Below are 113916 nucleotides of genomic sequence, written 5' to 3'. Positions count from 1 at the left end.
CCAGGCCGGGCGTGAAGCCCCGGGCGACCATGCCGTCGAGCTCCTGCTCGAACAGCTCGACCGCGCCGGCGCTGAGGCTGCTCGCGCCGGACACGACGCGGGCGCCGTCGCGGTGCGCGCTCAGCGAGCCACGGTACGCGCGGGCGCGGCGGGCCAGCCAGCCCTGCCACGACTCGTGGTCCAGCGGCGGGCCCATGCCGGCGGCCAGGACGATGGCGTCGGCCATGCCGTCCAGGAGCTCCTGCTTGGTGCGGATGTGCCAATACAGCGCGGGGGACTGGACGCCGAGCTCGGCGGCGAGCCTGCGGACGGTCAGGCCGTCGAGGCCGACCTCGTCCAGGAGGCGCAGCCCGGTCTCGATGAGCAGCTGCCGGGTCAGCTTCTTGTTCACACTTCACCTTAGCAGTGCTAAATTGCCCTTAGCGCTGCTAAGGAGGTTGGCGAGATGTCGGGAATTCTGGTGTTGCACGCGGGTCTGGATGACGGCTCCATGTGGCGCAAGCCCGCGGAGCTGCTCGCCGCCAGGTATCCGGTCGAGGTGCCGGTCCGGCTTCAGTACCGGCCCGATCGGCGGGCCGCCGCGACCATCGAGGACGAGGTCGCCGAGACGCTCGCCGCCGCCGAACGCATGGGCGGCCAGGTCCTGCTCGTCGGCCACTCCTCGGGCGGCGTGGTCGCGCTGGAGGCCCTGCGCGCCGGGCCGTTCGCCGGAGCCGTCCTCTACGAACCGCCCGTCATCACCGGCACCACGCTCGGCGGCGACACGACCCGCCGCGCCCAGGCCGCGATGGCGCGCGGCAAAACGGCCAAGGCCATGCGGATCTTCTTCACCGAAGTGATCAAGATCCCGGGCTGGCAGGCGTCGATGGGGGCGCTCGCGGTGGCCCTGGTGCCCAAGCTGCGCGCGCTCGCGCCCCGGCAGCTCGACGACCTGGCCGCCATCGACGCTCTCGGCAACCGGCTCGGCGACTACGCGAACATCCAGGCGCCGGTGGTGCTGCTCGGCGGCGACCAGAGCCCGGCCCACCTCGGCGAGCGGATGGACGCCCTGGAACGGGTGCTGCCGCACTCCACCCGCGTGGTGATGCGCGGCCAAGGGCACACCGCCAACCACCGCGCTCCGGACGAACTGGCCCGGATCATCCTCGAACACGCCGACCGGGTGCTGGTCTAGTCGCCTTCGGGGCCGAACGCCTCGGCCAGCCGTCTGACGCCCTCGGTCAGTTCGCTCACGTGGGAGGCGGCCATGAAGGTGAGCCTCAGGCGCGGGCCCGGCGGCTCCGACGGGTAGTACATGCGGCCGGGGCTCACCAGCACGCCGTTCCGGTAGGCCGCCTCGACCAGGGCGGGCTCGTCGACGTGCGGCGGGAGCCGTACCCACAGATGCTTGCCGCCGCGGGGCAGCAGATGCGGCGCGGCGGCCGGAAGGCGCGCGGCGAGTGCCGCCAGCAGCGCGTCGCGGCGCAGCGCGATCTCGGCGTGCACCGTGCGCAGGTGGCGCTCCCACGCGGGCGAGCCCACGAACTCCAGCGCCGTCTCCTGCAGCGGCCGCGCCACGAAGAACGACTCCACGAGCTGCCCCGCCCGCAGCCGGTGCGCGGCGGGACCGCGCGCGATGACCGCCGCCACCCGCAGGCTCGGCGCGAGGACCTTGGTGAGCGAACTGACGTAGACGACGGTGCCGTCCGGGTCCATGGAGACCATCGGCGGGGGCGCGCCGTCGGCCAGGTAGCGCAGCACGTCGTCCTCGACCACGAACGCGCCCGCCGCCCGCGCCACGCCGATGACCTGCTCACGTCGCTCCCGGGAGAGCGTGGCGCCGGTCGGGTTGTGCAGCGTGGGCTGGCAGTAGAAGACCCGCGCGCCGGTGACGGCGAAGGCCTCGGCGAGCAGGTCCGGCCGCACGCCGTCGCCATCCATGGGTACGGCTGTCGCCCGCAACCCGGCCGCCTTCGCCGCCGCCAGCGCGCCCGGGTAGGTGGGCGTCTCGACCAGGATCGGCGTGCCCGGCGCCGCCAGCGACCTGAACGCCAGCGACAGCGCCGACTGCCCGCCGCTGACCACGAGCGCGTCGGCCGAGGTCACGTCGCCGCCCGCCTGGCCCGCGAACCATCGGCGCAGCTCGGCCAGCCCGTTGAGCGACGGCACCGACCACGCGTCCGGCCGCCGCGCCGCCCTGGTCGCGGCGGCGGCGAGCTGCTGGGAAGGGCGCAGGACGGGGTTCAGGTACCCGCCGGTCAACGGGATGACGTGGTCGGGCGGGCCGGCCAGCAGGGCGGTGACCGCGGTGTCGTCGACCACGCGGTCACCCAGGGCCACGGTCTGCCACGACATATCCGCTTCCGTCGGGGATTGAGCCGCGGGCCGCTGCGCCACGTAAGCGCCCGCGCCCGGCCGCGTCACCACCCGTCCCTCGGCGGTGAGCTGCCCGATCGCCCGCGACACCGTGACCGGGCTGACCCCGTGGCGGCGCATGATCTCCCGGCTGGACGGAAGCCGGTCGCCCGGTTTGAGGCGGGAGACCTCTTCGCGCAGCATCGCGGCGATCTGGGCGATACTGCTATCGTTGTTCATGAATGTACAGAATAGCGCTATCGTCGCTCCCGCAGTAGCGGTCTCCCACACCGCCCGCCGCGGGACCTTGCTGGCCTTCCTCGGCGTCCTGTCGTTCTCCGGCTCGTTCCCCGCGACGGTCTTCGCGATGAAGGGATTCGACCCGTGGCTGGTGGCGATCGGCCGGGCGTTGGTGGCGGGCCTGGTGGCCCTGGTGTGCCTGCGCGCCGCCGGAGTGCCGTTGTTGCCGCCACGTCACCAATGGCGTCCATATGCGCTCATCTCCCTTGGCGTCGTCTTCGGCTTCCCCGTCTTCAGCGGCCTCGCGCTGTCGCTCGGCGCCGGCACCGCGCACTCCGGCGTGGTCATCGGGCTCCTGCCCGCCGCCACCGCCGCGTTCGCGGTGCTGCGGGCGGGCGAGCGGCCCCGTCCGATGTTCTGGCTCGCCTGTACGGCCGGCGCCGCCGCGATCACCGCCTTCACCTTCACCCGCGCGGAGGGCGGCGGCGCGTCCTGGGCGGACCTGCTGCTGGTGGCGGCCCTGCTGTCGGCGGCCATCGGCTACACCGAAGGCGGCAAGCTCTCCCGCACCACACCCGGCTGGCAGGTGATCTCCTACGCGCTGGTGATCTCGCTCCCGGTGACGCTCCCGGTCACCGCGGTGCTCGCCGCGACGACCCCCGTGGTGTGGAGCTTCGAAGCGGTGGCCGGATTCGCCTATGTCGGGCTGATCTCCATGTTCCTGGGATTCATCCCCTGGTACGCCGGTCTGGCCCAGGGCGGCATCGCGCGGGCCGGTCAGACCCAGCTCGTCCAGCCGCTGCTCACGATGGTGTGGGCCTGGGTCCTGCTGGGGGAGCGGTTCGGGTGGGTCACGGTGGCCGCCGCGCTGGCCGTACTGGCGTGTGTGGCGGTGACGCAGCGCGCGCGTACTTGAAATCGCATGACATCGAGCCGCACGATGGGAGGCGGAGGTGTCACACATGGCCGACCTCAGCGTGCCCGACGGCGGTTTCTGGCCCGCGCCCGAGATCCCGCAGCCGAACATCTACCCGATGGAGTGGCGGGTCGAGACCGAGAAGCTCGCGGCGATCTACGAGAAGTCCAAGACCATGCTCTGGAACCCGGCCGACCTGCCCTGGGACGGACTCGTGGCCGAGGACTTCACCCGGGAGCAGCGGTTGGGGATCATGTACTGGTTCGCCGTCCTCGCCAACTTCGACGCCTCCGGGCCCGCCGTCTTCGCCCGTGCCACGATCCAGGCGTTCGAGAAGCACGAGGAGGATCCGGTCCGTAAGTGCTTCTTCTCCATCACCCGCGACGAGATGAACCACGAGGAGTGCTGCCAGCGCACCATCGCCCGCCTGTGGCCCGGCGGCCCCCTGAACTGGACGCCCGCCGACGACCTGGAACATGCCGCCCACAACAACATCGGCTGGCTGTACCACAACGGCGGGCGCTACTGGACCGGGTACAGCTCGGCGGTGGGCAAGTATTCGCTGCCCGTCCTGTTCACGAGCTTCATGATGGGCGAGATGGCGGCGTCGACCCTGTTCAGGGGGATGGCGTCGGGGACCCGGCATCCGGTGTTCGGGGAGATGTTCCAGCGCATCGGACGGGATGAGTCCCGACATCTCCAGATTTGCATGACGATTCTGGAGAACGAGTGGCCGGGGCTGACCGAGGAGGTAAAGTCCCTGATCACCCGGCAGCTGCGGGCCGGGTTCGTGTTCCTGTCGATGATCCTGTGGGAGCCGCCCGAGGGCTTCTGGGAACTGCCGCCGTACTTCCTGAACAACCACCGCGTCCTCATGGACCACGCCCGCGAGGCCGGACTGGGTGTGCTGTCGTACGAGGAACAGGCGGAAAACTGGCGCCAGGCGATGGCCCGGGTCCGCGCCATCGTCGAACGCTGGGGCATAGCCTTCCCGGCAATCCCCGAGCTAGATCTGGAAGGCGTGCCCGTGGACTTCATCGACCCAGAAGAGATCATCCCCGTGTTCTAGCGCCAGGGCATGGTCCTCGCGTGGGGGCGCTGCGCGCCGGTGGGGCTCGGGCTGTGACTGCGGGGGCAGGCCCCCGCACCCCCGGGACTAAGGGCGTGGTCCTCGCGTGGGGGGCGCTTCGCGCCAAAGGGGCTCGGGCTGTGACAGCGGGGACAAGCCCCCGCACCCCCGGGCGAGAGGCCTCCGGCCCCTCGCGCTCCCCGGTTCGTGAGCCGGTGTGACGGGCACAGAAGGCTCCTTGACTTCCCTCTTAGGCCGTCCGGAGCTGAGACCACTCAAGGTGATGGCCGCAACCGCCAGCTTCGTTTCGCCAGGTATCGGGCAGCAGCCACAGCAGTCGCCCCGGGCATCGGCCAACGCGGCTGGGCAGCCGAACGGGACTGAGCGATATTGAATTCGCTCTGTCCTCTTCAACATTAGTGCTGCACTAGTGATGCACTTGAGGGGTAGTCTGGACGCATGAAGACGTTCCCATTCAGCGCGCTGGCCCGTGAGCGTAACGAGGTCTTCCCGGAGCTCGACGTTGCCGACGTGCTCCTGGAGCGCCGAGATGCCGAAAACGTCTGGCTGGTACGCGACGAGCGCTATCAAGCCGCCCGGGCCGCTCTCCTCACGCTGGCTCGATCCATGACCATCGTGGCTCGCTCCAATCAGGTCTTGGCCGAAGAGGCCCTTGCCGAAGACCTTCCATGGCTGACCTGGCTTCCGGAGCACGAGCGGCCGCAGTGCGTCCGCGAACTCCTTGCCCACCTGCTGGCAGGAGCCGACACCGGGGAACTGCTGCCCTATGCCCGGGCCCGCCGGTCATGGACTTCCACCGCTCTGGCGTGGAGCGACCCCGAGATCGCTCGTGATCTTGCCAATCCATTTGACGGCACCGGCGGACAGCCCGTTGAGGGTGACGAGTGAGCGGCCGAGGCGAAGAGATCCGCCGGCCTACTGGATGGATCGTGCGCGCAGCAATGCCAAAGCTTGGAAGGCATGGCGGGAGCTACGCGCACAGGTACCCGGTAACTGCGATCGATGTTGGCTGGACCTCCCAGGCGATCCACGTCGAGTTGACGGCCGGCAACACCCACTGTCCGGCTCGCTGGGCACCGTCAAGCACGACACCCGCGATCTGGACCAGTGGCAGTACGAGGTGACCTCTGGAGGGCGCGTCTGGTACGCCATCGACGATGCTGAAACGACCATCTGGCTCACCAGGGTCGCTGCCGGCCATCCCAAGGCATCCGAGCGACGAAACCGTTAGCCGCAGCGGAGTCGGCGGAATCGTGTGTTGTGAACCGCCCCCAACCGGCCGCCAGGCATGCGTCCGGTTATGAGCGGTTGGTGGTGAGCGTGTGGGTGAAGTGGGCTGCGGCGGCGGTTGCTGCCGTTGTGACCTGGGGTTCCTGGTCGTAGAAGGCGAACTGGTCGCCGTCCGTCCAGATGAGCTCCTTGGGTCCGGCCAGACCGGCGTAGAAGCGCCGTGCGCCGTTGGGGATGGCGGCGTCCTCGCTGTGGACGAGCAGGACCGGTTGGGTGATCCGGGGCGCGAGGGAGATCGAGTCGTAGCCCAGCCAGCCCTCCCACGCCATCACCGCGAAGCGGTTGGGCCACTGGGGGAGGCCGCCGCGGTCGGGGTTGAGGTAGAAGTCGATGTCGAACGGCATGGCCGCGCGTGGGTCGGAGCCGCTGACGACCGGCACGTACTCGACCTCGCCTGTCGCGTCGAACCTCGCGCGGGCCCGGGTGGCTTCGGCCAGTTTGCCGGCCACGCCGTCGGCGCCGCCGTACACCTGATGGCAGATCTCCCGATCGTGCAGCCAGGGCGCGACGAGCGCGAGCGAGCGGATGCGGGGGTCGGCGGCGGCGTTGCCGCTCATGTACATCGCGGCGGCGCACACGCCGAGGGCGCCCAGACGGTCGGGGTCCACGGCTGAGTGGTTCGCGAGGAAGGTTACGGCGTGGTGGATGTCGTGGACTTTGCGCTCCGGCACCTCGTGGTCGCGGGGCTTGCCCTCGGATTCGCCGTAGCCGGTGAAGTCGAAGGACAGGGCGGCGAATCCGCGGTCGGCGAGTTGTTCGGCGTAGCGGTCGGCCATCTGTTCCTTGACGCTTGTCCAGGTGCCCGCCACCACGATGCCCGGCACCGGTCCGGTGGTCTCCGGCAGGAACAGGTTTCCGGTGAGGGTCACGTCTCCGGCGGAGAACCGCACCTTTTCCATGGAAGAGCTCCTCGTCAGTTCGCGTAGGTCAGTTCGGCTTTGGTGATGGATGAGCCGTTCACCGTGAAGGCGTAGTTGGCGGCGAAGCCGCCCTGGCCGCCGGGGGCGAAGCGCACCAGGAGGCGCTGGTAGCCGGGACGGTTCTCGGTGACCCTGGTGACGGTCAGCTTGCCGCCGATCACCTCGGCCTCGGCCCAGGCGCGGATCGCGGCGCGGCCCTCGAACCGCCGCCCGACGTCGACGAGCTCCGCGTCCTCGGCGAACGCCTGGGCCAGCGCGTCGAGGTTTCCCTCGTTGACCGCGGTGACATATGCGCTTACGGGGGCTGAAAGCCCGGCCGTGCCTTGTTCGGACGCGCATGCGGGATTCCCGGTGGTCAGTTCCCGCGCGACGGCCTTGATGTTCTCCTGCGCGATGGTCGGAAGGTCCGCGACCGGCGGATAGCCGGGGTAGGCGCGCTCCAGCTCGTCGATGATCGACTTCTGCTCGCTGGGGCTGACCGTCCCACTCTCAGGCGAGTCCGGGGCGACCGCCGGACGGACCAGCCCGCGGAACCGCTGGAGATAGCCGCGCTGGTCGGAGATCAGCGTGCGGGCCGGGCCTGCGGCTCCATGCCCTGGGTAGATCGTCCTGGCAGCGGGGAAGCGCTTGTCCAGGTGGTCGAGAGCTTGGAGCCAGCCGCAGCTGGTGCCCTCGATCAGCGCGGGCGTGACCTTGGCGGTCGCCAGGTCGCCGGAGTAGAGGTCGCCGGTGTCGGGACGGTAGTAGACCGTCGCGGTGTCGGACTCGCCGTGGGCGAACGTGGCGGTCTCGAAGCGGAGGCCGCCTACCTGCAACGGCGCGCCGTCCTCGAAGGTCCGGTCGGCGTAGGTGAGCTTGGCGGGGAAGGCCGGGTTCGCGGATCGGGCCAACGGGTAGAAGCCCCGCTTGTCCTGCCGCATCGTCGTGTCGGTCGATTTGGACGCGTAAATGGGAGCATCGGGGAATGCCTCGTCGAACGCGCCCGCACCGCCCACATGGTCGGGATGGGAATGGGTGAGCAGGATGGCGGCGACCGGGGTGCCGGTCTTCTTGATCTCCGCCACCGCCTTACGCGCGTCGTCCGGCGTGCGCAGGGTGTCGATGAGGACCAGGCCGTCCGGCGCCTGGATCCAGTACGTGTTGACCGAACCCGGGTTGGGGGAGGCGAAGCGTCCGGGGTTGGCGGGCTTGTCGTTGTTCGAGCAGGCCACCGCGACGATCGCGCAGGCGACGCTCATGGCGAGCAGGCGGTTCATCCGGGACCTCGGCGGAAGTCGTGGGCCTCGGCCCACTCCGTGAACGTGCGGGGCTCGCGGCCGGTGACGTCGCGGACGTCCGGGCGGACGATCGACTCGTCGAGCGAGCCGGTCACGTAGAAGTCGAAGAACGCGTCCACGTACTCGGCCGGCATGGTGGCGAGCAGGTCGGCGCGCGCCTCCTCGTTCGTCAGGCCGACGAACTCCAGATCGCGGCCGAGCACCTCGGCCAGCACGGCGACCTGCTCGGCGGGTGTCATCGCGACCGGCCCGGTCGGCCGGAGGATCTGGCCCCGGTAGTCCTCCGACAGCAGCGCGCGGGCGGCCACGTTCCCGATGTCGTACGGGTCGACGCTCGCCGTCCGGACATCCGGGAAGGCGACCCGCACCCGGTCACCTTCCCGGAGTTGCGGCAACCAGCGCAAAGCATTCGACATGAACGCGGATGGCCGCAGAATCGTCCAGGGCAGCCCGGATTCCCGCACGGCGGACTCGGACGCGGCCATGTAGCGGGTGACCGCGTTGGTCAGGTCGCCGCTCCCGGCCGAGCCGCCGGACAGCAGCACGACCTGTTCCACGCCTGCCCGGCGGGCTTCGGCCAGCAGGCCCGGCAGGTTCTCGTACCCGGGAAGCAGGAACACCGCTCGGGTCCCGGCCAGGGCTTCGGTCATTCTCTCCGGCCGGTTGAGGTCGCCGGTCACCGCCTCGACGTCCTCCTTGAGGGGTACGGCGCCGCGTACCAGAGCACGGACGGGTGCACCGCCCGCCACCAGGGCGCGGACCACTTCGGCGCCGACGTTGCCGGTGGCGCCCGTAACCAAGATCATTTCTTTGAACCTCGCAAAGGGTTTACCAGGGAAGGGGACGGCCGTCGCGGAAGAATCCGCCGGTCGGGCCGTCGTCGGGGAGCGTGGCCGCCCAGACGACGCCGGCCGCGCCCGCGGCGACCGGACGGCCACCCGGCCCTCCCATGTCGGTCGCGACCCAGCCCGGGCAGATCGCGTTCACCAGGACGCCGTCAGCGCGGAGCTCGGCCGCGAGCATGCGGGTCAGGGCGTTGAGCGCCACCTTGGTGGTGCCGTACGCGGGCGTGCCGCCGCCCATGTTGGTCAGCGAGGCGGCCTCGCTGGACACGTTGACGATCCGGGGGTGCGCGCTCTCGCGCAGGAGCGGCAGCAACGCCTGGGTCAGCCGCCACGGGCCGTAGAGGTTCGTCTCTGCGGCCTCGCGGACCGCGTCCAGGTCGGCGGACGCCGCGCTCTGCCACGTGTCGTAGGCGATGGCGGCGTTGTTGACCAGGGCGTCCAGCCGGCCGTACCGCTCGGAGACGGTGGCCGCCACCTGCGCGATGTCCGCGGCGGAGGTGACGTCGAGACGCAGCGGGACGATGTCGCCGCCGAGCTCCTCGGCGACCGGCGACCGGGAGCCGAGCAGGACCGTGTGGCCCAGCTCCGCCAGCTGCAGGCAGACCTCCCGGCCGATGCCCCGGTTGCCGCCGGTCACGAGGGCGATCATCCGGCCGCCAGCGCCAGCAGGTCCTTGTTGCCGTCGGCCCAGGTGGCGGTCATCACCACCCCGTTGATCTTCCACGCGCTGTCCGACCGGACCAGATCGAAGCGGTATGTGCCGCCCAGCGTCCACAACGGCGAGCCGTACGGATTGGCGAGGCGGTGTGTGGCCTGGAACGACGCCGTGCAGACCGCGGTGTTGTCGTCGACGGTCACCAGGTGGTTCGTCACCAGGTGCTGCGTGGCGTCGAACGCGCCGAGCAGGCCCGACCACGCCCCGACGATCTGCGCGGGCGTCAGCACGGCGGGCTCGCCGCCGTTCAGGCTGGTGTAGTCCAGGGTCACCGAGTCCGCGAACACCTCCGCCAGGCGCTCCCACTCGCGCTGGTCGGTGTGCCATGCCATCCGGGTGCAGGTCTCGATGATCGCCAGACGATCCTCAGTGGTGCTCATGGGGCGTAATGATGGAACGGACCTTCACCGCACGTCCAATAGCTGCTGTAATAGTCAACGGCTATGGATGCTCATCTGCGGGACATGAGATATTTCGTCGCCGTGGCGGAGGAGCTCAGCTTCACCCGCGCGGCCGAACGCCTGTTCATCGCGCAGCCGACGCTCAGCAAGCAGATCCGCCAGCTCGAAGATCTGATGCGGGTACGGCTGTTCGACCGGAACCGGCGCGCGGTGCGGCTCACGGCGCCCGGCGAGGCTCTGCTGCCGATCGCCCGCGAACTGCTCCAGCGATGGGACGAGGCCCAGCGCGCCGTCGGCGACGCCGCCGCGGCCGAGACCGCACGGCTGACCGTGGGCATGTCCACCAGCGTCGGCCGCGGCTTCCTCGCCGCGATCCGGGAGCGGTTCACCACCCGCCGCCCGAGCTGCGAGCTCCGGTTTCGCCAGGTCAACTGGACCGACGCCACGGCCGGCCTGGCCGAGGGCGAGGTGGACGTGGCGTTCGTCTGGCTGCCGATCCCCGGCCAGGACGATCTCAACATCCGGGTCGTCGCCCGCGAGCCGCGCTGGGTCGCGTTCCGGCAGGAGCACCGCCTGGCCGAGCGCGACGAAGTCGACTTCACCGAACTCCTGGACGACGCGTTCCTGGCACTCCCCGAAAGCGCCGGCCCGCTGCGCGACTTCTGGCTCGCGACCGACGAGCGCGGCGGGCGGCCACCGGTGATCTGCGCGACCGTGACGAACGCCGAGGAGACCTTCGCCGCGCTGGAGAGCAGCAACGCCGTCGTCCTGCTCGCCGCCGGCAACGCCGAGATCTACCGGCGGCCAGGAATCGCCACCATCCCGGTCACCGGACTGTCCCCCTGCGAACTCGCCCTCGCCTGGCGCCCCGGCGACCACCGCACCGCCATCCGCGACCTGATCGACGCCCTGGGCTCCTAGACGGCGCAGCCCGTGGCCTCCAGGTGGGAGGCCAGGGGGTAGAAGGTGGCGTTTCGGCAGGTGTAGGTGCCGGCGTCGCCGTACCAGATGATCACCGTGACGTCCCGCAGCCCATTTCCCGCACAGTTCTCCGCGCTCACCCGCCCCTGGCTGAACTCGCCCGTCACGCAGATGTACCCGCCCGCCGCCTGGGTGCTCGGCGCGGCCAGCATGGCCGCGCCGAGCACCGCGATGCACCATCCGACCATGCCCAGACGGTACGGCGGCGCGCCCACCCATCCCAGAGGCAGCCATCACCACCCCCAGTGCGTTCCTCACACCTATGCTGAGTCCCACTATGTGGGGAAGAATCGACGGCCTCAGAGTGCTGGACCTCGGCACCCCCGGCCCGCTGCGCGCCGAACTCAACGGCCTCGTCCTGTCCGGCGCCAAGACCGCCACGGCCGGGCTCGTGGAATCCGACTACCGAGCCGAGGGCGAGGACCTGGAGCACGTCGGCGAACACCTCGTCCTGGTGGACGACGACGGCGGCCGGGTAGGCGAGGTGTCAGTGACCTCCCTGGAAGTGGTGCCGTTCGCCGCAGTGACCTGGGAGTTCGCACAGGCGGAAGGCGAAGGCTACCGCTCGATCGAGCACTGGCGCGACGTCCACCGCCGCTACTGGGCAGGCGAGGGACAGCACGTGGAAGACGACACAGAAGTCGTCTGCCTGTACATAAGCCTGGTCACCGCTTAGCAGGCCAGTCGTCCTCAGGCGACACGAAACTGCCCCGAGCCGGAACGGTATAGATCCAGCCCTCCTCCCGCAGCAACGCCATGGCCCGCCTGACCGTCTCGCGTGCCACGTCGTACTGCTGCTGAATGGTCGACTCAGCCGGAACCGGCCTGCGCGGCTGAAGCTGCCCGGACTTGATCCGCTCCCGCAGATCATGCGCGATCTGCCGGTAGAGCGGCGTCTTGCGTGCGGCCCGAGGCGCATCTTCGGGCGCCCCGACGAACGTCCCCTCGCCTTGGACCGTGTAGATCAGCCCTTCTTCGCGCAGCATGTGGATCGCCCGCCGAGCCGTGGTCCTGGCAACCCCGAACTCCTGCTGGATATCAGCCTCACTCGGCATCGGCTGCCCAGCGGTGAGCTCCGCGGCACGGTGGCGCAGAACCTCCGCGATCTGGATGTAGACGTGGGTGTCGCCGTCGTAGTCGATCACATCCGCAAGATAGACGAACAGGTACGAGCCCCTACATAACGCTCCTACTGAATAGACGGATCAAGCGATCTCACTAGACGTGCAGATACAACTAGACGTATTCTAAAGACGTGCTGGAAGAGCGGCAGTGCATGTCACCTCATCCGGCTCCCGCACAGCCCGGGGCGCTGAAGATCGACTGGGATCTCGCGGTTCCTCGGGCGGACCGGGTGCGGGTCAAAGACCATACGTGCTGCTGCCGGAGGGTGTACTACGAGCTCTGCCAGGGCGGCGGGTTGCGGTTCATACGGCGTTACACGCAGGAGAGGAAGCAGGTGATCGTGCATGAGTCGACGTGGTTTCCTGCGGCGAAGACGAATGAGATATGGACGCACCTGCTGAACGGGGAGGCACACTGACGGTGCTTGGTCGTTGAGACAGCACGGTGAGTCGGCGGCTTCAGAAGCATTGGTCTTCTCTTACGCGGCGCCGGAACCCCTTCATCCCCTTGGGTTCTGGTGCGCCATGGGTCGGTGTCGGACCCATGGGTGGTCGCGGGCGGTGGTGCTCCAGCGCGGGGGACACCGCCCGCGGCCGCTGAGGACGGCTGTGGGAAGAGCACTGACGTGATGCTCGACGTTGCTGGGAATCGCCTGCGCCCTCGACTTCGGGCGGGGGAGTAGTTGGACCTCTCTTACGCTTGCGCCGGAACTCGTCACAGTTCCCCTTGGTTCTGGCGCGCCATGGGTCGGTGTCGGACCCATGGGTGGTCGCGGGCGGTGTCTAGCCGCAGGGGCACCGCCCGCGGCTCCCGAAGGTTTGTCGGGCTGTCCCCGCGGGGCGACTCCACCGAAGGCCCCGCGGGGACGCGGATCCTCGGTGTCTCGTTTGGGACCCCACACCAACGCGACATGGTTCGCAAGACGTGACGCGCCTGGAGACCTCATAGGTCCGGCGCGCACTATGGGCCGTTCTCATGGCCCATGGGCAGTCGTGGGCGGGGCGCCGCGGCCCGGTACCCGTCTGCGGCTGCCGCAGACTCCTCGGCGACTCGGCCGGGTGGAGTGGTTCCCGCAGGTCATTTCAACGTTGCACCCCTGCGGGGGCCACGCCCTTTGAGGGCTCTCGGGCAGGATTTCGGCTAAGTCCACCCCCTCCCTGCCCGAGGCAGATCTGCCGTGTGTGCGTCCCTGCGCGCAGTGGGACGCGCACGCGGCGGTTCAACCTTGGTGCGTGGACTCTGCTGCGGGAGCCACGCCGCCGAGTGGCGCTACGGCGCTGTCGACTGGCGTGGTCCCGGCCTCCCTCCCTGCGTTGCGGGGGCCACGCCTTTCGCCTTGCTTCCGGGCTGGGCGCCTTCCACCGGGGAGTCGCGCGTCCAACTCGGTCCGCGCGCGGGATGACGCCTGCGTCTCGCGCCGGGCACCCCATGGGCGGGTCTGGGAGTCGCTCATGGGGTGTCTCCGCTCGGGGTCGCACCCGTCCCGCGGGGGAACTGTCTTGCGTTACGCCGAGAGGTCTCACGCGTATAGGTCGCAGGAGCACCGCATGCATAGCGCGTCGCGTGGGATGCGCGGCCAACGTCACGCGGGATCACTCGCGGGGGAAGTGGGCTGCGCGAGGGCGGGATCGTGCCCGGAGGTGCCAGTGAGCGGGAAGTGCTGGCAAGGCCATGGCGCGGAGCGCGAGCTGCGGGTTGCCGGGGGCGGCCGCGGCGGGGGAGCGCGTGCGGCGGTGTCGCGGGGCGTGCGTGGCCGGGCGACTGGCCGGGCTGGTCTGTGCGGGTGAGCTCGCGTGGTGCGCGGTGCTTGCGTGGCGTGCGGTGCTCGCGGAAGGGCCGGCGAGGGGCTGGTGCGAGGGGCGCTCGCGTCAAGGGGGTGCTTGCGTCAAGGGGGTGCTTGTGGGTTGTTGGCAACAACGGTGCGCTGGGCGCTGGTCGCGGTGGGGGGTGCGGGGGCGCTGCGCGGGTCTTGCCGTGGGTCTTGTGCGGGTGGTTCTGTGTTTGCGGGGGTCGTTTGGAGCTTTGACTCCCGGGTGTTCGGTTGGGGTGCGCGAGGGGGCGCTCGCGCGGGGTGTTGCGGGATTGCACGGAATCCTGACGTCCCGCCGGTACGGCCGGCGTTTCGGCTAGGCTTTCAGCCTGGGTACCCGGACCGGTTGGTTGGACAGGACCTCGTGCTGCAGGCGCTGGAGCTGGGTTGATGGTTCCAGGCCCAGTTCCGTGTGCAATGTAGACCGAATCTCTTGGTATGCCAGCAGGGCGTCACTTCGCCGTCCGGCGTGATTCAACGCGGAAATCAGCTGCTCGTGCAACCATTCATTGAATGGGTACTCAGCTATCAGCTCGCGCAGCTCCCCGATGAGTTCCACGTGGCGGCCCAATTGGCTGTCCGCTTGGATGCGTAGTTCGATCGCGCGTAGCCGTTGTTCCATTAGGCTTTGCGTGTGCGTCGCCAGAATGGTGCCTTGCGGGACATTCGCCAGCGGTAAGTCGGTCCACAAATTCAGCGCTTGGTGCAATATCGGCGCCGCCTCTGCCGCGCGGCCCTGCTCCAGGTGCGTGCGGCCTCGTGTGACGAGTGCCTCGAACTTGTCTGCGTCCAGCGCCCCCGCGGGGAGCCGGAGCATGTAGCCGGGCCACTTGGTGACGAGCAGTTCCTCGTCGGTGCCCGACCGGTCGCGGTCGATGAGCTTCCTTACCTGGTAGATGTACGTCTGTGTGGTCGTGACCGCGGTCCTTGCGGGGTTGTCGCCCCACAGTTCCTCGACCAGGGTCTCGATGGGGACGACGCGGTTGGCGCGCAGTAGCAGGAGCGCCAGGACGCGCAGGACTTTGGGCGGTGTGGGTGTGCATACACGGCCGTTTTCAAGGACTTCCAGTGCCCCCAGAACTTTGAACTCCAGCATTTTACCTACCCCGTTGAATGCGGATCGAAGCGCATGGAGACGGGCGGAGGCAAGCCGCCGCCCATCTTCGATTTGGCATGGGAGTTGACTCAGAATAAGCAGACCCGGCAAGGAATGGCAACGGTCGAAAGTCTGGTTGCGCTGTCAATTCCGTGTTGGTATTGTCTGCTCCCCGATTCACTTGGTGAGCACGAGGGCGGCGTTGAAGCCGCCGAATCCGCGGGCCACCACCAAGGCTGTGCGCAGGGTGCGCTCGCGGGGCCGTCCGAGGACGAGGTCGAGACCGAGAGATCGCACGGGGTCTGTCGTTCCCACTGTCGGCGGGATCACACCATCACGCATGCTGAGCAGGGCTGTTGCCACGTCTAATGCCGCGCCCCCGGCGTAAAGACGGCCGGTCATGGTTTTGGGCGCAGTAACCGGCACTTTGTGGGGGCCGAAAATAGCGTTCAGCGCATCCGCTTCGGCCCGGTCCGCGGCGGGCAGGCCCATGGCGTCGGCGAACACGACGTCGATCTCGTCCGGACGCAGTCCCGCGTCCTCCAGGGCGCGGGTGATGGCGCGGGCGAGCGTGGGTGGGCGTTCCCGCTCCGGGGGAGGGTCAAATGTCGCGGCATATCCCGCTATATAGCCATAAATCGGTTCGCGTTCACCGTCGATGCGCTCTACGGTGAACATCGCGCCGCCCTCACCGGGCACATAGCCACATGCCTTCTCGTCAAACGGCACATACGCCCGAGAAGCATCAGATTGGGTGCTCAACCCGCCGTTGGACAGCTGGGCCACCAATCCGTACGGGCACAGGGAGGCGTCAGTCCCTCCGACCAACGCCAGCCGGGCCCCCGAGCGCAGCATCCGCCGCGCCTGCCCGACCGCGTCCAGTCCGCCCGCCTGCTCGGTGGCGATCGCCGCGCAGGGGCCACGCATCCCGTTGCGGATCGAGATCTGTCCCGTGGACGCCGCGTAGAACCACGCGATCGACTGATAGGCGCCCACGTGGTCGGGCCCCTTGCCCCAGAGCCCGGTCATCTCCTTCTGCCCGAACTCCGTCCCGCCGGACGAACTCGCGGTCACGACGGTCATCTCGTACTCGGGCAGGTCGGCCAGCCGTACCCCCGCGTCGGCGAGGGCGCGGTCGGCGGCCACGAGGCCCATGTGGGTCCAGTGGTCGGTCTGGGTGGTGATCCGGCTGGGCAGCAGTTCGCGCGCGGTGAACCCGCGCACCTCGCCGGCCAGCCGCGCCGGGTAGGAGGCGGGGTCGAACCTGGTGATCGGGCCGATGCCGCTGCGGCCGGCGAGCGTGGCCGCCCAGTAATCTTCGGTGGTGGTGCCGTTCGGGGCGACCACGCCGATGCCCGTGACGCCGAGGCGTTCCCTCACGAATCTCCCTTCTCGTGCTTGGCCAGCACCATGGCGGTCTGGAACCCCCCGAACCCGCTGCCGACGCTCAGCACCACGTCGGTCCTGTGGTCGCGGGCCGTCAGCGGTACGTAGTCCAGGTCGCATTCCGGGTCGGGGTGGTGCAAGTTCGCCGTGGGCGGGACGATCTGGTGCTCGATCGCGAGGGCGGAGGCGGCGACCTCGATCGCGCCGATCGCCCCGAGCGAGTGTCCGACCATCGACTTGATCGAGCTGACCGGCACTTCATAGGCGTGTTGCCCGAGACTGCGCTTGAAGGCGGCGGTCTCGTGGCGGTCGTTCTGCTTGGTCCCCGAGCCGTGGGCGTTGATGTAGTCCACGGCGGTGGGGTCGAGCCGGGCCTCGCCGAGGGCGACGGTGATGGCCTCGGCCATCTCCCTGCCGTCGGGCTTGAGCCCGGTCATGTGGAAGGCGTTGCTGCGCGCGGCGTATCCGGCCACTTCGGCGTAGATGTGCGCGCCGCGCGCCCGTGCGGCTTCGAGCTCTTCCAGCACGAGTACGGCCGCGCCCTCCCCGAGCACGAACCCGCTGCGCGTCCGGTCGAAGGGCCGGGAGGCGGCGGCGGGGTCGCTGGTGTCGGCGGTGGTGGCCTTGATCGCGTCGAAGCACGCGACGGTGATCGGTGAGACGGGCGCGTCGGTGGCTCCGGCGATCGCCACGTCCACGGTGCCTTCGGCGACGAGCTGCGCGCCGTACCCGACGGCGTCGAGCCCTGAGGTGCACCCGTTGGAGACGAGCTGCACGGGACCTTCGGCCCCGGCCTCCCAGGCGACCTCGACGGCCAGCGTGCTCGGCACCATGTGCCCGTACAGGTGGGGGACGCCGTACTCGTGGTCGAGCAGCCAGCGCTTGCCGGCGTCGCTGAGCACGACGTACTCCTCTTCGAGGCTGACCGTGCACCCGACCGCGCTGCCGAGGCTGACCCCGATCCGGCCGGGGTCCACCTCCGGCAGGCCGCTGTCGGCCAGCGCCTCGCGGGCGCTGACGACGGCGAACTGGGCGGCGCGGTCCATCCTGCGTACCTGGCGGGCGGTGAGCCCCGCGGCGGCGGGGTCGAAGTCGACCTCGGCGGCCAGCGCCGAGCGGAAGGCGCTCGCGTCGAAGGCCTTGATGAGGCGGGTGGCCGAACGTCCGGCGGTGAGCATCTCCCAGGTGGCCTTGGTGCCCACACCTCCCGGTGTGACCATGCCGATCCCGGTGATCACGACCCGGCGTCTCACAGCCGCGCCCCGCCTACCTGGGGGGAGGACTCGTGAGCGTGGGGCGGCTCCTCGGTGTCGACATGGCCGAGTTCCGGACGGGGGGCGAGCGGGCTGAGGTGGAAGACGGCCTCGCCTTCTTCGGCGCCGGTGTTGACGAGCCGGTGCTTGGCGCCGATGGGCACCATCAGGCTGTCGCCGGGGCCGAGCTCGACCGACTCGTCCTCCACGCGCATGGTGAGCGTGCCTCGGACGACGTAAAGGAACTCCTCGGAGTGGGGATGGTAGTGCTCGGCCACGAACTCGCCGGGCGCGAGCCTGAGCACCCCCATGAAGCCCGAGGTGCTCCGCACGGTCTTCGGGCTGAGCAGGACCCGGATGTCGCCGCCTCTGCGCCTGTTGGGGACGACATCACTAGCGGTGATCTTCATGCCCGCAACACTGCCAAAGCCCGTTGGTGCGGACTTCCAGGCCCAGTCGAGTGGCGTTGGTTAGCGCCTACAGTGTTGCGTATGATCCGCCGAATCCCGATGGACGTCGCGCAGGTGGTGGCGGTCATCGCGGTCACGATCGTGGGGACCGTCTTCATCGCCCGGGAGTCGCCGCCCGGCCCGCTGCCGCTGTGGCTGGGCTTCGTGCTGCTGACGGCGATGTCGCTGCCGCTGCTGCTCCTGCAGCGGGCGCCGGCCATGGCCGTGGCGGCGGTCGTCGCCGGTGCACTGGTATACCAGGGTCTCGACTTCCCCGGCGGAGCTTCGACGATCCCGCCGTCGATCGCGTTGTTCACGGTGATGAGCGCCGGTTACCGCAGGCTCGGGGGAGCGGGCGCGCTGGTCTGGCTGGCGGGCACGCTGATGCTGGGCTGGTTCGGCACCCGCCCGCCGGGTGTGCAGGGCACGGTGTGGTTCGTGACCTGGCTGGCCGCGATCCTCATCCTGGGCGAGATGTCGCGCAACCGCCGCGAGCAGTTGATCGCCGAGCGCGAGCGGGTCGCCCAGGCCGAGCACGCCCGCGAGGAGGAGGCCAGGCGACGGGTGACCGAGGAGCGCCTGCGCATCGCCCGCGAACTGCACGACCTGCTGGCCCACAGCATCTCGGTGATCAATCTGCAGGCGGGCGTCTCCGAGCACCTCATCGACCGCGATCCCGAGCAGGCCCGCCGGGCGCTCGGCGACATCCGCCGGGTGAGCAAGGAGGTCCTGGTGGAGCTGCGGGGCGCGCTCGGGGTGCTGCGCGACGTGGACGAGGGTGAAGAGCCGCTCGCGCCCGCACCGGGGATGGACCGCCTTCCCGAGCTGGTACGGCGGGCCAGATCCGGCGGCGTCGAAGTGGATCTGACGTTGCCCGCCGACTGCCCAGCACTCCCGAAATCCGTAGATCTAGCGGTTTACCGGATTGTTCAGGAAGCTCTGACCAATATCATCAAACATGCCGGGGCGGCCCGCGCCGAGGTGTCGGTGCGCTGTTCGGGCGGCGAGCTGCTGGTGGAGGTGCGCGACGACGGCGTGGGCGGCACGCCCGGGGAGGGGAACGGACTGGTGGGCATGCGCGAGCGCGCGGTATCGCTGAACGGCGCCTTCGACGCGGGCCCCGCGCCGGGCGGCGGTTTCCTGGTGGCCGCCCGGCTGCCGGTGAGGGGGCTGGCGGCGTGATCCGGGTGGTGCTGGCCGACGACCAGCCGCTGATCAGGGCGGGCCTGCGGGCGCTGCTGCACTTCGAACCGGACATCGAGGTCGTCGGCGAGGCCAGCGACGGCCGCCGCGCGCTGGAGCTGGCCGCGACGTTGAGGCCCGACGTGGTCCTCATGGACGTGCGCATGCCGGAGATGGACGGCATCGAGGCCACCCGCCGCATCGCCGAGAACCCGCGCCTGGACGGGGTGCGCGTGGTCATCCTGACCACCTTCGAGCTGGACGAGTACGTCTTCAAGAGCCTGCGCGCCGGGGCCAGCGGCTTCCTGGTCAAGGACACCGAGCCGGCCATGCTGCTGCAGGCGATACGGGTGGTGGCCGGGGGCGAGGCGCTGCTCACCCCCGGCGTGACCAGGCGCCTGATCGACGAGTACGCCGCCAAGTCGACCGAGGACCGCCCGACGCCCGAGCTGGACGTGCTGACCGACCGCGAGCGCGAGGTGGTCGCGCTGGTCGCCGCGGGCCTGTCCAACAAGGAGATCGCCGAGCGCATGGTGGTCAGCCCGGCGACCGCCAAGACCCACGTCAGCCGGGCCATGATCAAGCTGAGCGCGCGCGACCGGGCCCAGCTCGTGGTGATCGCCTTCGAGTCCGGCCTGGTCACGCCCCGCAGAAGGCTCTGAAGAACACCCTCACCAGGTCACGGGCAGTTCGGGCAGCCCGCGGATGAGGTGTCCGCCCTGCGGGCGCAGCTCCTCCACCGGTACGGCCAGCCGTACCTCAGGCAGGCCGCGCAACATCCCGGCCAGCGCGATCTCCAGCTCCAGCCGGGCCAGCCGGGCCCCTAGGCAGTAGTGCATGCCGTGGCCGAAGGTGAGGTGCGGGTTGTCCTCGCGGCCGACGTCGAACAGGTCCGGGTCGTGGAAGACGCTCGGGTCCCGGTTGGCGGAGGAGATCGCGGGCAGCACGGCCTCGCCGGCGGCGATGGTCACGTTGCCCAGCTTCACGTCCTCGGTGGCGATCCGCAGGAGGCCGCCGCCGGTGGTGAGGGCGTTGTAGCGCAGCAGTTCGTCCACGGCGGTCGGCAGGAGGCCGGGGTCGGCGCGCAGCCGTTCCAGCTCGGCGGGATGGCGGAACAGGCACAGGAACGACAGCGCGATCTCGCTGGCGGTGCTGAGGAAGCCGCCGGTCAGCACGGTGGCGCCGAGCATGACCAGTTCGTCCTCGCTGAGCCGGTCGCCGGAGTCGCGCATGGCGATCAGCTCGCTGACCAGGTCGTCGCGCGGGTCGGCGCGCCGGTCGGCGATCAGCCCGGCCAGGTAGCGCTTGAGCTCGGCCCGGGTGGCCGCGACCTGCTCCGGCGGGTACTGGGTGAGGCTGAGCAGCACGTCCACGAAGCCCGCGATGGTGTCGCGGTCGGCGGCAGGCACGCCGAGCAACTCGCAGATGACGGTGATCGGCAGCCGCCTGGCGAACAGCGAGACCAGGTCGGCGGGCGGCCCGGTCTCCTTCAGCGCGGCGACGAGCAGGTCCACCTCGCGCTCGATGACCGGGCGCAGCGCGGCGGTCCTGCGGTTGTTGAAGGCCGGTGAGACCAGCCGGCGCAGCCGCGTGTGCTCCGGCGGGTCCATGCTGAACATCGAGTTCGGGTCCGGCGGAATCGGCTGGAGGCGGGGCGCGCCCGGCCGGGTGGTGTGGGCCCGGCTGAAGCGCTGGTCGCCCATCACGGTCTTGTTGTCCTCGTAGGTGGTGACCAGCCAGGCGGTGTCGCCGGTCGGGAAGGTCACCTTGCTCACCGGCTCCTCCCGCCTGAGCTGCTCGAACTCGGGCGCCGGCTCGCCGGGGCAGCGGGGGACGAAGGGGAATCTGCGCATCCCCCAGCCATACCGGGCGGCCGTCGTGCGGACGTTGAGCCGTGCTGGAGACGACTCGGGCACCAAGGAGACACAAACCCGGCACAAGATCCGGGTGCCAGCATCGCTGCCGACGGACCGGCCCCCGAGCGACGGGAGTGGATGCCCATGGCGCCATCGCTGCTTCCCTGGCGACAGCCGCGCTGGTTCAGCACGCTGTTCATGACCGACCTGTGGGAGCGATTCAGCTTCTTCGGGATGATGGCCATCCTCTTCCTCTACGCGACCAGTCCCGACGGGCTCGGCATGCCTCCCGGCGGTGCGGGCGCCCTGGTCGGGCTCTACATCTCGGCCACGTTCGTCGCCTCGGTGCCGGGCGGCTGGCTGGGCGACCGGGTCTTCGGGCAGCAGCGCGCGGTCCTTTACGGCGCGATCCTCATCGCCTGCGGGCACCTCACGCTGGTGATCCCGGCCGAGGCGACGTTCTACCTCGGCATCACGTTCATCGCGGCCGGCACCGGCCTGCTCAAACCCAACCTTTCCGCGCTGCTCGGCTCCTTCTATCCGCCCGGCCAGGCGGCCGAGCGGGAGGCGGCGTTCTCCGTCTTCTTCGTCAGCATCCAGGTCGGCGCGCTGCTCGCGCCGCTGATCACCGGCTTCGTGGGCGAGACCGTCGACTGGCATCTCGGCTTCGGCACCGCCGCGATCGGGATGGGCATCGGCATCGCCGTCTTCGCCCGGGGCCGCAGGCACTTCGGCGAGCTGGGGCGCGAGCCCGGCCAGCCCGCCGACCCGGCCACCCTGCGCCGCCTGCGGTTGTGGAGCGCCGTGGTGGTGGCCGTCGTGGCGGCGGGGCTGGTCGCCGCCGCCGTCCAAGGGGTGCTCCGGGTGGAGCTGCTCGTGGCGGTGGTGGGTCTGCTGGTGCTCGTCGCGCCGCTGCCGTACTCACGGATGATCCTGAAACGGGCCTCAGCCGGCGAACGGGTACGGCTGCGCGCCTACGCCTGGGTCTTCCTCACCACGACCGTGCTGTTCCTGCTGGTCAGCCAGAGCAACTCGGTGCTCAACCACTTCGCGGCGGTCTCGACCGACCGGCAGGTGGGCGGGTTCCTGGTGCCGGCGAGCTGGTTCCAGTCGCTGCACCCGCTGTTCGTGCTGCTGGCCGCGCCGGTGCTGGCGCGGGTGTGGGGCGGGCCGGCGGGGCGGCTGGCCGTACCGGTGAAGCTGGCGGCGGGGCTGGTGATCGCGGCCGGCAGCTTCCTGCTCATGGTCTTCGCCGCGCAGAGCCCGGCGGCCTCGCCGTTGTGGCTGGTCGTGGTCTACCTGACGCTGTCGATCGCCGAACTGATCATCGGCACGGTCGGGCTCGGGGTGACCGCCATGGTCGCGCCGGCCGGGGCCACCAGCCAGCTCATGGGGCTGTGGTGGCTGGCCGGGGCGGTCGGCGCCGTCGTCGGCGGCCAGCTGGCGCGGCTGGCCATGCCCGGCGGCGCCGGACCGCAGGCCGCGCAGGGCCCCGGGCCCGGCTACTTCCTCGCGCTCACGATCCTGCCCCTTCTCGTCGCGGCCGCGCTCGCGCTGGCCCGCACCCGCATCACCGCCCGGTTGCGACCGGGCCCCGCAAACCAGTCCTTCCAGCTCACCACCGATGGAGGTCCCGTATGACCAGCGAGATGACCGCGCCAGCCGTCAGCGCAGAGCCGCTGTGGCGTCTCGGCACGGCCTACTTCAGCCGCAAGACGGTGCTGACGGCGGCCGAGCTCGGCGTCTTCACCACCCTGTCCGGCGCGCCAGCCTCCTCCGACGAACTGGCCAAACGCCTGGAACTGCATCCACGCGGCGCCCGCGACTTCTTCGACACGCTCGTCGCGCTCGGCGTGCTCAGCCGCGAGGGCGAGGTCTACCACAACACCCCGCTGGCCGAGCACTACCTCAACTCCGACCGCGCCTCCTACGTGGGCGCCTTCCTGAACGCCGCGGACGCCCGCTGGAACCAGCTCATCGACGCCCTGCGCACCGGCGAGCCGCAGAACCGGTGGGGCTCCGGCGCGCAGATGTTCACCGAGCAGTACCGCACCACGGCGGCCTGGCGGAACTTCACCGCCGGCATGGACTACCTCAACGGCATGATCGGCCCGGTGCTGGCCGAGGCGTTCGACTGGTCCACGGTCACCTCGGTGGTCGACGTGGGCGGGGCGCGCGGCAACCTGGCCGCGGCGATCCTGCGCGGTCACCCGCACGTCGAGGCGGGCGTCATGGACCTGCCCGGCGTCGAGCCGGTCTTCCACGAGCACATGACCCAGCTCGGGCTCTCCGGGAAGATCACCTTCCACCCGGGCAACTTCTTCGAGGACCCGATGCCGGGCGCGCAGGCGCTGGTCATGAGCCACGTGCTGCACGACTGGGGGGTGAGCGAGCGCGAGCAGCTCGTGGCCGCCGCCTTCTCCGCGCTGCCGTCCGGCGGCGTGCTGCTGATCTGCGACCCGATGATCGACGACGACCGCCAGGGCCCGGCGGGAGCGCTGCTGACCAGCCTCAACATGCTGATGGTCACGCCGCACGGCTCCGAGTACACGCGTGCCGACTGCCGCTCCTGGCTGGAGAAAGCCGGGTTCACCGGGCTGACCGAGGCCGAGCTCGGCACGCACAACACGCTCATCACCGCCCGCAAGCCATGAACGAGACCGAGGTCCTGATCGTCGGCGGCGGCGTGGTCGGCCTGTCGGCCGCCGCCTTCCTGGCCTGGCACGGCGTCTCCTGCCGGGTGGTGGAGCGCCGCGCCGACCTGTCCATCCATCCGAGGGCGCGCGGATTCAACCCGCGCGCGGTCGAACTGCTGCGCCAGGTCGGGCTGGAGCCGGCCGTACTGGAAGCCAGCAAGGGTTTCGCCGGGCACACGATGCGGGCCCGGGTGGAGAGCCTGACCGGCAAGGAGATGTTCCGCGCCGACTTGCCCACCGCCACCGACCTCGACCGGCTCAGCCCGTCGCCGTGGGCGCTGTGCAGCCAGGACCGGCTGGAGCCGCTGCTGCGCGAGCACGCGGTGGAGCTGGGCGCGCGGGTCGACTTCGGCGTCGAGCTGTCGGCCTTCGAGCAGGACGGCGACGGCGTCACCGCGACCGTGCGCAGCCGTGCCGACGGCTCGGCTGAACGGATCAGGGCCAGGTACCTGATCGGCGCCGACGGGGTGCGCAGCCGCGTCAGGCAGCGCCTCGGCATCGAGCTCAAGGGCACGCCGGCGCTGCTGCGCCAGCTCAGCATCGTGTTCAAGGCCGACCTGCGCGAGTACCTGGGCGAGCGCCGCTTCGCCATCTGCCAGGTGGTCAACGACACCGTCGAAGGGCTGCTCGTCCACGACGACACGCTCACGCAGGGAACGTTCTACATCCAGTACGACCCGGCCAAGGGCCAGAGCTCGGCCGACTACCCGTGGCCGCGCTGCGTCCAGCTGGTCAGGGCGGCGATCGGGGCGCCGGGCCTGCCGGTGCGCATCCTCGACACCCAGTCGTGGGAGCTGTCGGCGCTGTCGGCCACCCGGTACGGCGAAGGCCGCGTGTTCCTCGCCGGAGACGCGGTCCACGTGATGCCACCAGTGGGCGGCTTCGGCGCGAGCACCGGCATCCAGGACGCCCACAACCTGGCCTGGAAGCTCGCCCACGTGCTGCGCGGCAAGGCCGGACCCGAGCTGCTCGACACCTACGAGGCCGAGCGCGCCCCGGTGGGGGAGTTCACCGTCGAGCAGTGCCTGCGCAGGGTCACCTCGGGAACCGGCTTCGGCCGCCCGCCCGCCGACGCGGGGCTGCTCGACGACCTGACGCTCACGCTGGGCTTCCGCTACGGCGAGGGCGAGTACGCCGAGCCCACGGGCGAGCCGGGCACCAGGGCGCCGCATGTCCCGCTGGGTGACGGCCGCTCGACGCTCGACCTGTTCGGGCGGGAGCCGTGCCTGCTGACCGCCTCATCCGGTGAACGGTGGCGCGCGGCCGTACCGGATCTGGAGGTGCACGTCGTGCGGGCGCCTGAGTGGGCCGCGCGCTACGGCGTGGAGCGGGACGGGGCGGTGCTGGTGCGGCCGGACGGGATCGTGGCCTGGCGCGGCAGCTCGCCGGAAGAACTGCCGGACGCGCTGGCGCGCGTCCTGTGCCGGGCGACGCGGTGAGGGGAGTGGTCATGCACCTGCTGGAGCAGATCGCCAAGGCCGGAGTGTTCTGGATCTGGTTCCCCGCGCCCGAGGAGGAACGCGCGGAGGAGGAGGAACGGCCGTGGTGAGCGCCGGGACCCGCCGCCAGGGCGTGGCGCTGCCGCTGGTCGCCGTGGCGCTGGCGCAGTTCCTGGCGATGGTGGACCTCAACATCACCGCGACCGCGATGCCCGCGATCGTGGGCGAGTTCGGGCGGCTGGACCTGTTCGCCTGGGTCACCACCGGCGCGGTGCTCGCCTCCACCGTCACCACCCCGCTGTACGGCAAGCTCAGCGACGTCCTCGGCCGCAAGCAGGTGTTCATGCTGGCGCTGGGCCTGCTGACCGTCGGGTCGGTGTTGTGCGCGCTGGCCCAGTCGATGCCGCAGCTGGTGCTGTTCCGCATCGTCCAGGGCGTCGGCGCGGGCGGCCTCATGGTCTCGGCCATGGCCATTTACGCCGAGCTGCTCAGCCCCGAGCAGCGGATGCGCTACCAGATCTGGTTCGCCACCACGCTCAACGCCTCGGCGGCGATCAGCCCGTTCCTGGGCGGCCTCATCACCGACTGGATCAACTGGCGCTGGACGTTCTGGCTGACCGTGCCCGTGGCGCTGATCTCGGTCGCGCTCATCGCCAGGACCCGGCTGCTGCCCAGGCCCGAGACGCGGGTGCGCATCGACTACCTGGGCGCGGCGCTGCTCGGCGGCGTCTGCACCTGCCTGGTGCTGGTCAGCAGCTGGGCCGGCGGCGCGTACGCGTGGGGCTCGCCGGTCGTCGTCGGTCTCGGCGCGGCCGCGATCGTGCTGGTGATCGCCTGGCTGCGGGTGGAACGGCGGGCCGAGCAGCCCATCATCCCGCTCCGGCTGTTCCGCGACCCGGTGCTCGTGGTCGCGAACGTCCAGGGCCTCGTCACCGGTCTCACGATGTTCGCGGCGGTAACCTTCCTGCCGCTGCTCATGGTGGCCCGCGGCGAGTCGGCGACCGGCGCCGGGCTGGCGCTCATGCCGCTCACCGCCGGGTCGCTGATCGTCTCGCTGGGCCTCAGCTCGTTCATGGCCCGCGCCGGACGGCCCCAGCTGTTCGCCGTGCTCGGCGGCGTGCTGCTGACCGGCGGGCTGGTCGCGCTGGCGGTGGCGGAGGGCGCGGCGATGCTGGCCGGCGCGCTGGTGTTCGGCGTCGGGCTGGCGTTGATCTTCCAGGTCTACTCCGTGGCCGTGATGAACCACGCGCCCCGCCGGGACCTCGGCTCGGCGATCGGGCTGCAGTCGCTCAGCCGCCAGCTCGGCGGCACGCTCGGCCTGGCCGCGCTCAGCGGCGCCTTCCAGGCGAGGCTCGGGGCCGAACTGGCCGCCCGCGTGCCGGAGGACCAGCTCACCCGGGCCGTGACAGCCGCCGGCGACCCGGAGACGGTCAGCGCGCTGCCCGAGGCGCTGCGCACGGCCGTCACCGGCGGCTACGGCTCGGCGCTCACGCTGGTCCTGCTCGCCGCCGCCGTCTGCGCGGGCGCCGGGCTGCTGGCCACCCTGCTGCTCAAACTGCCCACCCCACCCAAGAAAGGGAGCGACCATGACCGTGTTCACCCTGGACGACCTGCGGCGCATCATGAGGGAGGCCGCGGGTGAGGGAGACGCCGTCGACCTGGACGGCGACATCCTCGACACGCCCTTCGGCGACCTCGACTACGACTCGCTGGCCGTACTGGAGATGACCGTGCGCGTCGAGCGCGAGTTCGGCGTCAAGCTCGGCGACGACGAGGTCGGCGGCGTGAAGCTGCCCAGCGAGTTCATCGACCTGGTCAACAGCCGCCTACAGCCGGGGGAGTAGACGGCCCCGCCCACTGCGTCCGCCGGGGTAGGCGCAGAAGCCTCCCTGCGGCGGACGCCCCCTTCCGACCAGGACTGACAGGCTGGTGAACCATGGACAACCTGCTGTTGTCGAGGCTGCAGTTCGCGACAACGACCTCGATCCACTTCCTCTTCGTCACGCTGACGCTGGGGCTGGTGCTGTTCGTGGCGGGCATGCAGACCGCTTACACGATCACCGGGAACCCGGTCTATCGCCGCATGACGAAGTTCTGGGGCAAGATCTACGTCGTCAACTACGCGGTCGGCATCGTCACGGGCCTGGTGATGGAGTTCCAGTTCGGGCTGAACTGGAGCGGCCTTTCGAAGGTGACCGGCAACGTCTTCGGCGTGCCGCTGGCCCTGGAGACGCTCATCGCTTTCGTCGCCGAGGCCACCTTCCTCGGCATGTGGATCTTCGGCTGGGACCGGATCCGCAAGGGCGTCCATCTGGCGTTGATCTGGCTGGTGGCGCTCACCGCCTACGCCTCCGCCTTCTGGATCATGGTCGCGAACGCGTTCCTGCAGCATCCGGTGGGCTACGAGATGCGCGGCGACCAGGCCTACCTCACCGACTTCGGCGCGCTTCTGGCCAACAGCAACCTCATCGACACGCTGCTGCACGTGATCTCCGCTGCCGTGCTGGCCGGCGGGCTGTTCGTGGCCGGGATCAGCGCCTATCACTTCATCAAGCGCACCCAGGAGGTGGAGGTCTTCCGCCGGTCGATGCGCTGGGGGCTGATCGCCGCCCCGATCGGCGCGTTCTCGATCATCCACTGGGGCTTCCTGCAGGAGGTCGTGATCGAGCAGACCCAACCGGCCAAGCTCGCCCAGATGTACGGCGAGCCGGAACGGATGGTGGCGGCGCAACAGGCCATGGAGCAGCAGTTCGGGCCCGGTGACTGGGCGCCGCCTGGGTGGATCGGCGTGCCGTACCAGATCATGATGAACAGCGCCTTCGTCATGGCGCTCATCCTGCTCGTCTGCCTCATCCTGCTGTTCCGCAACTGGGTGGTACGGCTGCGCGTCCCCCTCTACGTGCTCCTGATCATGGTCCCGCTGCCGTTCGTCGCGGTGATCTCCGGCTGGCTGGTGCGCGAGGTGGGCCGTCAGCCGTGGACCGTCTACGGCCTGCTGACCACGGACAAGGCCGTCTCCGATCTCCCGGCCGCCGTCGTGTTGATCTCCTTCGTCGGGTTCACGTTGGTGCTCGGCACGCTGGCGGTCGTGGATTACGTGCTGATCGCGCGCTTCGTCCGCAAAGGCCCGGACGACGAGCTGTTCGGCTCCACCCTCGACCAGGTGGCCAAGCCCGCCTCTGCCCACAGCTTCTGAAGGAGCAGACCATGGACCTTCTCTGGCCGATCCTGCTGGGCCTGCTGTTCGCCGGATACTTCGTCGTGGACGGGTTCGACATCGGCGCCGGGCTGCTGCTGCGCCGCCTCGGCGGCGGCGAGTACGAGCGGCGGGCCGTCCTCACCTCCATCGGCCCCTTCTTCCTGGGCAACGAGGTGTGGCTGGTGGCCGTCGGCGGCGTGCTCGCCGGCGCCTTCCCGCTGATGAAGGATCACCTGCTCGGCGGCCTCTACCTGCTCATCGTGGCCGGGCTGCTCATCTGGGTGGTGCGCGACGCGGCGATCTGGTTCCGCAGCCGCCGCCCGTCGCCGCGCTGGCGCGCCGGATGGGACGCGATGCTGGGCGGGTCCAGCGGCGTGTTCGCCGTCTTCTGGGGACTGCTCGTCGGCGCTCTGCTGACCGGCCCGCCGCCGCTGACCGACCGCTGGCTCGTGGCCGGGATCAACGCCGCGGTGTGGGCCGTGGTGATGGTGCTGCTGTTCACCACGCACGGCGCCGTCTTCCTGGCCGCCCGCCTGCCCGCCGACCTCGCCGCCCGCGCCACCGCCACGGCCACCCGCCTGTCGCGCCCCGCCGCCGGGCTGCTCGCGCTCGCCGCCCTCGCCCAGCTCGTCGTGCCCGGCCCCGGCGGGATCGCCACGACCGTGCCGGTCGTCCTGCTCGGGCTGCTCGCCGCCGCCGCGCTCTGGTCCGCCCCCGCCGCCCTCGCCAAGTCCCGGTACGGCAGTGCCGTCGCGCTGACCTCGTTCGCGGCGGCCGTACCGGCGGTGCTGGCGAGCCTGCGCCTGGCCGGCGGCCTGACGGACGTCACCGCGGACCCGGCGACGTTGAGCGTGCTGAGCGGCTTCCTCGTCGTCCTGGTGCCGGTGCTGGCGGCGATGCAGGCGTGGATGTGGTGGACGTTCCGCCGCCGGGTGCACGCGGGCACGGTGGTGTTCTTCTGACCTTGTGCGGGAAAAGGCCCCGGGACGGTGATCCTTCCCGGGGCCCGCGCGTGCTCTCAGCCCAGCGTGTGCGCTCAGCCCAGCCGGCGGCCGCTGACCAGCGTCTCGGCGTAGCTGAAGGCGTATCCGGCGCCGACCTCGACCGGCGCCAGCGAGGCCAGGTCCTCGTCAGCGCCGGGCAGCAGCCGGAACGCGCCCGAGCCACGCCACACCGGCCCGAACTCCACGTCCCGCACCTCCGAGGCGACGAGCTGGTGCAGCGGCTTCTCACCCGGCACCCAGGCCGGGAAGTGCCGGTTGTGCACCAGCGGCACCGCGTGCAGGTGCGGCGGCTCGGCGGGCTCGGCGAGCGTCACCGCCACCTCGGCGACCCGGTGGTCGCGCACCGCGAGACTGGCGCTGAACCGTCCGCCGGCGGCCATGCGCGGCCCCGCCCGGCCCACCTGGACGGGCCTGGTCAGGTGCACCGACCCGAACTGCTTCGGCATGCCCTGGACCCAGCCGCGCATCAACGGCACCGCCTGGTCCACCCACGCGTACGGGCAGCGGGCCATCGGTTCGCCGCCGAACGAGCAGCCCAGCAGGATCAGGAACTCCGAGAACCGGCTGCCCGCCGGGTCCTCGAGCTCCGCGCCCGACTCCGAGCACCACTGCCACTCGGCGAACACCGCGGCCGCGGCCCCAGGATCGGGCCCGAGCTCCAGCTCAGGTGGCAGGAAGCGGGCGGCGGCGGCCGGGTCGACGCGGTAGTCGACCATGACCACCTCGCCGGAGAAGTACCAGGGCGGCGAGGTGAGGGAGGAGGAACTTCCGGACGGGGACAGCGGCAGGGAGTACCCGGTCAGCGTCATGTCCCGCAGCCTAGGAAGCGCCCGGGGGATCGGCAATGAGCCTCCATCCCGCCTGGCGCGCGCCTCTAACCAGGCTCAATTCCCTCATTAGGATGAGGATCGTGGGGATCGAGGGCGGGCCGTGGGAAGGGCTGGTCAGAGCGCCGGCGCGGGTGCCGCTCAGCTCCCGGCCCTGGCGCTCGGTCGCTTATCTGCTCGGCGGCTTCCTCGTCGCGCTCGTCTGGCTGGCCGGGACCGTCGTGCTGCTCGTCGTCGGTGTGGTGACCGTTCCCATCGTCGTCGGCGTGCCGCTGCTGCGCCTGCTGCCGCGCTGGGCCGAGACGCTCGGCCGGGTCGAGCGGGCCCGGCTGCGCCTGGTCGACGGCCGCCCGGCTCCTGATCCACATCACGGCAGGCCGTTGTTGCGTGAGGCGGCCACCTGGCGCGAGGCCGGGCACGGGCTGCTGCTCTGCCTGCTCGGCCCGCTCAACGCCGTCGCCCTGCTGGTGCTCGCGTTGCTGGTCGGCGGCCCGCTGCTGGCACCGTTCTGGCGCCTGCTGCCGTTCGCGCCGTCGGCCAACCCGTCCTGGCAGAAGGTCACCTCCGACCCGGCGCTCGCGTGGGGCGCCTCGCTGGCCGGGCTGGTGCTGCTCGTGCTGGCCGCCTACCTGGTGACCGCCGTCGCGGCGGCCGAGGCCGGGCTGGCCCGTACGCTGCTCACGCAGCCGCCGGAGGAGGAGCTGGAGCTGCGGCTCATCGAGGTGGACCGGTCACGGGCCCGGCTCGCCGACGCCTTCGACAGCGAGCGCCGCCGCCTCGAACGCGACCTGCACGACGGCACCCAGCAGCGGCTCACCGGGCTGATGATGACGCTGGGGCTGGTCAAGATGGAGCTGGCCGGGGCCGATCCCGAGGCCAGGAAGCTGGTCGAGCGGGCCCACCGGGAGGCCGGGGAGACGCTGGCCGAGCTCCAGGACCTCGTACGCGGCATCCATCCGCCCATCCTGACCGACCGCGGGCTCGAAGGGGCGCTGGCCGAGGCGGCGGAGCGGTGTCCGGTGCCGGTGACCGTACGAGTGGAGACCTCGCACGGACGTCCGCCCGAGTCGGTGGAGTCGGCTCTGTACTTCGCGGGCTGTGAGGCGCTCACCAACCTCGCCAAGCACAGCGGCGCGAGCGGCGCGGAGTTGCTGCTGCGCGACGCGCCCGGCCGTATCGTGCTGCAGGTCAGCGATGACGGCGCGGGCGGAGCCGACACCGCCGCGGGCACCGGGCTGGTCGGCCTGGCCGACCGGGTGGCGGCGGTGGGCGGCACGGTCAGCCTGTCCAGTCCGGAAGGCGGGGGAACGACCCTGCGGGTGGAGGTTACGTGGACGTCGTGATCGCGGACGACGCGGTGCTGCTGCGCGAGGGGCTGCGCCACATCCTGGAGCGTTTCGGCCACCGGGTCGTGGCCTCCGTCGGCGACGCGCCGTCGTTACTGGCCGCCGTCGACCGGCATCTGCCGGACGTCGCGGTGGTGGACGTGCGGATGCCGCCCGGGTTCCGCGATGAGGGGCTGCGCGCGGCCCTGCGCATCCGCACCGAGCACCCGAAGGTGGCGGTGCTGGTGTTGTCGCAATATGTCGAGCGTTCGTACGCGCTGGAACTGCTGGAGTCGGGCTCCGGGCGGGGCGTCGGCTACCTGCTGAAGAACCGGGTCGGCGAGATCGAGGACTTCCTGGACGCCGTCACCCGGGTGGCCGCCGGAGGCACCGCCATCGACCCCACGGTGGTGGTGCGCCTGCTGGAGAACCGCCAGGACCCCGGCCTGGAGCGGCTCACGCCGCGCGAGCGCGAGGTGCTCGCGCTGATGGCCGAGGGCAGGTCCAACAGCGCGATCGCGCGCGAGCTCGTGGTCACCGAGGCGGCGGTGCTCAAGCACGTGGGCAACATCTTCGCCAAGCTGCTGCTGGAGCCGAGCGACGAGGAGCACCGCCGGGTCGCGGCGGTGCTCCGGTACCTGCGCGAGGGCGCCCGCTAGGCGGCCCGCCGTCAGCCGTGCCTTGGCGAGCCGCGCCCGCTAGGCGGCCGCTTCGGCGACCGAGGTGCGGCGGCGCAGCAGCAGGGCCGTGGGGACGAGCGCGGAGACCACCACGACCAGCACGCAGGCCAGCGCCACCAGCCCCGCCTCGGTCCACGGGAACGCGGTGGGCACCTCAAGCCCGAGCCCGCCCAGCACCCCGCGCAACCCCAGCACGGCCACCACGGTGACCGCGCCACCGAGCAGCACGCCCGTGGCGGCCACGCACAACGCCTCCCACAGCGCCATCCGCAGCACCTGAGCCCGCCGCGCACCGAGGAACAGCAGCCGCGCGAACTCCCCGCGCCGCGCCCCGAACGACAGCGCCGAGGTGTTGGCCACCGCGATCAGCGTGTACGCCACGGCGAACCCGGCCAGCGCGATGGCACCGATGCGCATGCCCTCCTGCCGGGCCCCGCTCACCATGGCCATGATCTCCACGGTGTCGAACACCTTCAGCTTGGGCCAGCGCTTCTCCAGCTCGGCGCGGATCGCCGCGGGCCGGTCGGCGGAGACGTGCACGGCGCTCCAGCCCGCGTCCGCGCCCTTCAGCATGCCCGGCGGCACGAGCAGCCCGCCGCCCAGCGGTGAGCCCTCGTAGAGCGCCGCCAGCCGCGGCGTCGCCTTCACCCCGCCCGCCAGCTGCAACTCGACCTTTTCGCCGAGCCGCCAGCCGAGCGCGGCGGCCTGGCGCCGGTCGGCGGCCACCGCGCCCTCGCGCAGCGCCTCCAGGCTGCCCTCGACCTTGGTGAGGTTCATGACCTGGCCGATCCCGGCCGGGTCCACGCCCTGCGCCGGCACCGTGCGGGTGGTGCGGTTGGCGTGCACCTCCACCTCACCCGACGTCACCGGTACGGCCGCGCCCACCCCGGCCCGCCCGCCCAGCCACCGGGCCGCCTCGGCGCTCCCGGTGCCGGACACGACCAGGTCGGAGCGCCACACCTGCTTGGCGTCGGCGGCCATGGCCTCGCCGAGCAGCGTGGTGCCGCCGAGCAGCGACCCGGCCAGCCCGACCGTGATGAGCACCGGCGCGGCGGTGGCCGCGGTGCGCCGGGCGGCCATCCGCACGTTCTCCCTGGCCAGCTCGCCGGTGGCGGCGGTCCAGCGGGCCAGCGGCGCGGCCACCAGCGCGCTGATCCAGGACGCGAAGACCGGCGACAGCAGCGCGAAGCCGATCACCAGCGGCATCGAGACGAACATCGTCAGCGGCATCCGCCCGTCCGGCGGAGCCACCGGCACCAGGGCCAGCATGCCGCCGCCGGCGGCGAGCGCGGCCAGCCCGCCCAGCCAGCGGCCCTTGCCGATCGGCCGGTCGGCCAGGGCGGCGGCGCGCAGGGCCTCGACGGGACGTACGGCGGCGGCGCGGCGGGCGGCGGCCACGGTGGCGACCAGGCCCACGAGCACCCCGGCGGCGAAGCAGCCGGCCAGCGCGCCCGGCGACAGGCTCGGGGTGAAGGCGGCGGGCAGGAGCTCCTGCGAGCGCAGCAGCGCCGCCATCGCGGCCATGAGCGGCCCGGCCAGCAGCACGCCCAGCGTGGATGCCAGGATCGCGGCGAACCCCGATTCGGCCAGCACCATCCACCGCACCTGCTGGGGCGCGGCGCCGACGGTGCGCAGCACGGCCAGCTCTTTGCGCCGCTGGGCGACGATGAAGGCGAAGGTCCCGGCCACCACGAAGACGGTGACGAAGGCGCCGATCACGGCCAGCATGACCAGCAGCGCGCCGGATTCCGACACGGCCCGCCGTACCGCCTCGGGGGTGTCGGGCGGGAGGGCGGAGCCGGAGGCCAGCATCGAGGTCGCGCCGCCCGCGAAGGCGACGCCCAGGGCGAGCGCGATCACCGCGCCCGCGAAACCGGAGACGCGGCTGCGCAGGGTGCGCCAGGCGACCGAGAGCAGGGTGCGGGTGCGCACACCCGGCCGCGCGGGCAGGGCGGAGATGGTGGTCACGCCGCCTCCAGTTCGGCCAGGCGGGCGGCGACCGTGCGGGAGCTGGGCTGACGCAGCTCGTCCACGAGGAGGCCGTCGGACAGGAAGAGCACGCGGTCGGCGTGGGAGGCGGCGAACGGGTCGTGCGTCACCATCACCACGGTGTCGCCGCGCTCGTCGACCAGGCGGCGCAGCAGCGCCAGCACCTCGCGGCCGGACTTGCTGTCGAGGGCGCCGGTGGGCTCGTCGGCGAAGATCACTTCGGGCTGGGCGGCGATGGCGCGGGCGATGGCCACGCGCTGCTGCTGCCCGCCGGACAGCTCAGCCGGGCGGTGTCCCATGCGCTCGCCGAGGCCGACCAGCGTGAGGACCTCGCGGATCCACGCGCGCGGCGGGCGGCGGCCCGACAGCCGGATCGGCAGCGCCACGTTCTGGGCGGCGGTCAGCGAGGCGATGAGGTTGAAGGACTGGAAGACGAAGCCCAGGCGGTCGCGGCGCAGCTCGGTGCGCCGGCGCTCGTTGAGCTCGCCCAGGTCGGCGCCGCCGATGAGCACCTTCCCGCCGGTCGGCTGGTCGAGCCCGGCGGTGCACTGCAGCAGCGTGGACTTGCCGGAGCCCGACGGGCCCATGATCGCGGTGAAGGAGCGGGCGGGGAAGGTGGTGCTGACCCCGCGCAGCGCGGCGACCTCGTTCGGTGCCTCGCCGTAGACGCGGGAGAGGTCGATCAGGCGTACGGCGTCCGTCGTCACGGTGGCGGTCTCTGTCATGGGTCCCAGTCAACCGGGATCGGGCGCGAAAGACCCGGGCGGCGACGAGAGATCCGGGGGTGGTGTCAGCACTACCACCGCCTGGACCAAGCGGGCTGGCTCCCGTCTGGATCACGGCTACAGGCCGCGCCGAAACCGGGTTGCCACCATACCGGGGCAAGCGTCCCCGAATCGCGCGGAGGAACTGGCGGATGGCCGGCATCGCAGGATGGGTGGATTTCCACCGTGATCTCGCATTGGACCGCAACATCGTGCTGGCGCAGCTCGGCGCGCTCGCGTGGCGCGGCTCGGACGGCGAGGGCCTGTGGGCCTCCTCGCGCGCCGTGCTCGGCCACCGGCGCAGAGCAGCGCTCGACCTGGGCGGCGGCGCCCAGCCCATGGCGCACGGCGGAGCCGTCCTCGCCTTCGACGGCGAGATCTACAACCACAACGCGCTTCGGGCCGAGCTGAAGGCGCTCGGCCACACGTTCACGACCCGCAGCGACACCGAGGTGTTGCTGCACGCCTACCTGGAGTGGGGCGAGCGCTGCCCGGAGCACCTGGACGGCATGTTCGCCTTCGCGATCTGGGACAGCGGCCGCGAGCGGCTGCTTCTGGTCCGCGACCGCATGGGCGTCAAGCCGATGTTCTTCTATCCGACCGTCTATGGCGTCGTCTTCGCCTCGGAGCCGAAGGGCGTGCTCGCCCACCCGCTCGTCGAGCGGGTGGCCGACCTCGACGGGCTGCGCGAGCTGCTCGCCTTCACCAGCAGCGTCGGCCGCAGCCCGGTCAAGGGCATGCGGCGCGTACGGCCCGGCGAGGTCGTCACCGTCAGCCGCTCCGGAGTCCACGAGCACCGCTACTGGCAGCTCACGGCCCGGCCGCACACCGACGACCACGAGACCACCGTGGCCCGCATCCGCGAGCTGCTCGAACACTCGGTGGCTCAGCAGCTCGACGCCGACGTCCCGGTGGGCGTGCTGCTGTCCGGCGGCCTCGACTCCAGCACGGTCGCCGCGATCGCCGCCAAGACCCTGGCCGATCGGGGGGCCGAGCGGGGCGACGGGCCGCTGCGCACGTTCACCGTCGGCTACCCCGGCGGCGCCGCGGGCGGCCCCGGGCCCATGCGGGCCAGTGAGGACGCGCCCTACGCCCGCGAGGTGGCCGCGTACATCGGCTCCGAGCACGAGTTCGTCGAACTGGACGGCGTCGCCGTCACCGACCCGGTGCTGCGGCGCACCGCGGTCGCCGCCCAGCAGGACCTGCCGGTCGCCGCGCCCCAGTTCCCCGCCTCCCTGCGGGCGCTGGCCAGGCGCGTCAGCGAGAAGGTCAGCGTCGTGCTGGCCGGCGAGCAGGCCGACACCGTCTTCGCCTCCTTCATGGGCATGGACCGGCCCGAGGTCGTCGCCGCCCAGACCTATCCGTGGGTCGCCGCCACCGCCCACCACCTGCCGCCCGACGGGCTCGGCACCGGGCTGTTCGCGCCCGACCTGCTCAAGGAACTCGACGTGCCCGGCTACTGCGCCGACAGGTACCGCGAGGACCTGGCCGGCATGCCGTACCTGGAGGGGGAGGACCAGGACGAGCGGCGCATGCGCGAGATCTACTACCTGCACCTGCAGGGGTGGCAGGAGTTCGGCTGCGCGCTCGACGACGGCGTCAGCCTGGCCGGCGGGCTGGAGCTGCGCTGGCCGTTCTGCGACCACCAGCTCGTCGAATACCTCTTCAACGTGCCGTGGGCGATGAAGACCTTCGACGGCAAGCCCAAGAGCCTGCTCAGGGCCGCCGTCGCCGACCTGCTGCCCGCCTCCGTCCTGGAGCGGGGGCCCAGCCAGTTCCCCACCGGCCGCGACCCGGGGTACGCGCCGCTGCTGAAGTCGGAGCTCGGCCGGCTCCTCGACGACTCCGGCGCCCCCGTCCTGCCGCTCATCGACACGGGCAGGGCCAGGGCGCTGCTGGAGTCGCCGATCGAGCCCAAGCGGGCCTGGCGCGACCTGACCGACATGGAGTCGGTCCTGCAGATCAACCAATGGCTTGACCAGCACAGCATCCGGATTTCCCGGTAGAACACGACGGGGCGTAGAGATGATCTCGAGCAATGTCAACCTCACCGAACTCGAAATCCTGGCTCTCGACAGCGAGCTGAACGTGGCCGACGGCCACGCCCGCCAGGAGCTCAGCGACGGCCAGCAGCGCATCATCGACGAGCTGTCCACGCTCTTCCAGAAGGCCGCGATGCAGCCGATCGCCGACCTGGAAAGGACCGCCCACCGGACCTTCTTCCAGCTGCTCGGCCAGCACCGCTACCCCGTGGGCGACAACGCGGTGCTCAGCTGCTACGCCTCGTCCGTGGCCATGGAGATCCTGGCCAGGTCGCTGGTGACGACGTCGGACGCGGTCGGGCTGGTGCATCCGACCTTCGACAACATCCCCGACATCCTGCGCGGCGTGGGGCTGCGGCTGGTGCCGGTCGAGGAGGAGCCGCTGCACACGGGGGACCCGGCGCTGGCCGTACCGGAGGGGGTGGGGTGTGTCTTCATCACCACGCCCAACAACCCGACCGGCCGGGTGCTGTCGGCCCGGCGGCTGGCCGAGGTGGCCGAGGTGTGCAGGGAGCGCGACGTCGTGCTGGCCCTGGACACCTCCTTCCGCGGCTTCGACACCCGCGCCCACTACGACCACTACGCGGTGCTGGAGGCCAGCGGCTGCCGGTGGGTCGTCATCGAGGACACCGGCAAGCTCTGGGCGACGCTCGACCTCAAGGTCGGCCTGCTGGCCTACAGCCGCAACATCGGCCTGCCCATCCCCAAGATCTACTCCGACATCCTGCTCGGCGTCTCGCCGTTCATCCTGACGCTCGTCGAGCACTTCGCCGAGGACGCGGCCAACGGCGGCCTGTCCGACCTGCACGCCTTCATCGCCGAGGGACGCGCGATCGTGCGCGGCGTCCTGGGCGACGTGCCCGGCGTCAGCTTCCCCGACCCCGACAGCCGCGTCAGCGTGGAGCGGGTCGACCTCGGCCACCTGAGCTGCGACGACATCTGGGACGAACTGCACAAGCGTCAGGTCTACGCGCTGCCCTGCACCCAGTTCCACTGGGCCGAGCCCGCCCGCGGCGACCGCTCGCTGCGCATCGCGCTGGCCAGGCCGCACAGCTCCATCCGCGCCGCGGCCGAGGAACTGCGCGCCGTCCTGCTGGCCGCGGGGTGAGCCCGTACTGGCGTACCGGAATCGTGCAGGACGTCGCGCCGCCCGGGATCACCGACCTGGCCCCCGGCTACCTCGACCCCGCCCTGCTCCCCGTGGACCTGCTCGCCGCCGCCTACGACAAGGCCTTCTCCCGGTACGGCCCCGCCGCCCTCTCCTACGGCGAGAACCAGGGCGTCCAGCCCCTGCGTGAGGCCCTGGCCGAACGCGCCGGCTGCGGACCCGAGCACATCCTGATCACCGCGGGCACCTCCCACGCCCTGCACATGCTGGCCACCACGCTGGCCGAGCCCGGCGACGTGGTCCTGTGCGAGCCGACCGCCTACGACTACGGCAAGCAGATCTTCACCGACCGGGGGCTGCGCCTGGCCCCGTTCGCCGCCGACGACGCGGGACCGGAGCCGGACGCGCTGGCCGCCGCCGTCCGCAGGCACCGGGCCGTCGGCAGGCGGATCGCGTTCGCCTACCTGATCCCCACCTTCCACAACCCGACCGGGCGGCTGGTGGGGGAGGAGCGGCGGCTGGCGCTGCTGGACGTGGCCCGCGAGCACGACGTCCTCGTCGTGGAGGACGACGCCTACGCCGAGCTGTGCCTAGACGAGCTGCCCATGCCGAAGCCGATGGCCGAGCTGGCCGGGTACGAGGGGGTGGTCAGGCTCTGCTCGTTCGCCAAGACGCTCGGCCCGGGGCTGCGCCTCGGCTGGATGCTGGCCGCCCCGGCCATGGTGGCCTCCGCCGCCGCCAGCGGGCTGCTGTCCAGCGGCGGCGGGCTCAACCACCTGGCCTCGCTGGCGGTCACCACCCTCATCGAGGACGGCGGCTACGACACCAGGCTCACCATGCTCCGCAAGGAGCTGGGCGCCCGCCGGGACGCCCTGGTCAAGGGCCTGGGCACGGCCTGCTTCGCCCGGCCGCCGCACGGCGGGTTCTTCCTGTGGGTGCGCGGCGCCAGCGAGGAGCACATGCTGGCCGCCGCCGCGCGGGCCAAGATCCGGGTGGCCGCGGGCTCCCGGTTCGGGCGGCCGGCGACGCCCGCCGTACGCCTGAGCTACAGCTTCAACCCCCCGGACACCCTCTTCCAGGCCGGCCGCCGGCTGACCCAACACCAGAAGGGATGACCATGCAGCGAACGCTCATCGTGGCGAAGATGGACGCGGCGAACGCCGACGCCGTCGCCGCCCTCTTCGCCAAGTCGGACGCCTCCGAGCTGCCCCACCTCATCGGGGCCTCGCGGCGCACCCTGTTCCGCTTCCACGACCTCTACTTCCACCTGGTCGAGGCCGGCGAGGACATCACCGACGGGCTCTACAAGGCCAGGAGCACCGAGCTTTACAAGGAGCTCAACACCGGCCTCAGCGAGTTCATCTCGCCCTACGACCCGAACTGGCGTGAGCCCAAGGACGCCATGGCCACGCCCTTCTACCACTGGGAGGCCTGATCATGGCCGGCCACACCGACAACGCCATCGACATCGCCGCCCCGCTCGACCTGGTCTGGAAGATGACCAACGACGTCGAGTCGTGGCCCGAGCTGTTCAGCGAGTACGCCGCCACCGAGATCCTCGCCCGCGACGGCCACACGATCAGGTTCCGGCTCACCATGCACCCCGACCCGCAGGGCAACAAGTGGAGCTGGGTCTCCGAGCGCACCTCCGACCCCGAGACCAGGACCGTACGCGCCCACCGGGTCGAGACCGGCTGGTTCAAGTACATGAACCTCTTCTGGGAGTACACCGAGACCGCGCCCGGCCAGGTACGCATGCGCTGGGTCCAGGACTTCGAAATGAAGCCCGTCTCCCCGGTGGACGACGCCGCCATGCGCGAGCGCCTCAACACCAACACCGCTGTCCAGATGAAGCGGATCAAGGGCCTGGTCGAGCAGGCGGCGGGCTGAGCCGATGGGCGTCCTGGTCTCACAGATCTCCATCGCGCTGAGCGGCCTGGTCGCGGGCATGCTCCTGTGGTCGGCGATCGGCGGCGTGCCCTGGATGCGCCGCCTGCCCGCCGGCGAGTACGTGCGGCTACACCAGTACTGGTCGCCACGGTTCGACCCGCTCGGGCCGATCATGGTGATCGGCGTGCTGGCGTGCGACGTCTACCTGCTGCTGGTCGCGCCCACCAAGGGCGCACGATACCTGCTCGGTACGCTCATCGCAGCGCTGGTCGCGGTCATCGTGATCTCCGCGACGCGCAACGCCGTGCTGAAGAAGCGGGTCATGCGGCTCGACCCCGACGACCTGCCCGAGGACTGGTCACAGCGCGACCCGCGTCCCGCCTTCGGCAAGTGGAACATGGTCAGGACCGTCATCACGGTGCTGGTCTTCCTCGGCAACGTCGAGGCCATGGCGGTGTACACGCTGTGACCTTCCGCGTGCTGCTCGACATCCAGGTACGGCCCGGCCAGGAGGACGCCTTCGAGCGCACCTGGCGCGAGGTCGCCGAAAGCATCGCCGCCCACCCCGCCAACCGGGGACAGAGCCTGCTGCGCGGCGAGGACGCCTACTACGTGATCACCGACTGGACCGACGAGTCCGCGTTCCGGCAATTCGAACTCAGCCCCGCGCACGTCGACAACCGCGCGCGGCTGGCCCCTTACCGAACAGGAGGCTCCATGGCCACCATGCCGACCGACCACGAGCGGGTCCGGGTCATCCTCTGGTACCGCGTGCCGAAGGAGGAGGTGCAGCCGCTGTCGAAGACGTACCAGCAGATCAGCGAGCAGCTCGTCGGCACCCCCGGCATGCTCGGCAACGAGCTCCTGCACTCCCAGGTGAACGAGACCACCATGGCCGTCACCAGCTACTGGGAGAGCGCCCAGCACCTTCAGGACTGGGTGCACAGCAGCAGCCACCGCCACACCAGCCCGCTGCGCCCCTACCTCGACACCGACCGCGAGCAGCCCTACGAGACCTTCACCGTGGTCTCGGCGTTCTAGGAGGAAGTCGTGGAGGAGAGGTGGATCCGCTGCCGGCGCTGCCAGGCGATGATCCATCACCGCCGGTTCGGCAGGGCGCTGGGCGTCTGTCCCGAGTGCGGGTGCCATCATCCCGTCACCGCAGGGCAGCGGGTGGAGCAGCTGCTCGACCCGGGCTCGTTCCGGCCCTTCGAGACGCCGGAGGTGGTGGAGGACCCGCTGGGGTTCGTCGACGCGGTGCCGTACCCGGAGAGGATCGCGGCGGCGCGGGCGGCGACCGGCCTGCACGAGGCCGCCGTCGGCGGCCGGGGGACGATCGGCGGGCGGCCCGTCGTGCTGGTCGTCATGGACTTCCGCTTTCTCGGCGGCAGCCTCGGCGCCGCGGTCGGAGAGCTGGTCACGCTGGCCGCCGAGACCTCGGCGGCCGAGCGGGCGCCGCTGATCACCGTGACCGCCTCGGGCGGCGCCCGCATGCAGGAGGGCGTGATCGCGCTCATGCAGATGGCCAAGACCGCCCAGGCCTTCGCCGGCCTGGACGCGGCCGGGGTGCTGTCGGTCTCGGTGATCGCCGATCCCACGTTCGGCGGGGTGGCCGCCTCGTTCGCGACATTGGCCGACGTCATCCTCATCGAGCCGGGGGCGCGGCTGGGCTTCGCCGGGCCGAGGGTCATCCAGCAGACGATCAGGCAGGAGCTGCCGGAAGGCTTCCAGACGGCCGAGTTCCTGCTGGAGCACGGGATGGTCGACGCGATCGTGCCGCGCTCGGGTCTGCGCGCGACGCTGTCGTCGCTGGTATCGGCTTCTTCGGATGTCTCGCCGGATTTCGAGGCTGTCGCGCCGTTCATCCCGCCGTCGCGTGAACCCTGGGACGTGGTACTGCTGGCGCGCGAGACCGGCCGCCCCACCACCGCCGACTACGCCGGCCTCATCCTCGACGACTTCCTGCGCCTGCACGGCGACCGGGTCTTCGGCGACTCCCCGTCGATCGTGGCCGGCATCGGCCGCCTCGACGGGCTCCCGCTGATGCTCATCGGCCACCAGAAGGGCCACACCACCCGCGACCGCACGGCCTCCAACTTCGGCATGCCCTCGCCCGAGGGCTACCGGATGGCCGCCCGGCTGATGCGCCTGGCCGACAAGCTCGGCCTGCCCGTCCTCACCCTCGTCGACACGCCCGGCGCCTACCCCGGCCTGTCCGCCGAGGAACGCGGCCAGGCACTGGCCATCGCCGAGAGCCAGCGGCTCATGGCCCAGCTCACCGTGCCCGTCGTCACCGTCGTCACCGGCGAGGGCGGCAGCGGCGGCGCGCTCGCGCTCGCCGTCGCCAACCGGGTCCTCATCAGCGCCAACGCCTGGTACTCCGTGATCACCCCCGAGGGGTGCGCCTCGATCCTGTGGAAGAGCGCCGCGGAGGCGCCGAGGGCCGCGGCCGCGCTCAAGGTCGAGGCGGGCGAACTGCTGCGGCTGCGCGTGGTGGACGCGGTCGTCGAGGAGCCCGACGGGGGCGCGCACACCGATCCCGCCAAGGCCGCCGCCCTGCTCGGCGCCGCCGTCCGCGCCGCCTTCGCCGAACTGCTCCCGCTGTCCGGCCCCGAGCTGGTACGGCAGCGCCGCGACCGGTTCCGGCGCTTCGGCGTCCCAGAACTCACCCGGAGGTGAATCCATGACCGAGCTCCCCAACGACAGCGATTTCGACACGCTGTGCGAGGCGGCGACCAGACTGGTCTCCCTGCTGCCGCACCCACCGGCCACGCTCAAGATCTCGCACGGGCTGGCCAGCGCCGAGCTGACCTGGAGCGACGGCTTCCCCGCCGTGGTGACCACGACGGTGGACCCGCCGCTTCCCGACGACGGCCACATCCAGGTACGCGCCCCGCTCGTCGGCACCTTCTACCGGGCGCCGGAGCCGGGGGCGGCGCCGTACGTGTCCGTCGGCGACACCGTCGAGGTCGGCCAGCAGATCGGGATCGTCGAGTCGATGAAGCTCATGAACCCGATCGTCGCCGAGGCCCCCGGCCGCGTCGTCGAGATCCCCGCCGCCGACGCCGCGCCGGTCGAGTACGACCAGCCGCTCGTGGTCATCGCGCCCGGCGACTCCTCGGCCTGCGACACCCTCTTCCCCGGGTCCCGATGATGTTCGGCACCGTGCTGATCGCCAACCGGGGCGAGATCGCGCTCCGGGTGGCGCGTACCTGCCGGGAGCTCGGCATCAGGACCGTCGCCGTGCACTCCGCGGCCGACGCGCCGCCCGACTGGGCCGACCAGACCATCAGGATCGGCCCCGCCCCGGCCCGGCGCAGCTACCTCAACGCCGCCGCCCTCATCGAGGCCGCCCTGCAGTCCGGCGCCGACGCCGTCCACCCCGGCTACGGATTCCTGTCGGAGGACGCCGAGTTCGCCCGCATCTGCGAGGAGTACGGGCTGACGTTCATCGGCCCGTCCGCCGACGTCATCGAGGCCATGGGCGACAAGGCCGCCGCCCGCGCCACCATGAGCGCGGCCGGGGTGCCGGTGCTGCCCGGCAGCCTGCACGCGGTCGAGGAGGAAGAAGGCCGCCGGCTCGCCGACGAGGTCGGCTACCCGGTCGTCATCAAGGCCGTGGCCGGGGGCGGCGGGCGCGGCATGGCGATCGTGCACTCCGGCGCCGGCTTCTCCGACTCCTACCGGCGGGTGCGGGCCGAGGCCCAGCTCCTGTTCGGCGACGACCGGGTCTGCCTGGAGCGCTACCTGCGGGCCGCGCACCACGTGGAGATCCAGGTGATCTGCGACGCGCACGGCAACGCCGTACACCTGGGCGAACGCGACTGCTCCACCCAGCGGCGCCGCCAGAAGCTCCTGGAGGAGAGCCCGTCGCCCGCCATCGCGCCCGAGCTCGCCGAACGGATGGCGCAGGCCGCGCTCGCCGGCGCCCGCGCCATCGGCTACCGAGGACTCGGCACCTTCGAGTTCCTCGTCGACGACGACACCGGCGACTACTTCTTCATCGAGACCAACTGCCGCATCCAGGTCGAACACCCCGTCACCGAACTGGTCACCGGCCTCGACCTGGTCAGCGAGCAACTCGCCGTCGCCTCCGGCCTCCCTCTGCCGTTCCGGCAGGAGGATGTCGTACGGCGCGGCGCGGCGCTCGAATGCCGCATCAACGCCGAAGACCCCGAGCGGAACTTCGCCCCGGCCCCCGGCCTCATTGAGGAGTTCACGCCGCCCGGCGGCCCGTTCGTCCGCGTGGACACCCACGTGCGCGCCGGAACCCGCATCCCGCCCGACTACGACCCCATGATCGCCAAGATCGTCACCTGGGGCGCCGACCGGGACCAGGCCATCGACCGCATGGACCGGGCCCTGTCCGAGCTGCGCGTCTCCGGGCCGGGACTGCGCACCAACACCGCCTTCCTGCGCGAGGTGCTCGCCACCCCCGTCTTCCGCAAAGGCGCCCACACCACCGGCTTCATCGACCACCTCACCAAGGGAGAGACATGACGACCCTTCCGGATACCGAGATCAACCTCGTCCGCGACGAGAAAGGAGAGGTGACGCTCTACATCGGCGACGTCCAGGCCATGCAGGGCTGGGAACGTTCCCTCATGTGGCGCTCCGCCGACCTGCTGTGCGAACGCGGCGGCGAATTCCTGGAGGTCGGCCTCGGGCTCGGCTACTCCGCCCTGCGCATCGCCGGGCGCGCCGACACCTACCGGCACACCGTCGTCGAGAAGCACCCCAAGGTCATCGAGCTGTTCCGCGAGGCCAACCCCGACGTGCCCGCCACCCTGGAGATCGTCGAAGCCGACTTCTTCGACTACGTCGAGACCCTCCGGCCCGAAAGCTACGACGGCGTCTTCTTCGACCCCGAACTGCCCAAGGCCATCTTCGAGGACCGGGCCAGGCTCGACGCGTTCATGCCCAAGGTGGTGCGCGCGCTGCGCCCCGGCGGCACGTTCGTGCCCATGTTCTCCCTCGACGGAGACGTCCCCGACGCCGCCACCTGCACCGCCTCCGCCGCCACCATCCTCGAACGCTACCTGCGCTTCTTCGACCGCGTCGTCGTCGAGCGGCAGCCGTACCACGCCTACACCACCACCGCCTACACGCCGAGCACCCGCGGCGACGCCTTCATCCTCTGCTTCACCAAGGACTAGGAGACAGCCCATGACGCTGACCGCAGCTTCCCTGATCAAGACCGCCACCGGCTTCTACGAGGCCCAGGCCCTCTACGCCGCCGTCGAGCTCGGCGTCTTCTCCAAGGTCGCCGACGGCCCCGTCCCCTTCGAGCGTCTGCGCGACGACCTCGGCCTCCACCAGAACGTCGCCGGCGACTTCCTCGACGCGCTGGTAGCCATGCGCCTGCTAACCCGAGACGCGAGTGGCTACGGCCCCACCGCCGCGGCCAGCGCGTACCTCACCCCCGGCGCCCCCGAGTACATCGGCGGCTTCCTCGCCCTCAACCAGCGCCGCCTCTACCCCGCGTGGGGCGACCTGACCTCCTTCCTCAAAACGGCCGCCAACCTGGCCCACGGCGCCAAGGTCGACGACCCCATGCCCGCCCTGTACGCCACCCCCCAGCGCACGCGCTCCTTCGCCGAAGGCATGGACGGCTACGCCACCCTCCTCGGCCGCCCCATCTCCGAAAAGTTCGACTGGTCCTCGGTCAAGTCCTTCGCCGACCTCGGCGGCTGCCGCGGCATGCTCACCACCCGCATCGCCGCCGCCCACCCCCACCTGGAAGGCGTCACCTTCGACCTGGCCCCCCTCAACCCCCTATTCGACGAGCTGGTGGCCTCTACCGACTTGGGGACCCGAGTCCGCTTCCAGGCCGGCAGCTTCTTCACCGACCCGCTGCCCGAGACCGAGGTGTACGTGATCGGGCACGTGCTCCACGACTGGGTCGAGTCCCAGCGCCGCCAGATCATCCAGCGCGCCTACGACCACCTGCCCGCGGGCGGCGCCCTGCTCATCTACGACAGCATGATCGACGACCAGCGGGAGGAGTCGGCGTTCGGGTTGCTGATGAGCTTGAACATGGCGCTGCTCAGCGGCTCGTCGGAATACACGATCGCGCAGGGGGAGGGGTGGCTGCGCGAAGCCGGCTTCCAGGTAGACAGCCCGGTAGCCCTGAACGAACTAACCACCCTCCTAATAGGCCGCAAGCCCCAGTAGCAGTAGACCGGCGCCGGGCCGACAAAAGTCCCCGGCGCCACCCACCCCTACCCACCCACCACTCCCTGCCCACCTCGCCCCTCCCACCTGCTACCCGCACACCCTGCTCCACCCCGCACGTCCCGTCCGCTACCCCCCACACCGCACAGCCCTCTCGCCCCGCCCCCGCCCCTTCCACTCGCTACGCCCACACCCCTTGCCCCACCCCGCACGTCCCGTCCGCTCCCCTCCACACCCCTGCTCGACCCCGCAGTCCCGTCCGCTACCCCCACACCCACAGCCCTCCCGCCCCCGCCCTCGCCAACACCCTTCGCGTCCCCACCCGCACCCCCGCCCGTCCCTGTCCCCTCCGCCCGCATCGACGCCCCACCCCTCTACCGCCGATCCCCACGCTTGTCCGGCGCCGCGTCGGCGAGACGTTGCCCGGCGGCTCCCGGCGCCACGCGCACAGCCTCCGCCCTCCCGCCCCCACGACCGTCCCCGCCTCCCGCGCCCCCACGTCACCCGTCCACGCCCGCCCCCACGCTTGTCTGGCGCCGCGTCGGCGAGACGTTGCCCGGCGGCTCCCGGCGCAACGCGCACAGCCCCGCCCTCCCGCCCTCCCGGCCCAGCCCCGGGGTCTCGGCCCACCCAACCGGGCTCTCGACCGCCCAAGCTCTCGGCCCCCGGGCACCCCCGCCCACGCCGTACCCCCAGCCAAAGCGCGGCTACGCGGTAGGGATGCGGCGCCACGCGGTGTCGGTGACGATCAGGTGGTCGAGGAGGCGCAGGCCCACGGTGTCGGCCGCCTCCGCCAGGCGGGTCGTGGCGGCCAGGTCGGCGTGGCTGGGGGTGAGGGTGCCGGCCGGGTGGTTGTGGGCGACCCCGAACGCGGCGCCGCCCATGGTGAGCACGGTGGTGATGATCTCGCGGACCGGGAACGGTGTGTGGTCGGCCCCGCCTTCCGTCAGGACGGTGCGTCGCAGGATGCCGCCCTGGCCGTCGCACACCACGACCGCGAGCCGTTCGCGCGTGTGCCCGCGCAGCAGTGGCGCGGTGACCTCGGCCAGGTCGGAGCTGCCGGTGATTCTGGCCCGCTCCGGCCCGGCCTGCGCCCGCCGTACGAGATGGAAGGCGGCCGCGACGCGGGCGGCCTTCGCGGGACCGACGCCCGGGACGGCGAGCAGGCGGTGGGGCTCGGCGCGGGCGAGTTCGCCGAGGTCGCCGCAGTGCTCGATGACACGCGCGGCGAGCTCGACGGCGCCCGCCCCGCGGAACCCGGACCCGAGCAGCACGGCGAGCAGCTCACGGTCGGCGAGCGCGGCGCCGCCGGACGCCATGAGGCGCTCGCGCGGCCGCTCGTGCGCGGGAAGGTCGTTGACTAGCACGAGAACTTTCTATCAACCTCCACCGACAGTATTCACGCGGGCACAATGCGATAGCTCGTACCGGATTTGGTGGGTATGACGAGCTTGTCGCCATGACGCACGGCGGCGACCGGACGGCCGTTCTGGTAGACGCGTACCGGCATGCGGAACATGTCATGCCGTAGCGTCGCCAATCCCGCTTTATCGGCGCGAAGCCGTATCTCGGATGGCTTGCCGCCCTTCCACGTCAGCCCCACCGTGTACGCCCCGCGCGCACGCAGGCCGTCCACCGAGCCGTCAGCCCAGGCGGCGGGCAGGGCGGGGAGCAGGTCAAGGGCATCCAGATGGGACTGCAGGAGCATCTCCGTCATTCCCGCCGTCGCCCCGAAATTTCCGTCGATCTGGAACGGCGGATGCGTATCCCACAGGTTGGGCAGGGTGCTGGTTCTGAGCTGGTCGCCGAGCAGTTTGTGGGCCCGGTCGCCATCGAGCAGGCGCGCCCAGAAGTTGATTTTCCAGGCTTTGCTCCAGCCGGTCCCCGCGTCGGTACGGGCGTTCAGCGAGACCTTGGCGGCCTCCGCGAACTCTGGGGTGGTTCGCGGGGAGATCTGGCGTCCAGGGTGAAGCGCGTACAGGTGCGAGACGTGGCGGTGCGTCTCGTCCGGGTCGTCCAGGTCTTCCTTCCATTCCTGAAGCTGGCCCCACTTTCCGATGCGCAGACCGGGATCGAGCTTCTTGAGTACCTTGTTGGCCTTCGCCGCGAAGGTCGGGTCGCCAGTCACCAGCGCGGCCTCCCTGACCTCGGTGAACAGCTGCCACAAGATCTCCTGCGACATCGACGCGCCCGCCACCGACGGGCCGAGTTCGGGCGATCGGCTGGGGATGGCGACGAGCTTGCCGTCGCGCGGGTCGGTCTGCAGGAAGTCGAGCCAGAAGCGAGCGGCGTCCTTCATGACCGGGTATGCCGTCTTCTTCAAGAAGGAGCGATCGCGGGTGAATCGGTAGTGGTCGTACAGCTGACCGGCCAGCCATGCGCCGGATTCGGGGAAGAAATAGGCGGGATGGTCCCAAGCGCCCGTATGGCCGAAGATGTTGGAGGCATGGTGCGCGACGAACCCATCCGCACCGTACATCTGCCGCGCCGTCACCCCTCCTGGCTCGCGCAGCCCATCGACATAGCGGGCAAACGGCTCGAACGTCTCGCCGAGATTGGTCATCTCGGCAGGCCAGTAGTTCATCTGCAGGTTGATGTTGACGTGGTAGTCGGCCTGCCACGGCGGCGCCTCATGCACATTCCAGACACCCTGCAGATTGGCGGGCAACGACCCCGGCCGGGAGGACGAGATCAGCAGATACCGCCCGAACTGGTAGTAAAGCTGCTCAAGCGCGCGATCCGCCTGCGGTGCGGCGCCGTAAGAGGCAAGAAGCTCATCCGTCGGTACGGCCGGCATCACCCCGCCCAACTCCACCCGCATCCGGTCGAACAGCCCCCGATAGTCGGCCCGATGCCTCGCGAGCAGCCCGTCATACCCCAGCCTGACCGCCCGATCCACCTGGGCGGTGACCTTGGCATGCGGGTCATCACCCCGATACATCGGATATTTCGCTGCATAGTCGGTGCCCGCGCCGAGGATCAACACCACCTCGTCCGCACCGGTGACCGTCACCGACCCATCCGCTCCATCGGTACGGCTTCCGCCCCGGTTGACCACTTGGAGCTGGGTTTCGTAGCGCATGCCGTTGCTGGCCAGGGCGCCCTTGACCGTGACCCGGCCGTCGGCGGCCTTGGCGGTTCTGGTGCGGTTGGCCGGGGTGGAGATCTCGGCCTTGAAGGACACTTGCCCTGGTGCCTTTGCCGACAGGCGGCCCACGATCACACCTGCCGGGGCGGAGGCGAAGTACTCCCTGGTGAAGTGGACGCCCGCTGAGGTGTAGGAGACGCCCGCCACTGCTTGGGAGATGTCTAGGTAGCGGCGGTATTCGCTGGCTTCCGCTGGTTCTGTGCTGACGGGCCCCTGGGCTGCCAGATCTGAGGCCATCGGCCCTGAGTTAGTCGACCCGGAGGCCATCAGCCCTGAGTTAATCGGCCTTGGGTTTGTCTGCCCTGAGGGCAGTCTTGGGTTCGTCAGCTCTGAGTTCGCCAGCCCCTGGGCGGTCGCGCCCTTTGGCGCTGGACCATGTGGTGTCGAACCTTGTGCCGCCGGACTCAGCGGTGCTGAATCTTGCCGTGCTGGATCGTGTGGTGCTGAACCCGAGCCTGCCGGGCCTCGTGCCGTCGTACCTGAGGCTGTCGTACCTGGGGATGTTGGGCTGGAGGTTGCCAGACCAGGGGCGGTTGACCGGGAAACCGTCGAACCCAAGCCCGAGCCCGACGGTCCGGCGGTCATCGGGCCGGAGGCGGATCGCTCTGCGGCGTTGTCCGGAGCGGTGGGTGGCGGGTTGAAGGTCAGCCGGAGATCCCCAAAGCTCTGATAGGCCCCGAAGCGCCGATGGCGCGGCGAGTCGGACTTGTGCCCCAACGCGGCCAGCACGTCCTCAGGCTTGACCCCACCTTCCGTCCAGATACGTTCGCGAATGCCGTCAAGGGCACCCGGCCGCGGTGTGTCCCAGTTGCCGTAGTTGTAGTCACTGACCCCCGGCCCACCGGTCCATAAGGTCTTCTCGTTGAACTGCAGCCGCTCAGCCGCCACCCCACCGAACACCGTCGCCCCCAACGCCCCATTGCCAATCGGCAACGACCGCTGCTCCCACCCGCTGTTGGAATCAGGCGCCGGCTCGTCAAACCACAACGTGTACGGCTCCGCCCCCACAGCAGCCTTCTGGAAGTTCGCCGTCCCGGAACGCCCGTGGGCCGCCACCAGGCCGGAAGTTTGCTGCAATGTCGCACCAACCAAAGGCCCTTGACCTGCCCAGATCCCGGCAGAATCCGACCACGTCCCGCCCGCGAAGGCTTCACGCGATTCCGCGTCCCTAGATGTCTCCGGCCGTGCCGCTTCTGCAGCGGACCCTTGCGATGCCGGATCTCCGCCAGCCTGATTAGGCGCCACCCTTGGGCAGGGCCCCCACGATGCCGGGTCCTGGCCGGGATACCTAAGCGCCGTGTCCGCGGAAGGCTCGCGCGATGCCGGATCCCTGCCGGTTTGCCTGGGTGCCGTGCCCGTCAAAGGCCCTTTGGATGCCGAGTCCCCGTCATTCCCTTGTGTCGCACCGGTGAAGGACCTCCGCGACTCCGTATCAGTACCAGGCCGCGCCACCGTGGTGGATCCCTGGGCCGTCAGCTCTCCGGGCGCACCCCGCGCTGTCCGGTCCCGCTGGGAAACGGCCGCGCGTGTCATGGCGTCGCCTGTTGGCGGTCCGTCGGGTTGTGGGTCTTCGCGTGCCGGGGCGCCTTCGGCCCGAATGTCTGCCCCCGCCGGAGGCGCCACCAGCATCGCCGCGACCATGGTCATTCCCGCCAGCATCCTTGGACTCATCGCCACTCCATACATCGGAGGTATTGCCGTGACGATAACCAGAGATTACGGTCGAATCCAGACTTGATCGGAAGGAACGTCCGATGAATTACATGGGCATGCTGTACACCACCTGGAATCGGTCGCCGGGGATCACGATGTCGCTCGTCTCGACCGGGCGGTCGCCGGCCCAGTGAGTCCGTTCGACGTGGAGAACGTGTACCCCGGCCGGAAGGTCCAGGGCGTCACTCTCCGTAGGGCGCGGCACGCGCGTGCGCACGCTCTCCACAATTTCCGTGATCTTGATGCCATGTGCGGACATCCGGGTCACCAAGCTGCGCCGTTCGTCCTCTGAGTGTGCCGCGAACTCGATCGGCTCATATGAGGTGGCAAGTTGCAGCGGTTTGCCATCGCCGCGGAAGACGTACCGGGTACGCGAGACCGTCACGGACTCGTCGACACGCAGCCGCCGGGCGATGTCCGGCCCGGCTTCGGCGGGCTCGCTGTGCCAGTCCCAGGTCACCCGCCGGCCCTGCGACTGCAGGTCGGCGGCGAAAGGGGCCGGGTGGTCGAGAAACCGCCAACGGTGCAGCGGGGACAGCTCCGGCTGTTCCCGTACGTAATGGCCGGAGCCCACGCGGCCGATGATGAGACCTTCGGCGGCCAGCACACGCAGCGCGTGACGCGCCGCGGTCTCGCCGACCTGGTACTTACGGGTGAGTTGCGCCCGTGAGGGGATGGGCGCGCCGGGGAGGAGGGTGCCGTCGTTGATCTGCCGCCGAATGTCTTCGACGACGCGCAGGTAGACCGGATCAGAGGTGGCCACTAGTGCATCCCTGGGGTTCGTGTGAGGCGTTGCCCCATGTTGCCGTATTCGGCAGGTAACCATCCGTCATCGCCGAGTGTTGGAGTACCAACTTTGCGATGGCGGAAAATTGTCCGCGAAACCCTGTAACGCGGGTGTAAGGGTGACCGATTCTCCGTTAGAGGTCGTCGATGTGTGTACCCCCGAGCACATATCGGCGACCTCTTCCATTTCCAGGACATGACCGGACGTGGCGCCGAAACCCCACATGTGGCGATACGGGCCCCCGGTAACCACCACCACCCTGGCCACAAACATCCACCACCAACCGCAACCCCCGACCAGGCGCCGGAGCCGCTCCATGGTCGCTTGGGGCACCACGAGAGCAGCATCAGGCCGTGACCTGCGGATTCGGCTAAGCCGTGTGAACAAGGCGCTGGCCATATCGGAACCTGCTCCTAGTAGTGGGCGGGGGTGGGCGCCGGGGATGGGCTCGGGCTGTGCACCGGACCAGGCCAGGCCAGACCAGGCAGGGGCCTGGCTCGGGGTGTTCACCTGACCGGGGCGAGGCCAGACCAGGCAGGGGTCAGGCTCGGGTTGTTTACCGGACCGGGCGAGGCCAGACCAGGCGAGGGCCGATCGGCACGGACCGGCCCAGGTCAGATCAGGCACGGCCAGCACCAACCAGATCGGGTACGGCTGGCACGGGCCAGATCGCGCACGGCCGACACGGACCAGATCGGGCACGGCCAGCACCAACCAGATCGCGCACGGCCGACACGGACCAGATCGGGTGCCGACAGGCCAGACCAGACCAGCCCGGGCTGGGCCAGATCAAGTGCGGACAGGCCAGACCAGGCGCCGGGCACGAAGAGCCTTGACATGGACGTGCCTTTGGTTGCGGGTGTACTCGGGTGTTGACCACTTGGCTGGGTTGGGGGCGTCGTTACGGCGCGTTACCACGTCCGACGTGAGAAGCGTGCGGCCGATCGGGGCGCGCCCGCGGCGGTGGGAGGTGTTCACTCGGCCTGCCGTAACATCTGGGTGTAGTTGCATAGAAGATGACGTCTGGGTGCAGTTGGGTAGAAGGGGACGTCAGGGAGAGCACACGCTGGCGTAACGGATAGACCTCAAACCCCAGCAGAGGCCACTATCGGGGTGGCGCTGTCGGTGGCGTTTGGGGAATCCGGGTAGCGTTCGCACTATGGCTTCGCCCAATGGAACCACCGACGCCCCCTTCGGTCGCATGCTGACCGCGATGGTTACGCCGTTCACTCGGGACGGCGCCGTCGACTATGCCGCTGTGCGGCGGCTCGCGGCCTACCTGGTTGATGAGCAGCGCAATGACGGCCTGGTCGTCAGTGGGACGACTGGCGAGAGCCCCACCACCTCGGATGAGGAGAAAACTCGCATCCTGGAGGCGGTGCTGGAAACTGTGGGTGACCGGGCGACCGTTGTCGCCGGAGCCGGCACCAATGACACCCACCACAGCGTCGAGCTTGCCAAGGCGGCCGAGCGGGTGGGCGCCCACGGGTTGCTCGTCGTCACGCCGTACTACAACAAGCCCCCGCAGGAGGGGCTCTACCGACACTTCTCGCAGGTGGCGGACTCGACCCAGTTGCCGGTGATGCTCTATGACATCCCGGGCCGCAGCGGGGTTCCGATCGCCAGCGAGACGCTGATCCGGCTGGCGCAGCACGAGCGCATCGTCGCGGTGAAGGACGCCAAGGGCGACATGTTCGCCGCCGGTCAGGTGATGCTCGCCACCGACCTGGCCTTCTACTCGGGGGACGACCTGCTCAACCTGCCGTGGTTGTCGGTGGGCGCGGCTGGGTTCGTGAGTGTGGTCGGGCACGTGGTCGGCTCGGAGCTGGCCAAGATGATCCAGCTGTTCCGGAACAACCACGCCGAGCAAGCGCGCGCGATCCACCGCCAGTTGATTCCGGTGGTCGACGGCATCATGCTGCGCACCGGTGGGGCGATCATGGTCAAGGCCGCTCTCGGCCTGGTCGGGATGCCCGTGGGCCCGGTACGGCTGCCGCTCGTGGAAGCGGATGACAAGCAGATCGCCGAGCTGCGGGCCTGCCTGGTGGCCGGCGGGGTGAAGTTGACAGATATATAGGAACGGGGAGGACAAGGAAGTTTTGCGAACACTACGTCTCCAGGCGGGTAGACCATGAGCCATCCGCATCCGGAACTCCCGGACCCGCCGCCGCTGGCCGACGGGGGCCTGCGCATCGTCGCGCTGGGCGGTCTCGGTGAGATCGGCCGCAACATGGCCGTCTTCGAATACGACGGCCGGCTGCTGATCGTCGACTGCGGGGTTTTGTTTCCCGAGCCCGACCAGCCGGGCGTTGATCTGATCCTGCCCGACTTCGAATACATCAGGGACCGGCTCGACGACGTCGAGGCGCTCATCCTGACGCACGGCCACGAAGACCACATCGGCGCCGTGCCGTATCTCCTGCGCGAGCGGCGCGACATTCCGCTCGTCGGGTCCAAGCTGACGCTGGCCTTCATCGAGGCCAAGCTCACCGAACATCGCATCCAGCCTGCCAAGATCGAGGTCGTGGAGGGGCAGCGCGACCGCTTCGGGCCGTTCGACTGCGAGTTTCTCGCCGTCAACCACTCGATCCCGGACGCGCTCGCGGTCGCCATCCGCACGCCGGCCGGGCTGGTGCTGCACACCGGCGACTTCAAGATGGACCAGCTGCCCAGCGACGGCCGGCTGACCGACCTGGGCGCTATGGCCAGGCTCGGATCCGAGGGCGTCGACCTGCTGATGTCCGACTCGACCAACGCCGAAGTGCCCGGGTTCGTCACGAGCGAACGCGAGATCGGCCCGGTCGTGGACGAGGTCATCCGCACCTCGGAAAAGCGCGTCATCGTGGCGAGCTTCGCCTCTCACGTCCACCGCGTGCAGCAGGTCATGGACTCCGCCGCCAAGTACGGCCGCAAGGTCGCGCTCGTCGGCCGTTCCATGGTGCGCAACATGGGCATCGCCCGCGACCTCGGATATCTGCAGGTGCCGCCGGAGCTGATCGTCGACTCCCGCGACATCGAGGAATGGCCGCCGGAGGACGTCGTCCTCATCTGCACCGGCTCCCAGGGCGAGCCGATGGCGGCACTCTCGCGCATGGCCAACCGTGACCACCCCATCCGCATCGCGGAGGGCGACACGGTGCTGCTGGCCAGCTCGCTGGTGCCGGGCAACGAGACCGCGGTCAACAAGGTCATCAACGGCCTGACCCGGTGGGGCGCCCGCGTCGTGCACAAGGGCAACGCCAAGGTGCACGTCTCGGGACACGCCGCCGCGGGCGAGCTGCTGTACGTGCTCAACCTGACCAGGCCGTCCAACTTCATGCCGGTCCACGGTGAGTGGCGCCACCTGCGCGCCCACGCCAGGCTGGCCTCGCTCACCGGCGTGCCCGACGATCACATCGTGATCGCCGAGGACGGCGTCGTCGTCGACCTCATCGACGGCCAGGCGAAGATCGTTGGCGCTGTTCACGCCGGCTACGTCTACGTGGACGGCTCGTCCGTCGGCGAGATCACCGACACCTCGCTCAAGGACCGCAGGATCCTCGGCGACGAGGGCTTCATCTCGGTGGTCGTGGTCGTCGACTCCCAGACCGGCAAGCTGACCGCGGGCCCCGAGATATACGCCAGGGGCTCCGGGATCGACCCGATGCAGTTCGACGAGTTCATCCCGCAGATCGAACGCGCCCTCGAGGCCAAGGCGGCCGACGGGGTCGTCGACATGCAGGAGATCCGCCGCGTGGTGCGCCGCACGGTGGGTCGCTGGGTGAGCGACACCTACCGCCGCCGTCCGATGATCATCCCGGTCGTGGTGGAGGTCTAGCACCCTCTCCAGGGGTACGGCGACGCCGTACCCCTGCCCGGCTCCTCGGGCCATGGCTGTGTCCTTCTGCTTCGAAGTTTGACGGTGGTCAGGTTGTGCGGGTGTTCCGACGCCGGTCAGGCGTCGCGACGCCTTAACAACCAGGCCCCCGCGAGCAGAGGTAGCAGGGCATAGGCCGCCAAGACGAGCGCGGCGGCGACCGGGGAGAGCAGCTCGCCGTAGACCGACGAGGCCAGTGAGGCGCCGGCGATCTCCCTGGGCAGCGCCCCCATCATCACCGAACCCAGCCGTTCGCTCCACGGCTCGGGCAGATTGCCGCCGATCATCGGAATCACGTAGACGAGTCCGACGAGGACGGCCACGGCCCCGGCCGTAGACCTCATGATCACGCCCAGTCCGACCCCGAGCACGGCGAAGACCGCCACGGAGATGCTGGTCGGCACCAGAATCGGCCAGGACTCGGCGAAGCCGCTCACCGGGTAGCGCCCGGCGAGCATTCCGCGGGACAGGAAGAACGTCCCGAAGACCGTCACCGCGCCCACCACGAGCCCGAGCCCGCCGGCCACCGCCGCCTTGGACATCAGGACGGGCCAGCGGCGCGGCACGATCGTCAGGCTGGTTTGGAGCACGCGGTCCGACGTCCACGACACCAGGCCCAGGATGCCCAGGCACAGCTGCGGAACGATCACCACCACCTCCTCCAGCTCCGCGATGCGCGCGCTGCGCCGCATGGACGGCGACGCGTCTTCATACATGCCGATCGCCATCCAGGCCAGCCCCGCGGCGAGCAGGACGGAGCCCAGCCCGATGCCGACGATCAGATGGCTGGAGCGGATCGATCTGACCTTGAGCCATTCGGCGGCCAGCACACTCATCCACGTCTCCTTTCTCCTGGGCCCGTGTGCTCCGGAAGGGATGTCCCCGCCCGCTCGCATGGTGCCGGTTCACGCATCGCGCCTCCTCAACACGAGGTATCCGGCCAGCAGCGCGGCGGCGCCGTACGCGATGAGGACGAGCAGCGCCGCCCACGGCGGCAGGACCCCGTCGCCGAGGCGGCGGGACAGACGGTCGCCGGCGATCTGCGGCACCAGGTTGGGAAGCATGATCGAGGCGACGCGCGTGTTCCAGGGAGCGGGCAGGTAGGCGGCGACGCTGGGGAGCACGAACAGCAGCGAGACGACCGAGAAGATGCCCGCGGCCGTCGAGCGGGTCGCGGCGCCCAGCCCCAGGCCGACCAGCGCCAGCACCGCGACCGACAGGGCGGAGGCCAGCACGGTGGGCAGGCCGTCTAGCAGGCCGATGTCGTTGAAGCCGAGGGCGCGGTCGCCGGCGATGAGGCGGCTGATGGTGTAGGTGGCGATCAGGACGGCGGCGCTCGCCGCGAGCGTCACGCCGCCGACCACCGCGGCCTTGGCGAACAGCAGGCGTCCACGCCGGGGCACGGCGGCCAGGCTGGTTCTGAGCATGCCGTCGGCCTGCTCCGAGGTGATCGCCAGCACGCCCAGGACGGCCAGGCTGACCTGCACCAATGGCAGGAATCCCTCTTCCGGAGCGGCGGCCCTGATCGAGCCGCGCGCGTCGGCCAGACTCACGACATAGAGGGTCCAGACGATTCCGAGCACGATCGTGAGCGCGGCCGCGCCGACCGCGTAGCCGGTGGAGCCGACCGAGCGCAGCTTCAGCCACTCCGACGCGAGGACCGCTCTCATCGCGCGGCTCCGTATTCGACGCTGGAGGCGGTCAGCGCCATATACGCCTCCTCCAGGGAGGGATATCCGGCGGTGAGCTCGGCCACGGTCGCGTCCGCCACCAGCCGGCCGCGGCCGACGATGACGATGCGGTCGGCGGTCAGCGCCATCTCGCTCATCAGGTGGCTGGACAACAGGACGGTCCTGCCCTCCTCGGCCAGCCCGCGCATGAGGCCGCGGATCCAGCGCACGCCGTCGGGGTCGAGGCCGTTGACCGGCTCGTCGAACATCAGCACCCCCGGATCGCCCAGCAGCGCCGCCGCGATGCCGAGCCTTTGCTTCATGCCGAGCGAGAACCCGCCCGCCTTCTTGCGCGCCACACCGCTCAGGCCCACCAGTTCCAGGACCTGCGCGACCCTGCGCGCACCTATGTCATTGCTGAGTGCCAGGCACATCAGGTGGTTGTAGGCGCTCCGGCCCGGATGCACCGCACCGGCGTCGAGCAGCGCACCCACCTCATGGAGCGGGCGGCGCAGGTCGGCGTAGCGGCCGCCGTTCACCAGCGCCTGGCCCGAGGTGGGCGCGTCGAGGCCGAGCACCAGCCGCATGCTCGTCGACTTCCCCGCGCCGTTCGGGCCGAGGAAGCCGGTCACGTGCCCCGGTTCGACGCGGAAGCTCAGCTCGTCGACGGCGAGCGTGTCTCCGTATCGCTTGGTCAGTTGCCTGAGTTCGATCACGCGGTCAAGGGTGCGGTACGGCGGGCCGTTCGCACATCGGACTGGGAGCCGTCAGACCACGGTGTCATTCGGGGCTCGCAGAGTCAGACCGTGGGATGACGCGCCCAGCCTGACCTCCGGATACCTTTCTTCGCGTGGACTTGTTCGCCAGGCGGCTCAGCCGCGCCCAGCTCATCGCGCTCGACTGCGCGTTCGCGTGGGCGTGCGCGCTGTATTTCCTGGCCGGCGCCGCGGACGCCGACATGCCCGGCTGGGTCCGGCTCGCGCTGCCACTCGCGCTCGCCGCGCCGCTGGCGGTGCGCCGATTGTGGCCGATCGCGGTCTTCGCGGTGGTGACGGCCGCGGTCGTGGTCGCCCTCTCGACCGGCTTCCCGAGCCTGGCCTACGTCGCGCCCGCCTACGCCGCCTATCTAGTCGCCTCCGCCTCCTCCCGCAGACTGCCGATCAACTCCATCGCGATCTTCAGTGTGCTGGCCCTGATCACGCTGCTCGTCGCCGGGGTGCCGGGCGGCGTCACCTGGGTCATGGGCGAGACCGCGTCGTGCCTGGCAGCGCTCTGCATCTCGTTCACCTTCGGATTGGCCGTCCGTGAGCGCCGTGCGTTCGCCGCGCGTGACGCGGCGCGCAAGGCGGAACAGGCCGTCAACGAGGAACGGCTGCGCATCGCCCGCGAACTGCACGATGTCGTCGCCCACAGCGTGGGGCTGATCGCGGTCAAGGCGGGCGTGGCCAGCCACGTGTTCTCCACCCGCCCGGAGGACGCGCGTGACGCGCTGGGCGTGATCGAGACGGCCAGTAGAAACGCGATGGTCGAGATGCGCCACATGCTGGGCGTGCTGCGCTCCGCCGCGGAACCCGACCTCGGCCCCGCACCCAGTCTCGACGGCCTGCCCGACCTCGCCGAACGGGCCAGGCTCGGCGGCGTCGAAGTCGAGCTCGACGTCGGAGATGTCAGTGAAGTGCCGGAAGGCGTGAGTCTGTCGGCCTACCGAATCATCCAGGAAGCGCTCACCAACGTGGTCAAACACGCGGCCCCCGCCCGCTCCCGCGTATCGGTGGCCGCCGACGGGCGGGAGGTGCTCATCGAGGTCACGGACGACGGCCCCGGCCGGCGTGTGCTGCCGTCGACGGGCGCGGGGCACGGGCTGGTCGGGATGAGGGAGCGGGTCATGATGTACGGCGGAGCCTTCGAGGCCGGGCCGGGAGCGAACGGCTTTCGCGTGCGGGCGGCCCTGCCGTATGGGGAGGTTCCATGAGCGGCGCGGTCAGGGCGCGGTCGGGCGCACGGGGTCCCGTGGAGCCCAGGTCGGGCGTGGGTGAGTCGTCCGAAGCGTTGGCTGGAGCAGTCGAGGGGGCCGGGGAGGAGGCGAGTCGTTCAGTGCGTGATGTTGCCGAAGGGGGACAGGCTTCCGGGCCGGGGAGTTCTGTGGGCGGGGCAGGTGAGCAGGGAGGGTCCGCGATCCGGGTGCTGGTGGCCGACGATCAGGCGTTGCTCAGAGGGAGCTTCCGGTTGCTCGTGGACTCCGAGCCCGGCCTGGAGGTCGTCGGCGAGGCGGCCACGGGGCTTGAGGCGGTGACGCTGGCCGCGGTGGTGCGGCCGGATGTCGTCCTCATGGATGTGCGGATGCCGGAAATGGATGGCATTGAGGCCACCCGGCGGCTCGGGGGCGGGGCCAGGGTGCTGATCGTGACGATGTTCGACCTTGATGCGTATGTGTACGCGGCTTTGCGGGCCGGGGCCAGTGGGTTCCTGCTCAAGGACACGCCTCCGGCCGATCTGCTGTCGGCGATCCGCGTGGTGGCGGCAGGGGAGGCGCTGCTCGCGCCTTCGGTCACGCGGCGACTGATCGAGGAGTTCGCCAGGACGCCTGCCGCGCCCGCGTTCCAGGGGCTCGACGAGCTCACCGAGCGGGAGCGCGAAGTGCTGACGTTGATCGCGCGAGGCCTTTCCAACCATGAGATCGCCGGGTATCTGCACCTCAGCCTGGCCACGATCAAAACACACATCGGTCGTCTGCTCACCAAGCTGGACGCTCGCGACCGGGCACAACTCGTCATCGCCGCATACGAGAGCGGCCTCGTCGGAGCGGCACGATAGCGTCACGTGACATGAGGGTGGAATTCCGGAAATTTGACGGTTCGCTCCACTGGCACCACGCGGCCCGACGGCTTGGAGAGGACGCCCACGGCGTGTGGGTGGGCGCCGGGCCCGGGACCGTGGGGGCAAAGGGATACGAGCCGCCGGTGGTGTGGGAAGAGCCGTTCGTGATGTTGTTTCCGCGGGATCAGTGGTGGGTGGCGCTGTTCAACGCCGAACCGCACCGGACCGCTATATACGTGGACGTCACGACGGTGCCTGAATGGCGGGATGGCATCGTGACCATGGTGGATCTGGATCTCGACGTGGTGAAGAAGCGGACCGGGGTTATCTATCTGGATGATGAGGATGAGTTCGCCGAGCATCAGGTGCGGTTTGGGTATCCGGCTGACGTGATCGCGGCGGCTGAGGAGTCGGCCCGGTGGGTGCTCAAGGCGGTCACCGAGGGCGAGGGGCCGTTCGGTGGCGCGCATGAGCGGTGGTTGGGCCAGGTCACGGGTTGAGGTTCGCCGCCTGCAGGGTTTCAGGGCTGGGACGCCGGTCCTGAGCCTGCGGGGGGCCGGGGCTTCGTGCATCGCCGGATACCTGCTCGGGTCCGCTCGGTCGGATCGGGCCATCGGGCTGCGCAGGTTGTCTGGGCAGACCGTGGGCCGGCCCCGATGGTCTGTCGGGGTTGGGGCGTTGGCTTTGTGCGGGGGTGGGTCGGCCGTGGGCTCGCTTCGTTGGTTGGGTGAGGTTGGTGGCCGACTCAGGCGTTCGGGTCGTGTCGTTGGCATGTGCCGGTTGGCAGGGTCGCTTGGTCCGCAGGTATGGAGTGGTGCGGGCGACGTGACTTGAGGCTTGGTGGTGTGTGGTTCAGCGGTTGAGGGCCTCGCGGATGGCTGCCAGGCGGGCAGGGGAGGCAAGGCCCGCGTGGTAGAGGTGGAACTCGGTGGCGCCTGCTTTGGCGTAGGTGGCCATCTGGTCGGCCAGGACTGTGGCGTCGGCGGGGCGGGGCGGGAGAGCCAGGACGTAGGCGCCGATGCGCTGGCGGGTCGTGCTGCTGCTGTCGGCCGGGGCGCGGGTGGTGGACAGGTTGGCGGCGGGGGTGGTGGACAGGTTGGCCAGGGTGGTGAGGCGGTCCGCGTCGGAGGCGGGGTCGCCCCAGCAGTTGCCGACCAGGACGTCAGCGCCGGGTTCGCCGTGGGGGAGGGCTGCGAAGGCGCCTGCCGCCCATGGGTCGGGGTTGGCGTGGAGGGTGATCGGGGTTTCGGGGGAGAGTTCACGGGCGACGGTGATCAGGCGTTGGCGTAGCTGGGTGGAGAGGCTGAGCCGTACCTCTTGGACGGCTTGAGCGTGGTCGGACAGGCCCTCTTCCGTGGTGACGGGGTTGGGCTGGGTGTCTACGACTTGTTTGACGTGCTCTTGGGTGGTTTCGGGGTATTGGGGGGCGCAGGCTGTGCAGAAACAGAGCGACAGGAGGTCGCCCAGGGGGCCGTTCCAGTCGGCGCCGGCGGTCTTCTCGTGCATGTTCTGGTGGCCGAAGCCCATGGGGCCGCAGGATTCGAGGATGAGGCCGTCGGGCTCGCCGACGGTGAGGACTTCGCGGACCAGACGTTCGCAGTAGTCGACGACCTCGGGGTGAGCGGGGCAGAGCGCGTGCGGGTACAGGTCGCCGAAGGCGTTGCGGGTGGCGATGCCGGGGTGCTTGGTGCCCAGGTAGGAGTTGTGGGTGAGCACGGTCCAGGCCAGGACCTTGAGGCCTGCCGCCTTCAGGGCGTCCCGGGCCGTGAGGTAGGCGTCGGGGGTTGTCCAGGTGGGGGAGGCGGGGACCAGTGAGCCCCATGCCTCTGGGCGGATGGGCAGGTAGAAGGCCGAGTGGGCTACATCCAGGACGCGGTGGTTCGGGTGGTAAGGGGTGGCGGCGCGGGTGGAATGGTACGAGGCGGCCAGGGCGACTGCGTCCACGCCCAGGTCGGCGATGCGGCCGGGGGCGGTGGGGTCGCCTACGACGTCCCAGGGGTAGAGGTAGGCGATGTTCACCGGGGGTTCCTCTCCGTCGGCTGCCCTTGTGTGGGCACGAGTGGGCTGGGGGTGGTCACCAGTGGCCTCGCTTCACCACGAACTCGGGGTCGAAGCGTCGCATGTAGCCGGTGTCGTCCCGGGAGGTGAGTCCACAGGTCAGGTACTGCTCGTGCATCGTGGCCAGGGCCTCGCGGTCCAGCTCGACCCCCAGTCCGGGCCCGTCGGGCACCGGCACCGCCCCGTCCACGAAGCGCAGGGCTCCGGGGGCGACAACGTCCTGGCCGTCCTGCCAGGGAGTGTGGGTGTCGCAGGCGTACGTGAGGTTGGGGGTGGCGGCGGCGAGATGGGTCATGGCGGCCAGGCTGATGCCGAGATGGGAGTTGGAGTGCATGGACAGGTCCAGACCGAACGTCCCGCACAGGGCCGCTACCTGGGCGGATCGGGTCAGACCGCCCCAGTAGTGGTGGTCGAGCAGCAGTACCTGGATGGCGTCGGAGGCGATGGCCGGAGGGAGGTGTTCGGGGGTGACGACGCACATGTTGGTAGCAAGCTTTGTCGCGATATTTCGCGAGACATCCGCCATGCCGGAAATCTCGGGACAGGGGTCCTCAAGGTACTGGAGTGCGCCTTGCAGTTCGTGGGCCACGCGGATGGACGTCTCGGGGGTCCAGGCGGTGTTGGGGTCCAGCCGCAGTGGTACGCCGGGGAACGCCTCATGCAATGCCCGGATCGCGGCGATCTCGTCATCGGGCGGGAGAACGCCGCCTTTGAGCTTGATGGAGCGGAAGCCGTACTCCTTGATGAAAAGTGCGGCCTGCTCCACCAGCCCCGCGGGGTCGAGCGCGGCGCCGAAACGGTCGGGCGTGCCGCCCGGGTGGCTGTCCCACTTGTAGAAGAGATAGGCGCTGTACGGCACCGCCTCCCGCACCCGGCCACCGAGCAGGTCGCAGACCGGGACGCCGGCTGCCTTGCCTCGGATGTCCAGCAATGCCACCTCGAAGGGGGAGAAGACGCGATCGATGCTCTTCTCTTTGGTGGACGTTCCGGTCAGGCCGTGCAGGTCGCTGACGACGTCGCCGACGATCGCGCTGATGCGGGTGTAGATCTCGTTGGTGTGGTGCACGTCCACGCCGATGAGGGCGGGCGCGCACTCGCGCATCTTCGTCAGGTGGTCGAGGTCGCCGTAGGTCTCGCCGAGGCCGGACAGGCCATCGTCGGTGATCACCTCGATGATCGTGCGCAGTGCCCAGGGCTCGTGGACGCCGGCGGCGTTCAGCAGCGGCGGGTCTCGGAACGCGAGAGGCGTGACACGGATCTCCTGGATGATCATATTACCGCCGTCCATATATGTGAACGAAAGACAGATTTGTGGACAGGTGTCGCAACTGTAAGAATCGCCCTGTGTGAGTGTCAAGCGATAGGTTGTGAAGTGTGATATTGCACTGGGAGGCCAAGCAATGATCTACGGACATGACCCGAGGACCGGCGAGACCGTGGGCGAAGCGCTGCCCGAGACCGACAGCGCCCGCGTCAACACCATCGTCTCGGCAGCCGCCGCAGCCGCCGCAGCCGGGCCGGTCGGAGTCGGCGGGGCTGGCAGGGCACACGGGGCTGGTGGGGCCAGTGGGGCCGCTGTCAGTGCCGTCGATGTCGCCGAAGTAGCCGCTGGGGACACCGGGGCTCCTGGGGCTCTCGGGGGTGGAACCGCTGGGGAGACCGGGGCTCTTGGGGCTCCTGAGGGAGGAGCCGAGTACCCGGCAAGCGGGGCCGCCGGAGCTGGTGGGGCCAGCGGGGCTGCTGGTAGTGACGCTGCGGTCGTAGGCGGGGGCGCTGAAGGAACCGGAGCTCCTGGGGCCTTCGGAGGAGGAGCCGCCGAGGGCGTAGTCGGCGGGGCTGCTGGAGGTGCCGGGGCCGTTGTTGGAGCCGCAGGAGGTGCTGGCGCTCCTGGGGTTGTCGGGACAGTCGCCGGTGCCGGTGCCGGTGCCGGTGCGGGTGCTGGTGCGGGTGCCGTTGCCAGGGGCGGAGTCGGTGCGGGTGCTGGTGCTGGTGGCGGTGGCGGAGTCGGAGGGGTGGTGGGGGCTGCTGGCGCTGGGGTGGTTGGGTGGCGGGAGTTGCCTGTGGGGGAGCGGGCTCGGGTGCTGGAGGCTGTGGCTGATGCGTTGATCGCGCGGGTCGACGATCTCTGGGTGGTGGCCGAGCGGGAGACTGCGCTGGGTGAGGTGCGGTTGCGGGGGGAGATTGCCCGGAGTGCTGGGCAGTTCCGGCTGTTCGCGCAGGTGATCAGAGACGGTGGTCATGTCGGGGCGATTATCGACCATGCCGATCCGTCGTTGACGCCGCCCCGGCCGGATGTGCGGAGGATGAAGCGGCCGCTGCCCGGTGTGGTGGCGGTGTTCGCGGCCAGCAACTTCCCGTTCGCGTTCTCGGTGGCGGGGGGTGATACGGCCTCGGCGCTGGCGGCTGGGTGTTCGGTGGTGGTCAAGGCGCATCCTGGGCATCCGCAGACCTCGGAGCTGGTGGCCGAGGTGGTGCGGTCCGCGTTGCCTTCGCCGGATCTGCTGGGGCTGGTGCATGGGATGCAGGCTGGGGTGGAGCTCGTACGGCATCCGGCTGTGGTGGCGGTGGGGTTCACCGGGTCGGTTGCGGGGGGCAAGGCGATTCAGGCTCTGATCGACGGGCGGGAGACGCCCATTCCGTTCTTCGGGGAGCTGGGGAGCGTCAATCCGGTGGTGGTGCTGCCTTCGGCTCGGGCGGAGGAGGTGGCCGGCGGGTTCGCGGGGTCGCTGACGTTGGGGGTGGGGCAGTTCTGTACTAATCCGGGGCTTTTGTTTGTGCCGGAGGATGCCGGGCTGCTTGAACGGCTGGCGGCGGCGGTCAGGGAGACCACGGGCGGGCCGATGCTGGCCGAGCGGATCAGGGACGGGTATCTGGGCGGGCTGGAGCGGCTGTCCGAGCTGCGGGTGCTGGCCGAGGGGAAGGCCGGTGACGGGGCCTGGGGGGTTACGCCCACGGTCTTCGTCACCGACATCGGGGAGTTCGCCGACAAGTTGCCTCGGGTTGCCGAGGAGTGCTTCGGGCCTGCGTCGATCGTGGTGACGTATCGGGAAGTGGCGGAGCTGCTGGCCGTACTCGAGCAACTGGAAGGGTCGTTGACGGCTACCGTGCACGGCACCGTGCCCGAGGAGGCGGCTCCTGTCGCTGAGGTGCTCGGGCGCAAGGCCGGGCGGCTGATCTGGAACGGCTGGCCGACCGGGGTCGCGGTCTGCTGGGCCATGCATCACGGTGGGCCTTGGCCTGCCTCTACCAGTGCGGCCCACACCTCGGTCGGCGCCACGGCCATCGATCGGTGGCTGGCGCCTACTGCCTATCAGGACTGGCCTGCCGAGCTGTTGCCGCCGGAACTGCAGGATGGCAACCCGCTGGGTGTCCCTCAGCGGGTTGACGGGCGGTTCCGCACCTAACGGGACTTGCGCGGCCGGGGGTGAAGGATCGGCTCCACCCCTGACCGGGCTTGCGGGGCGGGGTGTAGGTCTGGCCGCGCCCCTGTGGTTGGGCGCGGCTCGGCGCGCATGGGACCGGCTCTGCGTCTGCTCTTGGCGAGGCGGAGCCGGGTCTTCGGGCTGCCTGGAGTGTTGGGTGGCTTGGTCTCGTGGGTGGTTGCGGCTTGATGCGTGGCGGCCGGATGGCCGGAGGTGCCGCCTTGTGCGCGGCGAGTCGAAGGTGGGCGGTTATAGGTGTTGGGGGTGGCCTATGGCTTGGAGGGCTTCTTCAACGCGGTCTCGGTGGGTGCGGAAGCTGACGATCGACAGGCGGAGGAAGAAGCGTCCGGCTATCAGCGTGCTTGACAGGAATACTCGTCCACTCGCGTTCACTCGCTGCAGCAGCTCCTGGCTGGGCTGGTCGTCTTCGCCCGGTATGCGGAAGGCGACCGTGCTCAGTTGCGGCTCCCATGGCACCTCGAAGCCTGCCGCGACCAGTTCCTCATACGCGTACCTCGCCAGGTCCAGCTTCTCGTCCAGGGCTGCGCGGAAGGCGGCCAGACCGTGCAGTTTGATCGGGAGCCAGAGCGCGAGGCCGCGGAAGCGGCGGGTCAGTTCGGGGGAGTATTCGGTGAAGTTTGGGATGTCCTGTTCCGCGCTGAGGTCTTGTAGGTAGTCGGCGCCTACGTGGTGGGCGCTGCGGAGGCGGGCGCCGTCGCGGACCAGGAGGGCGCCGGTGCCGTAGGGGAGGAACATGGCTTTGTGCGGGTCGAGGGTGATCGAGTCGGCGGTCTCGATGCCGCGGAACGCCGCCCGGCCGCGTTCGGTGAGCTGGAAGGGGCCGCCGTAGGCGCCGTCCACGTGGAACCACAGGTCGTGACGGCGTGCTGTCGCGCCCAGCGCGTCGAGGGGGTCTACCGCGCCGGTGTTGGTCGTGCCGGCGTTGCCGATCACCAGGAACGGCCGGCGGCCCGCGCGGCGGTCCTCTTCGACCAGGTTCTCGAGTGCTTGCGGGTCCATGGTGAGGGTGTTCAGGGTGGGGACGGGCCGGACGTTCGCACGCGGGAAGCCTGCGAGCATCGCCGACTTGGCGCAGGAGGCGTGGGTCTGTCCGGTGACGTAGATGACGCCGTCCAGGAAGTTCTCCGGCAGGAGCGCGGTGCGTGCGGTGACGATGGCGGAGAAGTTGGCGAGCGAGCCGCCCGAGGTGAGCACTCCGCGTGCGGAGGCCGGGTAGCCGAACAGGTCGCACAGCCAGCGCAGTACCGTCGCCTCGATCTGGGAGAAGCCGGGCGCAAGGTTCCAGACGGTGACGTATTTGTTGGCGGCGGCGGCCACGAAGTCGGCGAGGACGGAGGCGTAGAGGCCGCCGCCGGGGATGTAGGCCAGGTAGCCGGGTCCGGCCGTGGTGACGCCGGTCGTGGCGCCTCTGGCCACCACGTCGAGCAGCTTGGCGAACGGCTGGCCTTCCTCGGGCGCGGGTTCGCGCAGTTCGGCGGCGAGTTCGGCGGCGCCGTCGAAGTCGCTGGCCGGCCGGTCGGCGAGGCCGTTCACATAACTCTGCACGAACTCCAGGGCGGCCATCCCCATCGCGCGCGCGTCCTCGGGAGTAGGTTCAAGGGGGTACGGCATGCGGGCGCTCCTATCTGGCAGGTCTTGCCATACGCCAGTGTTGTTCAGATTTGAACATTGACATAGGGCCACGTTATGGAGATCTGAAGGGTTCTCCAGTCATGTCCACGATGCGAACTTGGGGCCAACTCTGACAAGGAGAAGGACCCCCCATGGAAGAAGAGGGAACCACCCCCGCAATCTCCCGCAAAACCCTTCTGAAAGCAGCTCTCATCGCCACACCGGTGCCGCTGCTCGCGGCGGGGGCGCCCGCGTTGGCCCGCACCGTTTGGGCCGAAGGCGGGCCGCTCACCCCCACGCCCTTCTGCGACGACGGCGACGACCCGACGCCGGCGCAGACGGAAGGCCCTTACTTCAAGCCCAACTCGCCCCGGCGCAGCACCATCCCCGGATCCGGCACTGGGCTGACCGTCAGCGGATACGTCTTCGGGCTGGCCTGCCAGCCACTCGCCAACGTCCTGCTGGACTTCTGGCAGTGCGACACCAACGGCAACTACGACAACGTCGGGTTCAACTACCGGGGCCACCAGTTCACCGATGCGAACGGGGCCTTCAAGCTCACCACGATCGTGCCCGGCCTCTACCCGGGGCGTACCCGGCACATCCACGTCAAGGCGCAGGCGCCGAACCGGCCCGTGCTCACCACCCAGCTGTACTTCCCCGGCGAACCGCGTAACAACACCGACACCATCTTCAACCCGGCCCTGCTGATGACCGTCCGGACGGTCGGTGGGCGCCGGGAGGCGACGTTCGACTTCGTGCTCCGTGTGCAGGGGACCCCGCCCACGAGCCCGCCCCCCACGAGCCCGCCACCCACCACCCCGCCGCCCACCGGAACCTGGGCGCCGGGCGTCGGTTACACAGCCGGGGCAGGGGTGACGTACGGGGGCTCCAGCTACCGGTGCCTGCAGGCCCACACGTCACAGGCCGGCTGGGAACCGCCCAACGTGCCGGCGCTCTGGCAGCGCGTCTGAACCAAGCGCGTGTGAACCCTGCGCGTGTGAACCCTGCGCGTGTGAACCAAGCGCGTGTGAACCCTGCGCGTGTGAACCCTGCGCGTGTGAACCCTGCGCGTGTGAACCCTGCGCGTGTGAACCCTGCGCGTGTGAACCCTGCGCGTGTGAACCATCCGCCGTCGGGCCTGTTTCAGCCCGGCGGCGGCCGCTGAACCCTCTGGCTCCGCGCGCTCGCGGTTGCCAGGTCCCGCGAGCGCGCCGCCCAAAGCCCCCAGGGCCCGCCGCTCAAGAGATCCCGCGAGCGCGCCTCCCACCACACGCGGGGAGCCGTTCGGTCAACAGCGCAAAAGCCGCCACGATCAGGCGGACCCGGCAGCGCCAAGGCCGCCGCGTGCGCGGCGGCCGACAATGCCGCGGGGGCGCAGGTCAACGGCGCGAAATCGGCAGCGAGCGTGGCGACCGACACCGCCGTGGGCGGATCGGTCACTGCGCGGAGCCGCGGCGATCACGCGGGCCAACAGCGCGAAGGCCGCCGCGAGCACGGCGCCGACAGCGCCGCGGGGGCGCAGGTCAACGGCGCGCAAACCACAGCGAGCGCGTCGACCGGCAACGCCGGTCATCAGCGCAAAGGCCGCCGCGTGCGCGGCGGCCGGCAGCGCTGCGAGGAGTGCCGGTCAAACGCGGAGGCCACGCGGCAAAGCGCCCGCAGCAGCCTCAGGCTCCGGCCAGTTCCAACCCAGCCGCGATGATCCGCTCAAGCTTCGCCACATGCTCAGCCGCAGGATCGAGCAGCGGCAGCCGAACACCCCCCACATCCAGCCCCCGCAGCCGAACCCCGGCCTTGACCAGCGAAACCGCATACCCAGCCTGAACATCCCGCAGCCGCACCAACGGCAGATAGAACCGGGTGAGCAGAGCCCGGGTAAGCTCCTCATCCCCACCGGTCACAGCCTTGTAGAAGGCAAGGGCGATCTCGGGCGCGAAGGCGAACACCGCACTGGAGTACAAAGTCACCCCAAGCCCCCGATAAGCAGGCACGGTCAGCTCAGCAGTAGGCATCCCGTTGAAGAACGTGAACTCCCGATCGCTGGCCTGCCGAACGGTAAGGATGATCCGCTGAAGCAGATCAAGGTCCCCGAGCCCGTCCTTGAACCCGATCACGTTGGGCAGCTCAGCCAGCTCAGCCACCGCCTCAGGCGTGAACCGAGCGTTGCCACGCTGGTAAACGATCAGCGGGAGTTCGGTCTCGGCCGCCACGTCCTTGACGTACCGGACAAGACCCTGGGTGGGGGAGGAGACGAGGTAGGGCGGGAAGAGCAGCAGCCCGTCGGCGCCGCTCTCGGCGGCGGCCCGCGCGTAGGCGCGTCCGGAGACGCCGCCCGCGCCGGAGAAGACGGGCACGTTGCCCGCCGTCGCCGCGACGCTCGTCTTGACGACCCGCGTGTAGTCGGCCAGGTCCAGCGCGTTGAACTCGCCGGTGCCGCACGCGGTGAACACTCCTCCCGCCCCGGCCGCGACCCCGCGCGCGACGTGCTCGGCGAGCACCGTCTCCGCCACGTCGCCGTCGGCTCCGAAGGGGGTCACCGGGAAGAAGAGAACACCATCAAGACGCATGTACGGTCCTTTCTAGCGAATGCCCTCCCTGCGCAGGGTGGCAATCAGTTTGCGTGTGTGCCGGATCACGGCGTCAATGACCTTGTCGAGCTTGTCGTCGTCCAGGTCGGCGGGCATCGAGCAGCTGATGGCATCGGTCGCGGGGATGCGGTAGTCGACCGCGACCGCGACGCACTTCACACCAGGGGTCCCTTGCTCGCTTTCGAGCGCCCATCCACGTGTGCGGACCTGCTCCAGCTCCTTGGCCAGCTTCCCGTGCTCGGTCAGCGTGTGCGGCGTGTAGCCGACCAGTTCGTCGGGCAGCAGGTCGGTGACCTCGTCGTAGGTCAGCTGGGCGAGCAGCGCCTGGCCGAGCGCGGTCACGTGGGCGGGCAGCCGGCGGCCGACGCGCGGTATCACGCGGTGTGTCCTGCGGCCTTCGCGCGTCGCCAGGTAGAGCACGTGCGCGCCGTCGCGCCGGGCGAAGTGCACGGTGTGCCCGATCTCGTCGCGCAGGTTGTCCAGTGTCTCCAGCGCGAAGGGAAGGGCCTGGTCCTTGTCCAGGTACGCCGTCCCCGTGAGCAGGGCATGCGGCCCGATGCCGAAGGCCGATTTGGCGCCGTCCGTCTCCACCCACTTCAGCTCGACCAGGGTGCGCATGAGCGCGTGCAGGCTGCTGCGGGGGAAGCCGGTCTGCGTCTGCAGTTCCGACAGGGAGAGGCGGTCCGGGGACGCGGCGAGCGTCTCCAGGATGCGAACCGTTCGCTCGGCTGACTTGACCATCGAGGACTCCATAGGGTCCAGGATATTGGATGGCGTTCATATACATGGACACTTAACCCTTGATGGCGCCGCTGGTCAGACCGCGCATGAACTGCCGCTGGAACGCCAGGAACGCGATGATCGACGGAAGCAGTGCCAGCAGCGAAGCGGCCAGCAGCACACCGATCCCGACCTCCTCGTCGGAACGCAGCGAGCGCAGGGCGATGGGCAGGGTCCACTGGTCGGAGTCCGTGGCCACGATCAGCGGCAGCACGTACTGGTCCCAGATCATGGTGAAGCCGAACACCCCGATCACGCCGATCGCGGGACGGCACAGCGGCAGGATGATCGTGAAGAACGTCCGCATCTCGCCCGCGCCGTCGATCCTGGCCGCCTCCTCCAGCTCGACCGGGACCTCCTTCATGAACTCGGTCATGACCAGGATGGAGAAGCCCCAGGCGCCGATGGGCAGGATCATCCCGGCGTAGGTGCCGATGAGGCGGGTACCGATGAGCGGCAGTTCGCCGAGCACCGCCGACAGCGGCAGGATGATGACCTCTTCCGGGATCATCATCGTGACCAGCATGAGCAGCAGCACGACCGTCATCCCGCGGAACTTCTTGCGGGCCAGCGCATAAGCGGCGAAAACGCTCACGATCATCTGCAGCAGCAGCCCGAACCCGACGACCACGAAAGAGTTCAGCAGGTAGAGGAAGACCTTGCGGTTGCCCGCCTGGATGAAGTTGTCCAGGGAGAAGCTGTCGGGCAGGGAGAAACGGGTCGGGTCGGGCACCGCGCCGAAGGCGTTGATCAGCAGGCCGACGAGTGGCCCGAGGAAGACGATGACGATGGCGGCGTACAGGATGGTCTTGAGCGTGACCGCGAGCGGCCCGCGCTTGCTCTCCAGGCCGAGTGTGCTGTCGAACCTCATCGCGCCTGCCTCCTGCGCAGCACCTGGACGATCACCGTCAGCAGCAACGTCGCCAGGAACAGCACGACGGAGGCGGCCGAGGCGAGCCCGAAGCGGTTGTTCTGCAGACCTTCCTTGTAGATCAGCGTCATGAGCACCTCGGACGAGCCGTTCGGCCCGCCGTTCGTCAGCACGTAGACCTCGACGAAGACGCGCAGCCCGCGGATGGCCGCCAGCGTGAACAGGATCCAGAAGACCGGCCGCAGCGCGGGCAGCGTCACCCGCCAGAACCGCTGCCACACGGTCGCGCCGTCCACGGCCGCCGCCTCGTAGAGCGTGCGGTCCACGCCGACCAGCCCCGCGACGAAGATCATCATGTCGTACGGCGCGCCGCGCCAGATCATCATCACCATGATCGACCAGAGCGAGCTGTCCTCGCTGGACAGGAACGACAGCGGGCCGATGCCCACCCAGCCGGCCACAGTGTTGAGCAGGCCGTCGGGGCCCGGGTGGTACATGATCCGCCAGACCTCGGCGACCGCCGCGATCGTGGTCACGACCGGCAGGAACGCCGCGGTCCTGACGAACCATAGATACCGGGCCGGACCCTCGACCAGCAGGGCCAGCACCAGCCCGAGCACGATCGAGCCGACCGTGGTCAGGAGGGCCAGCACCGCGCTGTGCCACATGGCCGAGGTGAAGGCGCTGTCGGTGAGGGCGTTCTCGTAGTTCTCCAGCCCGACCCAGCGGTTGCCGAGGAAGGGCCGGACCTCGAAGAAGCTGTCCTTCATCATCACGAAGATCGGGATGAACTTGAAGTACAGGAACAGCAGCAGAGCCGGAGCGAGGAACAACCAGGGGACCAGCGCGCCGCGCCGCCGGACCCGCTTGTGGCGGCGGCGCGGCTCGGTCCCCCTGCGCGGGGGCGACAACGTGGTGGTCATGACGCTTTCTGGGTCGTCAGTTCCGTGGTGAACGTGGTGTTGAGCTCGTCCAGCGTCGCCTTGACGTCCTTGCCGCAGTCGGCCCAGGCGGCGTTGATGGCGTCGGCGGCCTTCTGGCGGAACGGCGTCCAGTCGGGCACCGGCGGCGTGTAGACGGCGCTCGGGTAGGCGTCGGCGAAGACCTTCCAGCGCGGGTCCTTGCGCTCGGCGGCCAGGTCCACCTCCTGGTTGACGGGCAGGCGGACGATCGGTCCCTCGTTGTCGCCGTTCATGCCGATCTTCTGGCCGGCGAGGGAGATGGCGTACTCGGCGAACTTCTGCTGCGCGGGCTCCATCTTGGAGCCGGCCATCAGGTAGACGTTCTCGCCCTCGCCGAGGGTGCCGGGCCCGCCGGACGGGCCCTTGGGCACCTGGACGACCTCGATCTTGTCATCGCCCACGCTCTTGACGAAGCGGGCGAGGACGTACGGGCCGACCAGGTAGATGCCGCCCTGGCCCTTCTCGAACACCGTGTGGGTGACGGTGGTGTCGTTGCTGACCGCGCCGGGATTGACGGTCTTGGCGACGCAGAACTGGTCCTGCATCCACTTGACCGCCTCGACCGTCTTGGGGTCGCTGACGCTGGAGGTGAACTTGCCGCCGCCGTTGGCCTTCACGAAGTCGCCGCCGTTGGCGTAGATCAGCGAGGAGACGTACCAGGACGCGTAGCCGCGCTTGGTGCCGGCCGGGGCGACGAAGCCGTAGGTGTTGGCCGTGCCGTCGCCGTCGGGGTCCTTCTCGGTGAACGCCTTGGCCAGAGCGGCCAGGTCTTCCCAGGTCTTGGGAGGTTCCAGCTTGAGCTTCTCGCGCCAGTCCTTGCGGATGATCAGTGCGAACGACTGGGCGGAGAACGGCGCCGCGTAATGCTTGCCGTCGCCCGCCGCGGCCGCCTTCCACGCCAGTTCGGTGACCTTGTCCTGGCCGGCCAGCTTGGCCTTGTCGACCTCGCGCAGCCAGCCCTGGTGCTGCATGTTGCCCAGCCGGGCGGTGTCGTTGATGACCACGTCCGGCAGGTCCTTGGCCTGGGCCTGCTGCTGGAGCTTCGTCTCGAAGTCGTCGAACAGTGAGACGAGCTTGGTCTTGACGCCGCTGGCCTTCTCGAACTCCGCCACGAACTTCTGGGCGGTCTTGTGCGACGGGGAGTTGGGCACCTGACGGATCCAGACCTCGAGGGCGTCCGCGCCCTCGCCGGAGCCCGATGACGATCCACAACCCACCACTGTTACGGCCAGAGCCATGGCAACGCCGGCCCCGATCAGGTTGCGAGACATCAGACCGCCTCCTGTTCACGTATGTGGACGTGTTCTCCAAATGTGGAGCTGGTTCATGTGAACGTAACGACGCACCTGTGTCACGGTCAATATTCAAGGATGTGAATTTCGATCAGACTTGTGTACAACAGTCCTCATGCGCATCCTCGTCACGGGGGCCGCCGGGAAGGTCGGCACCCTCCTCCGGCCCCGCCTCGCCCGCCCGTCCAGGACCGTCCGCCTGTCCGACCTGCACCCGCTGCCGCCCGGCGAGCTGGGTCCGGGTGAGGAGTTCACGCAGGCCGACCTCAACGACGAGCCCGCGCTGGCCGCGGCCATGAAGGGCGTGGACGCCGTCCTGCACCTGGGCGGCCAGAGCCGCGAGCACCCGTGGGCCGACATCGTCCAGGCCAACGTCAACGGCACCCAAGCCCTGCTGGAGGCGGCAAGAAAGGAAGGCGTGGAGCACGTGGTCCTGGTCGGCAGCCACCACGCCGCCGGATTCCACACCCGCCCCGTCACCGGCGAGGACCTGCCCGACTACGCTTTCCCCCGCCCCGACACCTTCTACGGCGTCAGCAAGGTCGTCATGGAGGCCCTCGGCAGCCTCTACCACGACCGCTTCGGCATGAACGTCACCGTGATCAGGCTCGGCACCTGCAACGACGCCTCCGGCGACACCCGCGGCCTGGCCACCTGGATCTCCCCGGACGACCTGACCCGCCTGGTCGAGGCCGCGCTGACCGCGCCCGGCTACCACGTGGTGTGGGGCGTCTCCGACAACGCCCGCCGCTGGTGGTCACTGGAGGAGGCCCAGGCCATCGGCTACGTCTCCCACGACGACTCCGAGACCTACGCCGCCCCCATCCTCGCCGCCCAGGGCGAGCCCGACCTCACCGAACCGCTCCACGACCGGGCGGGCGGCATGTTCAGCATCAAACCCCTGGGCGAAGCCTGGTGAGCTCAGCGCCAGATCAGGCCGAGCCCCGGGTTCCCGGCCGTGCTCAGCTCCCCGTCCACGATCTTCACCGGGTACGGCTCCGCCAGCACCCCCAGCGCCGCGAACGAGGCGTCCTCCACCTCCTCGACCATGCACGGCAGCGGCAACGCCATGGCCACCTGCCCTGACACCTCCGGCAGCAGATGCGGAAAAGTCGGGACATCAAAGGTCCGGGCCAGCTCCGCGATCCGCAGCAGCGGCGTCAGCCCGCCCACCCGCACCACGTTCGGCTGCACGATGTCGCAGGCCCCGGCCACCAGCAGGTCGCGGAAGTCGTAAACGGTGTACGCGCTCTCGCCCACCGCGATCGGCACCGGCACCGACTCGCGCAGCCGGGCCTGCGCCCCGATGTCGTCGGCCGGCAGCGGCTCCTCCACCCAGTACAACCCGAACTCGACCAGCGCCGCGATCGCCCGCCGCGCGGACGGCAGGTCCCAGCGCTGGTTGGCGTCGACCATGAGCAGCACGTCCGGCCCGACGACCTCCCGCACCGCCGCCACCCGCCGCACGTCCTCGGCCAGCGAGGGCAGCCCCACCTTGACCTTGACCGCCGGGTACCCGGCCGCCTTCCATCGCCCGGCCTGCGCGACGAGCTCGTCCAGGCTGTAGTGGATGTTGACGCCGCTGCCGTAGACGGGTACCGACGCGCGCCGCCGGCCCAGCGCGTCGGCCAGGCTCGCGCCGGCGCAGCGCAGGTCCCACAGCGCGAGGTCGACCCCGGCCATCGCGATCGTGGTCAGCCCGCCACCGCCGGCCTCGCGCAGGTGCCGCCACAGCAGGTCCCACAGCACGCCGGGGTTGGGCTCGCGGCCGACGACGAAGGCACGCACCTCGTCCTCCAGCAGCGCCTGTACGGCTCGCGCCCCGATCTGCGGCGTCCACGAGAACCCGGTGCCGGTGCGGCCGTCGGCCAGCCGTACCTCGACCTTGAGCAGGTGGTTGGAGGGCACGTCGGCGCCCCACGGACGGCGCAGCGGGACGGTGCGCGGCGAGACCAGGACGTCGGTGATCACGAGGCCAGCTCCGTCCGCCAGCTGCGCGCGGCCCGCCACCCGAGCATCCGCTCGGCCTTGTCGCAGGAGAAGACCGTCGCGCCCACCGTGTCGGCCAGTCCGGCCGTGCTCGGCACCACCTTGGGCAGCACCTCCGACAGCGGCTCGCGGGTGAGCGCGTCGGCGGCGCCGGCGAAGAAGACCTCACCGTTGGGGATGTCCGGCAGCCGTCGCAGCAGGGTGATCACGAAGTCGGCCGCGTCGCGCGCGTCGATGTAGTTGAACAGGGAGACCCCGGCCAGCTCGGGCCGGTCGAGGCGCTCGGCCATGGTGTGTCCCTGCTGCGTGGGCGCGCCTTCCCATTCCTCGGGCGCCACGACGTAGCAGGGGCGGAAGACGGCCAGCCGGGTCTGTGCCGTGCGCGCGAAGCTTCTGACGACCTCCTCGGCCACCTGCTTGGACACGCCGTAGGCGTTCCACGGGGCCAGCGGATGCTCCTCGTCGATCGGCAGGTACGACGGGGTCCAGCCGGGCGTGCCGTACCCGATCACGGTGGGGCTGCTGGCGACGGCGACGCGCTCGACGCCGCAGCGGACGGCGCTCTCGCAGACGTTGAACGCGAGCTGGCTGTTGACCTTGAAGGTGACCGCGTCACTCCTGCTGAACGGCACCGCGATCGCCGCCAGGTGCACCACCGCGTCGGGCCGGAACCGGGTCATGACCTCGAACGCCTCGCCCAGGTCCGTCAGGTCGGCCGGCAGCGTGGCCGCGGCCTCCGCCGGCGTGCCCGGCGCCCGGTCGATGCCGATCACCTCGTGCCCCGCGGCGGCGAGGGCGCTCACCACGCTGCGGCCGAGTCTGCCCGCGCTCCCGGTCACGAGCGTACGCGTCATCGTCTCTCCTTAAAGCAAACGGTTGCATTGACCTTGACGGCCGCAACCGCAACCGTCAAGGTTTGTGGGCAACCGTTTGCAGGGGGGAACGCCATGGCGGTGACGATCAGAGACGTGGCCCGCGCCACCGGAGTGCACGTCTCGACGGTCTCCCGCAGCTTCTCCGCCCCGCACCTGGTCAACCCGGCCACCCGCGACCGCGTCCTGGCCGCCGCCGACCAGCTCGGCTACCGGCCCAACCGGGCCGCGCGGGCCCTCACCACCGGCCGCACCATGAACCTCGGCCTGATCGTCGCCGACATCGCCAACCCGTTCTTCCCGCCGCTGATCAAGGCCGCCCAGAGCCACGCCAGGAGCCACGACTACCACGTGTTCGTCGCCGACACCGACGAGGACCCCAGAGCCGAGGAAGAACTGCTCCGCACCCTCGCCAAGCAGGTCGACGGCGTCATCCTGTGCAGCCCCCGCCTGGCCAACGACCAGATCGTCCGGCTGGCAGAAGACGTGCCGTTCGTCGTCGTCAACCGCCAGGTCGAAGGCCTGCCCTGGGTGCTCATGGACGTCGCCCAGGGCGCCGCGCTCGCCCTGGAGCACCTGCGTGGCCTCGGCCACCGCCGCCTGGCCTACGTCAGGGGCCCGGCCGGCTCGTGGACCAGCGAGGAGATGCGCGCCGCCGCCGAAGGCGTGCCGGTCATCGGGCCCAACCAGCCCACCGAGCAGGGCGGCATCGCCGCCGCCCGCGCCGTCGCCGACTCCGGCGCCACCGGCGTGCTCTGCTACAACGACCTGGTCGCGCTCGGCCTCATCGAGGGCCTGGCCGACCTCGGCGTGCGCGTGCCCGCCGACGTGAGCGTGGTCGGCGTCGACGACATCCTGCCGGGCCGCCTCAACCGGCCCAAGCTCACCACCGTGGCCATGCCCACAGACGCCGCCGGGCGCGCCGCCGTCGACCTGCTCCTGGGCGCGGAGACCGGGCCCGTCAAGCTGCCGACCGCGCTCATCGTCCGCGAATCCACCGGGGAGGCCCCCAGATGATCGAGCTGGAGTCCGGCGCGCTGCGCGCCCGCGTGCTGCCCTACGGCGCCGTGCTGCAGTCACTGGAGGTCGGCGGCGTCAACGTCGTGCTCGGCCTGGACGACCCCGCCGACTATCTCACCCGCAGCCGCTACTTCGGGGCCGTCGTCGGCCGCTACGCCAACCGCATCGCCGGCGGCCGCTTCGTCCTCGACGGCGTCGAGCACACCCTGCCCGTCAACAACGGCGCCAACAGCCTGCACGGTGGCGTCAAGGGCTTCGACAAACACGACTGGACCGTCGCGCGATCCTCACCGAAGTCCGTCACCCTCAGCCTCACCAGCCCCGACGGCGACCAGGGCTACCCCGGCGAACTCACCGCCACCATCACCTACACCCTCGACGGCGACGCGCTCCGCCTCGACTACACCGCCGTCGCCGACGCCCCCACCGTCGTCAACCTCACCAACCACACCTACTTCAACCTCGCCGGCGGCGGCGACGTCCGCGGCCACGTCCTGCGCATGGACGCCGGACGCTACCTGCCCGTCGACGACGGCAAGATCCCCACGGGCGAGCTCGCGTCCGTGCGCGACACCCCGTTCGACTTCACCACCCCGACGGCCATCGGGCAGAGGTACGGCGCCGCCTACGACCACTGCTTCGTCCTCGACGGCGGCATCCGGGTCACCGAACCCGTCTCCGGGCTCGCCATGGAGGTCGCCACCACCGAACCGGGCGTGCAGTTCTACGCCGGCGGCATGCTCGACCCCACGGCCACGCCGTACGGGCCGTTCTCCGGGTTCTGCCTGGAGACGCAGCACTTCCCCGACTCGCCCAACCAGCCGCACTTCCCCTCGACCGTGCTGCGGCCCGGCGAACGCCTCAAGTCGAGCACCACCTACCGCTTCACGGCCTGACCGCCTTCAGCACCAGCATCGCCACGTCGTCCCTGGACGGCTCGGCGGCGAAGGTGTCGACGGCGTGCCGTACCCGCTCGGCGACCGCGTGCGCGCTCAGCCCCGCGCACGTGGCCAGCAACCGGGCCAGCCCGTCGTCGTCGTCCAGCAGTCGCTTGCCCTCGCGCCGCTCGGTCACCCCGTCGGTCACGCACAGCAGCACGTCGCCCGGAGCCAGCTCGAAGCTCTGGTCGAAGAACTCCGCCGAACCCTCGATGCCCAGCAGCAACTGCGGCTCGGCCACCGTCTCCACCACGCCGCTCGCGCGCAGCACCAGCGGCGGCGGATGCCCGGCCGAGGCGATCGCGCAGCGCGCGCCGCCCTGCGGCAGCGGCGTCAGCTCCCCGCACAGCAGGCTCAGGAACCGGCCCTCCTCCGCCTCGTCGATCAACGTCGCGTTGAGCCGGTCGAGGATCGCCGCGACCGGATAGCGCTCCTTGGCCAGCAGGCGTACGGCGTGGCGGGCCAGACCGGTCACCGCGGCCGCCTCCGGCCCGCTGCCGCAGACGTCGCCCAGCGCGAAACACCACCGGTCGCCGACCGCGAACAGGTCGTAGAAGTCGCCGCCCACGTCCGCGCCCTCCTCGGCCGGCTCGTAGACCACCGCCGACTCCAGGCCCGGCATCGAGGAGGTGGTCACCGGCAGGAGGCTGCGCTGCAGCACCCGCGAGGTGGTCTCCTGGCGGGCGTAGAGCATGGCGGTGTGCAGGTTGAGCGCCACCAGCCGGCACAGGTCGGCCAGCAGGTCGGCCAGCTCGTGGGAGAGCATCGGCTCGGCCCGGCCCAGCACCAGCGCCCCGAGCGACCTGTCGCCGGTCAGCAGCGGGAACGACAGCACCGTCGCCGCCCCCGGCGGCCAGTCGGTCGCGCCCAGCTCCGGCTGCGGTCTGGCCGGCAGCACGCGGCGCAGCTCGGCGTTGTGCCGCTCCTCGCAGTGCCACACATGCGCCAGGCGGGTCGCGCCCGACAGATCGGTCAGATACACCGCCGCCCACTGGGCGAGCTTGGGCACCACGAGCTGGGCCGCCAGCGCCGCGATCAGCTCCTCGTCGTGCACACCGGCGAGCAGTTCGCCCGCCTCTGCGAGGAACGACAGCCGGCCCCGGTGCGCGCGCTCGCGCTCGGCCAGCCGTTCCCGCTCCACGTGCAGCGCGACCTGGTCGGCGACGTGCTGGAGCCCGGCGGCCAGCGCGCTGTCGAAGCGGCCCGGCTCGGTCGAGGTCACCACGAGATAGCCGTGGATCTCGCCGGCCGTACGCAGGGGGGCGCACGCCAGCGACCTGGCGTGCAACCGTCGCGCCAGCTCCGCGTCCGTGCTCAGCAGATCGTCCACCATGCTCGGGCTCGCGCCCGTCCGCGAGAACACCCCCGCGCCCAGCGCCCCCACCAGCCCCGCGGTCGTGCCCGCGCCGCCCGCCACCGCGAAGCTGTCGTCGTGCTCGCTCCTGACCAGCACGTACGCGGCGTCCGCCCCGGACGAGGCCTGGATCACCTGGGCCGTGGCCTGCAGGCGCTCCGCCAGCGGACGGGTGTGCCCGAGCACCTCCATGATCTGCTCGCCCGCCTCGCGCCTGAGCGGCGTGGGCGGCGGCGCGAGGACGTAGCGGTGGTCCTCGGCCACCACCATCCACACCACCCGGCGATCACCCGCCCGCCCGCCGGTGCGCAGATGGGAGACGTACACCGGAACCAGGCGCCCGTCGCGGTGCCGCATCCACGACGCCCCGCGCCAGCGGCCCAGGCCCAGCATGTCGTCCAGCGTCAGCGCGTAGCGGCCGTGGCCGCGCCAGGCGACCAGCTCGGCCAGCGTCATCCCGACCGCCTCGTCAGCCGACCGGCCGAGCAGCGCCTCGGCCTCCGGGTTCCACAGCAGCACGCGGCCGTGGGCGTCGGCCACGATCACCGCCACGTGCAGCGACTCCACGGGCGCCGCGGCGATCGCGGGGGCGGCGGCCGGCGGCCCGCCCGTCTCCCGGGCGCCGTCATCGTCCATGAGGTCGAGGCGCACCCACACGCGTTTGGCCGAGCGGGAGTAGGTGACGCCCCACGCGTCGGCCAGCATCCCGGCCAGCGCCAGCCCTCGGCCGGAGGTGGCCAGGGCGCCGGAGGACAGGACCGTGCGCGAGGGGTGGTGGTCGTCCACCTCGATCTCCAGCCGCGGCGGGGTGGCCGCCTCGTCGAGACGGCAGGTCAGCTCGATCGCCGTGCCCGCGTGGACGACGGCGTTGGTGACGAGTTCGCTGGTCAGCAGCACCGCGTCCGCTTCGATGTGGCTGAGGTGCCATTCGGCGAGAACATCCCGTACGAAGCGCCGCGCCGCCGCCGGGGCATGAGGCGTCCCGTCGAAGGCCGTGCTCGTAACCCGGGTGGTGTCCACGCCTCTTCCTAGAACATCACTCGATGTGGCAGTTCGGTCACTCTCAGAGTGGCAGACTGAGGCCGCTGATACTTCCGGTTGCGAAGAAGGCGGCCATGGTCACATCGCTTGCTCCTGGAGCGCTCCAATCCGCTGACCTGCGCCCGTTACTCGTCGCCCTGCACGGCCTGCGCGACGGAAACTTCCGCAGCAGGCTGCCGGTGCCGGACGACCCGGTCCTGGCGGAGCTCGCGGTCGCCTTCAACCAGGTGGTCGAGCGCAACGAGCACATGTCCAGAGAGCTCAACAGGGTCCGCACCGAGGTCGCCAGGCAGGGCCATCTCGACGAGCGGATCAGCCCCAGCCAGGGCTCGGGCTCCTGGGCGGGCAACGTCACCGCGGTCAACTCGCTCATCGACGCCCTGGTGATCCCGGCGGCCAAGGCCACCCGGGTGCTCAACGCTGTCGCCGACGGCGACCTGTCGCAGCGCGTCGACCTGCAGGAGGACAGCCGGCCGCTGCGCGGCGGGCTGCGCCTGATGGGCAAGGCGGTCAACCGCATGGTCGACCAGCTCGCGCTGTTCTCCGGCGAGGTGACCCGGGTGGCCCGGGAGGTGGGCACCGAGGGCCGCCTGGGCGGCCGGGCCAAGGTGCAGGGCATGCAGGGCAGCTGGCGCGACGTGACCGAGGCGGTCAACGCCATGGCCGGGCGGCTGACCGCGCAGGTGCGCGACATCGCGGTGGTCACCACCGCCGTGGCCAGGGGCGACCTGACCCGGCAGGTGACGGTCGAGGCCACCGGCGAGCTGCTGGAGCTCAAGCTGACCGTGAACACCATGGTCGATCAGCTGTCGGCGTTCGCCGACGAGGTGACCCGGGTGGCCCGGGAGGTGGGCACCGAGGGCCGCCTGGGCGGTCAGGCCCAGGTGCGCGGGATGAGCGGGGTGTGGAAGGACCTCACCGACAACGTCAACTTCATGGCGTCGAACCTGACGACGCAGGTGCGTTCGATCGCGCAGGTGACCACGGCCGTGGCCAACGGCGACCTGTCCAAGAAGATCACCGTGGACGCCCGGGGCGAGATCCTGCAGCTCAAGGACACCATCAACACGATGGTCGATCAGCTGTCGGCCTTCGCCGACGAGGTGACCCGGGTGGCCCGCGAAGTGGGCACGGAGGGCCAGCTCGGCGGCCGGGCCGAGGTGAAGGGCGTCTCGGGCACCTGGAAGGACCTCACCGACAACGTCAACTTCATGGCGTCGAACCTGACCACGCAGGTGCGTTCGATCGCGCAGGTGACGACCGCGGTCGCGCAGGGCGACCTGTCGCGGAAGATCACCGTGGACGCTCGCGGCGAGATCCTGCAGCTCAAGGACACCATCAACACGATGGTCGATCAGCTGTCTGCCTTCGCCAGCGAGGTCACGAGGGTGGCCCGCGAGGTCGGCACGGAGGGCCAGCTGGGCGGCCGGGCCGACGTGCGCGGGGTCTCCGGCACCTGGAAGGACCTCACCGACAACGTCAACTTCATGGCCGACAACCTCACCTCCCAGGTGCGCTCGATCGCCCAGATCACCACGGCGGTGGCCAACGGCGACCTGTCCAAGAAGATCACCGTGGACGCTCGCGGCGAGATCCTGCAGATGAAGGACACCATCAACACGATGGTGGACCAGCTGTCGGCCTTCGCCGACGAGGTCACCCGCGTGGCCCGCGAGGTCGGCACCGAGGGCCAGTTGGGCGGCCGGGCGGTGGTGAAGGGCGTCTCGGGCGTCTGGAAGGACCTGACGGACAACGTCAACTTCATGGCGTCCAACCTGACCACGCAGGTACGCGACATCGCCACCGTGGCCACCGCCGTGGCCCAGGGCGACCTGTCGCGCAAGATCACCGTTGACGTGAAGGGCGAGATCCTCCAGCTCAAGGACACCGTCAACACGATGGTGGACCAGCTGTCGGCATTCGCGGCGGAGGTCACGCGCGTGGCCCGCGAGGTCGGCACCGAGGGCCGCCTGGGCGGTCAGGCGCAGGTCCGCGGCGTCTCGGGCGTGTGGAAGGACCTCACCGACAACGTCAACTTCATGGCCGACAACCTGACCACCCAGGTGCGCTCCATCGCCCAGGTGGCCACCGCCGTCGCCCAGGGCGACCTGTCCAGGAAGATCACCGTCGAGGTGAAGGGCGAGATCCTGGAGCTGACCAACACCATCAACACCATGGTCGACCAGCTCTCCTCCTTCGCCGACGAGGTCACCCGCGTGGCCCGCGAGGTCGGCACCGAGGGCCAGCTCGGCGGCCGGGCGGTGGTGAAGGGCGTCTCCGGCGTCTGGAAAGACCTGACGGACAACGTCAACTTCATGGCCGACAACCTCACCTCCCAGGTGCGCAACATCGCCCAGGTCACCACCGGCATAGCCGAAGGAGACCTGTCCAAGAAGATCACCGTCGATGCCCGGGGCGAGATCCTGCAGCTCAAGGACACCATCAACACGATGGTCGATCAGCTGTCGGCCTTCGCCGACGAGGTGACCCGGGTGGCCCGCGAGGTCGGCACCGAAGGCCGCCTGGGCGGTCAGGCCCAGGTCCGCGGCGTCTCGGGCGTCTGGAAGGACCTGACGGACAACGTCAACTTCATGGCGTCCAACCTCACCTCCCAGGTACGCAGCATCGCCGTCGTCACCACGGCCATCGCCAACGGAGACCTGTCCAAGAAGATCACCGTCGACGCCCGGGGCGAGATCCTGCAGTTGAAGGACACCATCGACACCACCGTCGACCAGCTCTCCGCCTTCGCCGACGAGGTCACCCGGGTGGCCCGCGAGGTCGGCACCGAAGGCAGCCTCGGCGGCCAGGCCCAGGTCCGCGGCGTCTCAGGCGTCTGGAAGGACCTCACCGACAACGTCAACTTCATGGCCTCCAATCTGACTTCCCAGGTGCGCAACATCGCCCAGGTCGCCACCGCCGTCGCCAACGGAGACCTGTCCAAGAAGATCGACGTGGACGCCCGCGGCGAGATCCTGGAGCTCAAGACCACGATCAACACCATGGTCGACACGCTCTCGTCCTTCTCGGCCGAGGTCACCCGGGTCGCCCGCGAGGTCGGCTCGGAAGGCCGCCTCGGCGGCCAGGCCGAGGTCGAAGGCGTCTATGGCACCTGGGAACGCCTCACCAAGAACGTCAACGAGCTCGCCGGCAACCTCACCACCCAGGTGCGCGCGATCGCCGAGGTCGCCAGCGCCGTCGCCCAGGGCGACCTCAGCCGCAGCATCAGCCTCGAAGCCAAGGGCGAGGTCGCCGAGCTCAAGAACAACGTCAACCTCATGGTCGCCAACCTGCGCGAGACCACCCGCGCCAAGGACTGGCTGGAGTCCAACCTCGCCCGCATCGCCGGACTCATGCAGGGCCACCGCGACCTCGTCGAGGTCGCCGACCTCATCCTGCGCGAGCTCACCCCGCTGGTCAGCGCGCAGTTCGGCGCCTTCTACCTCGCCGACCTCGACGCGCGCGACGGCGCGCTCGCCTTCATCGCCGGGTACGGCGCCGCCCACGACCGGGACGTGCTCCCCGACCCCGGCACCGAGGGCCCCGGCCTGATCCGCCAGGCGGCGCTGGAGAACAAGCGCATCCTGCTCGAAGACGTGCCCACCGACTACATCAAGGTCCACACCGGACTCGGCGAGGCCGCGCCCGCCAGCGTCGTCGTGCTGCCGATCCTGTTCGAGGACAAGGTGCTCGGCGTCATCGAACTGGCCTCCTTCAGCCGCTTCAGCGAGGTCCACCTGGCCTTCTTCGACCAGTTCGTGGTCACGATCGGCGTCGCCATCAACACGATCATCGCCAACGCCAGGACCGAGTCGCTGCTGTCGGAGTCGCAGCGGCTGGCCCAGCAGTTGCAGGGCCGTTCCGACGAACTCCAGCGCCAGCAGGCCGAACTGCGCCGCTCCAACGCCGCGCTGGAGGAGAAGGCGCACCTGCTGGCCACCTCCTCGCGCTACAAGTCGGAGTTCCTGGCCAACATGTCGCACGAACTGCGCACACCGCTCAACAGCCTGCTCATCCTGGCCCGGCTGCTGGCCGACAACCCCGAGAACAACCTGTCCGCGCAGGAGGTCGAGTTCGCCTCCACGATCCACAACGCCGGCAGCGACCTGCTCCAGCTCATCAACGACATCCTCGACCTGTCCAAGATCGAGGCCGGCCGGATGGACGTGCGCCCGGAGAACCTGCCGCTCAGCAAGGTCCTCGACTACGTCGACGCCACCTTCCGCCCGCTCACCGTCGACCGGGGTCTCACCTTCGAGATCGAGGTGCACCCCGGCGTACCCAGAGAGATGTTCAACGACGAACGGCGGCTCCAGCAGATCCTGCGCAACCTGCTGTCGAACGCGGTCAAGTTCACCAGCAGCGGCGAGGTACGCCTGGCCGTCTCCAACGTCGGCGCCTTCGCCCCCGAGAGCGACGACGGCCAGACCCGGCCCGGCGACGTGATCGCCTTCGCCGTCTCCGACACTGGCATCGGCATCGCCGCCGACAAGCTGCCCGCCATCTTCGGCGCCTTCCAGCAGGCCGACGGCACCACCAGCCGCAAGTACGGCGGCACCGGCCTCGGCCTGTCCATCAGCAGCGAGATCGCCCGGCTGCTCGGCGGCCAGATCCACGCCATCAGCGAACCCGGGCGCGGCAGCACGTTCACCCTGTTCGTGCCCGCCGTCTGCCCCGCGACCAGCGTCACCGTCGAACCGGACGGCGCCGAGCCCGCCGCGCTGGAGCCCGCACGGCTGCCTGCCGAGCCGCTGCGCAAGGCCGTCGACACCCGTGCCGCCCCGCCCCAGGCCGAATGGCCGGTCGTCGACAGCGGCGACGACCTGTGGCAGTCGGCGGCCCAGCTCAGCGCGCTCGTCGACGGCCCCGTCGGCGCCGCCTTCGCCGGCAAGCGGGTCCTCATCGTCGACGACGACATCCGCAACGTCTACGCCCTCACCCACGTCCTCGGCCGCCTCGGCATGGAGGTCATCTACGCCGAGAACGGCCGCGAGGGCATCGAGGCGCTCGAACGCGAGGAGAAGATCGCCCTGGTGCTCATGGACGTGATGATGCCCGAGATGGATGGCTACGAGACGCTCGGTGTCGTACGGCAGATGCCCCGCTTCACCGACCTGCCGATCATCGCGCTGACGGCCAAGGCGATGCCCGGCGACCGGGAGAAGACCATCGCCTGCGGCGCGTCCGACTACGTCCCCAAGCCCGTCGACCTCGATCACTTGCTGGAGGTGATGCGCGGCTGGCTGGAGGGCGAGCGCGTCGCCGAGGGGGAGGAGAGTGCGGGATGATCCGCCAGGTCAAGATCCTCCTTGTCGACGACAAGGACGAGAGCCTGGTCGCGCTGGAGGCGGTGCTGCGGCCGCTGCAGCAGCAGTTGTTCAAGGCCAGGTCGGGGCAGGAGGCCATGAAGCTCATGCTGCGCCACGACTTCGCCGTGGTGCTGCTGGACGTGCTGATGCCCGGCATGGACGGCTTCGAGACCGCCGCCCACATCAAACGCCTCGACCAGACCCGCGACGTGCCCATCATCTTCCTCACCGGAACCGACACCGGCTCGGGCGCCGCCTTCCGTGGCTATGCCGTCGGGGCCGTGGACTACATCACCAAACCCTTCGACCCATGGGTGCTCCGCAGCAAGGTGGCCGTCTTCATCGACCTGTCCCGCAAGAGCCACATGCTGCGCGAACAGGCGGCCCTGCTGCGCGACCTGCTCCGCAGCGACCCCGACCTGGCCCGCAACGCCCAGGCCCTGACCACGTTCGCCGACCGCCTGACGTCCGTGGAGGACCAGCTGACCGCCCTGACGGCGGCGGTCCCGGACGACGACGGCCTCCGGGACGCGATCAAGGACCTGGCCGACCGGGTCAACGCCATGCAATCCGCCTTCGACACCCTCCACCCCACCCCCTAACCCCCACCCGCTCTTCCCGGTCCGCCCTGCCCCGCCCCCGAAGGTCCACCAGCCCCCTTCGCAACACCCACCCGCCCCACCGGCCCCGGCCCGCCCTCCCCGGCCCCCGCCCGGGTCCTAACCGCCCGTGGCCCCGGTTTCGCGTGCCCTTGCGCTGTCCCTGTGCGCCCCGGCCAGGGAGCAGCCTCCGTGAGACGCCCAACTCGGGTTGCCCACGCGCTATGCGGGTTGGCCCCTCACAAGGCCCTCGCAGGGCGTGGGTGCCCGGAGGCGGGTGGTCCGGGGGGAGGGGGTGTGTGGGGTGGGTGGGGGTGGTGGGGGAAAGGGGATATTTCTGGCGCAACGGCGCGCCTGTGTGCGGGGGCGGGGGTTGGGGACGTACCTTTGGCATCATGGCCACCCGTACGCCGAAAAGCGCACCGAAGGGGCCGGCGAAGCGGTCGAACTCGTCGCGGGCGACCCCTGCCAAGCGGACGTCCTCGTCGGCGGGACGCCCCAAGGCGAGGGGGACGGGCTCGGCCCGCAAGTCGTCCGTGACCCACCAGGACCCCATCAGCTGGATCTTCACGATGATCGGCAAGCTGATCGTCGGGCTGTGGATGTTGCTGGCCAACGGCATCGGGAGTGCCGCCAGGGCGCTCGGGTCCAGTGCTCGTGAGCTTGACCCGGCCCATCGGCGGGACGGTGTCGGGCTGGCGGTGCTGGCGGGGGCGATCGTGCTGGCCGCCATGACGTGGCGTGACGCCAGGGGCGCGGTCTCCGACGTGGTCAACGTTGTGGTGCAGGCGGTGTTCGGGTCGCTGGCCTGGGCGTTGCCGTTGCTGCTCGGGCTGCTGGCCTGGCGGTTCCTGCGGCATCCGGACCAGAACGCCGACACCGGGCGCATGGTGATCGGCTGGAGCGCGCTGCTCGTCGGCGTGCTGGGCGTCATCCATGTCGCGAACGGCGTGCCGTACCCCTCGGGGACCAAGACCGACGGCATGGACAAGGTGTCGGAGGCCGGTGGCATCATCGGGTTCATCGTGTCGGCGCCGCCGCACAGCATTTTGCCGCCGTTCATCACGATCCCGCTGCTGCTGATCCTGTCGGGTTTCGGCGTGCTGGTGATCACGGCCACGCCGGTCCATCGCATTCCGGAACGGCTGGCCGAGCTCAAGCATCTTCTGTTCGAACGGCACGGCCCCGCGCAACCCGGCGACCAGGGCAAGAAGCGGACCAGGGCCAAGAAGCCGGGTGAGCCGGAGGTCGGCGACCTGGTCAAGCCGTATGACACGCCGGTCCTGGCGGAGAAGGACAAGGACAAGCGCGGAGACCATTCGCCGGAGATCGTGCCGGGGCTCACGGACGAGGAGGAGTCGCCGGCCGGTCCTGAGGCCCGCAAGCCGGAGCTGCCGGAGCCGAGCCCGGCTCCGCGCAAGGTGGAGCAGCTGGTCCTGTCGCCGCAGGCCGGGCCGTACCAGCTGCCGGATCTTCAGAGCCTCAAGCCGGGGTCGGCGCCGAAGCCGCAGACCAAGGCGAACACGGTCGTGGTCAACGCGCTGACCAGCGTGCTGGAGCAGTTCACGATCGACGCGCAGGTGATGGGGTTCACGCGCGGTCCGACGGTGACGCGGTACGAGATCGAGCTCGGTCCCGCCGTAAAGGTGGAAAAAGTCACCGCTCTCACCAAAAACATTGCTTATGCCGTTAAATCGGCGGATGTCAGGATCTTGTCGCCGATCCCTGGCAAGTCGGCGATCGGGGTGGAGATCCCCAACGCGGACAAGGATCTTGTCGCCCTCGGCGACGTGCTGCGGGCACAGGTGGCGCAGGCCGACCACCACCCGATGATCGTCGGGCTCGGCAAGGACGTCGAGGGGCGGACGATCGTCGCGAACCTCGCCAAGATGCCGCACCTGCTCATCGCGGGCGCCACCGGCGCCGGTAAGTCCGTCTGCGTGAACGGGCTGATCACGAGCATCCTCATGCGGGCAACCCCGGACGAGGTCCGCATGGTGCTCGTGGACCCCAAGCGGGTGGAGCTCAGCGTCTACGAGGGCATTCCCCACCTGATCACCCCGATCATCACGAACCCGAAGAAGGCCGCGGAGGCCCTCGACTGGGTCGTGGGCGAGATGGACCGCCGCTACGACGACCTGGCGGCCAGCGGTTTCCGGCACGTGGACGAGTTCAACAAGGCCGTGCGGGCTGGCCAGCTCAAGCCGCCGCCGGGCAGCGAGCGCGTCTACCAGCCCTACCCCTACCTGCTGGTGATCGTGGACGAGCTGGCCGACCTGATGATGGTCGCCCCGCGCGACGTCGAGGACTCCATCGTCCGCATCACCCAGCTGGCCCGCGCGGCCGGCATCCACCTGGTCATCGCCACCCAGCGCCCGTCGGTGGACGTCGTGACCGGCCTGATCAAGGCGAACGTGCCCTCCAGGCTCGCCTTCGCCGTCTCCAGCCTCACCGACTCGCGGGTCATCCTCGACCAGCCCGGCGCCGAAAAGCTCGTCGGCCAGGGCGACGCGCTGTTCCTGCCGATGGGCGCGAGCAAGCCGATCCGTATCCAGAACGCGTTCGTCTCCGAAAAGGAGATCGCGGGGATCGTCGCGCACTGCAAGGGGCAGATGCAGGCCGAGTACCGCGACGACGTGGCCGCGGTGACGGTCAAGAAGGAGATCGACGAGGACATCGGCGACGACCTCGACCTGCTGCTGCAGGCGGCCGAGCTGATCGTCACCACGCAGTTCGGCTCGACCTCGATGCTCCAGCGCAAGCTGCGTGTCGGGTTCGCCAAGGCCGGACGTCTCATGGACCTGCTCGAAAGCCGCAACGTGGTCGGCCCGAGCGAGGGTTCCAAGGCCCGCGAGGTCATGGTGAAGCCCGACGAACTCGCGGGTTTGCTGGCCGACCTGCGCGGCGAGTGACCCCAATGCTTCCCCGCCCGGCGATTACTGGTTGAATATGGACCACTACGCAACGTCGGGGGCGGGGAGGCGTTTGCCGTGCAGGAGCAGAGCATTGGGTCCACGCTGGCAGCGGCCAGACGGGCATCTGGGCTGACGGTCGGTCAGCTCAGCGCGACCACGCGCGTGCGCGAGGCGCTGATTTACGCGATAGAACGCGATGACTTCTCCCTGTGCGGGGGCGACTTCTACGCCAGGGGGCACATCAAGGCGATAGCCAGGGCGGTCGGCCTCGATCCCGAGGCCATGGTCCACCTCTATGACGAGCATCACGGCGGCGTGCCGATGCCGGTGCGGGCGGCCACGATCTTCCAGGCCGACCGCCGGGTGAAGCTGCGCGAGCGGCGCGGGCCCAACTGGACGATGGCGCTGGGGGTGGCGCTGGCGATCGTGGTGGTGTTCGGGGTGGTGCGGGTGATGGGCGGCTCGGGGGAGACGCGGGTCGCCGACGTCACGCCGGTCTCGGCCGCGCCCAGCGTGCCGCCCAACACGCCGTTCACCGAGCCGCCGCCCGCGCCGAAGAAGGCGGCGCCGGCCGTACCCGCGATGAAGGATCTTGTCGTGGTGAAGGTGGAGGCGAAGCGCTCGTCGTATCTGAACGTGCGTGACGCGAAGGGGCGCAAGTTGTTCGCCGGGACACTGGCGGCGGGCAAGAGCTCGACATGGCGGGCACCGACTCAGATGAAGCTGCTCTTCGGCGATGCCGGAGCGGTCTTGCTGCAGGTCAACGGCAAGGATCTGGGCCAGCCGGGCGGTCGTGGGGAGACGGTGCGGCGCTCGTTCGGGCCATCTGCGCCCCGGCCACGGTGAAGGTAGTGGCCAACTCCCGATACCGTAGTGTTCACCATGTCAAAGTCCGTATCGCTGATCACCCTGGGCTGCGCGCGCAACGAGGTCGACTCCGAAGAGCTCGCCGCGCGCATTGAGGCTGCCGGTTGGCAGCTCGGTGACGACGACCCCGATGTCGTCGTCGTCAACACGTGCGGCTTCATCGATTCTGCGAAGAAGGACTCGATCGACACGCTGCTGGCCGCCGCCGACTCCGGCGCGAAGGTGGTCGCGGCCGGATGCATGGCCGAGCGCTATGGCAAGGAGCTGGCCGAGGCCCTGCCCGAGGCGAGCGCGGTCATCTCCTTCGACGACTACGCCGAGATCGGCGAGCGCCTCGACGACGTGCTCGACGGCAGGTCGCTGACGCCGCACACGCCGCGCGACCGCCGCACCCTGCTACCCATCTCGCCGGTGGATCGTGCCAGCGCGCCCAAGTCCGCCATCCCAGGTCACGGCGACCTTCCCGAGGGGCTGGCCCCGGCCAGCGGGCCGAGGGTGCTGCGCAGGCGGCTCGACGAGAGCCCGGTCGCCTCGCTGAAGCTGGCCTCGGGCTGTGACCGCCGCTGCTCGTTCTGCGCGATCCCGGCCTTCCGCGGCGCCTACGTCTCGCGCGACCCGCAGGAGCTGCTGGCCGAGGCCGACTGGCTGGCCCATCGCGGCGTACGCGAGCTCGTGCTCGTGAGCGAGAACTCCACCTCCTACGGCAAGGATCTCGGCGACCTGCGGGCGCTGGAGAAGCTGCTGCCCAAGCTGGCCGCGACCGAGGGCATCAAGCGGGTGCGGGCCAGCTACCTGCAGCCCGCCGAGCTGCGCCCCGGCCTGATCGACGTGCTGGCCGGCACCGAGGGCATCGCGCCCTACTTCGACCTGTCCTTCCAGCACGCCAGCGGCCCTGTGCTGCGCCGGATGCGCCGCTTCGGCGACCCCAAGCGCTTCCTGGAGCTCCTGGACGCCGTCCGGGACAAGGCGCCGGAGGCGGGCGTGCGCTCCAACTTCATCGTGGGCTTCCCCGGCGAGACCGAGGAGGAGTTCGGCGAGCTGGTGAGCTTCCTGGAGGCGGCCAGGCTCGACGTGATCGGCGTCTTCGGCTACTCCGACGAGGACGGCACCGAGGCCGCCTCGCTGCCGGGCAAGCTCGCCCAGGACGTCGTCGACGAGCGGGTGCGGATGCTGACCGAGCTGGCCGAGGAGCTGACCGCGCAGCGCGCGGAGGAGCGCATCGGCACTGAGCTCGACGTGCTCATCGAGGAGGACCTCGGCGACGGCGGCTATGAGGGCCGCGCGGCCCACCAGGGTCCCGAGGTGGATGGTTCTGTGACGGTTCAGGGCATCGGCCTGGTGCCGGGCCAGATCGTGCGCGCGGTCGCGGTCGACGCCGAGGGGGTCGACCTGATCGCGCGTATCAAGGCCAGCCCGTGACGAAGGACGAGCACCGGGTGGTCAGCCCGTGGAACATCGCCAACGTCCTCACGGTCTGCCGGATGGTGCTCGTCCCTTTCTTCGTCGTCTGCCTTTTCCTGCCCGGCACGGGCTGGCGGCTGGCCGCGCTCGGGGTGTTCGCGGTGGCCTCGATCACCGACCATCTCGACGGAGAGCTGGCCAGGCGCTACGGCCTGATCACCGACTTCGGCAAGATCGCCGACCCGATCGCCGACAAGGCGCTGACCGGGGCGGCGCTGGTGAGCCTGTCGGTGCTGGGCGAGCTGAGCTGGTGGGTCACGATCGTGATCATCGGCCGTGAGCTCGGCATCACGCTGCTGCGGCTGGTCCTGCTGCGCCACGCGGTCATCCCGGCCAGCTATGGCGGCAAGGTCAAGACGGTGCTGCAGATAGCCGCGATCGTTCTTTACATCCTACCCTGGGGCTCCGACCCGGTGCGCTGGGTGATGATGGGGGCGGCGCTGGTGGTCACTGTAGGCACGGGCGTCGACTACGTGTTCCGGGCGATCCGGCTGCGCGGCGTGGCCAGGCGGGTGCGGGGCGAGTGAGCCGCGCGGCCGAGGCCCTCGATCTCCTGGTACGCCAGTCCGCGACCCTGGCCGTGGCCGAGTCGCTGACCGGCGGGCTGCTGGGTTCGGCGTTCACCGGTGTGCCGGGGGCCTCCAGGGCGTTCCGTGGCGGGGTGATTGCTTACGCCACGGATCTGAAGCACGCGCTGCTGGCCGTACCGGAGGATCTGCTGCGGCGGGAGGGCGCCGTGCACCCCGAGGTGGCTGCGGCGATGGCGCGGGGCGCGGCGGAGCTGTGCGGCGCCACCTACGGCCTGGCCGTGACGGGGGTGGCCGGACCCGACCCGCAGGACGGCAAGCCCGTGGGCACCGTGCACATCGCCGTGAGCGGACCTGGTGACCAGGTTTGGCGGCGAAATCTGGGGCGGGGAGGGTCGAGGCAGGAGATCCGGGTAAGGACGGTGGACGAGGCTGTCGATCTCCTCGCAGGTGTGCTGAAGCGGAGCAATGGGGAACATTCCGGGTGATTACCGTGTTACGTCCCCAGCGAACATGCCAAGCACGGTCTGACGCGGTGTCGGTGGATACGGGTACGGTGGAGCTGTGAGTGAGGTCCGTGAGCCATCAGCAAGCATTGAGCGCCCGGCCGGCGGGCCTGACAAGCCACGTGCGACGCAGCGGCGACGCCCGATGATGACGGCGAGGAGTATGTACGAACCCAAGAAGAAGAGTCCGATCGCGCGAGGCGTGGTGCCGACATCCGCGCCGGGGAGGGAGCGACAGATGATTCTGCTGCGTCAGCTGCTCGGTGACGTGTTGCGGCGGCTGCGGGTGCGGCAGGGTCGCACCCTTCGCGAGGTCTCGACACTCGCGCGTGTCTCGCTCGGATACCTGTCCGAGGTCGAGCGTGGGCAGAAGGAAGCGTCGTCGGAGCTGCTTGCGTCGATCTGCGGTGCCTTGGGTGTGCCGTTGTCGCAGGTGCTGCGTGAGGTGTCCGACCAGTTCGCGCTGGCCGAACTCCAGGCTGCTCCCGTTCTCGCCGACGCGCCCGAGCACGAGCGTCTGCCCCTTTCCGAGTCGGTCCCCGGTTCGATCTCCGATTCGGTCTTCCCCGAGGTGAAGGACATGGTGGCCGCCTAGCGCGGCTGGCAGTTCCCGCACCACAGGATCAGGCGTTCCTGTGGCTGTGCCCCCATCTCCCCGCGGCTGATGCGGGTGCCGCATCGGCGACAGGGCCGCCCGGCCCTGCCGTAGACCCACGTCTGGTTGCCCGGACGGCGGTCACCTGTGGTCACCGTGCCCGCGTGCACTTTGTTGGCGTCCAGCAAGCGCTGCGCCAGCGAGACCAGGCTGTCCAGATTCTCGATCTCGCCGACCCTTCGCCACGGCCACACGCCGCGCAGGAAGAGTGTCTCGGCCCGGTAGATCGTCCCGATACCCGCGAGATTGCGCTGATCCAGCAGCGCCTCTCCGATGCTTCTCTTCGGTCGCGCGCGCAGCCGGCTGACCGCCTCCGCCGCGTCCCATCCCTCTCCGAGCAGGTCCGGGCCCAGGTGCCCGATGATCTGGCGCTCGTCCTTGACCAGGTCCACCATGCCGAGTTTGAGGCCCACGGCTTGGGTTTCCTCGGTGGCCAGCACGAGGCGTACCTGGTCGCCGGGTGGCAGGCGGCGGCCCGGTTCCATGATCCGCCAGCTTCCGTCCATGCGCAGGTGCGTGTGCACGGTCAGGCCGCCTTCGACCCTGGTGAGCAGGTGCTTGCCGTACGAGGCCGTGGTGATGACCGTGCGGCCGGACAGGTCGGCGGTGGCGTGGCGCGGCACGCGGAAGTCCGTGCGCGTCAGCACGCGGCCGTCGAGCGCCTCGCGCAGCCGGGCGGCGGTGCGGTAGACGGCGTCACCCTCGGGCATGTTCGGCCACCCACGCGTCCAGCATCGTGGTGAGCTGGTCGAGCGCGCCCTCCACGCGCTCGCGCTCGCCGGTGGTCAGGTAGTCGAGCTGCAGGCCGGTGTAGGCGGAGTTGACCAGCGTGGAGATGCGCCGCGCGTCCTTCTCCGGCACGCCCCGCTCGCGCAGCAGCCCGGCGACGAAGGCGGAGCGGTCCGAGAGCAGCTCCGGCACGTGGCCGACCAGTCGCCCACCTGCGACCAGGCCCTCGATCTCGTGGATGAGGCGGGCGACGGGCAGGTTCTCCTCGCGCAGCTGCCAGTCCCAGGTGCGGCGGACGATCGTGCCGACGCTGTCGCCGCCCTCCCATCCCGGCAGGGAGCGCAGCCAGGCGCGGTGACGCTCGTCGAGGCGGCGCATGGTGGCCGACAGAAGCTCCTCCTTGTCGGAGAAGTGATGGGTCAGCACCCGTGTGGACTTGCCCAGGTGCTCGGCCAGCGGCCGCATGGACAGCGTGGACAGGCCGTGTTCGGCGAGGTAGTCGACGATCTGGTCGAGCAGCTCGGACCGGCGCTGCGGGTCGGGCGTCCTGGCCATCCGGATTTCCCTTTGACGCGGGTGGGGTGACACTCGTTACCTTATATGGGTAACGAGTGTTACCTTTATCGAGGGGAGAGTCATGCCCGCGTGGTTGTTCGCGCTGATGTTCACCACGTTCGCCTTCGCCACCGACGACTACGTCATCGCCGGTGTGCTGTCGGCCATCGCCGCCGACCTCGGGGTCAGCGAAGCGGCGGCAGGACAGTTGGTGACCGTGTTCTCGCTGGCCTTCGCGCTCGGGGCGCCGGTGGCCTCGGTGGTGACCGCGCGCTGGTCGCGCAGAGGGCTGGTCACCTGGGCGCTGCTGGTGTTCGTGGCCGCCAACTGGGCCGCCGCCTTCACCGAGTCGTACCCGCTGCTCATGGGCCTGCGGGTGCTGGCCGCGCTGGCCGCCGCCGCGGTGGTGCCCGCCGCCTACGCCATCGCCACCGCGCTCGCGCCCGAGGGACGCCGCGGGCGCTACCTGGCCCTGGTGATGGGCGGGCTGACCGGCTCGCTCGCGCTGGGCGTGCCGATCGGGACCTGGGTCGGCGGCGCCTTCGGCTGGCAGGCCACGTTCGGGCTCGGCGGCGCGCTGGGCGTGGTCGCGCTGGTGGCCGTGCGCTGGACGCTGCCCGAGCTGCCGCCGGTGGCCGCGACGCCGATCGCCGAACGGCTGCGCCCGCTGGCCAGGCGGCCCGTGCTGCTCGGGCTCCTCGGCATCGTCGCGATCGTGATGGGCAGCATGATGGTGCTCACCTACCTGGCCCCCTACCTGCGCGACCTCGCCGGGGTGTCGGCGGCGGAGCTGGGCTGGATCTTCGTACTGGCCGGGGTGGCCGGGCTCGCCGGCGGGCAGCTCGGCGGGCGCGCGGCCGACACCTGGGGCGCCGACCGGGCCCTGCTCGTGGGTGTCGGCGGCTTCACCGCCGTGATGGCCGCCTTCACCGCGTGCTGGTTCGTCCGGCCGGTGCCGCTGCTCGCCCTGCTGCCGCTGCTGGCGGTGTGGGCGGGCGTCTCCTGGTGGATCCCGCCGCCGGCCCAGACGCGGCTGCTGGCTCTCGCGGGTACGGCCGGCCCGCAGGCGCTCGCGCTCAACAGCAGTGCGGTCTACGTGGGCGTGTCCGGCGGCGGCGCGCTCGGCGGCCTGCTCCTGGAGGCGTGGGGCAGCGCCGTGCTCCCGGCCGCCGCGGCGATCGTCGAGCTGGCCGCGCTGCTGCTGCTCTGGGCGGCAGCCCGCGGCGCGACCCGGAACTACGGCAGCGACCCGGTCGCGGGGTCAGTCCCAGGCGGCGGGGTCGGCGGCTAGCTGGCGGACCCGCTCGGGCAGGGCGCCGGTGGCCACCTGGTCGAGCGTCACCTCTTCGAGGATGGCGCGTTCGGTGGCCCGCAGCGCGATCCAGACGGCCTGCAGCGACTCGGCGGGCCCCCGGTAGCCGACGTGCTCGGGGCGCTCGCCGCGCACGTTGGCGAGGGGGCCGTCGACGGCCCTGATGACGTCGGCGAGGCTGATCTCGCCGGCCGGACGGGCCAGGACGTAGCCGCCCTCCGGGCCGCGCTGGCCGCGCACCAGCCCGGCGCGGCGCATCTGGAGCAGGATGTTCTCCAGGTACTTGGGCGGCATGTCCTGCTCCTTGGCGAGCTCGCCCACGGTGGTGGGGCCGGCTCCGGCCGCGGCGAGTTCGGCGGCGGCACGGAGGGCGTAGTCGACACGAGCGGAAAGGCGCATGTTGTCGATTATCCCTGGTGGTCAACACTGGTTATGCGCAGGACCACCAAAACGGGCAGGTGGTCGGAGTGCCGCAGGGGCGGCGCCTCCGCCGACGTGACCGTGAGACCGTCGCTGACGAGCACGTGGTCGATGCGTTCTTTCGGCGCGTCGGCCGGTGAGGTGGGCGGGTCGCCGAGCGCGACAAGGGGGTCGGTCAGGCCCGCCGACTCCAGCACGCGCATGCCGGGGTCGCCGCGCCGGAGGTTGAGGTCTCCGGCCAGCACCACGGGCCGCCCGCCCGCGCGCAGATCGCGCACGATCGCCGCCACCTCGGGCGCCTGGCCCTCCGGGGCCTGCAGGTGGGTGTTGACGACGCCCACCTCCTTGCCGCCCACCTCGACGGTGAACGTCTGGGCCTGGGCGCCGGTGGGGTAGTCGTGCCGGCCCAGCTTGTGCGAGGTCAGCGCCTTGACGGGCAGGTTGGTCAGGAGGGCGTCGCCCCACAGCTCGTCGGCGGCGGGGGCGAAGTGGTAGTTCATGCCGAGGCCGCGGGCGATGCGGGCCAGGCCGTCGTGGCCGCCGTTGAGCAGCCAGCCGCGATCCACCTCGCTGAGCAGGACGACGTCGGGCTTCTGCGCGGCGGCCCAGGCGGCGATCCGGTCGAGCGAGAGGCGGCCGTCGAGGCCGAAGCCCATGCGGATGTTGTAGGCGATGAGCTTGAGCGTGTCACCCTGCTTCCCCTGGACGGCCGGCGCCGGCTGATAGGCCGTCGCACCGGCCAGCAACGCCACCACGACCGCGGCGACGCTCAGCGGCCAGACGCGGCCGAGGGCGTAGGCCGGCGGCCGATGCCGGAAATATGCCGACAGCGACACGCCGACGATCAGCAGGCCCGCCACAACGGGCACGACCTGGTTGGGGAAGCCCAGATTCATGTCATAGGCGGCGTAGTAGGCGAACAACCCCAGGAAGAACACCAGCCCGCCGCTCAGCACCGCCGCGCCCGGCCGCCTGGCCGGACCGCCGGGCACCGCCATCAGCACCGCGGCCCCCACCACCACGGCCCACGGCTGCAGGAACACCGTGCCCGCCACGCACAACACGCCGAAGCCGATCGCGCTCCAGGACGAGCGCGGCGGCCGGGTGGCCAGGTAGGGGGAGAGGACCAGCGCCAGCACCACCGGCAGCACCCACAGCCAGCCGCCGCCCGGACCAGAGTCGGTACGCTGCGCGGTGGCCGACATGCCGGCGACCAGCATCACCGGGCCCGCCAGGAACCACACCGACCACGGGGCCGGATCGGCGTCCGGCGGGTGGAAGCTCCAGGTCAGGGCGAGGAACGCGGCGCACACCGTGGCGGTGGCCAGCCAGGCGACCGGGCCGTCACGCCAGACCAGGTCCATGCCGTCCAGCAGGAAGTGGACGGTGAACGACAGGGCCAGGCCGCCCATGATCCCGGGTGCGGCCCAGGGTCTGGGCATGGTGCGGGCGCTGCCGTACAGGAAGACGAGGCCGGCGCTGACGCCCGCCGAGGCGACGTAGAGCTGCGAGATCTCGGCCTGGAGCAGCAGGCGGGCCAGCACCAGCGCGGCCGCGCCACCCACGAGAGCCCACCTCGGCCTGACCAGAGCGGCGAGGAAGGGCAGAATGAACCATACGGCGGCGTAGAGTCCCATCAGCTCGGGTGGTGTCTCGCCCGCGCGGCCGAACAGCGTGATCAACGAGGGCAGAAAGACACGCAGCACATCGAAGAGCAAAGTGACGCCCAGCCCGAGCAGGAGCGGGCCGCGGGGGATGGTCATGAGGCATCCTCGTGTTCGCCTGCGATGATTCGCAAGAGCTGGAGCGCTAAACTTCCAACAACCTTGACTGAATGACGGTGGGATACAGCGTGGAGCGACGTCCTGGTGTGCCCAGGTTGCTGAGAGAGATCAACGACCGGGCCGCGCTCGACCTGTTGCTGGCCACCGGCCCCATGACGCGGGGCCAGATCGGCGATCTGACGGGGCTGTCCAAGGTGACGGCGTCGCAGACGCTCTCCAGACTGGAGGAGCGGGGGCTGGTCGAGGTCGTCGGCACGCAGGGCGGCGGGCGCGGGCCCAATGCCGCCCTTTACTCGGTGGTGTCCTCAAGCGCGTTCGTGGCGGGGCTGGAGGTCGGGCCGGAGCTCATCTCCACCGTGATCGCCGACATCCACGGCCGCACGATCGCTGAGGTCAGCGTCGACCCCAACGGCCACGACGACCCCGTGCCCGTCGTGCACGGCGCGATCGTCAAGGCCTGCCGCAGCGCGAAGGTCAGCCTGGCCAAGCTGCGCGGCGTCGTGATCGGCACGCCGGGCGTGGTCGACCCGCGCAGCGGCGACGTGCGCTTCTCCTTCGACCTGCCCGGCTGGCACGAAGGCATCCACGAGGCGCTGGCCGGCGACCTCAAGCGCGAGGTCACGATCGAGAACGACGTCAACCTCGCCGCCATCGCCGAGCGTTCCGACGGCGCGGCGCAGGGCATCGACGACTTCGTGCTGCTGTGGGCCAGCCGCGGCCTGGGCCTCGCGGTCATGCTCGGCGGCAAGCTCCACCGCGGCCGCTCCGGCAGCGCGGGCGAGATCGGCTACCTCGCCGTGCCCGGCGTGCCGCTGCCCCAGGACATCCACGCCGTGCCCGGTCGCCTGCCCACGCTCGCGGGCGGCCTGCAGTCACTCGTCAGCGCCGAAGTGGTCGCCGAGCTCGCCAAGGGGTACGGCTTCGCCGCCGCCTCGGCCGGCGAGGCGGTCCGGGTGGCCGTGGCGGCGGGGGAGCGGGGCGACCCGCTGCTCGACGAGCTGGCCCACCGGCTGGCCCTCGGCGTGGCGGCCGTGTGCGTGATCCTCGACCCCGGCCTGGTGGTGCTGGCCGGCGAGGTGGGCCACGCGGGCGGCGCGGCCCTGACCACGCGGGTGGAGGAGGCGGTGGCGCGGATCTGCCCCGTCCGGCCGCAGGTGGTCACCAGCACGATGGAGCAGAACCCGGTGTTGCGCGGCGCGGTGCTGGCCGCCCTCGACCAGGCCAGGGAAGAACTGCTCAGCTCCTGAGCAGGTTCGCCAGGGCCTCGGCGGCGATCTCGCCGCACAGCGTGGTGGCGCTGAACGTCGCCACGTGCACCGCGCCGGGCACCTGCTCGCCCGGCACGCCGAGCTCGGCCACGACCGCGTCGGGAACGCGGGCCAGGATCCGATCGACCGTGCCCGTCAGGTGAGCGTGCCGGTAGGCGGTCCTGAGGACGATCACCAGGGGCCGTCCGGCGCCCGCTCGCACCGCCTCGTCCAGGTCGCGGGTGTCCGGGGCGCTCAGCCGTACCACGGTGGTGCCGGGGAGCAGGCGGGACAGCGGGAGGCCCAGGCCCCAGGGGGTGACCGGGTCGACGGCGAGGTTGGTGGGGGCGTCCAGCTCGATCACGTGCGGCGGGCCCGATCCGGCGGGCGGACGGCGGACGCTCACGCGCAGCGCGCGCCGCGCGGCGGCCTCAGCGCCGTCGTCGCCGGGCAGCCGGGGGAACGGGTCGCGGTGGCGGGCGGCCCACGAGGAGACGGCCCGGACCCGGGCGGCGGCCTCGGCCAGGCGCTCCTCGGGCAGGGTGCCGTCGTTGACGGCGGCCATGATGCTGTTGCGCAGCAGCCCGACCACGCCGGGCGTGGCGTTCTCGCCGCCCACGCAGAGCGCGTCGGCCCCGGCGGCCAGCGCCCGTACGGCGGTGCCCCCGAGCCCGTAGGCGGCCGAGACGGCGGGCATCTCGATCCCGTCGGTGACGATCAGGCCCTCGAAGCCCAGTTCCTCGCGCAGCAGCCGCATCATGATGGGCGCGCTGACCGTGGCGGGTGCGCCGGCGTCGTACGCGGGCACCAGCAGGTGGCCGGTCATGATCGCCTTGACGCCCGCGGCGATGACGGCGCGGTAGGGGACCAGGGCGGTGACGGAGAGTTCCTCGGCGGACAGCTCGACGGTGGGCAGCGCGTCGTGGGAGTCCACGGCGGTGGCGCCGTGGCCGGGGAAGTGCTTGGCGCACCCGGCGACGCCCGCCGCCTGCAGGCCGGTGACCCAGGACGCGGCGTGCCGGGCGACGAGCTCGGGGTCGGCGCCGAACGCGCGGGTGCCGACCACGGGGTTGTCCAGGCCGGAGTCGATGTCCACGACGGGCGCGTAGTTGAGGTTCACGCCCGCGCGCGCGAGGTCGCGTCCGATGCCCTGGGCGACGCTCCGGGTCAGCACGAGGTCGTCGGCCGCGCCGAGCGCCAGGTTGCCGGGCCGCGAGCTGCCGGTGAAGGCCTCCAGGCGGGTGACGTCGCCGCCTTCCTCGTCGAGCGCGAGGATCACGTCCGGATTCTCCGCCCGGATTGCGGCCGTAAGTGCCTCTATCTGCCCTTTTTCCACCAAATTTCGCGAATAGAGGGCGATGCCGCCTAAACCGGCCGCAAGGCGTTTGCGGACCCAATCGGGCAGAGTCGTGCCCTTGAATCCGGGTTGCAGCACGGCATCGGCAAGCCCGGCCAGCTCGGAACTCTCGGCGTTCCGCGAGGTCACCCATGACGTCATGCCAAGTCCTTGTCTGTGGTCATCACCTGTGTATAGCATCAAACTCGGCTAATAAATAGGAAAGTTTCCTAAGAGTTTGTGAACCTCCCAAATGGTGCTCAAGGAGAGGTCTTCATGCACAGTGCGGTCATGTCGAGGGCGCAGGAGCGCCTGTGGTTCCTCGACCGCCTCTCCAGCGGAGGTTCGTCCTACAACATCGCCGTCGCGGAGCGGCTGACCGGCCCCCTGAACGTCGCAGCTCTGGAGCGTGCCTTCACCGATCTGACCGGCCGCCACGAGGCCTTACGTACCGTCTTTCCCGAGGCCGACGGCGTCCCCTCCGCGCTGGTACACCCCGCCGCCCCAGTCCCCGTCGAACTCCTCGACACCACCGAGGAAGACCTGCCCGCGCTGCTGTCCGAACGTTCCAACCGCCCCTTCGACCTGGCCACGGGCCCGCTGGCCAGGGTGAGCCTGCTGCGCGTCGGCGAGAACGAGCACGTGCTGGTGTTTGTCCTGCACCACATCATCGGCGACGCCTGGTCGCTGGAGCGCATCCTGTTCCCCGAGCTGTCGGCCCTGTACGCGGCCCACGCCTCGGGCGGACCGGCGCCGGAGCTGCCGTCGGCGCCGCCGTACTCGGACTATGCCCGGCGTCAGCGCGAGCAGGACCACGGCGCGCACCTCGACTTCTGGACCACCGACCTGGGCGGCGTGCCCGCGCTGGACCTGCCGGCCGACCACCCGCGCCCGGCCGCGCCCACGGGAGCCGGTGACCTGGTCATCCACCGCATGCCCGTCGAGCTCTGGACGCGGGTGACGGCGCTGGCCAGGGCCGAGCGGTGCACGCCGTTCATGGTGCTGCTGGCGGCCTTCCAGACCCTGATGGCCCGCTACTCGGGCCAGGAGGACTTCTGCGTCGGCATCCCCGTCGCCGGGCGCGAGGACGTCGACTTCGAGCAGGTCTTCGGCCCGTTCGTGAACACGCTCGCGCTGCGCGCGGACCTGGCCGGCGACCCGACCGTGCGCGACCTGGTCAAGCGGGTGCGCCGCAGGGTGCTGAAGTCGTTCGCGCACCGGGAGGTGCCCTTCGACGAGGTGGTCGCCGCGTTACGCCGGCACGGCGACGACGGCGCCCTCATCCAGGCCATGCTCAACCTCGACAACCCGGACGAAGGACTGACGGACGGCACCGGCAGCCTCACGCTCGCCGGACTGGAGCGCACCCCGGTCATCTCGGGGCTGGCGCCCGCCAAGTTCGACCTGGCCGTCGACGTGGTCGTCTACGAGAGCCACCTGCAGTTCATGCTCACCTACAGCAGCGAGCTGTTCGAACCGGCCACCGTCGAGCGGATGGCCGCGCACCTGCGGCGGCTGCTGGAGGAGATGGTCGAGCGGCCGGGTGAGCGGCTGAGCGAGCTGCGGATGCTCACCGCCGCCGAACTCGCGCTGGTGCTGCCCGACCGGCTCGACGGGCTCATCGCCCAGCAGGTCGCCCGCACCCCCGACGCGCCGGCCGTGGTGACCGAGGAGGGGCTGCTGTCCTATGCCGAGCTCGACCGGCGGGCCGGCCTGCTGGCGGAGGAACTCGCCGTCGAGCCGGGCGCGCTGGTCGGGATCAGGATGCGCGCCGGACCCGAGGCGATCGTGGCGTTGCTGGGCGTGCTCAAGTCGGGCGCGGCGTACGTGCCGGTGGATCCGGCCCAGCCGGAGGCCAGGATCCGGCTCATGCTGGACGGCTGCGCCGCGGTGATCTCCGAGACGGGGGTGGAACGGCTGCCCGGCGACGCGTGCGAACCCGGCGCCGCCTACGTGATCTACACCTCCGGCTCGACCGGCACGCCCAAGGGCGTCGTCGTCGAGCACCGCACCGCCGCGCGCCTGGCCATGTCCTTCCGCGACGCGCACGGCTTCGGCCCCGGCCAGCGGGTGCTCATGGTGCCGCCGCTGAGCTTCGACGCCTCGGTCGGCGACATCTTCCCCGCGCTCGTCAGCGGCGCCGCGCTGGTCCTGCACCCCGACCCCGCCTCACTCGGCGGCCCCGCGGTGCTCGCCCTGTGCGAACGGCTCGGCATCACCATGGTCGACACCGCCAGCGCCCTGTGGCAGCAGTGGGTGGACGACCTGTCCGGCCACGGCCCCGTGGACACCGGCCCGCTCACCACGATGATGGTCGGCGGCGAGAGCGTCCCGCTGGACCGTCTGCGCACCTGGGCCACGCTCACCGGCGGCCGGGTCGCCTTCTACAACCACTACGGACCCACCGAGGCCACGGTCTGCGCGACCGTCTACCGGACCGTCGACGGAGGCGAGCTCACCGGCCGCACCCATCTGCCGATCGGCACGGCTCTGCCGCACGTGCGCGCGTACGTGCTGGACCGGCACGGCCACCCCACGCCGGTCGGCGTGCCCGGCGAGCTTCACTTGGGCGGCGAGTGCGTCGCCCGCGGCTACCTCGGCCGCCCAGAGCAGACCGCCGCCCGCTTCCAGCCCGACCCGTTCCTGCCCGGCGCCACCATGTACGCCACCGGCGACCTCGTCCGCCGCCACGCCGACGGCACGCTCGACTTCCTCGGCCGCACCGACCGCCAGCTCAAGATCAACGGCGTCCGGATCGAACCCGGCGAGGTCGAGAGCGCCTGCCTGGCCCACCCCGGCGTCCGCGAGGCGGTGGTGACCGCCGCGGGCGGCCGGCTGGTGGCCTACCTGACCGGCAACCCGCCGGCCACCGCCGACTTACGCGCGTTCCTGTCCGACCGGCTGCCGCCCGCCATGGTGCCCGCCGCCGCCGTCGCGCTGGACGCGCTGCCGCTCACCGCGCACGGCAAGATCGACTTCCGTGCGCTGCCCCAGCCCGAGATCGCCGCCGTCGCCTACGAGAGCCCGCGCACCCCGACCGAGGAGACCGTCGCCGCCGTCTGGGAGGAGGTGCTCGGCGTGCGCGCCGGCCGCCGCGACAACTTCTTCGACCTCGGCGGCCACTCCCTGCTCACCCCGCGCACCGTCACCCGCCTCGCCGACGCCACCGGCGTCCGCGTCGAACTGCCCGTCTTCTTCGCCTGCGCCGACCTGGCCGAGCTCGCCGCGGCCCTCGACGGCCACGCCCCCGCCACCGCCCCACCCGGCCTGTACGGCGACGCCGTCCTGCCGGCCGACTACGCGGTGGTCCCCGCCCGCCCGCGCCGGGAACCCGGCCGGGTCCTGCTCACCGGCGCCACCGGCTTCCTCGGCGCCCACCTCCTGGCCGACCTGCTGACCCGCTCGGCCGCGACCGTCCACTGCCTGGTCAGGGGCGCGGCCCCGGCCGACCGCCTGCGCCGCAACCTCGAAGCGCACGGCCTGTGGCAGGAGGAGTTCGCCGACCGGATCGTCCCGGAACCAGGTGATCTGGCCGCCGGGCCCATCACGCCCACCCACGAGATGGACCTGATCCTGCACAACGGCGGCGCCGTCGACTTCACCCGCCCCTACGCCCGGCTCAAGGCCGCCAACGTGGACGGCACGCTGGCGATCCTGCGCCTGGCCGCCCGCACGGCCACACCCGTGCACCTGGTCTCCACGCTCGGCGTCTACCTGGCGCCGGGGGAGCGGGTGGTGCGAGAAGGCGACCTGCTGCCCGACCCCGAACACCTGCACCTCGGCTACGACCAGAGCAAGTGGGTGGCCGACCGGCTGGCCGCCGCGGCCAGGGAGGCGGGGCTGCCGGTGGCGATCCACCGGCCGGCGCGGATCTCGGGCGACAGCCGTACCGGGAAGGTGCCCAAGAACGATTTTCTGGCCAGATTCCTGGCCACGTGCGCGGTGCTCGGCGCGGTTCCCGACGGCGAACAGCTCGACATGGCCCCCGTGGACCACGTCGCGGCGGCCATCGGCCACCTGGCCAGGAACGGCGCGGAAGGCGACTTCCACTACCACAACCCGGGCACGCTCAGCTCGGCCCAGCTCGCGGACGGCATGGTCGCGCACGGAGTCGCCGTGGCCCTGACGCCCGCGGCGGAGTGGCGGGCGGAGGTGCGCGAGCGGCTTGAGAAGGGCGAGGAGCTGCCTGTCGCAGCCTTCCCCGCCTACTTCGCCGAGTACGGCGACGAGCGCGGCCCGCGCTTCGACTGCTCGGCCACCGAGGCCAGGCTCGCCCAGGCGGGGCTGGTGTGCCCGCCCGCGCCCGCGCTGCTCGACGCCTACCTCGACGACCTGATCGACTCCGGAACCCTCCCGGGAGGATGTCGTGCCTAGGACTTTCGTCATCATCTGGTCCTCCCAGCTGCTGTCGATCATCACCTCCAGCATCACCGGCTTCGTGCTGGGCGTCTGGGTCTTCCAGCAGACCGGCTCTGCCACCCAGTTCGTCACGATCACGCTCTGCGCGATCCTGCCGGAGGTGGTCTTCGCGCCGCTGGTCGGCTCGCTGGCCGACCGCTGGGACCGGCGCAAGCTCATGATGGGCGCCGACCTGGGCGCCGCGCTGACCACCGGCGCGCTGGCCGTGCTGCTGGCCACCGGCGGGCTGCAGGTCTGGCACATCTACCTCGTCACCGCCGTCGGCGCCGTCTTCGGCACCGCGCAGATGGCCGCCTACCACTCGATGATGCCCCTGCTGGTGCCGAAGGAGCAGCTCGGCAGGGCCAACGGCATGATGCAGGTGGCCGACGCCGTCCGCATCGCCTCGCCGCTGCTGGCCGGCACGCTGCTGGTCGCCGTCGGACTCACCGGCGTGGTCGTCATCGACCTGGCCGCCTTCCTGATCTCCCGGGTGGTGCTCCACCTGGTGCCCCTGTCGAAGGCCGTGACCCGGCCCGGCGAGGGCAGACCGGCCGAGCCGTGGCTGCGCGACCTGGCCTTCGGCCTGTCCTACCTGCGAACCAGGCGAGGACTGTTCTGGCTGGTCGTCCTGCTCGCCGCCTACAACCTGTTCTTCGGCATCGCCGGCGTGCTCGTCCAGCCGCTCATCCTGTCCTTCGGCTCGGCCGCCGTGCTCGGCGTGCTCATGGCCGCGGGCGGCGGGGGGATCTTCGCCGGCGGGCTGGTGATGAGCGCCTGGGGCGGCCCGAAACAGCGGGTGCGCGGCATGCTCGTCTTCATGCTCGCGGGCGGCGTGCTGCTGGCCGCCCACAGCCTGAGCCCATCGCCCTGGCTGATCGCCGTAGTGGCGCCCGCCTTCCTGTTCACGCTGCCGTTCGTGCAGGGGACAGGGATCACCGTCATCCAGCTCAAGACCGCGCCGAACGAGCTGGGCCGCGTGCTCAGCGCGGTCCGCATGGTCACCCAGTCCGCCACCGTCCTGACCTATCTCGCCGCGGGGCCGCTGGCCGACCGCGTCTTCGAGCCGATGCTCGCGCCCGGCGGGGCGCTGGCCGACAGCGTGGGGACGCTGATCGGCACCGGTCCCGGCCGCGGGATCGCCTTCATCTTCTTGCTCGCCGGGGCCGGGCTGCTCGTGCTCGCGCCTCTGGCCTACCTCCAGCCGCGCCTGCGCCGGGTGGAGACGGAACTGCCCGACATCGAGGAGCCCTCGGATGCCGCTCTATCTAGATCCTGACGTCCTTCATTCCTTTCGCGATCTGAACCAAGGCCCTGGCGCCATACTCGACCTGATCGGCGCCATGGCCTTCCGCACGGCTGGGACCGCGCAGCGGCTCGGCCTCTTCGAGGTCCTGGGCGCCGGGCCGCAGTCCGCCGCCGGCGTGGCGGCGAAGCTCGGCCTGCCCGGCGAACCGCTGACCGTGCTGCTCGACGCGCTCGTGGGCTTCGGCTACCTGCGCAAGTCGGGTGACCTCTATACGGCGGGCCCGCCCGTCAGCCCATGGCTGGACCGCGCCGCCGGCGGCGGGTTCGCGCCCGCCCTGGCCGTCTGGCACGACCTGCTCGGCGAACTGTGGCAAGGGCTGGAGGACGCGGTACGCACCGGCCGCCCGCCCGAGCCGTTCTACCCCTGGCTGGAGCGCAGCCCCGACCGGGTGCGCGACTTCCAGACGATGCTGGCGGGGCTGGCCTGGATGCTGGCCCCGGCGGTCGTCGAGGCGGCCCCGAAGATCGGTGGCAGCCTCCTCGACATCGGCGGCGGGCACGCGATCTACAGCATCGCCTTCTGCCGCGCCGCGCCCGACCTGACCGCGACCGTCATCGACCTGCCCGGCGCGCTGACGCAGGGCCGCGCCCACGTCGAGGAGGCCGGGCTGGCCGAGCGGATCCACCTCGTCCCCGGCGACCTGGCCGACCCCATCGACGGCAGCCACGACGCCGTGCTGCTGTTCAACGTCGTGCACGGCCTCGACCCCGAGGCCGGCGCCGACCTGGTCGCCCGTACGGCCCGCGCGCTGAAGCCCGGCGGCGTCCTGCTCGTCCTGGAACCCTTCGCCGACCCGCCGGACGGCGCCGGGGCGCACGACGTCGCCCTCCTGGGCGGCTTCAGCCTCAACCTCGCCGCCACCCAGGGCGGCCGCCTGTACACCTACGACGAGGTCGCCGGCTGGGCGTCGGCGGCCGGGCTGAACGGCATCGAGCGCCTGCCGCTGTCGGCGCCCGGCACCGACGAACTGCTCGTGGCGCGGCGGGAGGCGCAGTGAAGATCGCGATCGTGGGGGCGGGGCCCGCGGGCAGCCTGCTCGCCTGCTACCTGGTCAGGCGCGGCCACCAGGTCGAGGTCTACGAACGGCGGCCGGATCCGCGCCGCTACGACGACGAAGAGGGCCGCTCGATCAACCTCGGCCTGTCGGCCCGCGGCATGCGGGCGCTGACCGACGTCGGGCTCATGGCCGAGATCCAGCCGCTGACCGTGCCCATGCGCGGCCGGGCCGTACACGCGCCCGACGGCAAGGTCGCCTTCCACCCGTACGGCAACCGCCAGACGGAGATCCTGCACTCGATCCGCCGCCGCGACCTGGTCATCAGCCTGATCAACCAGGCCGACTCGGCCGGCGTGGCCTTCCGCTTCGACACCACGCTGAGCGCCCTGCCGGAGGCGGACGCGGTCGTGGGCGCCGACGGCGCGTTCTCCACGGTCAGGACGCTCATGCACCGCGGCGCCCGTGCCGACTTCCGCCAGGAGTACCTGCCCTGGGGGTACAAGGAGCTGACCATCCCCACGATGCCCAGCCACCACGAGGCGCTGCACGTGTGGCCGGGCGGCGACGACGGGCTCATCGTCACCCACCCGAACCTGGACGGCTCAGCCACCGCCACCCTCTTCCTGCCCTACGACAAGCTCGCCGCCATCACCGACCCGGAGGCGTTCTTCGCCGAACGCTTCCCCGACGCGCTCGCGCTCATCCCCGACCTGGCCAAGGAGTTCGCCGAGCGACCCGTCGGCCATCTCGTCTCGATCCGCACCGCGCCGTGGCACCACGAGGGCCAGGTCGTGCTGATCGGCGACGCCGCCCACGCCGTCTACCCCTTCTACGGCCAGGGCATGAACTCCGCACTCGAAGACTGCACCGTGCTCGACGCCTGTCTGGACGAGCATCCCGACGACCTGGCCGCCGCCTTCGCCGAGTTCGAGCGCCGGCGCCGGCCGCACACCGACGTCCTGGACGAGCTGTCCAGGCAGAACTTCGTCGAGCTGCGCGAGCGGGTCCGCTCGCCGCTCCACCACGCGCGCAAGCGCGCCGATCTGACGTTGGCGAGGATCTTCCCCGGCCGCTGGGTGCCGCTCTACACCATGGTCTCCCACACCACCACGCCCTACGCCGATGCGCTCGCCAAGGCCAAGCGGCAGGACGCCGTCCTGCGCTGGGCCGCGGTGGGCGCCGCCGGGCTCGCCGCCGTCGCCATGCTCGCCAGGAAGGTCCGCTAAACCATGCTCACGGATCCCACCGACCCCACTCGCGTGCTCATCGAAGTGGCCGACCTCGACGGGGACTCCGACCTGGTCAAGATGTACGGCAAGCCGCTGCGCGCCATCGTGGACTGGGCGCGCGCGTACCTGACCCGGCCCCATCCGTCCCTCGGCAGGAAAGGCCCCGTCTGCCCCTACGCCCAGACCTCGCTCGACCGGGGCACCTTCTACCTGGCCGTCTGCCCCGGCGAGCCGACCGTTGAGGAACTGTCCGAACGGCTGGCCGGATTCCGCTCCTACTTCCAGCAGCTCGTGACGCCCGCCGGCGTCTCGGCGCAGTTCCGTACGATCTTGGTGCTGGTGCCCGATCTGCCGCACGCGCGCGCGGCGGAGCTGATCGACACCGTGCAGCTCATGCTCAAGCAGGAATACGTCGAGGCCGGTCTGATGATCGGCGAGTTCTACCCTGGGCCGCCGCCCAAGGCGGGACTCTGGAACCCCGACTTCCGGCCGCTCGGCAGCCCGGTTCCGCTGCTGGCGATCCGGCACATGGTCGCCAGCGACTTCCCGTTCCTCAAGGACGATCCCAAGCAGACTGCCGCCTATCTGGAGCGCTTCGGCGACCGCCCGCCGGCGGCGCTGCGCGAGGCCATCGCCGCGATCCGGCCGGGCTGACACCACATCACGGGGGATAACCAATCATGCTGCCTGTCTTAGCCGTCCTGCACGCGGAGGACGTCGCCCTGGAGTTCGTCTCCGTCCTGGCCCGGCATCCGGACGACGACGTCCACGTGCTGGTCGGGACGCCTCCGGCGGCGCTCGTCCTGCCCGGCGGACTGCCGCTGCGCGAGCGGCTCGACCTGCTCGCGCCGTACGTCGAGCCCGGCCGCAACACGGCCGCCCCGCCCGCACCCGAGCAGGTGGCCGCCGCCCTGGACGCGCTGCCAGACCCGGTGGTGTGGACCCACTCGCCCGCCGACCACCGCATGCGGCGGGCCCGCCACGGATGGACCGTGGCGCGCACCGCGGGCGCGGCGCTGTGCTCGGCGGGCGACAGCGCGCATCTCCAGGTGCTCGCCGACCAGGCCGCCGCGCTCACCCCGGCCGAGGCGGCCGCGAAGATCGAGTTCGTGGTACGGCACGGCGCCGACCTGCTGGCCAGCCGGGTGGCCGACCGGCTGGTCACCACCGAGCGGGTGCCCTCGGTGGAGCGGTTCTTCCGGGTGGACGCCGGGCAGGCCGACCGGCTCTACGCGCTCACGGCCAGTCTCGGGGAGGACGCCGCGCTGGCCGACGACCCGTGGGAGTTTCGCGGCTCGCCGTACGAGATGGCCCGTCTGGACGCCACGGCGGCGTGGGTGGCGCGCTGGTGCGTGCCGGAGGACGGGCCGGTGGTCGAGGTCGGCGCCTGCCAGGGGGCGCTGACCGCGCGGCTGCTGGCCAAGGGGTACGAGGTGCGCGCGGCCGAGCCCAACCCGCTCTTCCGCGCCCGCCTGGAACGCGAGCACGGCGTGGCGGCGCTGCCCGACAGCCTGGAGGACCTGGCCGCGCACCGCCGCTGGCCGGCCAAGGTCTACCTGCTCGGCGAGATGTTGTATTACGGGCAGGACCTCGACGTGCTGCACGACCTGCCCGCCGAGGTCCTGCTGATCTCGCTGGCCGAGGAGCGTATGGCCGACACGATCTGGCCATGGGTACGTGAGCAGGACGTCTGGCGGGTCGCCGAACGCCGCGAACTGGCCCCGCCCGCCCTCGAACAGGTCTGCGACGGCCTGGCCTACGTCCGCAAGCGCGGCAGCCGGGGGTTGGCACTGACGCGAAACGGAGCCAGGTAGTGAGCTTCCGCACGATTGTGCTCTCGCCGCACTTCGACGACGCCGCGCTGTCGGTGTCGGGGCTGCTCAACGCGCTGCCCCGCCCGGCGGTGTTCGTGACCGTGTTCGGCGGCGCGCCGCCGAACGGCCGCGCGCCGTCGGCGTGGGAACGGTTGTGCGGGTTCACCTCGGCCGCCGAGGCCGCCCGCGAGCGGCGGGCCGAGGACGCCAGGGCGTGCGACCTGCTCGGCGTCGAGCAGCTCGTCCTGGACAACCCGGACCAGCCGGCCAACGGAGTACGGCTGGCCGGCCTGGCCGACTTCCTGGGCGCCCACGCCGGGGCCGCAACCAGGATCCTGATCCCGATGGGCATCGGCAACGCCGACCACGCCCAGGTACGCGACCAGGCGCTCGACGCCCTGGCCGGGGCCGGGCTGCCCGCGCCGTGGATCTACGCCGACCTGCCGTACGCCTCGGTCGTGCCCGAGTGGGGCACCGAGGCGGCGGCGGGCGCGCTGGCCGAGCATCCCCGGGCGGGCGCGCCGATCAGGGCGCTGTCCTGTGCCATCGCCCCCTGCCGGGCGCCGTCGCTGAAGGGCGAGGCGTGGGTGGCCAAGCGCCGGGCGGTGCTGGCGTACGCCTCCCAGCTGGCGCCGCTGGCCACGGATTTCGGGGAGGTGCTGGCGATGCCGGGGCCGCTCATGCACGAATTGGTGTGGGCGGCCCGCTTCTGATCTCGGTAATGCCAAGACCGCAAGATACTTTCCACCGATCGTTCCCATGTGTATTTGGGCTTAAGGGGCCACACGCCAAGAACGCGCCAATACTCCCTTTATCTCCTTATATGTGACTTATGCGGTGTTAGCGTCGATTTGTCGGCATATGGGAGCTCCCGTCACGGGAGCTTGTTCATGAGGAGGGGAATCATGGCGAATGTCGGCTTCTCGACAGACTGGGATGGCTGGGGCCATGGCCACCGCCGTCGCCACAGGCGGAGGCGTCACCGTAGATGGCGTCGCTGGGGTGGCGGCTGCCGCCGCAGGGGCTGGTGGGGAGGTGGAGGGTGGTGGTGGTAAAACACCCTGCCTGAAAACCCGGGAGCCGGCGGTTCTTACCGCCGGCTCCCGCTATGCCCGGCGGCCCACATCGCCGGGCCCTCGCTATGCCCGGCGGCCCACATCGCCGGGCCCTCGCTATGCCCGGCGGCCCATGTCGCCGGGCCCTCGCTGTGTCCCGGTGCTCCTGAGCGGATGCCAGCGCAGTGGCAGGCCGGGGCCGCCCGCGACGAGCAGCCCGGCGTGGGCGGTCAGGACGGTGCCGGGAACCTCCAGCCCGTGCTCCTCCCACGCGCCGCCCGGCAGCATGGTCAGCAGCAGGCCGCGCTCGTTCACCGCGAACAGGCGCCCGTTCATCCCGCCGAGGCTGACCGCGCCGGCCGAGGAGCCGGCCGGCTCCCATCCGGAGGATCCGAAGGGCTGGCTCCACAGGTCGCCGGTGGCGGTGGCCACGTAGAACGTGCAGTCGGCTATCGCCAGGCCCACGGGGTGTTCCGGGGCCGGGGACAGGTCGCGCCAGGCCGTGCCGTCCAGTTGCAGGAGGCGGCCTTCGGCCGAGACGCCGTAGAGGGCGACGCCGCGGCCGCCCGCCGCCTCCCTGGGCACCGCCAGGCCGCGGAGGTCGGCGGTGGCGGGGGCGCTGGTCCAGGGCAGGTTCTGGCCGCACAGTTCGCGGCTCATGAGCGTGCCGTCGGCTCCCGCCGCGTACAGGGTGCGGCCGAGGACGGCCATCGCCCTGACGTCGGCGCTGGGGCCGATGACCTCCCACCGCTCGGTCTCCGTGGCGGAGAAGCGGTCGATGACGTTCCTGGTGACGCGCTCGACGACCGGGTCGTGCAGCGTGTTGCCCCAGTTGACGGTGGCCGCGGTGAAGACCTGGCCGAGGCCGCTGGAGAAGACGCCCATCGTGGCCATGCCGCCCTGGCCGTAGGCGGCCCAGTGGCGCAGGTCGGCGGTGGCCAGCACGACGAACGAGGCCGGCGTGCCGTCCCGTGAGGTCGCCCGCGGCACGCCGCCCACCTCGTCGAACTCGGCCGCGTCGGTCTCGTAGCCCAGGCAGCCCTGGCCGAACTTGTCGCCGTCGGTCAGCCCGGTCCCCTCGAAGACCCAGTGCGAGGCGAAGCGCGCCGTGTAGGACTCCTCCAGCATGAGCGGCATGTACGGTCCCCACGTCCCCGCCCCGGCACGGAAGCTGACGCCGGTCAGGGAGTTCTCCGGACGGCCCGCGGCCGACCACTCCACCGTGGCCAGGCTCGGGTCGGTGACCGGGTCGGCGATGGCGTCACGGTGGCAGACCATGGTCCGCCCGCCGTCCTCCAGCCGGATCTGCCACCACGCGGTGTTGCCGGCGAAGAAGGCGACGTTGCCGCCCAGGCGGACGAACTCCTCGACGGCGTCGCGCATGCCGGCGGTCCAGTACTCGTCGTGGCCGTTCACCACGAGCATCCGGTGGCGGGTCAGCAGGTCGAGCCCGTCGTGCAGGTCCAGGTTGGAGCAGAACGCCACGTCGTAGCCGGCCGGGCGCAGCCAGCGCAGCATGCCCTGCTCCCAGCGCTCGGGGGAGGGGCCGACGCCGGGACGGTCGAAGCTGACCCGGGCGGCCCGGTGCGGGGACTCGGTCCAGTAGACGCCCTCGCCGGGCACGCCGGACCTGTTGTACGCCTGCCAGGTGGTGAACGGCAGGCTGACCAGGATCGGGGCGGCCGGCACCGCTTCCCGGACGACGAAGTAGACCTCGTTGTCGGGGCAGGGACGCCCGCCAGGAAGGCTCTGCGGCCAGGGGATCTCGGCGCCGAA

The 113916-nt window shown here is 70.7% G+C and carries 96 protein-coding genes and 2 pseudogenes (2 of these 98 cut by a window edge); 57 read left to right on the top strand and 41 right to left on the bottom strand.

Going from position 1 to position 113916, the window contains the following annotated elements:
• A protein-coding gene (locus HNR40_RS29395; RefSeq protein ID WP_312896553.1) for a TetR/AcrR family transcriptional regulator C-terminal domain-containing protein crosses the window boundary here: on the bottom strand, positions 1–391 show its 5' portion. Its footprint begins 212 nt before the window's first position; the window shows 391 of its 603 coding nt (coding positions 1–391); the start codon lies at positions 389–391; the stop codon falls past the left edge of the window.
• Between the two features lie 54 nt (positions 392–445).
• On the opposite strand from HNR40_RS29395, the gene HNR40_RS29390 reads away from it, so the two are divergent.
• Entirely contained in the window at positions 446–1174 is a 729-nt protein-coding gene (locus HNR40_RS29390) for an alpha/beta fold hydrolase (RefSeq protein ID WP_184966969.1), read from the top strand.
• Here HNR40_RS29390 and HNR40_RS29385 read toward each other — a convergent pair.
• Complete coding sequence (locus HNR40_RS29385) at positions 1171–2574, bottom strand: aminotransferase-like domain-containing protein (protein WP_184966967.1); 1404 nt, start codon at positions 2572–2574, stop codon at positions 1171–1173. The two genes, HNR40_RS29390 and HNR40_RS29385, sit on opposite strands and share 4 nt — an antisense overlap.
• Here HNR40_RS29385 and HNR40_RS29380 point away from each other — a divergent pair.
• From HNR40_RS29380 to HNR40_RS29370, 3 genes are all read left to right on the top strand, one after another.
• Positions 2573–3490 carry a DMT family transporter gene (locus tag HNR40_RS29380; protein ID WP_184966965.1) on the top strand — a complete coding sequence of 306 codons (918 nt, stop codon included), beginning with the start codon at positions 2573–2575 and terminating at the stop codon, positions 3488–3490. The two genes, HNR40_RS29385 and HNR40_RS29380, sit on opposite strands and share 2 nt — an antisense overlap.
• A gap of 46 nt (positions 3491–3536) precedes the next feature.
• Positions 3537–4559, top strand: coding sequence for a hypothetical protein (locus HNR40_RS29375; RefSeq protein ID WP_184966963.1), 1023 nt, complete (start codon positions 3537–3539; stop codon positions 4557–4559).
• Positions 4560–5018: 459 nt separating this feature from the next.
• On the top strand, positions 5019–5468 hold the full coding sequence (locus tag HNR40_RS29370; protein WP_184966961.1) for a hypothetical protein: 450 nt from the start codon (positions 5019–5021) through the stop codon (positions 5466–5468).
• A 410-nt stretch (positions 5469–5878) separates the two neighbouring features.
• Here HNR40_RS29370 and HNR40_RS29365 read toward each other — a convergent pair whose 3' ends face one another.
• Genes HNR40_RS29365 through HNR40_RS29345 form a run of 5 tightly spaced genes read right to left on the bottom strand, consistent with a single transcriptional unit; the run spans position 5879 to position 10007 of the window.
• Positions 5879–6769, bottom strand: coding sequence for an alpha/beta hydrolase (locus HNR40_RS29365; protein WP_184966959.1), 891 nt, complete (start codon positions 6767–6769; stop codon positions 5879–5881).
• A 14-nt stretch (positions 6770–6783) separates the two neighbouring features.
• Positions 6784–8046, bottom strand: a complete 1263-nt coding sequence (locus tag HNR40_RS29360; RefSeq protein WP_184966957.1) for an MBL fold metallo-hydrolase — start codon at positions 8044–8046, stop codon at positions 6784–6786.
• Entirely contained in the window at positions 8043–8873 is an 831-nt protein-coding gene (locus HNR40_RS29355; protein WP_184966955.1) for an NAD(P)H-binding protein, read from the bottom strand. The genes HNR40_RS29360 and HNR40_RS29355 overlap by 4 nt, the downstream gene beginning before the upstream one ends.
• Before the next feature lie 22 nt (positions 8874–8895).
• Positions 8896–9561: an SDR family NAD(P)-dependent oxidoreductase gene (locus HNR40_RS29350; RefSeq protein WP_184966953.1), complete on the bottom strand. Its 666-nt coding sequence runs from the start codon at positions 9559–9561 to the stop codon at positions 8896–8898.
• Positions 9558–10007, bottom strand: a complete 450-nt coding sequence (locus HNR40_RS29345) for a nuclear transport factor 2 family protein (RefSeq protein ID WP_184966951.1) — start codon at positions 10005–10007, stop codon at positions 9558–9560. The genes HNR40_RS29350 and HNR40_RS29345 overlap by 4 nt, the downstream gene beginning before the upstream one ends.
• Before the next feature lie 84 nt (positions 10008–10091).
• Here HNR40_RS29345 and HNR40_RS29340 point away from each other — a divergent pair, with 84 nt between their 5' ends.
• Positions 10092–10949 (top strand): LysR family transcriptional regulator, encoded by an 858-nt coding sequence (locus HNR40_RS29340; protein ID WP_221340953.1) that lies wholly within the window; start codon positions 10092–10094, stop codon positions 10947–10949.
• On the opposite strand, the gene HNR40_RS29335 is transcribed toward HNR40_RS29340, so the two are convergent.
• Positions 10946–11197, bottom strand: a complete 252-nt coding sequence (locus tag HNR40_RS29335; RefSeq protein WP_184966947.1) for an immunoglobulin domain-containing protein — start codon at positions 11195–11197, stop codon at positions 10946–10948. The genes HNR40_RS29340 and HNR40_RS29335 overlap by 4 nt on opposite strands.
• An 89-nt stretch (positions 11198–11286) precedes the next feature.
• Between HNR40_RS29335 and HNR40_RS29330 the strand changes: the two genes are divergently transcribed.
• Positions 11287–11685 carry an ASCH domain-containing protein gene (locus HNR40_RS29330; RefSeq protein ID WP_184966945.1) on the top strand — a complete coding sequence of 133 codons (399 nt, stop codon included), beginning with the start codon at positions 11287–11289 and terminating at the stop codon, positions 11683–11685.
• Here HNR40_RS29330 and HNR40_RS29325 read toward each other — a convergent pair.
• The 5 genes from HNR40_RS29325 to HNR40_RS29305 all read right to left on the bottom strand — a co-directional run bounded on the left by HNR40_RS29325 (position 11675) and on the right by HNR40_RS29305 (position 18089).
• Complete coding sequence (locus HNR40_RS29325) at positions 11675–12154, bottom strand: GntR family transcriptional regulator (RefSeq protein WP_184966943.1); 480 nt, start codon at positions 12152–12154, stop codon at positions 11675–11677. The genes HNR40_RS29330 and HNR40_RS29325 overlap by 11 nt on opposite strands.
• Positions 12155–14260: 2106 nt before the next feature.
• Positions 14261–15040 carry an AfsR/SARP family transcriptional regulator gene (locus tag HNR40_RS29320; protein ID WP_184966941.1) on the bottom strand — a complete coding sequence of 260 codons (780 nt, stop codon included), beginning with the start codon at positions 15038–15040 and terminating at the stop codon, positions 14261–14263.
• Positions 15041–15217: 177 nt separating this feature from the next.
• On the bottom strand, positions 15218–16420 hold the full coding sequence (locus HNR40_RS29315) for a ketosynthase chain-length factor (RefSeq protein WP_184966939.1): 1203 nt from the start codon (positions 16418–16420) through the stop codon (positions 15218–15220).
• On the bottom strand, positions 16417–17679 hold the full coding sequence (locus tag HNR40_RS29310; RefSeq protein WP_184966937.1) for a beta-ketoacyl-[acyl-carrier-protein] synthase family protein: 1263 nt from the start codon (positions 17677–17679) through the stop codon (positions 16417–16419). Before HNR40_RS29310 ends, HNR40_RS29315 begins: the two co-directional genes overlap by 4 nt.
• On the bottom strand, positions 17676–18089 hold the full coding sequence (locus HNR40_RS29305; RefSeq protein ID WP_184966935.1) for a cupin domain-containing protein: 414 nt from the start codon (positions 18087–18089) through the stop codon (positions 17676–17678). The genes HNR40_RS29310 and HNR40_RS29305 overlap by 4 nt, the downstream gene beginning before the upstream one ends.
• 81 nt (positions 18090–18170) lie before the next feature.
• Here HNR40_RS29305 and HNR40_RS29300 point away from each other — a divergent pair, with 81 nt between their 5' ends.
• Both HNR40_RS29300 and HNR40_RS29295 read left to right on the top strand, forming a co-directional pair.
• Positions 18171–19310: a sensor histidine kinase gene (locus HNR40_RS29300; RefSeq protein ID WP_184966933.1), complete on the top strand. Its 1140-nt coding sequence runs from the start codon at positions 18171–18173 to the stop codon at positions 19308–19310.
• A complete protein-coding gene (locus HNR40_RS29295) occupies positions 19307–19972 on the top strand; it encodes a response regulator (protein WP_184966931.1) in 666 nt (221 codons plus the stop codon). The genes HNR40_RS29300 and HNR40_RS29295 overlap by 4 nt, the downstream gene beginning before the upstream one ends.
• 9 nt (positions 19973–19981) lie before the next feature.
• Here HNR40_RS29295 and HNR40_RS29290 read toward each other — a convergent pair whose 3' ends face one another.
• Positions 19982–21163 (bottom strand): cytochrome P450, encoded by a 1182-nt coding sequence (locus HNR40_RS29290; protein WP_184966929.1) that lies wholly within the window; start codon positions 21161–21163, stop codon positions 19982–19984.
• Between the two features lie 147 nt (positions 21164–21310).
• Here HNR40_RS29290 and HNR40_RS29285 point away from each other — a divergent pair, with 147 nt between their 5' ends.
• The 7 genes from HNR40_RS29285 to HNR40_RS29255 all read left to right on the top strand — a co-directional run bounded on the left by HNR40_RS29285 (position 21311) and on the right by HNR40_RS29255 (position 29462).
• Positions 21311–22807: a peptide MFS transporter gene (locus tag HNR40_RS29285; RefSeq protein WP_184966927.1), complete on the top strand. Its 1497-nt coding sequence runs from the start codon at positions 21311–21313 to the stop codon at positions 22805–22807.
• Positions 22804–23820: a methyltransferase gene (locus HNR40_RS29280; RefSeq protein ID WP_184966925.1), complete on the top strand. Its 1017-nt coding sequence runs from the start codon at positions 22804–22806 to the stop codon at positions 23818–23820. Before HNR40_RS29285 ends, HNR40_RS29280 begins: the two co-directional genes overlap by 4 nt.
• The gene (locus HNR40_RS29275) at positions 23817–25301 is read left to right on the top strand and encodes an FAD-dependent monooxygenase (RefSeq protein ID WP_184966923.1); all 1485 of its coding nucleotides are present in this window, start codon (positions 23817–23819) and stop codon (positions 25299–25301) included. The genes HNR40_RS29280 and HNR40_RS29275 overlap by 4 nt, the downstream gene beginning before the upstream one ends.
• Before the next feature lie 106 nt (positions 25302–25407).
• Entirely contained in the window at positions 25408–26943 is a 1536-nt protein-coding gene (locus HNR40_RS29270; protein ID WP_184966921.1) for an MFS transporter, read from the top strand.
• Complete coding sequence (locus HNR40_RS29265) at positions 26888–27145, top strand: acyl carrier protein (RefSeq protein WP_184966917.1); 258 nt, start codon at positions 26888–26890, stop codon at positions 27143–27145. Before HNR40_RS29270 ends, HNR40_RS29265 begins: the two co-directional genes overlap by 56 nt.
• 92 nt (positions 27146–27237) lie before the next feature.
• Positions 27238–28497: a cytochrome ubiquinol oxidase subunit I gene (locus HNR40_RS29260; RefSeq protein WP_184966915.1), complete on the top strand. Its 1260-nt coding sequence runs from the start codon at positions 27238–27240 to the stop codon at positions 28495–28497.
• Between the two features lie 11 nt (positions 28498–28508).
• Positions 28509–29462, top strand: coding sequence for a cytochrome d ubiquinol oxidase subunit II (locus HNR40_RS29255; RefSeq protein WP_184966913.1), 954 nt, complete (start codon positions 28509–28511; stop codon positions 29460–29462).
• A gap of 74 nt (positions 29463–29536) precedes the next feature.
• Here the strand turns inward: HNR40_RS29255 and mppR are convergent, their stop codons facing one another.
• The gene (mppR, locus tag HNR40_RS29250) at positions 29537–30313 is read right to left on the bottom strand and encodes an enduracididine biosynthesis enzyme MppR (protein WP_184966911.1); all 777 of its coding nucleotides are present in this window, start codon (positions 30311–30313) and stop codon (positions 29537–29539) included.
• Positions 30314–30405: 92 nt separating this feature from the next.
• Between mppR and HNR40_RS29245 the strand changes: the two genes are divergently transcribed.
• Positions 30406–31674 carry a sensor histidine kinase gene (locus HNR40_RS29245; protein WP_184966909.1) on the top strand — a complete coding sequence of 423 codons (1269 nt, stop codon included), beginning with the start codon at positions 30406–30408 and terminating at the stop codon, positions 31672–31674.
• Positions 31662–32315 carry a response regulator gene (locus HNR40_RS29240; RefSeq protein ID WP_312896552.1) on the top strand — a complete coding sequence of 218 codons (654 nt, stop codon included), beginning with the start codon at positions 31662–31664 and terminating at the stop codon, positions 32313–32315. Before HNR40_RS29245 ends, HNR40_RS29240 begins: the two co-directional genes overlap by 13 nt.
• Before the next feature lie 39 nt (positions 32316–32354).
• Here HNR40_RS29240 and HNR40_RS29235 read toward each other — a convergent pair whose 3' ends face one another.
• Positions 32355–34304, bottom strand: coding sequence for an FtsX-like permease family protein (locus HNR40_RS29235; RefSeq protein ID WP_184966907.1), 1950 nt, complete (start codon positions 34302–34304; stop codon positions 32355–32357).
• Positions 34301–35050, bottom strand: coding sequence for an ABC transporter ATP-binding protein (locus tag HNR40_RS29230; protein ID WP_184966905.1), 750 nt, complete (start codon positions 35048–35050; stop codon positions 34301–34303). Before HNR40_RS29230 ends, HNR40_RS29235 begins: the two co-directional genes overlap by 4 nt.
• Before the next feature lie 191 nt (positions 35051–35241).
• Between HNR40_RS29230 and asnB the strand changes: the two genes are divergently transcribed.
• Genes asnB through HNR40_RS29170 form a run of 12 tightly spaced genes read left to right on the top strand, consistent with a single transcriptional unit; the run spans position 35242 to position 46303 of the window.
• Entirely contained in the window at positions 35242–37095 is a 1854-nt protein-coding gene (gene asnB, locus HNR40_RS29225; RefSeq protein WP_184966903.1) for an asparagine synthase (glutamine-hydrolyzing), read from the top strand.
• Between the two features lie 19 nt (positions 37096–37114).
• Positions 37115–38239: an enduracididine biosynthesis enzyme MppP gene (gene mppP / locus HNR40_RS29220; protein ID WP_184966901.1), complete on the top strand. Its 1125-nt coding sequence runs from the start codon at positions 37115–37117 to the stop codon at positions 38237–38239.
• Positions 38236–39354: an aminotransferase-like domain-containing protein gene (locus HNR40_RS29215; RefSeq protein WP_184966899.1), complete on the top strand. Its 1119-nt coding sequence runs from the start codon at positions 38236–38238 to the stop codon at positions 39352–39354. The genes mppP and HNR40_RS29215 overlap by 4 nt, the downstream gene beginning before the upstream one ends.
• Before the next feature lie 2 nt (positions 39355–39356).
• The gene (locus HNR40_RS29210; RefSeq protein WP_184966897.1) at positions 39357–39674 is read left to right on the top strand and encodes a TcmI family type II polyketide cyclase; all 318 of its coding nucleotides are present in this window, start codon (positions 39357–39359) and stop codon (positions 39672–39674) included.
• A 2-nt stretch (positions 39675–39676) separates the two neighbouring features.
• On the top strand, positions 39677–40129 hold the full coding sequence (locus HNR40_RS29205; protein ID WP_184966885.1) for an SRPBCC family protein: 453 nt from the start codon (positions 39677–39679) through the stop codon (positions 40127–40129).
• A 4-nt stretch (positions 40130–40133) separates the two neighbouring features.
• Positions 40134–40598: an anthrone oxygenase family protein gene (locus HNR40_RS55125; protein WP_184966882.1), complete on the top strand. Its 465-nt coding sequence runs from the start codon at positions 40134–40136 to the stop codon at positions 40596–40598.
• Positions 40595–41170: an antibiotic biosynthesis monooxygenase family protein gene (locus HNR40_RS29195; protein ID WP_184966880.1), complete on the top strand. Its 576-nt coding sequence runs from the start codon at positions 40595–40597 to the stop codon at positions 41168–41170. The genes HNR40_RS55125 and HNR40_RS29195 overlap by 4 nt, the downstream gene beginning before the upstream one ends.
• A gap of 9 nt (positions 41171–41179) precedes the next feature.
• The gene (locus HNR40_RS29190; protein ID WP_312896551.1) at positions 41180–42808 is read left to right on the top strand and encodes an acetyl-CoA carboxylase carboxyltransferase subunit alpha; all 1629 of its coding nucleotides are present in this window, start codon (positions 41180–41182) and stop codon (positions 42806–42808) included.
• Positions 42809–42812: 4 nt separating this feature from the next.
• On the top strand, positions 42813–43283 hold the full coding sequence (locus HNR40_RS29185; protein WP_184966878.1) for an acetyl-CoA carboxylase biotin carboxyl carrier protein: 471 nt from the start codon (positions 42813–42815) through the stop codon (positions 43281–43283).
• Positions 43280–44629 (top strand): acetyl-CoA carboxylase biotin carboxylase subunit, encoded by a 1350-nt coding sequence (locus HNR40_RS29180; protein ID WP_312896550.1) that lies wholly within the window; start codon positions 43280–43282, stop codon positions 44627–44629. The genes HNR40_RS29185 and HNR40_RS29180 overlap by 4 nt, the downstream gene beginning before the upstream one ends.
• Positions 44626–45285 carry a class I SAM-dependent methyltransferase gene (locus tag HNR40_RS29175; RefSeq protein ID WP_184966875.1) on the top strand — a complete coding sequence of 220 codons (660 nt, stop codon included), beginning with the start codon at positions 44626–44628 and terminating at the stop codon, positions 45283–45285. Before HNR40_RS29180 ends, HNR40_RS29175 begins: the two co-directional genes overlap by 4 nt.
• A 10-nt stretch (positions 45286–45295) precedes the next feature.
• Positions 45296–46303, top strand: a complete 1008-nt coding sequence (locus HNR40_RS29170) for a methyltransferase (RefSeq protein WP_184966873.1) — start codon at positions 45296–45298, stop codon at positions 46301–46303.
• Positions 46304–47010: 707 nt separating this feature from the next.
• Here HNR40_RS29170 and HNR40_RS29165 read toward each other — a convergent pair.
• The 4 genes and pseudogenes from HNR40_RS29165 to HNR40_RS29150 form a co-directional block, all read right to left on the bottom strand.
• On the bottom strand, positions 47011–47670 hold the full coding sequence (locus HNR40_RS29165) for a JAB domain-containing protein (RefSeq protein WP_184966871.1): 660 nt from the start codon (positions 47668–47670) through the stop codon (positions 47011–47013).
• Positions 47671–47702: 32 nt separating this feature from the next.
• Positions 47703–49688, bottom strand: coding sequence for a glycosyl hydrolase family 95 catalytic domain-containing protein (locus tag HNR40_RS29160; RefSeq protein ID WP_246509629.1), 1986 nt, complete (start codon positions 49686–49688; stop codon positions 47703–47705).
• A 411-nt stretch (positions 49689–50099) separates the two neighbouring features.
• Positions 50100–50984: pseudogene (locus tag HNR40_RS29155) on the bottom strand (glycoside hydrolase N-terminal domain-containing protein); the annotation flags it as partial.
• A gap of 226 nt (positions 50985–51210) precedes the next feature.
• Positions 51211–51927: a GntR family transcriptional regulator gene (locus HNR40_RS29150; RefSeq protein WP_184966870.1), complete on the bottom strand. Its 717-nt coding sequence runs from the start codon at positions 51925–51927 to the stop codon at positions 51211–51213.
• A 1183-nt stretch (positions 51928–53110) separates the two neighbouring features.
• Here HNR40_RS29150 and dapA point away from each other — a divergent pair.
• Together dapA and HNR40_RS29140 are read left to right on the top strand one after the other, a co-directional pair.
• The gene (gene dapA / locus HNR40_RS29145) at positions 53111–54028 is read left to right on the top strand and encodes a 4-hydroxy-tetrahydrodipicolinate synthase (protein WP_184966867.1); all 918 of its coding nucleotides are present in this window, start codon (positions 53111–53113) and stop codon (positions 54026–54028) included.
• 54 nt (positions 54029–54082) lie between these two features.
• On the top strand, positions 54083–55768 hold the full coding sequence (locus HNR40_RS29140; RefSeq protein WP_184966865.1) for a ribonuclease J: 1686 nt from the start codon (positions 54083–54085) through the stop codon (positions 55766–55768).
• 116 nt (positions 55769–55884) lie between these two features.
• Here the strand turns inward: HNR40_RS29140 and HNR40_RS29135 are convergent, their stop codons facing one another.
• The 3 genes and pseudogenes from HNR40_RS29135 to HNR40_RS29125 form a co-directional block, all read right to left on the bottom strand.
• Positions 55885–56643, bottom strand: a complete 759-nt coding sequence (locus tag HNR40_RS29135) for a hypothetical protein (RefSeq protein WP_184966863.1) — start codon at positions 56641–56643, stop codon at positions 55885–55887.
• Between the two features lie 69 nt (positions 56644–56712).
• Positions 56713–57477, bottom strand: a complete 765-nt coding sequence (locus HNR40_RS29130; protein WP_184966861.1) for an ABC transporter permease subunit — start codon at positions 57475–57477, stop codon at positions 56713–56715.
• Positions 57478–57551: 74 nt separating this feature from the next.
• A pseudogene (locus tag HNR40_RS29125) lies at positions 57552–58193 on the bottom strand (ABC transporter ATP-binding protein); the annotation flags it as partial.
• A gap of 134 nt (positions 58194–58327) precedes the next feature.
• On the opposite strand from HNR40_RS29125, the gene HNR40_RS29120 reads away from it, so the two are divergent.
• From HNR40_RS29120 to HNR40_RS29110, 3 genes are all read left to right on the top strand, one after another.
• Complete coding sequence (locus HNR40_RS29120; RefSeq protein ID WP_221340950.1) at positions 58328–59449, top strand: sensor histidine kinase; 1122 nt, start codon at positions 58328–58330, stop codon at positions 59447–59449.
• 203 nt (positions 59450–59652) lie between these two features.
• Entirely contained in the window at positions 59653–60291 is a 639-nt protein-coding gene (locus HNR40_RS29115; protein ID WP_312896565.1) for a response regulator, read from the top strand.
• 11 nt (positions 60292–60302) lie between these two features.
• A complete protein-coding gene (locus HNR40_RS29110; RefSeq protein ID WP_184966855.1) occupies positions 60303–60794 on the top strand; it encodes a DUF402 domain-containing protein in 492 nt (163 codons plus the stop codon).
• 352 nt (positions 60795–61146) lie between these two features.
• On the opposite strand, the gene HNR40_RS29105 is transcribed toward HNR40_RS29110, so the two are convergent.
• Positions 61147–62313: a hypothetical protein gene (locus tag HNR40_RS29105; RefSeq protein ID WP_184966853.1), complete on the bottom strand. Its 1167-nt coding sequence runs from the start codon at positions 62311–62313 to the stop codon at positions 61147–61149.
• Between the two features lie 55 nt (positions 62314–62368).
• A complete protein-coding gene (locus HNR40_RS29100) occupies positions 62369–63640 on the bottom strand; it encodes a glucarate dehydratase family protein (RefSeq protein WP_246509581.1) in 1272 nt (423 codons plus the stop codon).
• Between the two features lie 569 nt (positions 63641–64209).
• Between HNR40_RS29100 and HNR40_RS55120 the strand changes: the two genes are divergently transcribed.
• Both HNR40_RS55120 and HNR40_RS29090 read left to right on the top strand, forming a co-directional pair.
• Positions 64210–64458: a hypothetical protein gene (locus tag HNR40_RS55120; protein ID WP_184966851.1), complete on the top strand. Its 249-nt coding sequence runs from the start codon at positions 64210–64212 to the stop codon at positions 64456–64458.
• Positions 64365–65756: an aldehyde dehydrogenase (NADP(+)) gene (locus HNR40_RS29090; RefSeq protein ID WP_184966849.1), complete on the top strand. Its 1392-nt coding sequence runs from the start codon at positions 64365–64367 to the stop codon at positions 65754–65756. The genes HNR40_RS55120 and HNR40_RS29090 overlap by 94 nt, the downstream gene beginning before the upstream one ends.
• 267 nt (positions 65757–66023) lie before the next feature.
• Here the strand turns inward: HNR40_RS29090 and HNR40_RS29085 are convergent, their stop codons facing one another.
• The gene (locus HNR40_RS29085; protein WP_184966847.1) at positions 66024–67406 is read right to left on the bottom strand and encodes a pyridoxal phosphate-dependent decarboxylase family protein; all 1383 of its coding nucleotides are present in this window, start codon (positions 67404–67406) and stop codon (positions 66024–66026) included.
• A gap of 152 nt (positions 67407–67558) precedes the next feature.
• Here HNR40_RS29085 and HNR40_RS29080 point away from each other — a divergent pair, with 152 nt between their 5' ends.
• On the top strand, positions 67559–68380 hold the full coding sequence (locus HNR40_RS29080) for a dioxygenase family protein (RefSeq protein WP_184966845.1): 822 nt from the start codon (positions 67559–67561) through the stop codon (positions 68378–68380).
• A 696-nt stretch (positions 68381–69076) separates the two neighbouring features.
• On the opposite strand, the gene HNR40_RS29075 is transcribed toward HNR40_RS29080, so the two are convergent.
• From HNR40_RS29075 to HNR40_RS29055, 5 genes are read right to left on the bottom strand one after another with little or no spacing between them, the layout of a single operon-like run.
• Positions 69077–69976: a 5-dehydro-4-deoxyglucarate dehydratase gene (locus HNR40_RS29075; RefSeq protein ID WP_184966843.1), complete on the bottom strand. Its 900-nt coding sequence runs from the start codon at positions 69974–69976 to the stop codon at positions 69077–69079.
• A 12-nt stretch (positions 69977–69988) separates the two neighbouring features.
• Positions 69989–70750 (bottom strand): IclR family transcriptional regulator, encoded by a 762-nt coding sequence (locus HNR40_RS29070; protein ID WP_184966841.1) that lies wholly within the window; start codon positions 70748–70750, stop codon positions 69989–69991.
• 40 nt (positions 70751–70790) lie between these two features.
• Positions 70791–71648, bottom strand: coding sequence for a carbohydrate ABC transporter permease (locus tag HNR40_RS29065; protein WP_184966839.1), 858 nt, complete (start codon positions 71646–71648; stop codon positions 70791–70793).
• A complete protein-coding gene (locus tag HNR40_RS29060) occupies positions 71645–72571 on the bottom strand; it encodes a carbohydrate ABC transporter permease (protein WP_184966837.1) in 927 nt (308 codons plus the stop codon). Before HNR40_RS29060 ends, HNR40_RS29065 begins: the two co-directional genes overlap by 4 nt.
• Positions 72568–73881 carry a sugar ABC transporter substrate-binding protein gene (locus HNR40_RS29055; protein ID WP_184966835.1) on the bottom strand — a complete coding sequence of 438 codons (1314 nt, stop codon included), beginning with the start codon at positions 73879–73881 and terminating at the stop codon, positions 72568–72570. The genes HNR40_RS29060 and HNR40_RS29055 overlap by 4 nt, the downstream gene beginning before the upstream one ends.
• A 136-nt stretch (positions 73882–74017) precedes the next feature.
• On the opposite strand from HNR40_RS29055, the gene HNR40_RS29050 reads away from it, so the two are divergent.
• Positions 74018–74821 (top strand): NAD-dependent epimerase/dehydratase family protein, encoded by an 804-nt coding sequence (locus HNR40_RS29050; RefSeq protein ID WP_184966833.1) that lies wholly within the window; start codon positions 74018–74020, stop codon positions 74819–74821.
• Positions 74822–74823: 2 nt separating this feature from the next.
• Here the strand turns inward: HNR40_RS29050 and HNR40_RS29045 are convergent, their stop codons facing one another.
• Together HNR40_RS29045 and HNR40_RS29040 are read right to left on the bottom strand one after the other, a co-directional pair.
• Positions 74824–75870 carry a mandelate racemase/muconate lactonizing enzyme family protein gene (locus HNR40_RS29045; protein WP_376773526.1) on the bottom strand — a complete coding sequence of 349 codons (1047 nt, stop codon included), beginning with the start codon at positions 75868–75870 and terminating at the stop codon, positions 74824–74826.
• On the bottom strand, positions 75870–76745 hold the full coding sequence (locus HNR40_RS29040) for an NAD-dependent epimerase/dehydratase family protein (RefSeq protein WP_184966829.1): 876 nt from the start codon (positions 76743–76745) through the stop codon (positions 75870–75872). The genes HNR40_RS29045 and HNR40_RS29040 overlap by 1 nt, the downstream gene beginning before the upstream one ends.
• 93 nt (positions 76746–76838) lie before the next feature.
• Between HNR40_RS29040 and HNR40_RS29035 the strand changes: the two genes are divergently transcribed.
• Complete coding sequence (locus tag HNR40_RS29035) at positions 76839–77780, top strand: LacI family DNA-binding transcriptional regulator (protein WP_184966827.1); 942 nt, start codon at positions 76839–76841, stop codon at positions 77778–77780.
• Positions 77777–78679, top strand: coding sequence for an aldose epimerase family protein (locus HNR40_RS29030; RefSeq protein ID WP_184966825.1), 903 nt, complete (start codon positions 77777–77779; stop codon positions 78677–78679). The genes HNR40_RS29035 and HNR40_RS29030 overlap by 4 nt, the downstream gene beginning before the upstream one ends.
• Here the strand turns inward: HNR40_RS29030 and HNR40_RS57410 are convergent.
• A complete protein-coding gene (locus HNR40_RS57410) occupies positions 78669–81095 on the bottom strand; it encodes a SpoIIE family protein phosphatase (RefSeq protein WP_184966823.1) in 2427 nt (808 codons plus the stop codon). The genes HNR40_RS29030 and HNR40_RS57410 overlap by 11 nt on opposite strands.
• 95 nt (positions 81096–81190) lie before the next feature.
• Between HNR40_RS57410 and HNR40_RS29020 the strand changes: the two genes are divergently transcribed.
• The 8 genes from HNR40_RS29020 to HNR40_RS28985 all read left to right on the top strand — a co-directional run bounded on the left by HNR40_RS29020 (position 81191) and on the right by HNR40_RS28985 (position 93895).
• A complete protein-coding gene (locus tag HNR40_RS29020) occupies positions 81191–86404 on the top strand; it encodes a HAMP domain-containing protein (RefSeq protein WP_184966821.1) in 5214 nt (1737 codons plus the stop codon).
• Complete coding sequence (locus HNR40_RS29015; protein WP_184966819.1) at positions 86401–87027, top strand: response regulator; 627 nt, start codon at positions 86401–86403, stop codon at positions 87025–87027. Before HNR40_RS29020 ends, HNR40_RS29015 begins: the two co-directional genes overlap by 4 nt.
• Before the next feature lie 392 nt (positions 87028–87419).
• Positions 87420–89936 (top strand): DNA translocase FtsK, encoded by a 2517-nt coding sequence (locus tag HNR40_RS29010; RefSeq protein WP_184966817.1) that lies wholly within the window; start codon positions 87420–87422, stop codon positions 89934–89936.
• Positions 89937–90014: 78 nt separating this feature from the next.
• A complete protein-coding gene (locus HNR40_RS29005; protein ID WP_184966815.1) occupies positions 90015–90785 on the top strand; it encodes a helix-turn-helix domain-containing protein in 771 nt (256 codons plus the stop codon).
• A gap of 36 nt (positions 90786–90821) precedes the next feature.
• On the top strand, positions 90822–92225 hold the full coding sequence (gene rimO, locus HNR40_RS29000; RefSeq protein WP_184966813.1) for a 30S ribosomal protein S12 methylthiotransferase RimO: 1404 nt from the start codon (positions 90822–90824) through the stop codon (positions 92223–92225).
• Positions 92222–92794: a CDP-diacylglycerol--glycerol-3-phosphate 3-phosphatidyltransferase gene (gene pgsA / locus HNR40_RS28995; protein ID WP_184966811.1), complete on the top strand. Its 573-nt coding sequence runs from the start codon at positions 92222–92224 to the stop codon at positions 92792–92794. The genes rimO and pgsA overlap by 4 nt, the downstream gene beginning before the upstream one ends.
• Positions 92791–93282 (top strand): CinA family protein, encoded by a 492-nt coding sequence (locus HNR40_RS28990; RefSeq protein ID WP_184966809.1) that lies wholly within the window; start codon positions 92791–92793, stop codon positions 93280–93282. The genes pgsA and HNR40_RS28990 overlap by 4 nt, the downstream gene beginning before the upstream one ends.
• A gap of 256 nt (positions 93283–93538) precedes the next feature.
• Positions 93539–93895: a helix-turn-helix domain-containing protein gene (locus tag HNR40_RS28985; RefSeq protein ID WP_184966807.1), complete on the top strand. Its 357-nt coding sequence runs from the start codon at positions 93539–93541 to the stop codon at positions 93893–93895.
• On the opposite strand, the gene HNR40_RS28980 is transcribed toward HNR40_RS28985, so the two are convergent.
• The gene (locus tag HNR40_RS28980) at positions 93892–94665 is read right to left on the bottom strand and encodes a DNA-formamidopyrimidine glycosylase family protein (protein WP_184966805.1); all 774 of its coding nucleotides are present in this window, start codon (positions 94663–94665) and stop codon (positions 93892–93894) included. The genes HNR40_RS28985 and HNR40_RS28980 overlap by 4 nt on opposite strands.
• Positions 94652–95239 carry a TetR/AcrR family transcriptional regulator gene (locus tag HNR40_RS28975; RefSeq protein ID WP_184966803.1) on the bottom strand — a complete coding sequence of 196 codons (588 nt, stop codon included), beginning with the start codon at positions 95237–95239 and terminating at the stop codon, positions 94652–94654. Before HNR40_RS28975 ends, HNR40_RS28980 begins: the two co-directional genes overlap by 14 nt.
• A gap of 82 nt (positions 95240–95321) precedes the next feature.
• Between HNR40_RS28975 and HNR40_RS28970 the strand changes: the two genes are divergently transcribed.
• Positions 95322–96530 (top strand): MFS transporter, encoded by a 1209-nt coding sequence (locus HNR40_RS28970; protein ID WP_184966801.1) that lies wholly within the window; start codon positions 95322–95324, stop codon positions 96528–96530.
• Here HNR40_RS28970 and HNR40_RS28965 read toward each other — a convergent pair.
• Both HNR40_RS28965 and HNR40_RS28960 read right to left on the bottom strand, forming a co-directional pair.
• Positions 96501–96950, bottom strand: a complete 450-nt coding sequence (locus tag HNR40_RS28965; protein ID WP_184966799.1) for an RrF2 family transcriptional regulator — start codon at positions 96948–96950, stop codon at positions 96501–96503. The genes HNR40_RS28970 and HNR40_RS28965 overlap by 30 nt on opposite strands.
• Positions 96951–96958: 8 nt before the next feature.
• Positions 96959–98734: an endonuclease/exonuclease/phosphatase family protein gene (locus HNR40_RS28960; protein ID WP_184966797.1), complete on the bottom strand. Its 1776-nt coding sequence runs from the start codon at positions 98732–98734 to the stop codon at positions 96959–96961.
• An 89-nt stretch (positions 98735–98823) separates the two neighbouring features.
• Here HNR40_RS28960 and HNR40_RS28955 point away from each other — a divergent pair, with 89 nt between their 5' ends.
• Positions 98824–100002, top strand: a complete 1179-nt coding sequence (locus HNR40_RS28955) for an ROK family transcriptional regulator (RefSeq protein ID WP_184967343.1) — start codon at positions 98824–98826, stop codon at positions 100000–100002.
• Here the strand turns inward: HNR40_RS28955 and HNR40_RS28950 are convergent.
• Entirely contained in the window at positions 99992–101500 is a 1509-nt protein-coding gene (locus HNR40_RS28950) for a glycoside hydrolase family 3 protein (protein ID WP_184966795.1), read from the bottom strand. The two genes, HNR40_RS28955 and HNR40_RS28950, sit on opposite strands and share 11 nt — an antisense overlap.
• Positions 101501–101614: 114 nt before the next feature.
• Here HNR40_RS28950 and HNR40_RS56580 point away from each other — a divergent pair, with 114 nt between their 5' ends.
• From HNR40_RS56580 to HNR40_RS28915, 7 genes are read left to right on the top strand one after another with little or no spacing between them, the layout of a single operon-like run.
• Entirely contained in the window at positions 101615–105712 is a 4098-nt protein-coding gene (locus tag HNR40_RS56580; protein WP_184966793.1) for a non-ribosomal peptide synthetase, read from the top strand.
• Complete coding sequence (locus HNR40_RS28940; RefSeq protein WP_184966791.1) at positions 105705–107015, top strand: MFS transporter; 1311 nt, start codon at positions 105705–105707, stop codon at positions 107013–107015. The genes HNR40_RS56580 and HNR40_RS28940 overlap by 8 nt, the downstream gene beginning before the upstream one ends.
• On the top strand, positions 106993–108042 hold the full coding sequence (locus HNR40_RS28935) for a methyltransferase (protein ID WP_221340947.1): 1050 nt from the start codon (positions 106993–106995) through the stop codon (positions 108040–108042). Before HNR40_RS28940 ends, HNR40_RS28935 begins: the two co-directional genes overlap by 23 nt.
• Complete coding sequence (locus HNR40_RS28930; protein WP_312896549.1) at positions 108039–109268, top strand: FAD-dependent oxidoreductase; 1230 nt, start codon at positions 108039–108041, stop codon at positions 109266–109268. Before HNR40_RS28935 ends, HNR40_RS28930 begins: the two co-directional genes overlap by 4 nt.
• A 3-nt stretch (positions 109269–109271) precedes the next feature.
• Entirely contained in the window at positions 109272–109925 is a 654-nt protein-coding gene (locus HNR40_RS28925) for a DUF6875 domain-containing protein (RefSeq protein WP_184966786.1), read from the top strand.
• 26 nt (positions 109926–109951) lie between these two features.
• Positions 109952–111085 (top strand): class I SAM-dependent methyltransferase, encoded by a 1134-nt coding sequence (locus HNR40_RS28920; RefSeq protein ID WP_184966784.1) that lies wholly within the window; start codon positions 109952–109954, stop codon positions 111083–111085.
• Positions 111085–111798 (top strand): PIG-L family deacetylase, encoded by a 714-nt coding sequence (locus tag HNR40_RS28915; RefSeq protein ID WP_184966782.1) that lies wholly within the window; start codon positions 111085–111087, stop codon positions 111796–111798. The genes HNR40_RS28920 and HNR40_RS28915 overlap by 1 nt, the downstream gene beginning before the upstream one ends.
• Before the next feature lie 459 nt (positions 111799–112257).
• Here the strand turns inward: HNR40_RS28915 and HNR40_RS28910 are convergent, their stop codons facing one another.
• Positions 112258–113916, bottom strand: the 3' portion of a protein-coding gene (locus HNR40_RS28910) for a N,N-dimethylformamidase beta subunit family domain-containing protein (RefSeq protein WP_184966780.1). It continues 192 nt past the right edge of the window; 1659 of the gene's 1851 nt are visible here — the last part of the coding sequence; the start codon falls outside the window, past its right edge; it ends in the stop codon at positions 112258–112260.

The sequence above is a fragment of the Nonomuraea endophytica genome, assembly GCF_014203235.1.
Taxonomy (GTDB): domain Bacteria; phylum Actinomycetota; class Actinomycetes; order Streptosporangiales; family Streptosporangiaceae; genus Nonomuraea; species Nonomuraea endophytica.
This window is presented reverse-complemented; position numbering and strand designations above follow the sequence as displayed.

Excerpts from the sequence above, each read along its gene's own strand:
- HNR40_RS29350 (WP_184966953.1), bottom strand. The coding sequence starts at position 9,561 with ATGATCGCCCTCGTGACCGGCGGCAACCGGGGCATCGGCCGGGAGGTC.
- HNR40_RS28975 (WP_184966803.1), bottom strand. The coding sequence starts at position 95,239 with ATGGCCAGGACGCCCGACCCGCAGCGCCGGTCCGAGCTGCTCGACCAG.
- HNR40_RS29275 (WP_184966923.1), top strand. The coding sequence starts at position 23,817 with ATGAACGAGACCGAGGTCCTGATCGTCGGCGGCGGCGTGGTCGGCCTG.
- HNR40_RS29380 (WP_184966965.1), top strand. The coding sequence starts at position 2,573 with ATGAATGTACAGAATAGCGCTATCGTCGCTCCCGCAGTAGCGGTCTCC.
- rimO (WP_184966813.1), top strand. The coding sequence starts at position 90,822 with ATGTCAAAGTCCGTATCGCTGATCACCCTGGGCTGCGCGCGCAACGAG.
- HNR40_RS29355 (WP_184966955.1), bottom strand. The coding sequence starts at position 8,873 with ATGATCTTGGTTACGGGCGCCACCGGCAACGTCGGCGCCGAAGTGGTC.
- HNR40_RS29335 (WP_184966947.1), bottom strand. The coding sequence starts at position 11,197 with ATGGTCGGATGGTGCATCGCGGTGCTCGGCGCGGCCATGCTGGCCGCG.
- HNR40_RS29130 (WP_184966861.1), bottom strand. The coding sequence starts at position 57,477 with ATGAGAGCGGTCCTCGCGTCGGAGTGGCTGAAGCTGCGCTCGGTCGGC.
- HNR40_RS29390 (WP_184966969.1), top strand. The coding sequence starts at position 446 with ATGTCGGGAATTCTGGTGTTGCACGCGGGTCTGGATGACGGCTCCATG.
- HNR40_RS29230 (WP_184966905.1), bottom strand. The coding sequence starts at position 35,050 with ATGACAGAGACCGCCACCGTGACGACGGACGCCGTACGCCTGATCGAC.
- HNR40_RS29175 (WP_184966875.1), top strand. The coding sequence starts at position 44,626 with ATGACGACCCTTCCGGATACCGAGATCAACCTCGTCCGCGACGAGAAA.
- HNR40_RS29085 (WP_184966847.1), bottom strand. The coding sequence starts at position 67,406 with ATGCCGTACCCCCTTGAACCTACTCCCGAGGACGCGCGCGCGATGGGG.
- HNR40_RS29135 (WP_184966863.1), bottom strand. The coding sequence starts at position 56,643 with ATGAGTGTGCTGGCCGCCGAATGGCTCAAGGTCAGATCGATCCGCTCC.
- HNR40_RS29255 (WP_184966913.1), top strand. The coding sequence starts at position 28,509 with ATGGACCTTCTCTGGCCGATCCTGCTGGGCCTGCTGTTCGCCGGATAC.
- HNR40_RS29320 (WP_184966941.1), bottom strand. The coding sequence starts at position 15,040 with ATGCTGGAGTTCAAAGTTCTGGGGGCACTGGAAGTCCTTGAAAACGGC.
- HNR40_RS28920 (WP_184966784.1), top strand. The coding sequence starts at position 109,952 with ATGCTGCCTGTCTTAGCCGTCCTGCACGCGGAGGACGTCGCCCTGGAG.
- HNR40_RS29360 (WP_184966957.1), bottom strand. The coding sequence starts at position 8,046 with ATGAACCGCCTGCTCGCCATGAGCGTCGCCTGCGCGATCGTCGCGGTG.
- HNR40_RS29370 (WP_184966961.1), top strand. The coding sequence starts at position 5,019 with ATGAAGACGTTCCCATTCAGCGCGCTGGCCCGTGAGCGTAACGAGGTC.
- HNR40_RS29065 (WP_184966839.1), bottom strand. The coding sequence starts at position 71,648 with ATGAGGTTCGACAGCACACTCGGCCTGGAGAGCAAGCGCGGGCCGCTC.
- HNR40_RS29265 (WP_184966917.1), top strand. The coding sequence starts at position 26,888 with ATGACCGTGTTCACCCTGGACGACCTGCGGCGCATCATGAGGGAGGCC.
- HNR40_RS29020 (WP_184966821.1), top strand. The coding sequence starts at position 81,191 with ATGGTCACATCGCTTGCTCCTGGAGCGCTCCAATCCGCTGACCTGCGC.
- HNR40_RS29385 (WP_184966967.1), bottom strand. The coding sequence starts at position 2,574 with ATGAACAACGATAGCAGTATCGCCCAGATCGCCGCGATGCTGCGCGAA.
- HNR40_RS29140 (WP_184966865.1), top strand. The coding sequence starts at position 54,083 with ATGAGCCATCCGCATCCGGAACTCCCGGACCCGCCGCCGCTGGCCGAC.
- HNR40_RS29070 (WP_184966841.1), bottom strand. The coding sequence starts at position 70,750 with ATGGAGTCCTCGATGGTCAAGTCAGCCGAGCGAACGGTTCGCATCCTG.
- HNR40_RS29160 (WP_246509629.1), bottom strand. The coding sequence starts at position 49,688 with ATGGCCTCAGATCTGGCAGCCCAGGGGCCCGTCAGCACAGAACCAGCG.
- HNR40_RS29305 (WP_184966935.1), bottom strand. The coding sequence starts at position 18,089 with ATGAAGATCACCGCTAGTGATGTCGTCCCCAACAGGCGCAGAGGCGGC.
- HNR40_RS29340 (WP_221340953.1), top strand. The coding sequence starts at position 10,092 with ATGAGATATTTCGTCGCCGTGGCGGAGGAGCTCAGCTTCACCCGCGCG.
- HNR40_RS56580 (WP_184966793.1), top strand. The coding sequence starts at position 101,615 with ATGCACAGTGCGGTCATGTCGAGGGCGCAGGAGCGCCTGTGGTTCCTC.
- HNR40_RS28960 (WP_184966797.1), bottom strand. The coding sequence starts at position 98,734 with ATGACCATCCCCCGCGGCCCGCTCCTGCTCGGGCTGGGCGTCACTTTG.
- HNR40_RS28925 (WP_184966786.1), top strand. The coding sequence starts at position 109,272 with ATGCTCACGGATCCCACCGACCCCACTCGCGTGCTCATCGAAGTGGCC.
- HNR40_RS29075 (WP_184966843.1), bottom strand. The coding sequence starts at position 69,976 with ATGCGTCTTGATGGTGTTCTCTTCTTCCCGGTGACCCCCTTCGGAGCC.
- HNR40_RS28985 (WP_184966807.1), top strand. The coding sequence starts at position 93,539 with ATGATTCTGCTGCGTCAGCTGCTCGGTGACGTGTTGCGGCGGCTGCGG.
- HNR40_RS29110 (WP_184966855.1), top strand. The coding sequence starts at position 60,303 with ATGAGGGTGGAATTCCGGAAATTTGACGGTTCGCTCCACTGGCACCAC.
- asnB (WP_184966903.1), top strand. The coding sequence starts at position 35,242 with ATGGCCGGCATCGCAGGATGGGTGGATTTCCACCGTGATCTCGCATTG.
- HNR40_RS28935 (WP_221340947.1), top strand. The coding sequence starts at position 106,993 with ATGCCGCTCTATCTAGATCCTGACGTCCTTCATTCCTTTCGCGATCTG.
- HNR40_RS29060 (WP_184966837.1), bottom strand. The coding sequence starts at position 72,571 with ATGACCACCACGTTGTCGCCCCCGCGCAGGGGGACCGAGCCGCGCCGC.
- HNR40_RS29205 (WP_184966885.1), top strand. The coding sequence starts at position 39,677 with ATGGCCGGCCACACCGACAACGCCATCGACATCGCCGCCCCGCTCGAC.
- HNR40_RS29375 (WP_184966963.1), top strand. The coding sequence starts at position 3,537 with ATGGCCGACCTCAGCGTGCCCGACGGCGGTTTCTGGCCCGCGCCCGAG.
- HNR40_RS29300 (WP_184966933.1), top strand. The coding sequence starts at position 18,171 with ATGATCCGCCGAATCCCGATGGACGTCGCGCAGGTGGTGGCGGTCATC.
- HNR40_RS29210 (WP_184966897.1), top strand. The coding sequence starts at position 39,357 with ATGCAGCGAACGCTCATCGTGGCGAAGATGGACGCGGCGAACGCCGAC.
- HNR40_RS28950 (WP_184966795.1), bottom strand. The coding sequence starts at position 101,500 with ATGACGTCATGGGTGACCTCGCGGAACGCCGAGAGTTCCGAGCTGGCC.
- HNR40_RS29035 (WP_184966827.1), top strand. The coding sequence starts at position 76,839 with ATGGCGGTGACGATCAGAGACGTGGCCCGCGCCACCGGAGTGCACGTC.
- HNR40_RS29290 (WP_184966929.1), bottom strand. The coding sequence starts at position 21,163 with ATGCGCAGATTCCCCTTCGTCCCCCGCTGCCCCGGCGAGCCGGCGCCC.
- HNR40_RS29245 (WP_184966909.1), top strand. The coding sequence starts at position 30,406 with ATGAGGATCGTGGGGATCGAGGGCGGGCCGTGGGAAGGGCTGGTCAGA.
- HNR40_RS29280 (WP_184966925.1), top strand. The coding sequence starts at position 22,804 with ATGACCAGCGAGATGACCGCGCCAGCCGTCAGCGCAGAGCCGCTGTGG.
- HNR40_RS29330 (WP_184966945.1), top strand. The coding sequence starts at position 11,287 with ATGTGGGGAAGAATCGACGGCCTCAGAGTGCTGGACCTCGGCACCCCC.
- HNR40_RS29080 (WP_184966845.1), top strand. The coding sequence starts at position 67,559 with ATGGAAGAAGAGGGAACCACCCCCGCAATCTCCCGCAAAACCCTTCTG.
- HNR40_RS29050 (WP_184966833.1), top strand. The coding sequence starts at position 74,018 with ATGCGCATCCTCGTCACGGGGGCCGCCGGGAAGGTCGGCACCCTCCTC.
- HNR40_RS28970 (WP_184966801.1), top strand. The coding sequence starts at position 95,322 with ATGCCCGCGTGGTTGTTCGCGCTGATGTTCACCACGTTCGCCTTCGCC.
- HNR40_RS29180 (WP_312896550.1), top strand. The coding sequence starts at position 43,280 with ATGATGTTCGGCACCGTGCTGATCGCCAACCGGGGCGAGATCGCGCTC.
- HNR40_RS29100 (WP_246509581.1), bottom strand. The coding sequence starts at position 63,640 with ATGGACGGCGGTAATATGATCATCCAGGAGATCCGTGTCACGCCTCTC.
- HNR40_RS29345 (WP_184966951.1), bottom strand. The coding sequence starts at position 10,007 with ATGAGCACCACTGAGGATCGTCTGGCGATCATCGAGACCTGCACCCGG.
- HNR40_RS55125 (WP_184966882.1), top strand. The coding sequence starts at position 40,134 with ATGGGCGTCCTGGTCTCACAGATCTCCATCGCGCTGAGCGGCCTGGTC.
- mppP (WP_184966901.1), top strand. The coding sequence starts at position 37,115 with ATGATCTCGAGCAATGTCAACCTCACCGAACTCGAAATCCTGGCTCTC.
- HNR40_RS29365 (WP_184966959.1), bottom strand. The coding sequence starts at position 6,769 with ATGGAAAAGGTGCGGTTCTCCGCCGGAGACGTGACCCTCACCGGAAAC.
- HNR40_RS29015 (WP_184966819.1), top strand. The coding sequence starts at position 86,401 with ATGATCCGCCAGGTCAAGATCCTCCTTGTCGACGACAAGGACGAGAGC.
- HNR40_RS29285 (WP_184966927.1), top strand. The coding sequence starts at position 21,311 with ATGGCGCCATCGCTGCTTCCCTGGCGACAGCCGCGCTGGTTCAGCACG.
- mppR (WP_184966911.1), bottom strand. The coding sequence starts at position 30,313 with ATGACGCTGACCGGGTACTCCCTGCCGCTGTCCCCGTCCGGAAGTTCC.
- dapA (WP_184966867.1), top strand. The coding sequence starts at position 53,111 with ATGGCTTCGCCCAATGGAACCACCGACGCCCCCTTCGGTCGCATGCTG.
- HNR40_RS29055 (WP_184966835.1), bottom strand. The coding sequence starts at position 73,881 with ATGTCTCGCAACCTGATCGGGGCCGGCGTTGCCATGGCTCTGGCCGTA.
- HNR40_RS28980 (WP_184966805.1), bottom strand. The coding sequence starts at position 94,665 with ATGCCCGAGGGTGACGCCGTCTACCGCACCGCCGCCCGGCTGCGCGAG.
- HNR40_RS28965 (WP_184966799.1), bottom strand. The coding sequence starts at position 96,950 with ATGCGCCTTTCCGCTCGTGTCGACTACGCCCTCCGTGCCGCCGCCGAA.
- HNR40_RS29010 (WP_184966817.1), top strand. The coding sequence starts at position 87,420 with ATGGCCACCCGTACGCCGAAAAGCGCACCGAAGGGGCCGGCGAAGCGG.
- HNR40_RS29030 (WP_184966825.1), top strand. The coding sequence starts at position 77,777 with ATGATCGAGCTGGAGTCCGGCGCGCTGCGCGCCCGCGTGCTGCCCTAC.
- HNR40_RS29040 (WP_184966829.1), bottom strand. The coding sequence starts at position 76,745 with ATGACGCGTACGCTCGTGACCGGGAGCGCGGGCAGACTCGGCCGCAGC.
- HNR40_RS29170 (WP_184966873.1), top strand. The coding sequence starts at position 45,296 with ATGACGCTGACCGCAGCTTCCCTGATCAAGACCGCCACCGGCTTCTAC.
- HNR40_RS29185 (WP_184966878.1), top strand. The coding sequence starts at position 42,813 with ATGACCGAGCTCCCCAACGACAGCGATTTCGACACGCTGTGCGAGGCG.
- HNR40_RS29260 (WP_184966915.1), top strand. The coding sequence starts at position 27,238 with ATGGACAACCTGCTGTTGTCGAGGCTGCAGTTCGCGACAACGACCTCG.